The 114,987-nt window shown below is 34.1% G+C and carries 119 protein-coding genes, 4 tRNA genes, 1 other RNA gene and 1 pseudogene (2 of these 125 running past the window's edge); 38 read left to right on the forward strand and 87 right to left on the reverse strand.

Going from position 1 to position 114,987, the window contains the following annotated elements; genetic code table 11:
- The 6 genes from ACZ5EP_RS03930 to ACZ5EP_RS03955 form a co-directional block, all read right to left on the reverse strand.
- On the reverse strand, positions 1-490 hold the 5' portion of the coding sequence (locus ACZ5EP_RS03930; RefSeq protein WP_464509533.1) for a hypothetical protein. 206 nt of this gene lie to the left of the window's left edge; the window shows 490 of its 696 coding nt (coding positions 1-490); its start codon is at positions 488-490; its stop codon lies off the left edge, out of view.
- Between the two features lie 19 nt (positions 491-509).
- Positions 510-2,357, reverse strand: coding sequence for a citrate/2-methylcitrate synthase (locus tag ACZ5EP_RS03935; RefSeq protein ID WP_464509534.1), 1,848 nt, complete (start codon positions 2,355-2,357; stop codon positions 510-512).
- Positions 2,357-3,691, reverse strand: a complete 1,335-nt coding sequence (locus ACZ5EP_RS03940; protein WP_464509535.1) for an ATP citrate lyase citrate-binding domain-containing protein — start codon at positions 3,689-3,691, stop codon at positions 2,357-2,359. Before ACZ5EP_RS03940 ends, ACZ5EP_RS03935 begins: the two co-directional genes overlap by 1 nt.
- Positions 3,692-3,775: 84 nt before the next feature.
- The gene (locus ACZ5EP_RS03945; protein WP_464509536.1) at positions 3,776-4,930 is read right to left on the reverse strand and encodes an ArnT family glycosyltransferase; all 1,155 of its coding nucleotides are present in this window, start codon (positions 4,928-4,930) and stop codon (positions 3,776-3,778) included.
- Positions 4,927-5,490 (reverse strand): anthranilate synthase component II, encoded by a 564-nt coding sequence (locus tag ACZ5EP_RS03950; RefSeq protein ID WP_464509537.1) that lies wholly within the window; start codon positions 5,488-5,490, stop codon positions 4,927-4,929. Before ACZ5EP_RS03950 ends, ACZ5EP_RS03945 begins: the two co-directional genes overlap by 4 nt.
- A 30-nt stretch (positions 5,491-5,520) precedes the next feature.
- Positions 5,521-5,856: a winged helix-turn-helix domain-containing protein gene (locus tag ACZ5EP_RS03955; protein WP_127679962.1), complete on the reverse strand. Its 336-nt coding sequence runs from the start codon at positions 5,854-5,856 to the stop codon at positions 5,521-5,523.
- A 60-nt stretch (positions 5,857-5,916) separates the two neighbouring features.
- On the opposite strand from ACZ5EP_RS03955, the gene ACZ5EP_RS03960 reads away from it, so the two are divergent.
- Entirely contained in the window at positions 5,917-6,813 is an 897-nt protein-coding gene (locus ACZ5EP_RS03960; RefSeq protein WP_464509538.1) for a methylenetetrahydrofolate reductase, read from the forward strand.
- On the opposite strand, the gene ACZ5EP_RS03965 is transcribed toward ACZ5EP_RS03960, so the two are convergent.
- From ACZ5EP_RS03965 to ppk2, 14 genes are all read right to left on the reverse strand, one after another.
- A complete protein-coding gene (locus ACZ5EP_RS03965) occupies positions 6,810-7,694 on the reverse strand; it encodes a hypothetical protein (protein ID WP_464509539.1) in 885 nt (294 codons plus the stop codon). The genes ACZ5EP_RS03960 and ACZ5EP_RS03965 overlap by 4 nt on opposite strands.
- The gene (locus ACZ5EP_RS03970) at positions 7,691-8,287 is read right to left on the reverse strand and encodes a winged helix-turn-helix domain-containing protein (RefSeq protein ID WP_464509540.1); all 597 of its coding nucleotides are present in this window, start codon (positions 8,285-8,287) and stop codon (positions 7,691-7,693) included. Before ACZ5EP_RS03970 ends, ACZ5EP_RS03965 begins: the two co-directional genes overlap by 4 nt.
- Entirely contained in the window at positions 8,284-8,874 is a 591-nt protein-coding gene (locus ACZ5EP_RS03975; RefSeq protein WP_464509541.1) for a tetratricopeptide repeat protein, read from the reverse strand. The genes ACZ5EP_RS03970 and ACZ5EP_RS03975 overlap by 4 nt, the downstream gene beginning before the upstream one ends.
- The gene (locus ACZ5EP_RS03980) at positions 8,849-10,873 is read right to left on the reverse strand and encodes an urea transporter (protein ID WP_464509542.1); all 2,025 of its coding nucleotides are present in this window, start codon (positions 10,871-10,873) and stop codon (positions 8,849-8,851) included. Before ACZ5EP_RS03980 ends, ACZ5EP_RS03975 begins: the two co-directional genes overlap by 26 nt.
- A gap of 1 nt (position 10,874) precedes the next feature.
- A complete protein-coding gene (locus ACZ5EP_RS03985; protein ID WP_464509543.1) occupies positions 10,875-12,209 on the reverse strand; it encodes an alanine racemase in 1,335 nt (444 codons plus the stop codon).
- A gap of 15 nt (positions 12,210-12,224) precedes the next feature.
- Positions 12,225-13,235: an ATP-grasp domain-containing protein gene (locus ACZ5EP_RS03990; RefSeq protein ID WP_127679949.1), complete on the reverse strand. Its 1,011-nt coding sequence runs from the start codon at positions 13,233-13,235 to the stop codon at positions 12,225-12,227.
- Positions 13,232-13,468 (reverse strand): PqqD family protein, encoded by a 237-nt coding sequence (locus tag ACZ5EP_RS03995; protein WP_127679947.1) that lies wholly within the window; start codon positions 13,466-13,468, stop codon positions 13,232-13,234. The genes ACZ5EP_RS03990 and ACZ5EP_RS03995 overlap by 4 nt, the downstream gene beginning before the upstream one ends.
- A gap of 81 nt (positions 13,469-13,549) precedes the next feature.
- Entirely contained in the window at positions 13,550-15,661 is a 2,112-nt protein-coding gene (locus ACZ5EP_RS04000; RefSeq protein ID WP_464509544.1) for a TRAP transporter permease, read from the reverse strand.
- A gap of 44 nt (positions 15,662-15,705) precedes the next feature.
- On the reverse strand, positions 15,706-16,659 hold the full coding sequence (locus tag ACZ5EP_RS04005) for a TAXI family TRAP transporter solute-binding subunit (protein WP_464509545.1): 954 nt from the start codon (positions 16,657-16,659) through the stop codon (positions 15,706-15,708).
- Positions 16,660-16,787: 128 nt separating this feature from the next.
- Positions 16,788-18,236, reverse strand: coding sequence for an IMP dehydrogenase (guaB, locus tag ACZ5EP_RS04010; RefSeq protein WP_464509546.1), 1,449 nt, complete (start codon positions 18,234-18,236; stop codon positions 16,788-16,790).
- Complete coding sequence (gene gatA / locus ACZ5EP_RS04015) at positions 18,233-19,588, reverse strand: Asp-tRNA(Asn)/Glu-tRNA(Gln) amidotransferase subunit GatA (RefSeq protein ID WP_464509547.1); 1,356 nt, start codon at positions 19,586-19,588, stop codon at positions 18,233-18,235. The genes guaB and gatA overlap by 4 nt, the downstream gene beginning before the upstream one ends.
- The gene (locus tag ACZ5EP_RS04020) at positions 19,588-19,695 is read right to left on the reverse strand and encodes a glutamyl-tRNA amidotransferase (RefSeq protein ID WP_127679942.1); all 108 of its coding nucleotides are present in this window, start codon (positions 19,693-19,695) and stop codon (positions 19,588-19,590) included. Before ACZ5EP_RS04020 ends, gatA begins: the two co-directional genes overlap by 1 nt.
- Complete coding sequence (ileS, locus tag ACZ5EP_RS04025) at positions 19,688-22,423, reverse strand: isoleucine--tRNA ligase (RefSeq protein WP_464509548.1); 2,736 nt, start codon at positions 22,421-22,423, stop codon at positions 19,688-19,690. The genes ACZ5EP_RS04020 and ileS overlap by 8 nt, the downstream gene beginning before the upstream one ends.
- A 127-nt stretch (positions 22,424-22,550) precedes the next feature.
- Positions 22,551-23,348: a polyphosphate kinase 2 gene (ppk2, locus tag ACZ5EP_RS04030; protein ID WP_464509549.1), complete on the reverse strand. Its 798-nt coding sequence runs from the start codon at positions 23,346-23,348 to the stop codon at positions 22,551-22,553.
- A 49-nt stretch (positions 23,349-23,397) separates the two neighbouring features.
- On the opposite strand from ppk2, the gene ACZ5EP_RS04035 reads away from it, so the two are divergent.
- From ACZ5EP_RS04035 to ACZ5EP_RS04055, 5 genes are read left to right on the forward strand one after another with little or no spacing between them, the layout of a single operon-like run.
- Entirely contained in the window at positions 23,398-24,408 is a 1,011-nt protein-coding gene (locus ACZ5EP_RS04035) for a CinA family protein (protein WP_464509550.1), read from the forward strand.
- A gap of 12 nt (positions 24,409-24,420) precedes the next feature.
- Complete coding sequence (locus ACZ5EP_RS04040) at positions 24,421-25,437, forward strand: bifunctional 3,4-dihydroxy-2-butanone 4-phosphate synthase/GTP cyclohydrolase II (RefSeq protein WP_464509551.1); 1,017 nt, start codon at positions 24,421-24,423, stop codon at positions 25,435-25,437.
- Complete coding sequence (gene hemH, locus ACZ5EP_RS04045; protein WP_464509552.1) at positions 25,437-26,330, forward strand: ferrochelatase; 894 nt, start codon at positions 25,437-25,439, stop codon at positions 26,328-26,330. Before ACZ5EP_RS04040 ends, hemH begins: the two co-directional genes overlap by 1 nt.
- Positions 26,305-26,730, forward strand: a complete 426-nt coding sequence (gene dtd / locus ACZ5EP_RS04050) for a D-aminoacyl-tRNA deacylase (protein ID WP_464509553.1) — start codon at positions 26,305-26,307, stop codon at positions 26,728-26,730. The genes hemH and dtd overlap by 26 nt, the downstream gene beginning before the upstream one ends.
- 1 nt (position 26,731) lies before the next feature.
- The gene (locus ACZ5EP_RS04055; RefSeq protein WP_464509554.1) at positions 26,732-27,130 is read left to right on the forward strand and encodes a DUF2914 domain-containing protein; all 399 of its coding nucleotides are present in this window, start codon (positions 26,732-26,734) and stop codon (positions 27,128-27,130) included.
- A gap of 76 nt (positions 27,131-27,206) precedes the next feature.
- On the opposite strand, the gene dnaK is transcribed toward ACZ5EP_RS04055, so the two are convergent.
- The 6 genes from dnaK to panB form a co-directional block, all read right to left on the reverse strand.
- Positions 27,207-29,084 carry a molecular chaperone DnaK gene (dnaK, locus tag ACZ5EP_RS04060; RefSeq protein WP_464509555.1) on the reverse strand — a complete coding sequence of 626 codons (1,878 nt, stop codon included), beginning with the start codon at positions 29,082-29,084 and terminating at the stop codon, positions 27,207-27,209.
- A gap of 17 nt (positions 29,085-29,101) precedes the next feature.
- Entirely contained in the window at positions 29,102-29,626 is a 525-nt protein-coding gene (locus ACZ5EP_RS04065) for a nucleotide exchange factor GrpE (protein ID WP_464509556.1), read from the reverse strand.
- Entirely contained in the window at positions 29,627-30,370 is a 744-nt protein-coding gene (locus ACZ5EP_RS04070) for a hypothetical protein (RefSeq protein ID WP_464509558.1), read from the reverse strand. It abuts the gene before it with no gap.
- 102 nt (positions 30,371-30,472) lie between these two features.
- Positions 30,473-31,471 (reverse strand): AI-2E family transporter, encoded by a 999-nt coding sequence (locus tag ACZ5EP_RS04075; protein ID WP_464509559.1) that lies wholly within the window; start codon positions 31,469-31,471, stop codon positions 30,473-30,475.
- A 10-nt stretch (positions 31,472-31,481) separates the two neighbouring features.
- The gene (gene ruvB / locus ACZ5EP_RS04080; RefSeq protein ID WP_464509561.1) at positions 31,482-32,474 is read right to left on the reverse strand and encodes a Holliday junction branch migration DNA helicase RuvB; all 993 of its coding nucleotides are present in this window, start codon (positions 32,472-32,474) and stop codon (positions 31,482-31,484) included.
- Positions 32,474-33,250, reverse strand: a complete 777-nt coding sequence (gene panB, locus ACZ5EP_RS04085; protein WP_464509562.1) for a 3-methyl-2-oxobutanoate hydroxymethyltransferase — start codon at positions 33,248-33,250, stop codon at positions 32,474-32,476. Before panB ends, ruvB begins: the two co-directional genes overlap by 1 nt.
- 50 nt (positions 33,251-33,300) lie before the next feature.
- Between panB and trpA the strand changes: the two genes are divergently transcribed.
- From trpA to ACZ5EP_RS04110, 5 genes are all read left to right on the forward strand, one after another.
- Positions 33,301-34,023 (forward strand): tryptophan synthase subunit alpha, encoded by a 723-nt coding sequence (gene trpA / locus ACZ5EP_RS04090; RefSeq protein WP_464509563.1) that lies wholly within the window; start codon positions 33,301-33,303, stop codon positions 34,021-34,023.
- Between the two features lie 147 nt (positions 34,024-34,170).
- Positions 34,171-34,860, forward strand: coding sequence for a phosphatase PAP2 family protein (locus ACZ5EP_RS04095; protein ID WP_464509564.1), 690 nt, complete (start codon positions 34,171-34,173; stop codon positions 34,858-34,860).
- Positions 34,861-34,975: 115 nt separating this feature from the next.
- Positions 34,976-35,353: a transfer-messenger RNA gene (gene ssrA, locus ACZ5EP_RS04100) on the forward strand.
- A 94-nt stretch (positions 35,354-35,447) separates the two neighbouring features.
- Positions 35,448-35,906, forward strand: coding sequence for a hypothetical protein (locus ACZ5EP_RS04105; RefSeq protein ID WP_127679911.1), 459 nt, complete (start codon positions 35,448-35,450; stop codon positions 35,904-35,906).
- Complete coding sequence (locus ACZ5EP_RS04110) at positions 35,906-36,664, forward strand: SDR family NAD(P)-dependent oxidoreductase (protein WP_464509565.1); 759 nt, start codon at positions 35,906-35,908, stop codon at positions 36,662-36,664. The genes ACZ5EP_RS04105 and ACZ5EP_RS04110 overlap by 1 nt, the downstream gene beginning before the upstream one ends.
- An 8-nt stretch (positions 36,665-36,672) precedes the next feature.
- Here the strand turns inward: ACZ5EP_RS04110 and ACZ5EP_RS04115 are convergent, their stop codons facing one another.
- Genes ACZ5EP_RS04115 through ACZ5EP_RS04130 form a run of 4 tightly spaced genes read right to left on the reverse strand, consistent with a single transcriptional unit; the run spans position 36,673 to position 42,090 of the window.
- The gene (locus tag ACZ5EP_RS04115) at positions 36,673-37,440 is read right to left on the reverse strand and encodes a magnesium transporter CorA family protein (RefSeq protein ID WP_127679908.1); all 768 of its coding nucleotides are present in this window, start codon (positions 37,438-37,440) and stop codon (positions 36,673-36,675) included.
- A complete protein-coding gene (gene asnB / locus ACZ5EP_RS04120) occupies positions 37,437-39,152 on the reverse strand; it encodes an asparagine synthase (glutamine-hydrolyzing) (RefSeq protein ID WP_464509566.1) in 1,716 nt (571 codons plus the stop codon). Before asnB ends, ACZ5EP_RS04115 begins: the two co-directional genes overlap by 4 nt.
- Positions 39,153-39,157: 5 nt before the next feature.
- Positions 39,158-41,191, reverse strand: a complete 2,034-nt coding sequence (locus ACZ5EP_RS04125; RefSeq protein WP_464509567.1) for an EAL domain-containing protein — start codon at positions 41,189-41,191, stop codon at positions 39,158-39,160.
- Complete coding sequence (locus ACZ5EP_RS04130; RefSeq protein WP_464509569.1) at positions 41,188-42,090, reverse strand: cytochrome-c peroxidase; 903 nt, start codon at positions 42,088-42,090, stop codon at positions 41,188-41,190. Before ACZ5EP_RS04130 ends, ACZ5EP_RS04125 begins: the two co-directional genes overlap by 4 nt.
- 85 nt (positions 42,091-42,175) lie before the next feature.
- Here ACZ5EP_RS04130 and ACZ5EP_RS04135 point away from each other — a divergent pair, with 85 nt between their 5' ends.
- The gene (locus tag ACZ5EP_RS04135; RefSeq protein ID WP_464509570.1) at positions 42,176-42,961 is read left to right on the forward strand and encodes a hypothetical protein; all 786 of its coding nucleotides are present in this window, start codon (positions 42,176-42,178) and stop codon (positions 42,959-42,961) included.
- On the opposite strand, the gene ACZ5EP_RS04140 is transcribed toward ACZ5EP_RS04135, so the two are convergent.
- The 12 genes from ACZ5EP_RS04140 to ACZ5EP_RS04195 all read right to left on the reverse strand — a co-directional run bounded on the left by ACZ5EP_RS04140 (position 42,958) and on the right by ACZ5EP_RS04195 (position 52,982).
- Positions 42,958-44,028 carry a hypothetical protein gene (locus tag ACZ5EP_RS04140; RefSeq protein ID WP_464509571.1) on the reverse strand — a complete coding sequence of 357 codons (1,071 nt, stop codon included), beginning with the start codon at positions 44,026-44,028 and terminating at the stop codon, positions 42,958-42,960. The genes ACZ5EP_RS04135 and ACZ5EP_RS04140 overlap by 4 nt on opposite strands.
- Before the next feature lie 56 nt (positions 44,029-44,084).
- Complete coding sequence (locus ACZ5EP_RS04145; protein ID WP_464509573.1) at positions 44,085-44,588, reverse strand: hypothetical protein; 504 nt, start codon at positions 44,586-44,588, stop codon at positions 44,085-44,087.
- 25 nt (positions 44,589-44,613) lie between these two features.
- On the reverse strand, positions 44,614-45,510 hold the full coding sequence (locus ACZ5EP_RS04150; RefSeq protein ID WP_464509574.1) for a radical SAM protein: 897 nt from the start codon (positions 45,508-45,510) through the stop codon (positions 44,614-44,616).
- A gap of 8 nt (positions 45,511-45,518) precedes the next feature.
- Positions 45,519-46,064: a YqhA family protein gene (locus tag ACZ5EP_RS04155; RefSeq protein WP_464509575.1), complete on the reverse strand. Its 546-nt coding sequence runs from the start codon at positions 46,062-46,064 to the stop codon at positions 45,519-45,521.
- Complete coding sequence (locus ACZ5EP_RS04160) at positions 46,061-47,092, reverse strand: aspartate-semialdehyde dehydrogenase (RefSeq protein WP_464509577.1); 1,032 nt, start codon at positions 47,090-47,092, stop codon at positions 46,061-46,063. The genes ACZ5EP_RS04155 and ACZ5EP_RS04160 overlap by 4 nt, the downstream gene beginning before the upstream one ends.
- Positions 47,093-47,101: 9 nt before the next feature.
- Complete coding sequence (locus ACZ5EP_RS04165; protein ID WP_464509578.1) at positions 47,102-48,217, reverse strand: sigma-54-dependent transcriptional regulator; 1,116 nt, start codon at positions 48,215-48,217, stop codon at positions 47,102-47,104.
- Positions 48,217-48,456, reverse strand: coding sequence for a hypothetical protein (locus tag ACZ5EP_RS04170; protein ID WP_145962126.1), 240 nt, complete (start codon positions 48,454-48,456; stop codon positions 48,217-48,219). Before ACZ5EP_RS04170 ends, ACZ5EP_RS04165 begins: the two co-directional genes overlap by 1 nt.
- Before the next feature lie 97 nt (positions 48,457-48,553).
- Positions 48,554-49,144, reverse strand: a complete 591-nt coding sequence (locus tag ACZ5EP_RS04175; RefSeq protein WP_168175701.1) for an LPP20 family lipoprotein — start codon at positions 49,142-49,144, stop codon at positions 48,554-48,556.
- 46 nt (positions 49,145-49,190) lie between these two features.
- Positions 49,191-51,638 carry a DNA gyrase subunit A gene (gene gyrA / locus ACZ5EP_RS04180; RefSeq protein WP_127679888.1) on the reverse strand — a complete coding sequence of 816 codons (2,448 nt, stop codon included), beginning with the start codon at positions 51,636-51,638 and terminating at the stop codon, positions 49,191-49,193.
- Positions 51,639-51,676: 38 nt separating this feature from the next.
- Positions 51,677-52,252: a ComF family protein gene (locus ACZ5EP_RS04185; protein WP_464509580.1), complete on the reverse strand. Its 576-nt coding sequence runs from the start codon at positions 52,250-52,252 to the stop codon at positions 51,677-51,679.
- Positions 52,224-52,439 carry a hypothetical protein gene (locus tag ACZ5EP_RS04190; RefSeq protein WP_127679884.1) on the reverse strand — a complete coding sequence of 72 codons (216 nt, stop codon included), beginning with the start codon at positions 52,437-52,439 and terminating at the stop codon, positions 52,224-52,226. Before ACZ5EP_RS04190 ends, ACZ5EP_RS04185 begins: the two co-directional genes overlap by 29 nt.
- 9 nt (positions 52,440-52,448) lie before the next feature.
- A complete protein-coding gene (locus ACZ5EP_RS04195) occupies positions 52,449-52,982 on the reverse strand; it encodes a DUF3293 domain-containing protein (protein WP_246831094.1) in 534 nt (177 codons plus the stop codon).
- Positions 52,983-53,023: 41 nt separating this feature from the next.
- Between ACZ5EP_RS04195 and ACZ5EP_RS04200 the strand changes: the two genes are divergently transcribed.
- Positions 53,024-53,464, forward strand: coding sequence for a hypothetical protein (locus ACZ5EP_RS04200; protein ID WP_464509581.1), 441 nt, complete (start codon positions 53,024-53,026; stop codon positions 53,462-53,464).
- On the opposite strand, the gene ACZ5EP_RS04205 is transcribed toward ACZ5EP_RS04200, so the two are convergent.
- The 7 genes from ACZ5EP_RS04205 to ACZ5EP_RS04235 all read right to left on the reverse strand — a co-directional run bounded on the left by ACZ5EP_RS04205 (position 53,454) and on the right by ACZ5EP_RS04235 (position 61,744).
- Complete coding sequence (locus ACZ5EP_RS04205; RefSeq protein WP_464509582.1) at positions 53,454-54,941, reverse strand: transglycosylase SLT domain-containing protein; 1,488 nt, start codon at positions 54,939-54,941, stop codon at positions 53,454-53,456. The two genes, ACZ5EP_RS04200 and ACZ5EP_RS04205, sit on opposite strands and share 11 nt — an antisense overlap.
- Positions 54,938-55,213: a YggT family protein gene (locus ACZ5EP_RS04210; RefSeq protein ID WP_127679876.1), complete on the reverse strand. Its 276-nt coding sequence runs from the start codon at positions 55,211-55,213 to the stop codon at positions 54,938-54,940. The genes ACZ5EP_RS04205 and ACZ5EP_RS04210 overlap by 4 nt, the downstream gene beginning before the upstream one ends.
- Positions 55,210-56,514, reverse strand: coding sequence for a glutamate--tRNA ligase (gene gltX, locus ACZ5EP_RS04215; RefSeq protein ID WP_464509584.1), 1,305 nt, complete (start codon positions 56,512-56,514; stop codon positions 55,210-55,212). The genes ACZ5EP_RS04210 and gltX overlap by 4 nt, the downstream gene beginning before the upstream one ends.
- A gap of 1 nt (position 56,515) precedes the next feature.
- Entirely contained in the window at positions 56,516-57,991 is a 1,476-nt protein-coding gene (locus tag ACZ5EP_RS04220; RefSeq protein ID WP_464509585.1) for a methyl-accepting chemotaxis protein, read from the reverse strand.
- Positions 57,992-57,994: 3 nt separating this feature from the next.
- On the reverse strand, positions 57,995-58,579 hold the full coding sequence (locus ACZ5EP_RS04225) for a PAS domain-containing protein (RefSeq protein WP_464509587.1): 585 nt from the start codon (positions 58,577-58,579) through the stop codon (positions 57,995-57,997).
- Between the two features lie 28 nt (positions 58,580-58,607).
- Positions 58,608-58,973, reverse strand: coding sequence for a hypothetical protein (locus tag ACZ5EP_RS04230; protein ID WP_127679867.1), 366 nt, complete (start codon positions 58,971-58,973; stop codon positions 58,608-58,610).
- 170 nt (positions 58,974-59,143) lie between these two features.
- Entirely contained in the window at positions 59,144-61,744 is a 2,601-nt protein-coding gene (locus tag ACZ5EP_RS04235) for an ATP-dependent Clp protease ATP-binding subunit (RefSeq protein ID WP_464509588.1), read from the reverse strand.
- A 209-nt stretch (positions 61,745-61,953) separates the two neighbouring features.
- On the opposite strand from ACZ5EP_RS04235, the gene ACZ5EP_RS04240 reads away from it, so the two are divergent.
- From ACZ5EP_RS04240 to ACZ5EP_RS04285, 10 genes are read left to right on the forward strand one after another with little or no spacing between them, the layout of a single operon-like run.
- Positions 61,954-63,207 carry a S41 family peptidase gene (locus ACZ5EP_RS04240; RefSeq protein ID WP_464509589.1) on the forward strand — a complete coding sequence of 418 codons (1,254 nt, stop codon included), beginning with the start codon at positions 61,954-61,956 and terminating at the stop codon, positions 63,205-63,207.
- Positions 63,204-63,911, forward strand: a complete 708-nt coding sequence (purC, locus tag ACZ5EP_RS04245; protein WP_127679861.1) for a phosphoribosylaminoimidazolesuccinocarboxamide synthase — start codon at positions 63,204-63,206, stop codon at positions 63,909-63,911. Before ACZ5EP_RS04240 ends, purC begins: the two co-directional genes overlap by 4 nt.
- Entirely contained in the window at positions 63,908-64,147 is a 240-nt protein-coding gene (purS, locus tag ACZ5EP_RS04250; protein WP_127679859.1) for a phosphoribosylformylglycinamidine synthase subunit PurS, read from the forward strand. Before purC ends, purS begins: the two co-directional genes overlap by 4 nt.
- The gene (purQ, locus tag ACZ5EP_RS04255) at positions 64,147-64,815 is read left to right on the forward strand and encodes a phosphoribosylformylglycinamidine synthase subunit PurQ (RefSeq protein ID WP_127679858.1); all 669 of its coding nucleotides are present in this window, start codon (positions 64,147-64,149) and stop codon (positions 64,813-64,815) included. Before purS ends, purQ begins: the two co-directional genes overlap by 1 nt.
- On the forward strand, positions 64,812-65,912 hold the full coding sequence (locus tag ACZ5EP_RS04260) for a peptidoglycan DD-metalloendopeptidase family protein (protein ID WP_127679856.1): 1,101 nt from the start codon (positions 64,812-64,814) through the stop codon (positions 65,910-65,912). Before purQ ends, ACZ5EP_RS04260 begins: the two co-directional genes overlap by 4 nt.
- Positions 65,909-66,880, forward strand: a complete 972-nt coding sequence (locus ACZ5EP_RS04265; protein WP_127679854.1) for an SH3 domain-containing protein — start codon at positions 65,909-65,911, stop codon at positions 66,878-66,880. The genes ACZ5EP_RS04260 and ACZ5EP_RS04265 overlap by 4 nt, the downstream gene beginning before the upstream one ends.
- On the forward strand, positions 66,864-67,559 hold the full coding sequence (locus tag ACZ5EP_RS04270; protein WP_464509590.1) for a lysophospholipid acyltransferase family protein: 696 nt from the start codon (positions 66,864-66,866) through the stop codon (positions 67,557-67,559). The genes ACZ5EP_RS04265 and ACZ5EP_RS04270 overlap by 17 nt, the downstream gene beginning before the upstream one ends.
- Before the next feature lie 56 nt (positions 67,560-67,615).
- Complete coding sequence (gene crcB / locus ACZ5EP_RS04275) at positions 67,616-68,002, forward strand: fluoride efflux transporter CrcB (protein WP_127679850.1); 387 nt, start codon at positions 67,616-67,618, stop codon at positions 68,000-68,002.
- Positions 68,002-68,811 carry a M90 family metallopeptidase gene (locus tag ACZ5EP_RS04280; RefSeq protein ID WP_464509591.1) on the forward strand — a complete coding sequence of 270 codons (810 nt, stop codon included), beginning with the start codon at positions 68,002-68,004 and terminating at the stop codon, positions 68,809-68,811. The genes crcB and ACZ5EP_RS04280 overlap by 1 nt, the downstream gene beginning before the upstream one ends.
- Positions 68,812-68,813: 2 nt before the next feature.
- A complete protein-coding gene (locus ACZ5EP_RS04285) occupies positions 68,814-69,371 on the forward strand; it encodes a YkgJ family cysteine cluster protein (protein WP_464509592.1) in 558 nt (185 codons plus the stop codon).
- Here the strand turns inward: ACZ5EP_RS04285 and ACZ5EP_RS04290 are convergent.
- The 5 genes from ACZ5EP_RS04290 to ACZ5EP_RS04310 all read right to left on the reverse strand — a co-directional run bounded on the left by ACZ5EP_RS04290 (position 69,358) and on the right by ACZ5EP_RS04310 (position 70,148).
- A complete protein-coding gene (locus ACZ5EP_RS04290) occupies positions 69,358-69,606 on the reverse strand; it encodes a hypothetical protein (RefSeq protein WP_127679843.1) in 249 nt (82 codons plus the stop codon). The two genes, ACZ5EP_RS04285 and ACZ5EP_RS04290, sit on opposite strands and share 14 nt — an antisense overlap.
- A gap of 179 nt (positions 69,607-69,785) precedes the next feature.
- A tRNA-Asp gene (locus ACZ5EP_RS04295) sits at positions 69,786-69,862 on the reverse strand.
- 17 nt (positions 69,863-69,879) lie between these two features.
- Positions 69,880-69,955: transfer RNA gene (locus tag ACZ5EP_RS04300), tRNA-Val, on the reverse strand.
- A 35-nt stretch (positions 69,956-69,990) separates the two neighbouring features.
- Positions 69,991-70,065, reverse strand: a tRNA-Glu gene (locus tag ACZ5EP_RS04305).
- A gap of 7 nt (positions 70,066-70,072) precedes the next feature.
- Positions 70,073-70,148, reverse strand: a tRNA-Lys gene (locus ACZ5EP_RS04310).
- A 331-nt stretch (positions 70,149-70,479) separates the two neighbouring features.
- Here ACZ5EP_RS04310 and ACZ5EP_RS04315 point away from each other — a divergent pair.
- Positions 70,480-71,217: pseudogene (locus ACZ5EP_RS04315) on the forward strand (nitrate- and nitrite sensing domain-containing protein); the annotation flags it as partial.
- Positions 71,218-72,270: 1,053 nt separating this feature from the next.
- On the forward strand, positions 72,271-72,726 hold the full coding sequence (locus ACZ5EP_RS04320) for a methyl-accepting chemotaxis protein (RefSeq protein WP_464509635.1): 456 nt from the start codon (positions 72,271-72,273) through the stop codon (positions 72,724-72,726).
- A 3-nt stretch (positions 72,727-72,729) separates the two neighbouring features.
- On the opposite strand, the gene ACZ5EP_RS04325 is transcribed toward ACZ5EP_RS04320, so the two are convergent.
- The 12 genes from ACZ5EP_RS04325 to ACZ5EP_RS04380 form a co-directional block, all read right to left on the reverse strand.
- Complete coding sequence (locus ACZ5EP_RS04325) at positions 72,730-73,089, reverse strand: hypothetical protein (RefSeq protein ID WP_127679825.1); 360 nt, start codon at positions 73,087-73,089, stop codon at positions 72,730-72,732.
- On the reverse strand, positions 73,089-74,003 hold the full coding sequence (locus ACZ5EP_RS04330) for an NAD(P)-dependent oxidoreductase (RefSeq protein ID WP_464509593.1): 915 nt from the start codon (positions 74,001-74,003) through the stop codon (positions 73,089-73,091). Before ACZ5EP_RS04330 ends, ACZ5EP_RS04325 begins: the two co-directional genes overlap by 1 nt.
- A gap of 72 nt (positions 74,004-74,075) precedes the next feature.
- A complete protein-coding gene (locus tag ACZ5EP_RS04335) occupies positions 74,076-74,585 on the reverse strand; it encodes a 4Fe-4S binding protein (protein ID WP_464509594.1) in 510 nt (169 codons plus the stop codon).
- Between the two features lie 10 nt (positions 74,586-74,595).
- Complete coding sequence (locus ACZ5EP_RS04340) at positions 74,596-75,681, reverse strand: hydrogenase large subunit (protein ID WP_127679819.1); 1,086 nt, start codon at positions 75,679-75,681, stop codon at positions 74,596-74,598.
- Entirely contained in the window at positions 75,671-76,045 is a 375-nt protein-coding gene (locus ACZ5EP_RS04345; protein ID WP_464509596.1) for an NADH-quinone oxidoreductase subunit C, read from the reverse strand. Before ACZ5EP_RS04345 ends, ACZ5EP_RS04340 begins: the two co-directional genes overlap by 11 nt.
- Positions 76,035-76,529, reverse strand: coding sequence for an NADH-quinone oxidoreductase subunit B family protein (locus tag ACZ5EP_RS04350; protein WP_464509597.1), 495 nt, complete (start codon positions 76,527-76,529; stop codon positions 76,035-76,037). The genes ACZ5EP_RS04345 and ACZ5EP_RS04350 overlap by 11 nt, the downstream gene beginning before the upstream one ends.
- Before the next feature lie 2 nt (positions 76,530-76,531).
- On the reverse strand, positions 76,532-77,374 hold the full coding sequence (locus tag ACZ5EP_RS04355; protein ID WP_464509598.1) for a respiratory chain complex I subunit 1 family protein: 843 nt from the start codon (positions 77,372-77,374) through the stop codon (positions 76,532-76,534).
- Entirely contained in the window at positions 77,371-79,230 is a 1,860-nt protein-coding gene (locus ACZ5EP_RS04360; protein WP_464509599.1) for a proton-conducting transporter transmembrane domain-containing protein, read from the reverse strand. The genes ACZ5EP_RS04355 and ACZ5EP_RS04360 overlap by 4 nt, the downstream gene beginning before the upstream one ends.
- A gap of 140 nt (positions 79,231-79,370) precedes the next feature.
- Positions 79,371-80,252 (reverse strand): 1-aminocyclopropane-1-carboxylate deaminase/D-cysteine desulfhydrase, encoded by an 882-nt coding sequence (locus ACZ5EP_RS04365; protein ID WP_464509600.1) that lies wholly within the window; start codon positions 80,250-80,252, stop codon positions 79,371-79,373.
- Positions 80,252-81,316 (reverse strand): class II fructose-bisphosphate aldolase, encoded by a 1,065-nt coding sequence (gene fbaA / locus ACZ5EP_RS04370; protein ID WP_127679807.1) that lies wholly within the window; start codon positions 81,314-81,316, stop codon positions 80,252-80,254. Before fbaA ends, ACZ5EP_RS04365 begins: the two co-directional genes overlap by 1 nt.
- A gap of 15 nt (positions 81,317-81,331) precedes the next feature.
- Positions 81,332-82,195 carry a peptidylprolyl isomerase gene (locus ACZ5EP_RS04375; RefSeq protein ID WP_464509601.1) on the reverse strand — a complete coding sequence of 288 codons (864 nt, stop codon included), beginning with the start codon at positions 82,193-82,195 and terminating at the stop codon, positions 81,332-81,334.
- 62 nt (positions 82,196-82,257) lie between these two features.
- Positions 82,258-82,974, reverse strand: a complete 717-nt coding sequence (locus tag ACZ5EP_RS04380; RefSeq protein ID WP_464509602.1) for a YebC/PmpR family DNA-binding transcriptional regulator — start codon at positions 82,972-82,974, stop codon at positions 82,258-82,260.
- Between the two features lie 139 nt (positions 82,975-83,113).
- Here ACZ5EP_RS04380 and nth point away from each other — a divergent pair, with 139 nt between their 5' ends.
- Positions 83,114-83,758, forward strand: a complete 645-nt coding sequence (gene nth / locus ACZ5EP_RS04385; RefSeq protein WP_464509603.1) for an endonuclease III — start codon at positions 83,114-83,116, stop codon at positions 83,756-83,758.
- Here nth and ACZ5EP_RS04390 read toward each other — a convergent pair whose 3' ends face one another.
- The 10 genes from ACZ5EP_RS04390 to rpoD form a co-directional block, all read right to left on the reverse strand.
- A complete protein-coding gene (locus tag ACZ5EP_RS04390; RefSeq protein ID WP_464509604.1) occupies positions 83,759-84,430 on the reverse strand; it encodes a class I SAM-dependent methyltransferase in 672 nt (223 codons plus the stop codon). It abuts the gene before it with no gap.
- Positions 84,420-85,037, reverse strand: coding sequence for an ATP phosphoribosyltransferase (gene hisG, locus ACZ5EP_RS04395; RefSeq protein WP_127679797.1), 618 nt, complete (start codon positions 85,035-85,037; stop codon positions 84,420-84,422). The genes ACZ5EP_RS04390 and hisG overlap by 11 nt, the downstream gene beginning before the upstream one ends.
- Complete coding sequence (locus tag ACZ5EP_RS04400) at positions 85,034-85,642, reverse strand: type III pantothenate kinase (RefSeq protein ID WP_464509606.1); 609 nt, start codon at positions 85,640-85,642, stop codon at positions 85,034-85,036. Before ACZ5EP_RS04400 ends, hisG begins: the two co-directional genes overlap by 4 nt.
- The gene (locus tag ACZ5EP_RS04405) at positions 85,629-85,958 is read right to left on the reverse strand and encodes a hypothetical protein (RefSeq protein ID WP_246831092.1); all 330 of its coding nucleotides are present in this window, start codon (positions 85,956-85,958) and stop codon (positions 85,629-85,631) included. The genes ACZ5EP_RS04400 and ACZ5EP_RS04405 overlap by 14 nt, the downstream gene beginning before the upstream one ends.
- Before the next feature lie 17 nt (positions 85,959-85,975).
- Positions 85,976-86,803, reverse strand: a complete 828-nt coding sequence (locus ACZ5EP_RS04410; protein WP_464509607.1) for a tyrosine-type recombinase/integrase — start codon at positions 86,801-86,803, stop codon at positions 85,976-85,978.
- A complete protein-coding gene (locus tag ACZ5EP_RS04415) occupies positions 86,796-87,809 on the reverse strand; it encodes a hypothetical protein (RefSeq protein ID WP_464509609.1) in 1,014 nt (337 codons plus the stop codon). The genes ACZ5EP_RS04410 and ACZ5EP_RS04415 overlap by 8 nt, the downstream gene beginning before the upstream one ends.
- A complete protein-coding gene (locus ACZ5EP_RS04420; protein ID WP_464509610.1) occupies positions 87,806-88,363 on the reverse strand; it encodes a tetratricopeptide repeat protein in 558 nt (185 codons plus the stop codon). The genes ACZ5EP_RS04415 and ACZ5EP_RS04420 overlap by 4 nt, the downstream gene beginning before the upstream one ends.
- Before the next feature lie 2 nt (positions 88,364-88,365).
- A complete protein-coding gene (locus ACZ5EP_RS04425) occupies positions 88,366-89,226 on the reverse strand; it encodes a tetraacyldisaccharide 4'-kinase (RefSeq protein ID WP_464509611.1) in 861 nt (286 codons plus the stop codon).
- Positions 89,227-89,282: 56 nt separating this feature from the next.
- Positions 89,283-90,074: an NAD+ synthase gene (locus ACZ5EP_RS04430; RefSeq protein ID WP_464509612.1), complete on the reverse strand. Its 792-nt coding sequence runs from the start codon at positions 90,072-90,074 to the stop codon at positions 89,283-89,285.
- A 62-nt stretch (positions 90,075-90,136) separates the two neighbouring features.
- Positions 90,137-91,951, reverse strand: coding sequence for an RNA polymerase sigma factor RpoD (gene rpoD / locus ACZ5EP_RS04435; RefSeq protein WP_464509614.1), 1,815 nt, complete (start codon positions 91,949-91,951; stop codon positions 90,137-90,139).
- 142 nt (positions 91,952-92,093) lie between these two features.
- Here rpoD and flgF point away from each other — a divergent pair, with 142 nt between their 5' ends.
- Together flgF and flgG are read left to right on the forward strand one after the other, a co-directional pair.
- Positions 92,094-92,879, forward strand: a complete 786-nt coding sequence (gene flgF, locus ACZ5EP_RS04440; protein ID WP_464509615.1) for a flagellar basal-body rod protein FlgF — start codon at positions 92,094-92,096, stop codon at positions 92,877-92,879.
- 107 nt (positions 92,880-92,986) lie between these two features.
- Complete coding sequence (gene flgG / locus ACZ5EP_RS04445; RefSeq protein WP_127679779.1) at positions 92,987-93,775, forward strand: flagellar basal-body rod protein FlgG; 789 nt, start codon at positions 92,987-92,989, stop codon at positions 93,773-93,775.
- A gap of 1 nt (position 93,776) precedes the next feature.
- Here flgG and ACZ5EP_RS04450 read toward each other — a convergent pair whose 3' ends face one another.
- Complete coding sequence (locus tag ACZ5EP_RS04450; RefSeq protein WP_127679777.1) at positions 93,777-95,015, reverse strand: DNA polymerase Y family protein; 1,239 nt, start codon at positions 95,013-95,015, stop codon at positions 93,777-93,779.
- 144 nt (positions 95,016-95,159) lie between these two features.
- Here ACZ5EP_RS04450 and ACZ5EP_RS04455 point away from each other — a divergent pair, with 144 nt between their 5' ends.
- Entirely contained in the window at positions 95,160-95,777 is a 618-nt protein-coding gene (locus tag ACZ5EP_RS04455; protein WP_464509616.1) for a LexA family transcriptional regulator, read from the forward strand.
- On the opposite strand, the gene ACZ5EP_RS04460 is transcribed toward ACZ5EP_RS04455, so the two are convergent.
- Genes ACZ5EP_RS04460 through ligA form a run of 5 tightly spaced genes read right to left on the reverse strand, consistent with a single transcriptional unit; the run spans position 95,770 to position 102,188 of the window.
- A complete protein-coding gene (locus ACZ5EP_RS04460) occupies positions 95,770-96,990 on the reverse strand; it encodes a glucose-6-phosphate isomerase (RefSeq protein ID WP_464509618.1) in 1,221 nt (406 codons plus the stop codon). The two genes, ACZ5EP_RS04455 and ACZ5EP_RS04460, sit on opposite strands and share 8 nt — an antisense overlap.
- Positions 96,983-97,708, reverse strand: a complete 726-nt coding sequence (gene aat, locus ACZ5EP_RS04465; protein WP_464509619.1) for a leucyl/phenylalanyl-tRNA--protein transferase — start codon at positions 97,706-97,708, stop codon at positions 96,983-96,985. Before aat ends, ACZ5EP_RS04460 begins: the two co-directional genes overlap by 8 nt.
- Positions 97,705-99,870, reverse strand: a complete 2,166-nt coding sequence (gene clpA / locus ACZ5EP_RS04470; protein ID WP_464509620.1) for an ATP-dependent Clp protease ATP-binding subunit ClpA — start codon at positions 99,868-99,870, stop codon at positions 97,705-97,707. The genes aat and clpA overlap by 4 nt, the downstream gene beginning before the upstream one ends.
- Complete coding sequence (locus tag ACZ5EP_RS04475) at positions 99,871-100,164, reverse strand: ATP-dependent Clp protease adaptor ClpS (protein WP_127679767.1); 294 nt, start codon at positions 100,162-100,164, stop codon at positions 99,871-99,873. It lies immediately after the preceding gene.
- A 59-nt stretch (positions 100,165-100,223) separates the two neighbouring features.
- A complete protein-coding gene (gene ligA / locus ACZ5EP_RS04480; RefSeq protein WP_464509622.1) occupies positions 100,224-102,188 on the reverse strand; it encodes an NAD-dependent DNA ligase LigA in 1,965 nt (654 codons plus the stop codon).
- A 124-nt stretch (positions 102,189-102,312) separates the two neighbouring features.
- Here ligA and ACZ5EP_RS04485 point away from each other — a divergent pair, with 124 nt between their 5' ends.
- Positions 102,313-102,852, forward strand: a complete 540-nt coding sequence (locus tag ACZ5EP_RS04485; RefSeq protein WP_464509623.1) for a YqiA/YcfP family alpha/beta fold hydrolase — start codon at positions 102,313-102,315, stop codon at positions 102,850-102,852.
- Here ACZ5EP_RS04485 and ACZ5EP_RS04490 read toward each other — a convergent pair.
- The 3 genes from ACZ5EP_RS04490 to ACZ5EP_RS04500 all read right to left on the reverse strand — a co-directional run bounded on the left by ACZ5EP_RS04490 (position 102,849) and on the right by ACZ5EP_RS04500 (position 107,092).
- Positions 102,849-104,798: a methyl-accepting chemotaxis protein gene (locus ACZ5EP_RS04490; RefSeq protein ID WP_464509624.1), complete on the reverse strand. Its 1,950-nt coding sequence runs from the start codon at positions 104,796-104,798 to the stop codon at positions 102,849-102,851. The two genes, ACZ5EP_RS04485 and ACZ5EP_RS04490, sit on opposite strands and share 4 nt — an antisense overlap.
- Before the next feature lie 123 nt (positions 104,799-104,921).
- Complete coding sequence (locus ACZ5EP_RS04495) at positions 104,922-105,932, reverse strand: GNAT family N-acetyltransferase (protein WP_464509625.1); 1,011 nt, start codon at positions 105,930-105,932, stop codon at positions 104,922-104,924.
- Complete coding sequence (locus ACZ5EP_RS04500) at positions 105,929-107,092, reverse strand: amidohydrolase (protein WP_464509626.1); 1,164 nt, start codon at positions 107,090-107,092, stop codon at positions 105,929-105,931. The genes ACZ5EP_RS04495 and ACZ5EP_RS04500 overlap by 4 nt, the downstream gene beginning before the upstream one ends.
- An 83-nt stretch (positions 107,093-107,175) precedes the next feature.
- On the opposite strand from ACZ5EP_RS04500, the gene ACZ5EP_RS04505 reads away from it, so the two are divergent.
- The 4 genes from ACZ5EP_RS04505 (at position 107,176) to ACZ5EP_RS04520 (ending at position 110,702) form a co-directional block, all read left to right on the forward strand.
- Positions 107,176-107,643 (forward strand): class I SAM-dependent methyltransferase, encoded by a 468-nt coding sequence (locus ACZ5EP_RS04505; protein WP_464509627.1) that lies wholly within the window; start codon positions 107,176-107,178, stop codon positions 107,641-107,643.
- 32 nt (positions 107,644-107,675) lie between these two features.
- The gene (gene dapE, locus ACZ5EP_RS04510; RefSeq protein WP_464509628.1) at positions 107,676-108,773 is read left to right on the forward strand and encodes a succinyl-diaminopimelate desuccinylase; all 1,098 of its coding nucleotides are present in this window, start codon (positions 107,676-107,678) and stop codon (positions 108,771-108,773) included.
- Between the two features lie 71 nt (positions 108,774-108,844).
- Positions 108,845-109,060 (forward strand): succinyl-diaminopimelate desuccinylase, encoded by a 216-nt coding sequence (locus ACZ5EP_RS04515; RefSeq protein WP_127679753.1) that lies wholly within the window; start codon positions 108,845-108,847, stop codon positions 109,058-109,060.
- Positions 109,061-109,109: 49 nt separating this feature from the next.
- Positions 109,110-110,702, forward strand: a complete 1,593-nt coding sequence (locus ACZ5EP_RS04520; RefSeq protein ID WP_464508131.1) for a methyl-accepting chemotaxis protein — start codon at positions 109,110-109,112, stop codon at positions 110,700-110,702.
- A gap of 9 nt (positions 110,703-110,711) precedes the next feature.
- Here the strand turns inward: ACZ5EP_RS04520 and ACZ5EP_RS04525 are convergent, their stop codons facing one another.
- Both ACZ5EP_RS04525 and ACZ5EP_RS04530 read right to left on the reverse strand, forming a co-directional pair.
- Positions 110,712-111,449, reverse strand: coding sequence for an efflux RND transporter periplasmic adaptor subunit (locus ACZ5EP_RS04525; RefSeq protein WP_464508132.1), 738 nt, complete (start codon positions 111,447-111,449; stop codon positions 110,712-110,714).
- A 14-nt stretch (positions 111,450-111,463) separates the two neighbouring features.
- The gene (locus ACZ5EP_RS04530) at positions 111,464-112,225 is read right to left on the reverse strand and encodes an ABC transporter ATP-binding protein (RefSeq protein WP_464508133.1); all 762 of its coding nucleotides are present in this window, start codon (positions 112,223-112,225) and stop codon (positions 111,464-111,466) included.
- Between the two features lie 79 nt (positions 112,226-112,304).
- On the opposite strand from ACZ5EP_RS04530, the gene ACZ5EP_RS04535 reads away from it, so the two are divergent.
- The 4 genes from ACZ5EP_RS04535 to ACZ5EP_RS04550 form a co-directional block, all read left to right on the forward strand.
- Positions 112,305-113,009 carry a flagellin gene (locus ACZ5EP_RS04535; RefSeq protein ID WP_464508134.1) on the forward strand — a complete coding sequence of 235 codons (705 nt, stop codon included), beginning with the start codon at positions 112,305-112,307 and terminating at the stop codon, positions 113,007-113,009.
- 2 nt (positions 113,010-113,011) lie between these two features.
- A complete protein-coding gene (locus ACZ5EP_RS04540; protein WP_464508135.1) occupies positions 113,012-113,617 on the forward strand; it encodes a hypothetical protein in 606 nt (201 codons plus the stop codon).
- Between the two features lie 84 nt (positions 113,618-113,701).
- Positions 113,702-114,484 carry a transporter substrate-binding domain-containing protein gene (locus ACZ5EP_RS04545; RefSeq protein WP_127679741.1) on the forward strand — a complete coding sequence of 261 codons (783 nt, stop codon included), beginning with the start codon at positions 113,702-113,704 and terminating at the stop codon, positions 114,482-114,484.
- Positions 114,485-114,528: 44 nt separating this feature from the next.
- Positions 114,529-114,987: the 5' portion of an amino acid ABC transporter permease gene (locus tag ACZ5EP_RS04550; protein WP_464508136.1), read on the forward strand. The gene runs 255 nt beyond the window's last position; only the first 459 of its 714 coding nucleotides appear in the window; its start codon is at positions 114,529-114,531; its stop codon lies off the right edge, out of view.

The raw sequence follows: 114,987 nt of genomic DNA on the forward strand, positions 1-114,987 counted from the left end.
AATCTAATCTATCACCTAAATTGTTGGGCATTGCTGAAGAAGAATAACCTGTAAATTCAACCCTTTTAACACCATAGGCGGATAAATTTAATTCAGGACTGTAATCAGAAACAATAGCACCGATATAATATTTTTTAGACATAGGATTTATAGCTAGTTCACTAAGATGTGAATATCCTTCATCAAAATTTGAAGAAGAGGAATTTGACGGAGAATCGCTAAAAATATAATAATATATTGTGTTTCCAGTATTAGTAATTTTTAGATGCCACCATTGTTTAAACCAGTATTTAGACCTATTTTCTTCCATAGCCGTATTTGAGTTTGGAAAAGGCTGATATTTATCATCTTTTAAAGCAAGCGACTGTGTAAATTTAATATTTTTCATTAGCATATCAGCAGCAATTTGGAGTTTATTTGGAGTAAAGTTAAAAGTTAAAGCAGCTACAATTATCCCTATAATTATAATAACTACAAGGAGTTCAATCATTGTAAAAGCAGAAGAAAAATTACAGTTCTTCTGCTTTGTCAACTTGATATAAGATGTCATCCCATGGGTGTCTGTACATTGGCATTCCGAGTCTTTTTTCATCAAGAATGTGTCCGATAAATCCAATACTTCTTCCAACAATAAAGAACGCATTTAATGTCCCACTTTCAATAAATTCTTCAATTTCTTTCTCAGTATACCCTAATGCTCTCCACATGTCAACCATTAATATACCAATAGTTCCGTCAACGTTTAGGATTAAGTTTTCTTTTTTAGAAGTTGTTTCTTTTTCAACTTCAAGAGCATAATCTAATAACGGAGTTGCAGGGAAAAATTCAGATGCATATTTTTTAAGACCTTCAACTCTTTTATCAGGGTTTCTTACAGATTTGATTCTGTGTCCGATTCCCGGAATTGGAATACCTTGTTTTTTCATATAAGCAAGGAACTCTTTAGGGTTCATTCCGTTATCATGTGCAAATTTGAAATATTTAGCTGCACCGTCAATCGCACCACCGAATCTTGGACCGATTGTAAGTAAGCCGGTAACTAAACTTTCAACTACAGATTTACCTGCTCTTGCAGTAACTTTTGCGTTATGTGCACCTGACACCGCAGGACCGTGGTCTGCAACAGTTTTGATTACAGTTTCAATAAAATCAGTTGCCCATTTAGGATATCTTTTTTTGAACCAAAGAAGTGAAATTACATCACCTATGCTGTATCCTGTATCAGGAGTAGCGACAGCACTGATTGGAATACCAGCATAAACCGCTTCTTCACCTCTGTCGTCAGAAATTGTACATACAAAGTTTCTAGGTTTTCTGATTTTACCAGCTGCTAAAGCTTTTGCATAATCTTCAGGAATTGGAGGAACTGTCGGCTCTTCGATATCTTCAATTTTACCTTCGCCTTTTAGCTGCTCATAAACGCCTCTAATAACATGAGGTAAATCGTTAAAGTTTTCAGGTACATGAATTCCTGCTTCTTTCATTGCTCTGTTTTTAGCTTCTGCAGTTTCTTCGTCAGCGTTTGCACTTGCACCTGCGTGACCGAACTGTACACCGCTTGAGAAGTGTTTAGCAATTGTACCGATACACCAGCCAATTACAGGTTTAGTAATTTTACCTTCTTTAATAGCTTCAATAACTTTATATTCTTCTCTACCACCAACTTCACCAAGAAGAATCATATATTTAACTTTAGGATTTTTCTCCATTCTTAACATATGATCAATAAAAACAGAACCGACAAATCTGTCACCACCGATTGCAACACCTTCTGCAATACCGTCAGCATTAAGAGCGATGATATTTGAAAGCTCATTAAATAAACCACCACTTCTTGTTACAAGACCAGCACTTCCGGCTCTGTGAAGTTTTGATTTTACAATATTTTCAATTGTACCACCAATGTTTGCAACTTTAAACGCACCCGGAGCAATAGCACCAACTGTTGCAGGTCCGATGATAGTTACACCTTTTTCTCTTGCTGTTTTATTCATGATTCTTGCATTTCTTTCAGGAATACCCTCAGCAGTAATCATAATTACTCTGAACTGATCCATTGCAAGAGCGTCCATTGTTACATCATAAGCTGTTCTGAATGATGCAAAGTTTAACAATACATCAGCATTAGGATGGTTTTTAACTGCATCTGCAGTTGATCTGTAAATTGGAATCATTACTTCATCAGTACCGAAAAAGAATTTTTCGAATTTGTTGCTGCTTGTTGGAGCAACGATTGCCGCTACTGACGGTTTTTCTCTTTTAATTATATAGTCATAATCAAGCATTCTTTGGATTGCAGATTTGTTGTTGTTCCAAAATATTGCCTGTGTGTCCCTTGTAAATAATTCGTTAGCCATTAGTTCGCTCCTTTTTTATCTTCTTCAAGTGCCATTCTTACGATATCAGTAATATGAGTTTCTGGTCCGTATACTTCGATTGGAAGGCCAAGTCTTTCTGCTGCCGCTTTAATATCTTTAAGACCTTTTTCGTAGTTAGGCCCGCCTCTTCTTACGTAAATTCTTGTTCCAACGTCTTTCATTTTATCTGCATATTTTTCAAATGCTTGAATAATACCTGTAAATGTTTTTGCTACATCTGTAAAGTTAGCAATAGCACCACCGATGATTAAGATTTTATCTCTGCCTTTTGGATCTTTTTCTCTTGTCATTAAATCAAGTACTGTTTCAGTATAGAATCTTGTTTCATCAGTAGTCGGACCACCAGAATATTCTCCGTAGTTTGCTAAATCTTCAACACCTCCAGCCATATCAGCAATAGTGTCAGCATAAACAACTGAAGCACCACCACCGGCTACAAGAGTCCAGATTCTTCCTTTAGGGTTAAGAATTGTTAGTTTAAGTGAAGCACCGCTTTTTGCATCAGCTTCGGCGATAGCTTTTTCTTCAGGTGATTTCTCAGGCATACCGAATGGTGTCGGGAATTCAATATCACCCCATTTGTCTTTCATCATAAATCCGGCAGTATCGTCTAATCTTGCAACAAGGTCAAGTAGATAAACATTGTTTCCTACGATAACTACAGGGTTGATTTCAAGATATGCAAAGTTTAGATCTCTAAAGAATTTGTAGAAATTAATTGCAAAGTTAGCATATACGTCTTTTTTATCAGCCGGAATATCTGAAGGAATATTTTCTTTTACAAGTTTTTCGATTTCTTCGTCACTTGCATCGATAGGAATTTTTACTTCAGTAACTTTATCCCAGTTTTCTTCAACTTCCATACCACCGTGTGCTGAAAGATAAAGTACGTCGTTTACTTCATCAAAAGTCGTAGCGGCAATATAATATTCCTCATCTTCTCTATGAGGTGTGAAAGGCTCTACAATAAAGTGAGTAAGCTCTCCGCTTTGTCCGCTAAGAAGTGTAACCTTTCCGCTTCTTTTTTCATCAATCCATTTAGCTGCGTCTTCAAGAGTTACATCTCCAGGTTTATTAACTTTGAATAATACTAAACCGTTTTTTCCTCTTTTACCAAAAAGCATATCAGGTTTGGCAACTAAAGGTTTTTCGTTTAGCCATTCATATCCAGGTTCTTTTGCTTTAGCTTTTAACTCGTCTCCACTTGTTACTAAAACACTTTCAAATGGATAATTTAGTCCACTGAAGTATTTATCCCAGTTTTGGGCAAAAAGTTTTTTCCCGTCATATTCACGAATCGGTTTTTGAGCCATTAATTCTCCTTGAATTTTATTTTAGAAATTGTAGCATTAATCATAAAAGATATAAGCTTATTTTATTAATTGAAAAAAATTTTTTTATAGTGTGTTTAGTTTCGAAACATTGATTTGCATAATTTTTCTCTTTTTGTGAAAAATTGAAACTTTATTTTCCCTTTTTTCATAAATAATCATATATTTATTACCTTTTTTTAGTCCATAAAAATTTAACGCCCTAAGCAGTCTTTTATTTTTTGAATTAATAAAATCAATATTTTTGTTTTTCAATTCTGACGCTAAAGGTTTAATGAAATAATAACTGCTGCTGAGCTTTCTTGCAGGCGTATATCTGTTTAAAAAAAGCGCAATATCAAAAAAAGTCAACGTTGTAATTAAAACTATAAAAACTGTCTTGTATGTTCCTCTGAACTGAGGAAGTCTTACTCTGTACGAACTTAAAAAATATTTAACCATATAAATTACATATACCAAAGTAAACGGTGCATAGTCGTCTATTTTTATTCTTTGTCTAAATGACAATAATATTGAAATAATAAACGTAAAAAAAGCAATAAAAAAAACTATATCTCGTTTTTTGTCAAAAAACCCTTTATATATGGAAAATAAAAAGTAAATAAAAACAAAAGGAGAAAAAATTAAAAAATAAGTACCAAAAAGATCTAAAAAATGTCCTTTAGGTTTACCTCCGATATCATAATTGAAATAATTTGCATTAATAGCTAAAAACAGAAGAGACAACAAAAGAAGCACATTGTCTTTTTTATAAATTGCATAAAATATCAAAGCAAAAAACAGAGAAATAAAGCTTGAATCTAAAAAAACACATAATGCCAGCAAAATATACGAATATATTTTGTTTGTCTTATATAAATATACAAACAGCAATGTAAGAAAAATTAAATAAACTGATTTATTAACAATAATAGAAGATATTATCATCCCCGGTATCAGCATGAATATAATGGTTGCAAAAAACCTGTCTTTTTCTTTTTTTAAATAAAATTCAGTAAGTTTGTAAAAAAGTAAAACACTGCAAAAACCGACTATAATTTCAGGAACACGTAATGCAAAATCATTTTTTCCAAATAGAAAAAAACTGAAATTGAGAATATAGTTTAAAACAGGAAAATGATCAATGCTTCTAACATCCACTATTGAGAAAGAAAGAAAGCTGACACCGTACCATAACAAAAATGAATAAAAAAGGAATGAAACGGCTATAATTTTTTTCATAATTTTAAAAAGTTATCAATAATTTCTTTTCCGTATTCGCTCATAATTGATTCCGGATGAAACTGAACACCGTAAATAGGTCTGTCTTTTACCCTTAAAGACATAATTTCATTATCGTCTAATGAATAAGAAGTAGGAATAATACATTCAGGCAGTTTATCAGGATTAGCAACAAGCGAATGATATCTTGTTACTCTAAATTTATTCGGAAGGTCTTTAAAAATATCGTCTTTTATTGTTATTTGAATATCGGATGTTTTTCCGTGCATCAAATTTTTGGCTTCTATTATTTCTCCGCCGAATGCGTAAGCAATAGACTGATGACCTAAACACACTCCAAGAATCGGTTTTTGAATATTTTTTATAACTTCAACACTTATACCTGCTTCTTTAGGAGTGGAAGGGCCTGGGGAAATAATTATTTTTTCGGGATTTAGTTTTTTAATATCTTCAACACTCATTTCGTCATTTCTGATAACTTTTAAATTAGCGCCAAGTTCCAGGCAGTACTGAACAATATTATATGTAAAGCTGTCATAATTGTCTATCATTAAAATCATTAAGCGCCTTTTTATTGAAATTTTAGCAAATTAAATCTTTTTATTAAAAAATTCTTCCAATGCTTTCAAATCTGATTCAAATATTTTTTGGGCACTTTCAAACATATCAATAAGCTTTTTTCCGTACTCAGTAAGTCTGGTTCCTCCGCCGCCTTTGCCTCCGCTTATTTTTTCAACTACACGTTCTTTTGCCAGATTATTAATTATATCAACCGCATCCCATGCAGCTTTATAGCTCATTTTCATCTCTTTTGCCGCTTTGGAAATAGAACCGTATTTGTCTATTTTCTTCAAAAGTTCAATTCTGCCTCTTCCCAAAAAACTTTTTCCCTCTTTTTCTATCCAGAAATTCCCTTTAATATCCATTATATTCCTATTTTTTTATTTTTATTATATCATTTCGTAATAAATTGACAAAGGATCTTAATGTTAAAAGAAAAGCTAAAAGGCAAATATATTACACTTGAAACCACACCTCCGAAACTTCCTACAGTGGATTTAATGATAGAAAAAATCGAAAAAAGCGGAGCATTAAAATATATTGACGGATTTTCAACAACAGACTGTCCTTTAAGCAAATTGAAATATAACTCTATTATCGCTGCATATAAATTACAGGAAAAATTTAAAAAACCGGTTATTGCAACCATGACTATGAGAGACAGAAACAAAATAGCCCTTCAAAGCGATCTACTGGGGGCAAACGATTTAAACGTAACAAATATTTTAGCATTAACAGGTGATCCGGCCAATATGTCAGACCAGCCGAAAGCCAAAGCCGTAGTAGAAGGCAGCAGTATTTTACTGCTGGAAATAATCAGAGCTTTTAATAACGGAATGGATTACAGCGGTAAAGAATTTAAAATAAAACCCAAACCTATAACGCCTTTTGTCGTAAGTAATTCGTATGCTAAAAATTTTGTTTCAATAGAAAGAAAAATGTATAAAAAAATACAAAATTATGCAGTAGGAATTATAACGCAGCCAGTTTACGACTTAAACATTGTAGACAAACTATTAGAAATAAAAAATAAAATTGTTTCAGACTTCCAGGACGAAAGAAAAGAAAGTGAAATTGTTTTAGGCTTTTTTCCCATTACAAAACTAAAAACGGCTCAGTTTCTACACTCGCACGTTCCCGGAATCTATGTACCTGAAAGATGGATCGAAAAACTGATAAAAGCACATAAAATCAGTGAAGAGGAAGAATATAAAGTCGGAATGGAATTAAGCAGAAACTTATTCCAGAAACTTTTAAAAAAGCATCCTAAAATTCATATAATGACAGCAAACCGTTTTGAAACGGTTAAAGAGCTGTTTTAAAAATTGTGCGTATAGTTAATTAAAAACGTAGTAGAGGAAGCTTCATATCCCGGAGTTTCTTCAAATGTGCTGTATTCTACCGAACCGGAAACATAGTCGTTGTTTTTTAATTTTTTACCAACACTTACAGAATAACTGTTTTTATACTCCTCACCAAGATTATAAACAACAAAACCGTCTTTAGCTACTTTATATGCGGTTTTTCCTAAACTTGCATTTAACGTAGTAACCCACGGTCCTTTATAATTTTCCAGTTTTAAATCAACATTAAAATAATTATCTTTTGGAGCCGCTTCAGAATTGCTTAAATTAATATAATTTAATGTTCCTTTTAAATAAAGAGACCCTATTGCTGAATAGTAATTTCCAAAACTGTAACCATAAGACGGAGACACCTGAACTACATTTAAATTTTCATAATTAGAATAATAAATATTTAAATCGGCATCAAATTTTAAATACTGATAATATGTAACCCCGCCAAACAGCACATAATCATATGAGTTGACATATTTAGTTGTAGTCGTTGTTGTAGAAGGAGTTCTCATAGTCCCTGGATTGTATTTAACAATTGTTTCCGGGTTACTGGCAAAAATATTATGAATACCCACTCTGTATTTATAATTACTGCCTTGAAAATAATTTACTATTAATGTCAAATCCGATTGTTTGTAATCAGGAGAATCCTTATATTTCAGTCTCATAAATTCTCCGTCCAATTCAACTTTATAAGGACTTTTGTATTGAGACAGATAAACACCAAAAACGTTTGCATAATCTTTGCTGGTGTCTTTACTGTAATTTATAAAACTTGTATATGGCGTAATCTCAGTTGCAAATATTGCAGATACGGCAATTGCGCTTAAAATCAGTTTTTTCATTCCCTCTCCTTTATTTTATATCCTAAATTTTTTTGATTTTCTATTTCTATTCCCAATTTTCTCAAATGAGAAATAAGAACTTTAATAGAATCAATACTTTCTATACTGTCACATTCCATTAATATATCTTCTTTTGAAAGATACGTATTTCTGTTTTTTATTAACGTTTTTAATAGTTCATTCTCAGCACTGCTTAATTTTACCGGCTTTGAATCAATATACAGTTCGTTTGTATTGAAATTATATAAAAGATTGCCTTTTTTGTATACCGTTGATTTAGATTTAAGTATTTTTTTCTGTAAATATTCTAAACGCAAAAAAAGCTTGTCAAACTCTGAATATGTATAGCAGTAATCACCTACTTCCAGAACTTTCTTAAATATAAAACTGTCACAGTAACTGTTTAAAAAAACAACAGTCGAATGAACATAGTCTTTAATATTTATAAATTCCGAATAAAAATCAAAAGACACAATTATTACGTCATATTTTCTGTTTAATATTTTTTCATAAAAATCATTTTCATCTAATGCATACATACAGTTGAATTTTTTTAATTCTAAATCAAAAGAAGTAAAACAGAGTATTTTCATTTATTCAAATACTCTTTTGCTATAACGTTATTCGGATCAAGAATTAAAACATCTTCAAAAATCTGTTTTGCTTTTGTTTTATCTTTTATATAATATATTTTTCCAAGCTCTACCAAAAATAAAACACTTGTCGGATAAAGACTAAGCATCTTATCAGTCAGTTTAAGTGCGGTATCATATTGCTTTTTAGCTATTAAAGCCACAACTTCATAATAATTGCCGTAATAATTATAATAGTCTATTTTTAAAATAACATCTCCTACTTTCAGAGCATTATCATAATCCCCTGCAGCCAAATAAGTTCTCATGATACCAAGCTTAGCCTCTATAGAATAAGGAGCCGTTAAAGACGCTTTTTTATAATGGTCAAGCGCATTTTGATATTTCTTACTTAAATAAAAGAGCCATCCGAGTCTTAAATTCAACGTATATCCGTTCGGATATTTATTATATACAGGTATTAATACCTTGATAGCGTCTTTATAATCACCCATTTTTTCATAATTATAAGACTCATAATACGCTTTTTTTATATCAAGAGCAAAAAGTGAAATACATACGCTAATCAGAATTATCAGCTTTTTCATATATTCTCCTTAATTCCGTGTTTTCAAATTTTATTTTATCAAAGCCTTTTTCATAAAATGAAAAAGTAACTTCCCCGTATTCTGATTTTATTTTCAGCATTTCTTTATAATATAAAACTTTTTTTGCAAACATTTTAAAATTAAAAGGCAAAACAAGTTCAATTATAATTTTCTTAAATAAACCGTATTTAAACTGAGGGGGAATAACATCTTCATATTCCACTTCTTTATTTATCAACGGTATTTTGGGAGCCACTTTAAACAGGCTTTTTAACAAACTGTCTTTACCGTCATATTCATAAAAATAAAAAAGTTTCTCATCTGTATAAAAATAGAGTTTATTTTGTCCGTCTGTAAAATAAAACTCCCCTTTGTCATTCATTTTTACAGTAAATTCTATTTCTTTAATTTTACTATTATTTTTATAAATTTCATATTTAAAATAATCATCCAAAATAAACGTCAGTCTCAGTTTCATAGATTTATCCACCGTCGTTGATTCAACACTTTCATTTTTTTTAGGCAGCTCGTAAAAATAAAGCCTATTGTCTTTTATATAGTCAATAAATTTAAAAGGAATAGTCTCACTTCCCAAAACACCAAATTTCTGAACCTGGATATGAATATGAGGCTCAGGAGAATAACCGCTGTTACCGCATTTCGCAATTATATCTCCAACTTTTACATAATCCCCTACTTTTACGTTTATCGAATTTTGCATTAAATGCGAAATTTCTACAAAATATCCGTAATCGCTTTTTATAATAATATAATTTCCCCAGTTATTGGTTCTGTCCACATTGCCTATAAAGTTATCAGCCAAATCATCCCTTAACGCGATAACGTAACCGTTTACTGGAGCGGTAACAGGTTTGCCGAATGCATAATAATCTTCCAAAAACAGTCCGTCGTTTTCATAACTTTTACCGTTTTTCTTGATTACAAAATCATAAGCGTATTTCCAGTTTCCTTTATGAGTCCATTCATCGTCAAAAGCCTGATAAACAGTCCATTTTCCGGTAAAAGGCAGATTTATTTTAATATCGTTTCCGCCAAATCTGTAATAATTGCTTAAAAAAGAAATAAGTGATTTTTCGGGCGTTCCTTTAATATTGTAATTAAAATAAGCGTATCCCATACTAAAAAGAATCATAATAAAAAGAAGCGTCATAATATTAAAAGGAAGCGTATATACCGGAAGTGCGTATATATTAAAAAACACTTCCATCGCATCAATTAAAACTATTGATAAAAATATTGCCAAAAATGCAAGAAAGAAATTTTTTAAATTAGGGATTAAAAACACTCCTCCAAGAGCCATGGCTATCAGTATAAAATTAAAATTATACGGAGAATTAAGCGCTTTTGAAAAAGGTATAAAAAACGAATGGAACCATACACCTGCCCAAAATCCTGTAAAAGCAAGCAAAAACAGAATCCTTGAATAAAATAATATGATCAGGGAGATAACAACTCCTGCAAAAACATACGGAAGAAAGAAAATAGTCCCCATAGACTTAAAAAACTGTTCAAAAGGGAAATTAATATCAAAAAGCGCTTTGCGGTATAAAATATTACTCAAAAGAGAAGTATATTTTAAACTTGCAAGATAAAAAATCATACTTACGAATGCAAAAGGCAGGGATAAAAGAGGTAAAGAGTATTTAATAAACACTTTATTTATACTAAAAGACACCAAAAAAGTAAGTATAGAAAGCATAGCCGTCAAAAGAACGGTCACAACAGTAACATCAAAAAAATATCCGACCCCCATACCGACCAGCAACGAATTATATAAATAAAATCCGTATTTTAAATATTCATCCCTGACATTTATAAATTCAGCAAACATTACTGTTGCCAATATCGCAACGATACCTAATATCCCTACACTCGGAAGTAAGAAAGAAAGAAGGAAAAGTATTACCCCCGCTTTAACATCCCTTAAAAAAAGTATGGAAACATACGGTTTAAAAACAAACTTCAGTTTATGCAACATTTTAACCTTTTAAATATTCAGGAATATGTTCTTTTTCTACAATGTAATCCAAATCATCAGCTTCTTTGATAATATGGGTATTTGAATTTTTATCGATCAGAACAATTCTAGGTCTGTATCTGATAAACTGCATAGCCTGAGTCACGTTATATGCTCCAACAGGCCAAATACTTAAAACACTTCCTCTTTGCAGAGCAGGAAGCATTATATTCTCTGAAATAACATCAATATTCATGCATAAAGGTCCGTTTATCTGAGAAGGTTCGTTTAATCCTTCATATCTTTTATCCAAAGCTATTTCAAAGTTATACCAAAATGCTGTATATAAAAGATTCACTCCCGCATCTACAATATAACTTTTTTTACCGTCAGGCATTCTTTTAGCGGCAAAAACACTTGTAAGCAGATAACCCGCTTCATCAATTAAAGCACGTCCGGTTTCAAGGAAAAGTTTAGGAAGTTTTCCTTTATTTGTTTCAAATATCGCATTTGTAACGGCTTCAGCATATTCATCGGCACTAGGAACAATAACTTCAGGAGCCTGATATACGCCTTTTAATCTGTTTTTGCTGGCAAAACCTCCTCCTATATCGATATATTCTATTTCATAACCAAAATCTTTTTCAATTTTATTTTTAAGTTCTATAAGTTTTTTTGTTTCGTTTGCATACGCGTTAGCACTTAGCATAAACGTTCCGATATGAGAATGAAGCCCCGTTAAATATAACTTTTTACCTTCATAGATTCTTTTAATCGCATCATAAGCTTCTCCGTTATCAATATTAAATCCGAATCTGCTCCACTGCGGATATACTCCCGTATCCATATTACATCTGATTGCTACGGGAATTTCTATACCGAGTTCATCCGCTATTTCTTCAAGATCATTTATTTCATACCAGTGGTCAATATGAATTTTTGCACCTTCTTCTACAGCTTTTTTAAGAGCTTCTTTCGGTTTGTAAGGACCGTTGAAAATAATATTTTTACCTTCTATTCCGAGTCTTCTGGCTTTTTCATATTCAAATTCGCTTACAACTTCGGCTTTACTTCCGAGTTTATGATATATTTTGCATATTGCGTCCAGATAGTTGGTTTTATAACTCCACCAGAATTCTACTTCCGGATATCTGCTTGTAAATGCGTTTTTAAATTCCATATACTTTTCTTCTATTACTCTTTCGCTGAATACAAACAGAGGAGAACCGTACTTTTCTACTAATTCATGAACTCCAATTCCGTCAATTTCGCTTCTGATTTTCTGTGTTTTAAGTGGTGAGCCGTATTTGCTGGCCATTGCGAAATCAACTCTGTTTATTGTAGGTTTTTCATACATTTTATACTCCTTAATTTATATCTCTTTTTTTGATATTAATGCTGAAAATTTATTAAAGTCAGCCATAGTCTCTTCAACATATCTAACATACATTTTTTCCAACGGATAATCAAACTGTTCTTGAACTTTTTCCCCGTTTGCAAGTTTTAATAAAATTTTAGGAAGATTAATTCCCAACATCGTTGAAAAATACACCCATGCCGGAAATCTTGGATTAATCTCTATTAAATATATGTCTTTTCCGTCGCTCATAGCTTCAAATTCAAACGCACCTCTCCATCCGATAGTTTCGACGAACTGTTTACTGGCATTAAAAAGCTTTTCATTTTTTATACTTATGGCACTCCATACTTTCCCAAGCTCGGTTGTAGTCAGTTTTTTCATACCTACCCCGGCTATTAGTTTTTCACCGTTTCCGATTCCGACAAAATTTATTTCATTACCGTTTATAACTTCCTGAACAAGCAGTGGAAATCCCCACTCGTTGGAAATTTTATAATAATACTCAATAGCTTCATCAAGGTTATAAGCTTTATAAGCTTTATAATAATTTCCTTTTACCATTACAGGGAATCCGAGCTCCTTAGTTGCTTTTATTAAATCGTCAAGCGAAACGACTTCTATAGTCTTTGGATGTTTTACTCCCAGCTTTTTACTGAATTCCGGCAGTTTGCTTTTGTCTCTCATTTCAAAACACTCAAGAGAAGGCAAATATGTTTTTATACCTAATTCTTCTATCTCTTTTTGATATTTAATGTACAGAGGAAGCTCCGCATCCAAATTTGGTATCGCCATTTCTATATCAGATTTTTCTTTAATATCCGTTATTCTTTTTTTAAACTCATCATATCCTAAACTTGGATAAGGCATAAGATATATTTTTTCAAACAGTCCCTGATAAACACCCGGTTCATTAGGATCATAACTGAGTCCTATTAAAGAATGCTCATCCATCAAACTTTTGGCAACTGGTATTCCCGGAGCCGGATTGTCAGTGTTATTTAGTCCGCTGATAGCTATTTTCATTGAATTAGTCCGTATATTTTAAGTTTTTGGAAAAAATCTTCAACATCAACATACACGTCTCGCCAATTGGCTCCGGTGTTTTCCGCTATTATTTTTACTATTTCGTCTTTATTTTTGCCCTGTTTAAGAAGGTCAATAATTTCTTTTGCCGTTTTATTAAGCTGATAGGATGTTCCGAGTGACGGTATAAACGCCATATTGTTTTCATCAATTATCATTTCATTTAGCAGCATAGGCACTCCTTTTTTTATTTCTAAAATAATAATATAGTAAAGTTAACAAAAAGTAAATAAGAAAAGGGGAAAAGAAAGTAATTAATTTTTTTGGGATTTTTGCCAGAAATAAATAACAATCCAAATTGCAAAACCGATTGCGTAAGAAATATATTCATTAGGAAGTTTTAAATATTCAACCATAATATTCGGAAGCATAAACAGAGGCACCGCCGCTAAGAAAAGCAGCCTTTGAATAATATTCGCATGTTTAATGAAATATCCCTGTGTTGCAGAAGAAAAACTAAACATTCCAAGCATTGCCGTTACAAATATAAGAGCTATTTTAAAAGGATCGCTTATAAAAGTAAATTCATTGTAATCATATTCGTTAACACCGCTTATCAGCAGCATTTCCATATTAAAGAAAAACATAAAAGGTAAAATAGCCGTTCTTATATCATACGCAAATCCCTGAAGCCCGGTTTTAATAGGATCGGATTTTGCAATACCGGCCGCGGCATATGCCGCAATACCCACTGGAGGTGTATCATCGGCTAAGATACCGAAATAAAACACAAACAGATGCGCAGCAATTGCAGGAATAATAAATCCGTTGTCCTGAGCCAGCTGCAGCATTACAGGAGCCGTTAAAGACGCTACTACGATATAGTTGGCGGTTGTAGGCAGTCCCATTCCCAAAATCAATGAAATTAATGCCGTTAAAAGCAGTACAATTAAAATATTGCCGTTTGAAAGTGTATCAATTACATCCAAAAGCACCTGGCCTATACCTGTAAGAGTAATACTTCCGACAACTATACCCGCAAGTGCGGTAGCCAATGCAATAGGAACCATATTTCTGGCACCCATTACCATACCGTGGAATATATCAATAAAACCTTGCAGAAAATCTTCTTTTATAAGTTTTCTTCTTGCAATAAACAGAGCATAAAAAGGATACTGAATAACCATAATAACCATTAAAAGCCAGATAGCACTAAACGCTGCCATCTGGGCAGACTGCCTAAGCACAATCAACACATACATCAGATAGATTACAGGAATCAGATAATGCAGCCCGCTTATGAACGTTTTTAGTTTCGGAGGAAGATTTTTAGGGTCTTCTCCCTTGAGTCCCAGTTTTTTGCTTTCAAGATGAACGATATACAAAAGTCCCAAATAACTTACAACAGCAGGAATCGCTGCGGCAATAATAACATCGGTATAAGCAAGCCCCAAAAATTCCGCAATAATAAATGCGGCTGCACCCATTACAGGAGGCATAAGCTGACCGTTAGTAGATGCTGCAACTTCTACGGCGGCCGCTTTTTCCGCAGGAAACCCTGATTTTTTCATAAGAGGAATGGTAAACACTCCTGTTGTTACGACGTTTGCTGTTGAACTCCCGCTGATAATACCGGTCAGACCGCTTGCAACAACGCTGGCTTTTGCAGGACCGCCCGAATATTTACCAAGCATAGCGTAAGCAAGTTTTATAAAATATTCCCCTGCTCCAGCTCTTTCAAGCAGTGCACCGAATAGTACAAATAAGAATACAAACCCGGCCGAAACGCCTAACGGAACACCGTAAATACCCTCTGTGGTCAAATACATCTGAGCCATAATCTTTTCAATTGAAGCACCTTTATGTGAAATAAGTTCAGGAAGATACTGTCCGAATTTATCATAAAGTAAAAATACGATAGCCACAATACTTAAAGCAATCCCGATTACCCTTCTTCCGGCTTCAAGCAGAATAATCATAAACACAACACCGATTGCAATATCTCTAAACAGATAATCTCCCGGACGGTTTGAAAGCCCTACATAATCTATTGCGATATAAGCAGCGCCAAGCCCGCCTATAATGGCAAGTATCCAGTCCCACCACTGTATGTTTTTAAGAAATTTAGGCTTCTTGGCAACCGGATAAATTAAAAACGCAAGAACAATAGCAAATGCCAGATGTATACTTCTTACAATTGTAGAGTTGACAGGAAAATAGCTGACATACAGCTGATAAACTGACCATGTAAACGCAATAAGAGCTATTAACCAATATAGAGGTCCGCTTTTAAAATTTCTCTGCCCTTCTAACTCGGTTAATATCTCTTCTTCTAAATCTTTGTCAACCTTGCCTTCAACGGCTTCTTTTTCTATCTCGTCAATTTCTTTTTCAAGTTCAATGTTATTGATTTCAGCTTTTGACATTTCGCTCCTTTAAAATTTATTATAAATCCCAAAAAGGGAGAAGATTATAGAAGTCCCGCTTCTTTAAATGCTTTAACAGCACCTGGATGCATAATATTATGATCAAATCCTTTTAAAAGATCTTTTTTAGTTAAGTTTTTATATGCAGGGTGCATTTTTTTGAATTTGTCAAAATTGTCAAGAATAGCTTTTGTTAAGTAATAAACGGTTTTATTGTCCATTTTATCACTTGTAACCAAAATAGCTTTAACACCGTAAGTTTTTGTAGGATGATTTACTCCTTTATACATACCTGCAGGAATCACTCCCCATGCATAATATGGTTTTTCAGCCACAAGTTTTTGAGCCGCAGGAACGTTTCCTAATGAAATTAAATCTATTGAAGTAGAGTTTGCAGCATCTTTTATATTTGCAGTAGGATGTCCGACCATATAAAAATATCCGTCTATTTTTTTATCTTTAAGCGCATTTGGACATTCAGCAGCTTTTAACTGTTCAACTTTTAAATCATTTAAACTTATTTTTTTTGATGCATTGAATAATGTTTTAACAGCAGCTTCATTACCGCTTCCAGGGTTTCCGATATTAATTCTGTGACCTTTTAGATCGAAGAAGTTTTTAATACCGCTGTCTTTTCTTACTACTAACGTTAAAAGTTCAGGGTGAATTGACATAACAACTCTCTCACCTTTAAAAGGTTTTCCTTTAAATTTACCTTCACCGTTATATGCCTGATATACTACGTCTGACTGAGCAATACCGAAATCAAGCTCTCCTTTTTTAATAGCGTTAATGTTATATACGCTTCCTCCTGTACTTTCCACAGTACATTTCACACCTGTAGTTTTTTTCATTTTGTTCATAATTCTACAGATTGCTCCGCCGGTCGGATAATAAACACCTGTTACTCCGCCCGTACCTATTGTTATATACTGGTAAGCTAAAGCGCTCGTAGCAAGTACTGCCGCACTAACCATTCCTACTAAAAGTTTCTTCATAAACACTCCTTATTTTTTTATAATGTCGATAAATTATATCTTAAATTAAAAAAATTATAAGAATATATTAAAAAATAATGAAATATTATGAAGAAGGGAAAGAAAAAGTTATAATAGATTATATGTGATTATTGGTGATAGTTAGGAGCTTCTTTTGTGATAGTAACATCATGTACGTGAGATTCTTTAAGTCCCGCACTCGTAATTTCCACAAATTCAGCATTTTCCCAAAACGTTGGAATATCTTTGGCACCGCAGTAACCCATAGATGCTCTAAGTCCTCCGATTAACTGATGTACAACGTCTCTGATTCTTCCTCTGTATGGAACCATACCTTCGATACCTTCAGGTACCAATTTATCTGCAGCAGTACCTTCTTGGAAATATCTGTCGTTGCTTCCTTTTTGCATTGCTCCGATACTTCCCATACCTCTGTAGGATTTATATTTTCTTCCCTGATACATAATACTTTCACCCGGACTCTCTTCAGTTCCGGCAAGAAGACTTCCGATCATTACACTGCTAGCCCCTACAGCCAATGCTTTTGCAATATCTCCCGAATATTTAATACCGCCGTCGGCAATAATAGGAACACCGTGTTTAGCCCCTTCTCTTGCACATTCGTCAATTGCGCTTATTTGAGGAACTCCCACACCCGCTACGATTCTTGTAGTACAGATACTTCCGGGACCGATTCCGACTTTAACGGCGTCAGCACCCGCTTCAATTAAAGCTCTTGTAGCTTCCGCAGTAGCTACATTACCGCCGACAACGTCAACGTCAAATCTTTCTTTAATAGCTTTTACTACATCTAAAATACCTTGAGAATGTCCGTGCGCTGAATCCACAACAATTACGTCAACTCCTGCACCTACAAGTGCAGCAGCTCTTTCAACTCCGTTTCCGACTCCAACTGCGGCAGCTACTCTTAATCTTCCGAATTTATCTTTGTTTGCATTAGGATATGTTTTTTTCTTTTGAATATCTTTAATTGTAATAAGACCTTTTAAATATCCTTCACTGTCAATAATAGGAAGTTTTTCGATTTTATGCTGATGAAGAATATCTTCCGCTTCTTCTAAAGAAATTCCCTCTTTTGCAGTAATTAACGGCATTTTAGTCATTAAATCTTTTACGAATCTTGTTGTGTTTTTTTCAAATCTAAGGTCCCTGTTTGTAAGAATACCTACAAGTTTACCGTCCCTGTCAACTACAGGCACGCCTGAAATTCTGTAAGTCGACATAATATCAAGAGCTTTTGCAATAGTATCGTCAGGGAAAACTTTCACAGGGTCGATAATAATACCGCTTTCGCTTTTTTTAACTTTTTCAACTTCTTTTGCCTGAGTTTCAACATCCATATTTTTATGAATTACACCAATTCCTCCGAGTCTTGCAATAGCTATAGCGGCTCTTGCTTCCGTAACGGTATCCATTGCTGCAGATACCAAAGGAATGTTTAAGCTGACGTTTCTGGTGAATTTAGTAGACAAATCAACATCTTTAGGTAATACGTTTGAATATTTTGGAACCAGTAAAACATCTTCAAAAGTTAATGCTTTGTATTTTATTCTCATTTGCTTTCCTTTACTAAATTTTCAACTATTTTCGCTCCGTCAAACAGTGTCTGCTCGTCAAAATGTTTAGCTATAAGCTGTAAACCGATTGGCATATTGTTTTTATCTTTTCCTACAGGAAGTGAAATAGCCGGAACTCCCGCAAGGTTTACACTGATTGTGTATATGTCGCTTAAATACATCTCAAGAGGGTCTTTTTTACTTCCGAATTCAAATGCCGTAGAAGGTGTTACAGGAGTAAGAACCAAATCGGCTTCCGCAAAAAGTTTATCGAATTCGTTTTTAATTAAATGTCTTACTTTTTGCGCTTTTAAATAATAAGCATCGTAATATCCGCTTGAAAGTACAAACGTTCCTAGCATAATTCTTCTTTTTACTTCATCTCCGAACTGGGCTCTTGTTAATTTATATGTTTCTTTCAGATCTTTTCCTTCGATTCTGTTTCCATATCTCATACCGTCGAATCTAGCAAGGTTTGAGCTCGCTTCCGCAGTAGCAACCACATAATATGTAGCAACGTCGTATTTAGAATTCATAAGGGTTTTATGAATAATTGTATGCCCTTCTTTTTCAAGCTCGGCGATAATATCGTTTAGTCTGTTTTTAATATCCTCGTCCGCTTCATCAATATAGTTGTCAATTACTACAATTTTTAGTTTTCTGTTTTCGTTAATCTCGATTTTTTTATTTTCAACCGGTGCGGAAGTCGAATCTTTAGGATCATGTCCTGCAATAATGTTATATAAAATAGCTGCGTCTTCAACGTTTTGTGTAATCGGTCCTATCTGGTCAAGTGAGCTTGAGAATGCTACAAGCCCAAGTCTGCTAACTCTCCCATACGTCGGTTTCATTCCTACAACTCCGCAGAACGCCGCCGGCTGTCTGATAGATCCGCCAGTATCACTTCCAAGTGCGGCAACCGCAAGCCCGGCACCTACCACAGCGGCACTACCACCACTGCTTCCCCCTGGAACTTTGTTAACATCATGCGGATTCAATGTTTTACCGTAGTAGCTTGTCTCAGTCGAACTTCCCATTGCAAATTCATCCATATTACATCTACCAAATGGAGAGAGTCCCGCTTCAAGCATTTTATCAATTACGGTCGCATTATAAGGGCTCACATATCCCTGAAGGATTTTAGAAGAACATGTAACTTCCCATCCTTTTACGTTAATGTTGTCTTTAACTGCGATAGGCACTCCATCACCAGCTTCACTTAGGTCTCTATCCAAAAACTGTTCGACATATCCGCCAAGTTCTTTATTTTCTTTTGCTTTTTCATTTATTTCTTTTTTGAGCTCTTTTAGCTCTTCTTTTGATAGTTTTAGTGCTTCTTTAAGTGTTATCATTAAAAATCTCCTTTTATACTTTTAAGCCATCTGTACACTGCGTAACTAACGCCTATTATAATTATAATATTTAAAAAAATAAACCAAGAAGAAACCGGTTTATCCATTAATAGCCTTTTCACATCTTTCGCATAAAGCGCCTTCTTCCTGGGCTAAAAATCTCCAGCATCTAGGACATTTATGAAGAGGTGAGCGTTTGATTTTAACAACAAACTGTTCATCTCCGATATGGAACTCCTCAAGTGTTTCACCTTCAATATTATCGCTTATTAAACTTACGACAAAAAAGTCGGCCATTTCGTCAACCAGTAATTTATCATAATTTGTCTCAATCGCAAGCTCAAGTGTATCTTTTATAACTTTTTCTTTTTTAAGTCTGTCTACAATTTCAAAAAATCTTCTTCTAATTTCCAAAATCTCTTCCTCAATAGGATTTTCCACGGCAGTAAGCGGCGTATATACGAAATCAAACACGTCTTTTGCGTCTTCTTTTATAACTTTTGGAGCGTGTTCAACCGCTTCATCCATTGTATATGTAAGTACCGGTGCAAGCAGTGAAATAAGCTCTTTCACAATCACAGCCATTGTGCTTTGAGAATTTATTCTTTTTTCAGAATTCAAAGGTTCACAATAGAGTCTGTCTTTACAAACGTCCATATAAATCGCACTAAGCTCGGTTACAATGAAGTTGTTTAAAATATTAAACGCTTTAGAAAAGTCGTATTTTCCGAAAAGTGCCACCACTTCGTCAAACACTTCTTTGCTTCTTGCCAGAATCCATCTGTCGATCATTGAAGGATTTGTCAGCTTGATCTCTTCTAAATCGTTTACGTTTGCAAGCAGGAATCTGATAGTGTTTCTTATTTTTCTGTACTGCTCCGCAACCTGTTTTAAGATACCGTCACTGATTTTGATATCACCGCTGTAATCACTCGTAGCAACCCATAATCTCAAGATTTCAGTTCCGAATTTTTTAGAAACTTCCTGAGGGGCTACAACGTTTCCTTTAGACTTACTCATTTTTTCACCCTTCTCGTCTACGGTGAATCCGTGAGTAAGGATTGATTTATAAGGAGCTTTTTCCTCAATAGAAGTTGATACAAGAAGTGAGCTTTGGAACCATCCTCTGTGCTGGTCGCTTCCCTCAAGATACATATTCGCAGGATATTCCCCGGCGTCGTAAGGTCCGTTTTTAAGTACGGCAAACCATGTTGACCCGCTGTCAAACCATACGTCTAAAATATCGTTAACTTTTTCAAGTTTCGGAGCCAAATCTTTTTTGCTTTCAGGCAGCAGCTCTTCAATGCTTAAATCATACCACGCATCCGCGCCTTTTACCTTAAATATTTCATAAACGTTATCGATTATTTCATCATCGATAATAAGCTCGCCCGTATCTTTGTTTCTGAAAAACGCAATAGGAACTCCCCAGTCTCTCTGGCGGCTTATACACCAGTCAGGTCTGTTTGCGACCATTGTATGCAGTCTGTTTTTACCTGTTTTTGGAGTAAATTCCACTTTTTCTATTTCATTAAGCGCTCTGTTTCTTAACGTATCCCCGTTTGTTTCTTTATCCATTGCAATAAAGAACTGTTTAGTAGCCCTGAAAATAACAGGGTTATGGCATCTCCAGCAGTGCGGATAGCTGTGCGTAAATTTAGATACTTTAACCAGGTTATCACCTAAAAGATCTAAAATTTTAGGATTAGCTTCAAATATATGCATTCCTTTAAATTCTTCAGGCAACAGCTTTTCAGTTACGATTAAGTTTGAGTATTTACCTTCATCGTCCACGGGCTGAATTATTTCACTAAATCCGTATTTTAGCCATACTCTGTAGTCTTCCTCACCGTGTCCAGGAGCCGTGTGAACACACCCCGTTCCTCCGTCCATTGTAACGTGTTCGCCGAGTATTATTACAGACTCTCTTCCATTTAGAGGGTTGATTGCTTTTAGGTTTTCAAGCTCGCTTGCGTCAAACTCTTTAACTATTTCGCCGCTTACAACCTCAGCTTCTTTTAAGTTTTCATACAGTTCTTTTGCTACGATTTTTCCGTCTTCACTTAATACATATCTCTCTTCGGGATTTAGGGCAATTCCCATATTAGCAGGAAGCGTCCAAGGAGTTGTCGTCCAGATAACAATACTTGCGTTATCGATTCCGAGTTTGCTTTTAGCTTCATTGCTTAAAGGAAACGCAACGTAAATTGAATAGTCTTCTTTATCTTCATATTCAACTTCTGCTTCCGCAAGAGCTGTTTTATCGTGCATACACCAAAATACCGGCTTGCTTCTCTCTACCAAAAGACCCTTTTTAGCGATCTCGGCAAGTGCTTTATAAATATTAGCTTCAAATTCAAAATCCATTGTTTTATACGGATTATCCCAATCTCCGATAACTCCCAGGTTTTGAAACTCTTCTTTTTGTATTTCTATAAATTTAGCTGCATGCTGTCTGCATAACTCTCTGATTTTGCTTTTAGGAAGACTTTCTTTTTTTTCACGTCCTATTTTTTTCTCAACCTGCTGTTCAATAGGCAGTCCGTGACAGTCCCATCCCGGAGTGTATCTTACGTCAAATCCCTGAAAATAGTAATATTTAACAATCATATCTTTTAAAATCTTATTAAGTGCGTGTCCTATGTGAATATGTCCGTTTGCATACGGAGGTCCGTCGTGGAGGTTAAATTTGTCGTTTCCGACCCTGTTTTGTTTCATTCTTTCATATACGTGTTCGCTGAACCATTTTTGGTATTTTTTAGGCTCGTTTTGAGGAAGATTACCACGCATCGGAAAGGTGGTTTTAGGCAAAAGAAGAGTGTCTTTGTAATCCATTGAGGTTTTCCTTTTTTGCAAGGTATTATACCAAAACTATGAGTTAAAAGTGTAAAGTGAAAAGTGAAAAATGAATATTTAATTTATTAACCATTACTTTTCACTTTTAATTTTTAATTTTTCACTTCTATTCGATGTGTGAAACAACTTTTACGATCTTTGGATCGGCCGGGTAAAAATATTCTTTTTCATCATAGTCAAACTGGGAAAGAAGATCCCTTATTACATTTATTCTTGCTCTTTTCTTGTCGTTTGCGTCAACAATCACCCACGGAGCGTAAGGCGTGGACGTAGCTGCAAACATATCTTCTTTATATTTTTGATAGTCGTCATAATGTTCATAGCTTTTCCAGTCAAGCGTTGAAAGCTTCCATTTTTTTAAAGGGTCTGTTTCTCTTTTTTTCAGTCTTTTATACTGTTCTTCTTTCGTAATATCAAGATAATATTTAAAAAACTTAATTCCGTCATCCACTATCATTTCTTCAAATCTCGGAGCTTGCCTTATAAATTTAAGATACTCCTCATGCGTACAAAATCCCATAACTATTTCGACTCCTGCACGGTTGTACCAGCTTCTGTTAAAAAACACCATCTCCCCTCCGGCCGGAAAGTGAGGCACATATCTTTGAAAATACCACTGCGTTTTTTCTTTATCACTCGGTTTATCAAGCGCTACACTTCTGGCAAAACGCGGATTTAGATATTCAAGAATTCTTTTAATGGTTCCGTCTTTTCCTGCGGTATCAACTCCTTCAAAAACAACCAACAGTCTTTTATTGTGCAGTTTCAGCCACGTCTGCAGTTTTACCAGTTCAATTTGAAGCTTTAAAAGCTCTTTTTCGTAAAATTTATCTTTCATTTTTCCGTTTTTTTTAAATACTTTGTCTTTAGGCAGTTTGTATTCAGGCAGTTCTAATTTTTTCATAAAAGCTCCTTTTTGATACAATATCTTTATTATATCACAAAGGGAAAAAATGGAAATTTTATTTGTCGGAAAAGAATGGAAATACAAACAGACTCTTAAAAATGAACTGTTTAAACACATAGATTACAACTCGGTAAAATATATTGACACGTTTGATATAGAATTTAAACCCTCCCAGGAAACGCTGATTGTTGCTAATAAAAAAACGTATCCTCTTGTAGCAAGAATACTTGCAAACCTTACAAACCAGCAGTTAGTGGTTAAAGACGATTTTTTAATTCCCGAACACGCCAAATACACCAAAAACAGCTTTTTAATTGATTATTTTTATCCTATAAACGTAATACTGCTTGAAGACAAAGTTCCAGAAATTTTTATCATCACCCCGGAATATGAAAGCATTAACATATTCAAATTCGACAAAGACACGGCTATAATGTTTTTGGATCCTATTTTCAACGCCCACAAACTAAACTATACTGTTATCGAAAACGAAGGCGGTTTTGTAGAAATCATAACCGAAACGTTGGAAGATATTGTAAAAAAAGAGATATTAAACGTTCTTCCGAGCGTTATTTTCGGGAATATTTTCGAACACATAGTAAACAACCTGCCGCCTAAAAAAATCACCTTTGCCGAAAGCTGCACGGGTGGACTGATTGCAAGCAGTCTTACTAAAATATCAGGATCAAGCAACTGCTTTGACGGAAGCGTCGTAACATATGCCAACAGAATCAAACACGAATGGCTGGGAGTCGAAGAATTGACACTTGAAAAATACGGAGCTGTGAGCGAACAGACGGTAAAAGAGATGCTCCTTGGAGCCATAGAAATCAGCAAGGCGGATTACGCACTTGCTGTCAGCGGCATAGCGGGACCTACAGGAGGAACTCCGGCAAAACCTGTCGGAACGGTATTTATAGGCGTGGCGGATCATAAACAGTTAAAAGTCGAAGAGTTTCATTTTAAGGGTGAGAGAAACTACGTACAGTACCAGGCAATGATGAATGCAATCAGAATGTTTATCAATTTCAGCGGTTTATATAGTAAAATTCCATAAAAAAGGTAATTTATGCCAAATCCAATCGAGAGAGTAAAAAAAGCAATTGAAGAGATACAAAAAGGCAATATTATTATTATGATAGACGACGAAGACAGGGAAAACGAAGGAGATTTAGTATATGCGGGTGTATTTTCCACTCCTGAAAAAGTAAATTTCCTGGCTAAAGAAGGCCGAGGGCTTATATGTGTCAGCATTACAAACGAAATTGCTAATTCGCTTGAACTTAAACCTATGGTGGATTCCAATAAGGAGAGTTTTTCCACGGCGTTTACAATCAGTGTGGACGCTAAAGAATGTACAACCGGAATCAGTGCGTTTGAAAGAGATCTTACCATTAAAAAACTTTCATCCCCTACAAGCAGACCGGATGATTTCGTAAAACCGGGACACATCTTCCCTCTTATCGCAAAAGAAGGGGGAGTGCTTGTCAGAACCGGTCATACGGAAGGAAGCGTGGATATATGTAAACTCGCAGGAGTATATCCGAGTGCAGTGATATGCGAAATAATGAATGAAGACGGCACAATGGCAAGAAGAAAAGACCTCGCCGATTTTGCTAAAAAACACAACCTTGCAGTCGTATATATTTCAGACATAGTCGAATACAGACTCCAGTTTGAAACGCTTATATCAAAAGAAAAAGAACAACCCCTTGAAATAGACGGCGTGAAATTTAAAAAAATTATTTTCAAGGACCATTTGGGTCACGAACACTACGTACTTGCTAACAACCCTAAAAACACTACAAACGTAAAGTTTTACAAAGTAACCAAAAACGTAGATTTCCTGCTTAACAGCGATATTTTAAAAGAATACGAAAAAGTGCTTGAATACATTAAATATAACGGCGGGGTGATTATATTTATAGATTCAAACTCAAAAGAAGCTGATAAAGAATACGGAATAGGCGCACAGATTCTAAAGGCGCTCGGAATCGAAAACCTTAATCTTTTCAGCAGACACAAAAACGAATTTAACGCCCTTAAGGGATTTGGAATAAACATAAACAAATATCTGGAGGTTTAATGAAAGCGATAATATTACTCAATATGGGAGGGGCAAGAAGCCCGGAAGAACTTAAAGAGTTTTTATACAATATGTTTAAAGACAAAAGAATAATATCTTCTCCGATAAGACACATTTTAGCTCCTCTTATTTCTAACCTCAGGTACAAAAAAGTATGGGAAAACTATGAAAGCATAGGGGGAAGCAGAATATATGAACTGACAGGGAAACTGTGTGAAAATATGAAAAAACACACCGATAAGGGCGTAATTTATGCAATGCGCTATACAAAACCCCATCTTAAAGAAGTTATCGGCAAATACGATGAAGTTACTCTTATTCCGCTTTATCCGCACTATTCTTTTACAACATACGAAAGCTCATTAGATGAACTGAAAGAAACTAAGTATACAGGCAAAGTAAATATAGTAAAACCGTTTTTTGAAGATGAAAGGTTTAATGAAATCATAACCGAAAACATACTAAATTCCGTCAAAAATCCTGATGAATGGCACCTGATATTCTCCGCCCACGGTCTTCCGAAAAAGATGATTGAAAGAGGAGACAAATACCAGTCTCACATAGAAAAACATGTAGATCTTCTAAAAGAAAAACTTCCAAATTTCAAATCAGTAAACCTCGCATACCAGTCAAGATTCGGATTTGCCGAGTGGCTCAAACCCTATCTTCACGAAGAACTTGAAAAATACAAAAACGAAAAAGTTTTAATCTACCCTATTTCATTTATGATCGACAACAGTGAAACGGATCTGGAACTGAAAGTGGAATATAAACATCTGGCCGATGAAATCGGAATAAAAGAGTATAAAGTCGTAGAATGCCCGAATGAAAGTGAAAAAGTGGCAAAATTTTTAGTGGAGCTTGCAAATGAAAGCAGTACTTCAGAGGATTAAACACTCGAGCGTAAGCGTTGAAGGGAAACTTATAAACGAAATAAATGAAGGTCTAAATGTTCTTATAGGATTTGAAAAAGACGACAATGATGAAAAACTTAAAAAAATGGCTAAAAAAATCGCCTCTTTAAGAATATTCGGTGAGAGGTTTGAAAAAAGCGTAACGGATATAAAAGGAGAAATCCTTTTAATCCCGAACTTCACCATACCGGCCATTACAAAAAAAGGCACAAGACCTAATTTTCAAAACTCAATGCCTCCCACACAGGCAAAAGAATTTTATGATAAAATGGTAAAAGAGTTAAATTGCTTAGTCCCAACAAAACCTGGTATATTCGGTGCTATGATGAAAGTCGAAATTATTAATGACGGGCCTGTGACAATCATTTTGGAGGTATAAAATGAAAAAATTTCTTTTTGCAGTATTATTTGCCGTATCTTTATTCGGATATAACATAAAAGAATTCGTAACATGTAAAGACGTACAAGACCTGACTCCGATAAACAAAACTGACACATTTACAACAAAGGATAAAAAGGTTTTCGCATTTGCTTATTTTACGGATATTAAGAAAAATTCTCTTATTGATTTTGTATGGGAAAAAAAAGTAGACGGAAAATGGAAATTATATGCAGATATTCAACTTCCTGTCTTTGCGGGAATAAGATGGAGAACATATTCAAACATAACAATAAGACCTTTTTTCAAAGGACAATGGAGAGTCAGTCTTGTTGACGGTAACACGACTATTGACACAAAAGAGTTTAAAATTATAGAAGACACCAACTCTTCTAATTGACTCTCTTTTAGTTATAAAATGTTTATTTCAGTGTCAGACGCTAATTAGTTAAATAAAATAAAAAAGAAGAAGTGGATTATTCCACTTCAGCATCGATAACGTCGTCGTCACCGCCTTTATTTTGATCGTTTTGGGTGTTTTGCTGAGCACCAGCATTTTGTTGCATATTTTGTGCAACTTTTTGCATTTCAGCTGTAATTTCATTTTTAAGGCTGTCAATTTTAGCTTTATCTTCACTTTGCTGCTCAATAAGCTCTTTAGCTTCTTTGATTTTAGCTTCAAGTGCACTTACGTCGCCTAATTTATCTTTATTGTCGTTAATAAATTTCTCAGCCTGATATGCTACAGCGTCAAGCTCGTTTCTTGCTTTAATAGCTTCGATTCTAGCTTTTTCTTTTCTGTTAGCTTCTTCAGCTTCTCTAACCATTCTTTCGATTTCTTCTTCGCTTAGAGTTGAGCTTCCTGTAATTGTAATTTTTTGCTCTTTACCGCTTGTTTTATCTTTAGCACTTACATTAAGTACACCGTTTGCGTCGATGTCGAATGTAACTTCGATTTGAGGTACTCCTCTTGGTGCCGGCGGAATTCCTTCAAGGTTGAACTGTCCAAGTGATTTATTGTCTTTTGCAAGTTCCGCTTCACCTTGTAATACGTGAATTGTAACCGCTGTCTGGTTGTCTTCAGCAGTACTGAACACCTGTGATTTCTTAACAGGTATAGTTGTACCTTTTTCAATAATTTTAGTCATAACCCCACCGAGTGTTTCAATACCAAGGCTAAGCGGTGTTACGTCAAGTAATAATACATCTTTAACGTCACCTTTCAATACACCAGCCTGAATTGCCGCACCAAGTGCTACAACTTCGTCAGGGTTAACTGATTTATTTAGTTTTTTACCGTTAAAGTAATTGCTTACAAGCTCTTGTACTTTAGGGATTCTTGTTGAACCACCAACCATTACGATTTCATCTATTTCGTCTTTGCTTAATCCCGCATCGTTTAATGCAGTATCAATATGTTTTAATGTTTCTTGTAATAAATCGTCAATCATTGCTTCAAATTTTGCTCTTGTTAATTTTTTAACAAGGTGTTTTGGTCCGCTTGCGTCAGCTGTAATGAACGGCAGGTTAATTTCAGTCTCTTCTTTTGTTGATAATTCTTTTTTAGCCTGCTCTGCTGCGTCTTTTAATCTTTGAAGCGCCATTTTATCCTGGCTTAAATCGATTCCTGTTTCAGCTTTAAATTCACTGATTAACCAGTCAACGATTCTGTTGTCAAAGTCGTCCCCACCAAGGAATGCGTTACCGTCAGTTGAAAGTACCTGGAATGTACCGTCACCGATTTCAAGCACAGTTACGTCGAATGTACCACCACCAAGGTCGTATACTAGGATTTTTTCTTCACCTTTTTTATCAAGTCCGTATGCAAGCGCCGCCGCTGTCGGTTCGTTGATAATTCTTAGTACATTAAGTCCTGCAATTTTACCGGCTTCCTGAGTCGCTTTTCTTTGGCTGTCGTTGAAATATGCAGGTACTGTAATTACCGCTTCAGTTACTTCTTCACCAAAGAACTCTTCAGCGTCTTTTTTAAGTTTCATTAAGATTTTTGCACTGATTTCCTGCGGAGTGTATACTTTTCCGTCCACTTCTACTGCACATGCTCCGTTTTTGTCAACGATTTTATACTGTACGTGTTTTTTAGCTTCCTGAGCTTTAGGCTCGTTGCACATCATACCCATAATTCTTTTTACAGAATAGATTGTTCTTTCAGGGTTTGTAATCGCCTGTCTTTTTGCAGGTTCACCTACTAAAATTTCACCTTTGTCAGTGAACGCCACAACTGATGGAGTAGTGTTTCTACCTTCTTTATTAGCAATGATTCTCGCATCTTTACCATCATAGTATGCCATTGCTGAGTTTGTTGTACCTAAGTCAATTCCTATTACTTTTCCCATTATTTCCTCCTTAAAGTTTATTTTTTATTTATTGTTACCATTGACGGTCTTATAACTCTGCCTTTTAGAGTATATCCTTTTTGATAGATATCCACTATCTGACCGTCTTCATGTTCGTCGCTTTGAACCTGTTGAATCGCCTGATGAATTTCCGGGTTAAATTCATCATGTTCAACCGGCTCTATACCGTGGTTTTTAAACGTATCAAGCAGCTTTTTCAGTGTAAGTTCCACACCTTCAAGAAGCTTGTCAAAAGCTTCTGCTTTATCTTCTATATCACCAGAATGCGCAATCGCAAGTTCAAGTGAATCAACCACCGGCAACAGATCTTTTGCAAATTTTTCATATGCATATTCTATTGCACTGTCTGCTTCTTTTTGAAGAAGCTTTTTATCATTTTCGCATTTAGCGTAAGCCCTTAAAGCTTCGTCAAGCTTTGCCTGAAGCTCTTCATTTTGTTTTTGCAGAGCTTCTACATCAACCTGAATCTCTTTTTCTTCATGTTTTTCATGATGTTTATCATGGTGCTTTTTTTTGCTCATTTATTCCCCTCCTTTCACGGGTTTGGTTACTTCGAAAAAATCCGTATAAATATTTCCTATTAACAGTATATGTTTATACTGTTTATGTTCATTTTGAATAGTTCTGAATACAAGGTATTCATTAATAAAACTTATCCCTTTAGGAAACAGGTCGAATTTATAACCTTCAAATATACTGGAATCAATATTTTGTTTATATATAAACTGTTTATTAAAAGACTGATATTTGTAAAGGCTTTTTAATTTTTTATATTCTTTTTCCAGTCCTAAATGTAAAAGATATTTTTTAAGTTCATCTAAAAGCATACCTTTTACAGACTGAAAAAAAGTATATAAATTATTGTCAAATTTAAATACAACCTCATCTTTTTCAAATTCTAAAATTATAAATTTATTATTAAGATTGTATACGTCAACAAGCAACTGGTTTTCAAACATCTCAATCATAACGTATATATCTAATTCTTCAGAGACATTCTCAAGATCACTGGTGTCAATTGTACGATCTTTTAAATTTTTACGCCAAAATGTTTTCATTGCCTTAACACTCGGATACGAACCGCTCGAAAAATGCTCTTTTCTTACCAGTTCGTTTTCTTCGAGTTTTTTCAGATAACTTCTAATACTCGAAGCCGAAAAAGGCAAATTCGCTATTTCTTTTAATTTAGTTGAGCTAAGAGGCTCACTTTTATTTAAGTAAACCTGTATTAACTGATTTAAAACTAACTCAACTTTTTCGTTCATTTTGGCACTCTTTTTTGTTTTTTGACAGTGAGATTATACAACATTAAAAATAAAATGTCAAGTTTTTTAATTGTTTTTTTTAAAAAACTTGAGCGTATATGACTAAATCTTTTCATAAAAGCGTAATATCGAGATAAACATGGCTGTTACCGCAGGTCCTATAATAATACCCCAAAGTCCAAAAGATGAAAGTCCCGCTACAATTGAGAAGAATATCAGAAGTGAATTAAGCTCCGTATCAGCTTCAAATGTTTTTTTCACAAACTCTATAATCATCGGTTTTACAAAAGTATCAGCTACTATAGAAATAACTACAATTGAATATAATGCAACCACTATAGCTCCTGTGGTATTACCTACGGAATATAAATATAAACTTACCGGTCCCCACATAATAACTCCCCCTATAACGGGAATTAATGATGAAAATGCATACATTATTGTAAAGAAAAAGAAATTAAACCCGTAAAATTTAGCTATTATCCCAAATAATATCCCTTCTAAAATAGCAGTAAAAACGGTAGAATAAAAAACAACACTCATAACTTCGCTGGTACCAAAAAATAGTTTTTCCAGCTGATTTTCTTCAAGCGGGATTATTTTTTTAAAAAAATTCATAATCTCTTTTCCATATAAAGTGGCAAAAAAGAAAAAAATTACAATTAAAAAAGCGTCTTTAATAAACACTGCGCTTTTTGCAGTCAATGTTCCCACTATAGGCGCTATAGTATTGTATATTTGAGCAATATTGTCAGGATTAATATATTCATGAACCCTGTTTGCAATAAAATCAGGAAAATATTTCAATAAATCCTGAGCTTTCAATATTATGTTTTTTACGTCTTCAATATTAATATGTGATATAAATTTCCCTGCAGTTACAACAAAATATAATATCGGACCGAAAATCAGAACTGCAAATATTAATGTAACTATGCTTGAAGAAATATATTTATTGTTAATACGGCTGTTTATTAAAACGCTCACTTTACCAAAAGCAATCGCCATCAATGAAGCTATAGCGATATCTAAAAGATACGGCTTGTATGTAAGATATACAAAATATCCTACAACTATAGTCAGAAATGTTAAAAATTTCATTATTTTTTCCTTAAAAAAGACTCCCCGGAGGAAATCTTAATATTTCATATGCTTTTCTTGTAGCTATCCTGCCTTTGGGTGTTTTTTCTATAAACCCGTTTGCAAGCAAAAACGGTTCTATAACCTCTTCAATAGTTCCCTCGTCTTCGCTTAATGCCGCCGCGATTGTCGAAAGTCCCAAAGGTTTTTTCGCATCGGCAAGAAGTGTTAAAAACTTAATATCAAGTTCGTCAAAACCGTGTTCGTTGATTCCCAGTTCATCAAGAGCGTATTTGGTTGTATTATGCGTAATTGTTTTTTCATCTTTTATTTCAGAAAAATCCCTTACCCTTTTAAGCAGTCTTAGGGCAATTCTAGGGGTCCCTCTTGAGCGTTTTGCTATTTCGATAGCCGCATCGGGTACGATATCTTTATCTAATTTATGACTTGCAAGCCGTATAATTTCAGCCAGTTCTTCATGATTGTAAAAATTCAGTCTGAAACTCATTCCGAACCTGTCACGAAGAGGATTAGAAAGCATACCCGCTCTAGTTGTCGCACCTATAAGGGTAAATTTCGCAACATCGAGTTTAATAGTCTGGGCTGCAGGACCGCTTCCGATTACGATATCCAACCTAAAATCTTCCATCGCGGAATAAAGCACCTCTTCGATTGCCGCTTTTAATCTGTGTATTTCGTCAATAAATAAAATATCCCCGTCTTCTAGGTTCGTTAGAATCGCAGCCAAATCGCCGGACTTTTCAAGCATAGGAGCCGAAATTGTTTTAAGAGAGCTTCCCATTTCATTTGCTATTATGTTTGCCAATGTTGTTTTACCTAGTCCCGGAGGTCCGAAAAACAGAATATGATCCAAAGAATCGCCTCGTTTTTTTGCAGCTTCTATAAAAACCTTAAGATTTTTTTTAATCTGCTCCTGACCGATATATTCTTCAAGATTCTGAGGCCTTAAAGATTTCTCATAAGCCTCGTCGAAACTGACCTTTTCTACTTCAACAATTCTCATTAATATATTTCCTCTTCGCCTGGGAATCTTCCGTTGTTTACATCATCTACGTATTTTTTTACGGCATTTCTTACAAGCTCCGCACCGTTTAAATAGCGACGTACGAATTTCGGTTTAAAGTCTTCAAAAAATCCAAGCATATCACTCCATACCAGCACCTGCCCGGTTGTATATCTTCCTGCACCTATTCCTATAGTAGGTATTTTCACGCTTTCGGTAATCTCACGCGCCACGTCTTCTTTTACGCCTTCTATTACCAGCATTACCGCCCCGGCTTCTTCTATAGCTTTGGCATCTTCAAGGAGTTTTTTTCTTGAATCTTCATCTTTTCCTTTTACAATATATCCGCCTTCGCTTCGGCTAAACTGCGGCATAAGCCCGATATGCCCCACTACCGCAATTGCGTTGTCAGTTAAAAGCTTAACATGCTCGGCTTTTTCTGCACCGCCTTCAAGCTTTACGGCATCGGCTTTTGTCTCTTTGTAAATTCTTACGGCGTTTTCAAGAGCTTTTTGAGGTGTTATATAACTTCCAAACGGCATATCACATACGATATACGCTTTTTTTGCTCCGTTACATACGGCACGGGTATGGTATATCATCTGATCTACAGTAGCATTTAAAGTATCGCTTTCTCCTAAAAAGCTCATATTTAAACTGTCGCCTACCAAAATAATATCAGCAATATCATCAAAAATTTTCGCAAATAACGCATCATATGCCGTAATCATTGTAAGTTTTTCTTTTTTATAAAGCTTGTTTAGCGTATTTTTCATTCGCTTCCTTTGCTATAATTTCATAAACTTAATTATACCAAAGGTTTGGCATGAAAAAATTAATTGCATATATAACAACCGGCTATCCCGATAAAAATTTTACCGTCGATCTGATTTATTCATTAAAAGAAAACGGTGTTGACGGAATCGAACTTGGACTTCCTTTTTCTGACCCCGTTGCAGACGGCCCTATTATTCAAGAAGTAAACAAAAGAGCTCTTGAAAAGGGTTACAAAATTCAAGACACCTTCTATGTAAGTGAACAAATAGCAAAAAACCTTGACACCTACTGGATGGGATACTTTAACAACTTCTATCACAAAGGCTATGACTTTATGACTCAAAAAGCAGAAGAATACGGAGTTAAAGGTTTTATAATTCCTGATTTACCCTATGAAGAAGCAGTAATTTACGAAGACAAATTCCCTTTAATCTCATTCGTCGCCCCGACAGACAGCAAAGAAAGAATTAAACAAATTTTAAAAAACCCTAAAGAATTTATATATATGGTAGCCTATGCCGGTATAACCGGTGCGGAAAAACAGGAAGATTTGAGCGAAATCATAAAAACTATAAAAGAAATTACAGACACACCGTTATATATCGGCTTCGGTGTAAACGAAAAAACTGCACGAGAAAAATCTCAAGGCGTTGACGGAGTTATTGTCGGAAGCGCATTTGTAAAAGTTCTGCTTGAAGATATCAGCAATTCCGAAAAAATAAAAAAAATATCTTCAATAGCAAAGACCATCAAAGAAGAAATCAATATTTAATCTTCTACTCTTTTTATTATTCCTTTATTTTAATTAAAAATTAATAAACATCTGGCAAAATTCTGCTTAGTTTTTATTAAATAATAAATATTTTCCAAAAAAAAATATATTTAATAGATTTTTAATACTTTAAAAGAAAGTGTTACGGTGAAACCAGATATTAATAAACAGATTTTGATTACGGTAATTATTATTATCATTACTATACTGTTTTTTGCATTTACAAATGTAGATGAAAAAATCCAAAATATATTTTATAATTTTCATACACATTCATGGATTTTAAACAGAGATGCACAGCCTTGGAAGTTTATTTTTTACGACGGCATAAAAAAATTATTAATACTTGTTGCTATCGGATTTTTAATCGCACTGTTCATTCCAAAATTCAAACCTTATAAAAAAGGCATTTTGATTGTGATTTTATCTGCTATTGCAGTTCCTGTGTTTATCGCCTTTTTAAAAAAAGAAACTAATATGCCGTGCCCTAAAAATAGAATAGAATACGGTGGAGTATATCCAAAAACATATGTATGGCAACACTATCCCAAAAATTTTCATAAACCTAAAATCAAATGCTGGCCGGCAGGCCATGCAAGTGGCGGCTTTGCACTGCTTAGCCTCTTTTTTTTATTTGAAAACAGAAGAAACAAATTTTTAGCACTAATACTGGGATTAAGTGTAGGATGGGCAATGGGACTGTACAAAATGTTAATCGGAGATCATTTTTTAAGCCATACTATTTTAACAATGGAGTTTGCCTGGCTTTTAATTTTAATTATTGCCAAAATAGTCCATAAATTTTATAAAACGCCGGAATTTGTCAATAAAGATTAGTAAAATAATACAATATTAATATCTTAAAGTTTTCTTAAACAAATCTTGATTTTTTAAGGAAAATTTGATATTATTACAACAGTCATTCGCGGGTGGTTCTTAATGAGAATCTCCCGGGGATGACATGGATTTCGACAGGGGTAGAAAGCCCTAAGCTGCACGCGCGCCTGGGTAAGCGCTAAAACGGCCCAAAAAAAATAAACGCAGCAAATAATACAAATTACAGCCCAGCAGTAGCTAGAGCTGCTGCTTAATTAAGTAGTTTCGGGCGCCTCTCTCCACTAAGGCCTTCCGCCGCCTTGGAGAGAGAGTAAAGTGCGGATAGGAAGTTCTCCTTCGGGTGTGGGAGAACATCCGAAACAATAACACCCCTCAACTCCGTCAAGGCTTTGTCCGCTGAGCCTGGAGTTGCAGTATAATCAACGGACTAAGCGTGTAGACGCTTAGGGTACTCTACTTCTGGACTGGGGTTCGATTCCCCACATCTCCACCATTCAAATAATAGTGTCAGACACTATAAATATAAGCAATTTCTTTCTATTTTTTATTTACTTATTTGTTATAATTTTTTAAAAAAGGAGAAATGGATGAAAAAGAAAATCGGGGGATTTTTAATTATTGCATTCTTATTAAGCGGCTGTAATTTAAACTTTAATTCTTCTAAAAAACCAGGAGTGATTTGTGATGACAAAGACGCAATTACATTGGCAGAAGAAATTTTAAATCAAGACATATTGAATCAGGACATCAAAAACAAAGATATTTCACCATTGAAAATTGATCCGGAAAATATTGTGATTTGGGATTATAAAAGCGGAAGATATCTGTGTAAAGCAAAAGTTACAGGAAAAGTATTAAATAAAAATTTTTCTACATTTTTATGGACAGGCAGTGATTACGGAATATATGAAAAAAACAAAACTTTAACCGGTTGGATATACTATCAGACATATATGACCACATCAGAAGAAAAAAAAGCAAAAGAAAACAAACCGTTTTCTTTTTACGTACAAATAATACCTAATAAAAATATAAAGGAATGGTAATGAATTTCATAGAAGGCAAAATTGCGTTAATTACGGGAGCCACCTCAGGAATAGGCAAAGCAACGGCAAAAGCGTTAAACGACATGGGTGTAAATCTGATTTTAACCGGAAGAGATGAAAAAAAACTCAATGAACTAAAAAACACCCTTGAAGTACAGACTCTTACATTTGCTTTTGACGTGAGGGATAAAGAATCCGTAACAAATACAATCGAAAAAATATTACAAATAACGCACATAGATATTCTTATTAACAACGCCGGGCTGGCTTTGGGGCTTGAACCAATCGATGAAGGAAATCTTGAAGACTGGGACACGATGATTGACACAAACATCAAAGGAGTCCTTTACGTAACAAAACCGATATTCAGACACATGAAAGAAAGAAATGAAGGGCATATAGTAAATTTAGGCTCCGTCGCGGGTAAAACTGCATACCCAGGCGGTAATGTATACTGCGCTACAAAAGCGGCACTACATTCTCTGAATGACAGTATGAATATTGATGCATACGGAACAAATATAAAAGTCACAAACATTGCACCCGGAGCGGTTGAAACTGAATTTTCAAACGTAAGATTTAAAGGTGACAAGAAAAAGGCAAAAAAAGTTTATGAAGGATTTACGCCTTTAAGCGCTGAGGATATTGCAAATACAATAATATGTGCATTAAATACTCCGCCTCACGTAAACATTCAATATATCGACATAATGCCTACAAATCAGAGAAATCCGTATATGTTGTACAGGGAATCTTAAATTTCCCTTTAACTTTTCATCATTTTCCATATAAAAAACACAAAAGGCACTTCAAAAAGAAGGGAAATACCTATGGCTTTAAGCGTCCCGCTCGGATCCTGGGTAAAAGGAAGCCCTCCCGTATTCATCCCGAAAAATCCAGTTATCAATGTCAGAGGTAGGAATATGGCCGAAAGAATAGTCAAAATAAACATTATATTATTCATCTTTTCATCCTGCTTTGCTTTAAAAAACTCATATAAATAATCCAGTTTTTCAATTGCATTTTTCGAAAACCTGAAAGCCCTGTCGATATGCTCGGCTAAATCTTTAAATGCAAGTTCGTCAATACTGTTTTTGTAATATTTTATAAATCTCTCAAACGCTATTAATGAATGCCCCATAAGCCTTTCTATCAATACAAGCTCTTTTTTAAATTTAAGCCAGTTATTTGAAAAATCAACAGGCATATCATTTTCATAAAGTTCGTCTTCCATTTTTGCAATAGCTATATGCAGTTTACTGATTTTAGCCAAAATTTTATCTATTCTCGTATCGAGATAATCATAAAGATCGCTGAATGTACCAAGCATTTCAAATTCTTTAGTTTTTCTGTCGTATTTATAAACCTTGCCGTCTTTTATCAAAAACGCATATGAAACCACTTCAACAGCTTCTTTATCTATAAAAGGCAGTCTTAATATTAGTATGGAATAATCGCTCACTACTTCAAAATCGCTCGGATGGTCTTTGTTTTCAATATCATCTATTAAATACTTGTTTATTTTAAATTTCATAAAAATTCCTTTTTTACAAAACGGCTGAAAAGATACAGCGTCCAAAGATGCTGTTTGTATCTTTTGTGACCTGTTTTTATTATTTCTTTAAGATATTCCTCATTAAAAATTTTAGTTTGTCTGTTTACGTCAATAATGACTCTTAATTCGTTTTCTTCTTTGAGCCATTCTAAAAAAGGAAAAGCAAAACCTTTTTTCCTTCTGTTTACAATTTCTATAGGAACATGTTTTTTTGCTATTTCTTTAACAATCCATTTATTTTTGCCTCTGATATTTTCCGGCAGAGAAAAAACGAAGTTTACCAGATTTTTGTCTAAAAAAGGACTTCTTGCTTCAATTGTATTAGCCATAAACATTTTATCAAGTTTCATTAAAAGCACTTCGCCTATCCATACTTTCAAATCGAAATAAGTAAAATCAAAACTCCCCCATCCCTTTACAAATCTTTTATAATCAACTTCATACGCATTTTTTTTCAAAACTCTGTTTATCTGTCTTTGATAAAAAGTTTCGTTAATCCCTCTGAAAACAACCTCATCGGCAAAAAACCTCCTGAATATTTCCCATTCTTTGATATCTTCCGGATGTCTTTCAAGATATTTTTTAAGCCATTTTTTATTCGGAAGATATGCATCGAAAAAACCCAGATATTCATTATATCTTCTGTATCCCAAAAACAGTTCATCGCTCCCCTCTCCGCTTAATACTACTTTTAAAGGAATATGTTTAGCTAAAAAATTAGCAGGGAAAAAACTGCTGTCGGCTATAGGTTCGTCCATGGAAAAAAGCACGTTTTCAAATTCGTCAAAAAAGTTCTGTTTTGTATAATTCACCTCATAATGTTCGCTTCCGATATGTTCGGCTGTTAATTTCGCATATCTTCTTTCATCGTAGTTTTCGTACCCGTCGTAACCGATACTGAATGTCTTTATTTTTCTTTGTTTTGACATTATCGCGGCAATCAGACTGCTGTCAACCCCACCGCTTAGAAGAGACCCTATTTCCACTTCGCCCATCAGTCTTTTTTCAATACTTTTCGTTAACAGCCTCTCAACCTCATCACAAACATTTTCTTTATTACACTTTTCACTTTTAACTTTATATTTTTCACTTCTTTGAAAGTCGTGCCATCTTTTTATTTCTCCGTCAAAATAGCAGCCTGCCGGCAGCTTATATATACCTTCATATATGGTGTTTGGAGCCAGTGAAGAATTATATGCCAGATATTCACTAAGAGCCTGTAAATTCAGCTTTTTTGCAAAAAAAGGCAATATCGCTTTAATTTCACTTGCAAAAATACCGTTTTTTGTAAAATAAAGAGGTTTTTTACCGAACTCGTCTCTAAAAAGATAAAGTTTTTTGTCGTATATTGCAATAGCAAACATACCGTCGAGTTTTTTTACAAACTCCACTCCGAACTTATTCCATAAAGACGCAATAACTTCGATTTCTGTCTGTGCTTTTAAATTGTAATCTTTAATAAGATTTTTATAGTTATATATTTCCCCGTTAAATACAAACATTTTTTCACCTAAAACAAGAGGCTGTATATTTGTATCTATATTTTCTATGGCCAGCCTGTTAAATCCGAAAACCGCATTGGAAGTTTTTTTTATATTCTGAAAATCGCCGCCTCTGTGAAGCATTATGTTTAAAGCTTTATTTATATTACCGTTATCTAAACTTTCTGTTATACCGAATATCGCACACAATTTTATTACACCTTTAAAATCTCTTCAATTGGTTTAGGCTCCTGCAGATAAAATCCTTGGAAATATTCCACTCCGTTTTCTCTTGCTATTTCAAACACCTTTTCATTGTGAATAAATTCTGCTACTGTTTTAAGGTTATTGTCTTTTGCAAAATTCACAATTGTTTTTAAAACGCTCAAAGAAACTCTGTCGTTATCTATATTTTTTATAATGCTTCCGTCAATTTTAATATAATCGACATTTAATCTCACAACTCTTTCAAAATTGGAATACCCGCTTCCGAAATCGTCTATAGCAAAAGACACACCTTTTTCTTTTAAAAGTTTAATAAACTGGTCAATCTGCTCGTAAGAGCCGATTTCGCTTTCAAGTATCTCAAACGTAACTCTTCTGGCGATATCTTCCGAAGTGAAATTTTCAAAAATGAAATTCTTAATATCATTATCCAGAATATCTTCCAGTGAAAGATTGATACTCAGGTTTAAATTATATTTTTTAAGATATTCCAAAGATTTTTCAAGAATTTTTAAAGTAACTTTATGATACATCTTATTTTCTTTTACAATATCCAGATAAGGAAAAATACTTTTTATTTCGTTTCCGACTTTTATTCTGCATAACACTTCGTATTTATAAATGTTCTTATTTCTATCAAATATACCCTGAAGATACGGAACAATACCGTCTTTTAACAAAGCCTGTTTGATTTCGTTTGCCTTTTTTAAGTTATCTTCAATCTGTTTGTTATATTCATCTTTAAAAAAAGCAATTTTTCCTTTTAAATCATGCTTGGCCTCTTTTAACGCAATATCAGAATTTTCCAAATAAGGCGTAGAATTGGATATCCCCGCGCTTACATCTACACTGATATCTATTTCTTCGCTTTTTAAAAGCACTTTTGATTCAATCTGTTTAATAAATTCATTGGCCAGAATTTTAGCATCTTCCGGTTCTATGTTCTGTGCAACAAGACCGAACTCGTCCCCTCCGAATCTGTATATTTCCAGGTCATAATGCACTATTTTTGCAAATTTTCTAAGCTCGTCCGCAAAAGATTTCAAAATTTCATCACCTATTTCACTACCGAAATAATCGTTAATGTTTTTGAATTTGTCAATATCAAATAAGATCAAAGAAGGATTCTTTTTAGAATCAATCTCTTTTTCATATTTAATCCGGTTTTTTAAACCTGTAAGCTGATCGTTCTCTGCTAGAAAAGTTATTTTCATAAGGTTTTTTTCAAGTCTGTATACCAGTACTAGTATTGCAAAAAACAGAATTGAAATTATTATTACTATCAAAATTAAAATATTTTGAAAATAAAACACGTTTTTATTAGTGTCTTCAAGATATTCATTCAGCATTTTTTCAATAGTTTCCAGCGTATTAGAGTGTAGCAGTTTTTTCAGATATTCGTTTTTTTTAGGATAATATTTTTTTAATATATAAAGATTGTTAATAAACGCTTCGTTATACGGATTGTTTTGAACAAGCAGTTTTTTATATTTTTCTATATTCAGATTTTCAAAATATGTAATGTCGTTGCTTCTTTGTAAAAGCATTATTTTTGATACAAGTTCTAAAAACAGATGTTTTGTATGGTGTTTATTTACGTAAACATTCGGAAGTGAATTTGCCAAAAAGAGTATAGAGTTGTTTATAGGCAGTGCATATCTCAAATACTCAAACACCATGATTTCTTTTTTCTTAAAATCTTTTTTATACTGCAGCAGATCTTTATAACTTCTATCATAATATTTTTTGAAAAAAGTGTCTTTTTCAAGATTTCTAATCAGCTGTTTTTGATATTTTATAGTCTGTATCAAACCGTCGGTGCTTTTATAAAGATAAAAATTTAAATAAAGTATTTCATAATTAAGCTTATATTCATTTCTTTTTAAAGAGTTGAGTTTATACAGTATATTATTGCTTTTCATAAAATAATCTTCCGACACCCTGTGAAAATAATATATAAACCCGACGATAAAAACCGCCACCAAAAATATAAAATTAAGCTTTATAATAACAGCTTTTTTCATTTCCCAATCTCCCCCGTCAACGTTTTCAAAAACGATTCAATATCTTCAACATCTTTATCTGGAATATTAATCCCCAAATTCAGTTTTCCCATTAGTTTAATTGCTTCTTTCAGAGTCTTTACGCTTCCGTCATGAAAATAAGGATATGTTTTTTCCACATTCCTAAGACTCGGAACCTTATAAACATATTTATCACCTTCGAAACCGGTTACATAATATCTGTCCAATCCTCTGGGTATTTTAAGATACTGCATAAAAATACCTATTTTCTGAAAAGAGTTTCCTCCTACATTAACACCGTTATGGCACGTTATACATCCGTATCTTTTAAAAAGTTCATAGCCGTGTTTTTCTTTTTTGTTCACAGCTTTTTTATTACCCTTTAAATACTGGTCAAATCTGCAATTTAGGGTAACTAAAGATTTTTCGTATTCTGCAATAGCATTAGCGATATCATTTATATTCGGCGCTCTGTTATAAAGTCTTTTGAATTCTTTTACATAACATTTGTCTTTATTTACAACATTAACAATTTCTTTTAACGTCATGTCGTGTTCTTTTTTATCTTCAAACGCGTCAATAGCCTGCTGTTCCAATGTTCCGGCCCTGCCGTTCCAAAAAAACGCGGCATTAAATACAGCATTATAAACTGTAGGCGTATTCATTGGAGTGTCTTTCACTCCCCCTGTACCTATGGAATTTTTCATATTATCCATACCGTAACTCTGCACGTTATGGCATGAATTACAGCTGACGTCTTTATGCTTTGAAAGTCTTTTGTCAAAAAAAAGCTTTTTGCCAAGTGCCGCTTTAGCTTTATTAAAAGGAACTTTATGCACCGGTTTAATATCATATGAAAATAAAAAAACAAAAACCATCAATAAACCGATTTTTTTCATAAATTACCTTATTTTTTTGATATTATAACAACTGTATTTGCTAAACCGTACATCAATAAAAAAAAATTAACCCAAAAGGTATTAAATGAAAAACATTTTCAAATATACATTTCTTACAGTAGCCGAAATCAAAAAATTTCTGTTCGTTATTATACTGTTTTCAATTTTCACTCTTATACAGGCGTATCCGGTAATAAGCATCGTTTCATTTATTTTTGAAAAACTGTTTTATTTGAGCATCGGAGTATTGCTGATTTATATATTAAAAATCACCGATAACGATAAAGAATATTTTGCAACTTTGGAAAAACAGCCTTTTAGCACTTTTTTACTTCATTTTCTTCCAAGCGCAATGGGAATAATGCTGGGGCTTTTTATTATTGTCACTTTTTTCGGAGCTTTTATGATAATAATACTAAAATTCACCAATTCAATTTTTATTTTAGCAGACCCGCATAACTTCTTATTTGCCCTATCAAAAACAACATATATTGCCAAAATATTATTGGGATTTTATTCAGTGTATCTTTTGTTTTATTCATATATATTTCTGGGAAAATTCGGAGAAGCGTTAAGCAAAGAAACTTTTAAAGAAAGTTTTTTTAGCATGGTTTCTTCTTTGATAGATTTTAAATTCTGGGTAAATACGTTTAATTTCAAATATATGCTTATCTATTTCGTATGGAGTGTTATTGTAAGCATAATATATTCCATTATAGCATTCGCGTATCTGTTTTATATTTTCCCGCTGATTTTAAACCATCCTAATATGACTCTAATAATTATCCCTCTACTGGTAGCTATAACGACAATTATCACCTACTTCACATTCTTTAGTGCTTATTTCGCTTATCAGACCGCAAAAGATTAAGCGATATCCATCGCACTTTGCGGTTTTTCTGAAGTTATTTTTATATTTTGTGCAATTTCAGGCAATTCTACAATTTTAGATTTTCTCATTTTTCTTTCCGGAAGTTTTATTTCCCTGCCCCTTACGTGAATAGTTGTAGGAGCGACTGTAATTACATAGCTTACTTTTATACCCCATACTTCGTTGCCGAATCTGTTTTTATATTTTCCGGGACCTTCAAACTCAATATCTTCTGCATCAGCAGGCAAATAAATTCTTTTTGCGTATTCTCTTTTTTTTACAGGGTGATAATACACAACCCATAACGTTTTAGCGCCTTTTTTATATTTTGCTTCAGTCGGAATATATGTATCAGCTTTGTTTTCCTCTTCTAGAAGTTTATCAAGATATGCTTCAGCTGTTGTTTCAAAACTGCTTTGTGAAACACTTTCATAATATCTGTTCCATCCATTAACTTCCGCAATTATATTGGCAAGTTTAATACTTCTGTTTTTTTCTTTATTTATTAAGTTATCTACTGCTCCTAATATACCTTCGTCAAAGTGCTGTGCAAAACTTTCGATAAACGGCAATACGGTTAATATATCCACCGCTCTTTTTAATTTATCAAGGCATTCTACATTTTCACATAAAACCATTGCTTTTCTTATTTCACAAAAACTTTTTCTAAAATCTTCAAGTATTTCAACACTGTTTTGAAGCTCAAAAATAGATTCGGTCAGCTCTTTTACAACTGACTGAGGTATCTGTTTTAGTTCTTCTTCAACATCTATCTCTTTTTTCCAGGGTTCGTACTGTTTTTCAAAGTTTTTATACTTTGCGATGTAATTTGCAGTTTTTACGGTGGCTCTGTTCTCTTTTATAGCTAAATCTCTTAATTTTTCTATTTCATTATTGAATTTTTTCTTCCAAAACGGTGAATAAGTGAGTGTACAGAGATAATCGCTTCTCTTTTTTAATTCGCTAAGTTCGGCAGGAGTTGTAACATTTAACATTTCATCACGTATAAGACAGTTTATTCTGCTTATATCTTCAATATTTTCTACTTTTCCATATATTCTGCTCATCTCAACTCCTTTTATTGATTTTATATATTATACCACAGGAGTTGAGTTTTTGTCAATCAACTTTTTTGAGCTTTTTTCTTTAAAGCAAAAAGATAAATCATCGAAACGGCGGGCACTACGCTTACTCCAAACAGAAAACTTAAATAATCAAAAATATTATTTTTGCTCAGCCATATAAATCCAGCTATTAATGCAACATAACCGGCTATTCTTAAAAAATTAAAACCGCCTTTAAAATAAAACAAAACAGCCTCGTACCATTTTAATTTTCTGTTTTTATATTTTTCAAGCTCTTTTTCCTGAATTTCGTCTTCTTCGTCATCCAGATTATAAGGGTCCTCATATTTTTTTAATATGTCTTCTCCTATATTTCCGTTTTTAATCTGGGCTTTAACCATATTTGAATATCCGATAAAACTGCCTAATATAATTAAACTGACACTGAAAAACGCTATTTGTGTATTATACAGCCAGATCATATTGTCTTCCAAGTAACAAAACACCACAATACCTACATCAACTGCAATTAACACCCTTAAAACATTTAAAAACTCACGCATTAATCTCCTTTTATAACTGTATATTCTAAACAAGAGCTTTATAAAATTTAATTCCGCCCACCCAGATCTCTTCAAGCAGATTTTCTTTTTTTAAATCATTAAAAATTCTTAGCGTATGTTCATCGAATATATTATCAATATCACTTTGACTAAAAGGTCTTTTCTTCAAAGTCGTAAGCAGTTCTTCTTTTGTTAGGTTTTCTACTTTAAAATCCAGTTTGTCTCTTGTCGGAATAAAAATATGCTGATTTTCTATTTTTCTTGACAGTTCAAAGAGTCTTTTCGTATCAACTCCCTCGACTTTATATGCAGGAGGCCTGTCTATAGTTGAAATATCCACTCTATCAGGTTTAACTTCTTTTAAAACTTCGTTTATTTTTTCAAACTCCTCTTCTTTGTCGTTAATTCCTTTTACTACCAGAATCTCGATAATAAGTTCGCCTTTAAATATTTTTCTGAACTTTTTCATTCCTGCGATAATATTTTCGATTTTAATTTCTTTATATGGTCTGTCTATTTTTTTAAAAATCTGAGAAGTTACCGCATCTAAAGAAAGTTTTACCATATCAAACCTGCATAAAGTTTTCTGTATTTCAGGATTGTCTATTGTGGAAGAGTTGCTTAAAATAAGCAGTTTATATTCAGACAGGTTTTTTACCAGTTCTTCAAGATAAGGATATAATGTAGGCTCTCCGTTACTGGTAACTGTTAAAACATCAAAAGAGAATTTTTTGACGGCCAGGTTTATTTCTTTAAGTATTTCATCAGGTTTCGGAGCGTTATTATAAACATTAACTGGTTTTGCAGGATCCAACTCACAGTAAATACAGTCGAAATTACATCTTTTTTTATCAGGGGAAAGATCAACTCCAAGACTCATTCCAAAGCGTCTTGAAGCCACGGGGCCGAAAATATATTTCATATTAACACCTAATTTTCTTCCTCTTCTTCTTTTTCATGTGCGGCATGCGATTTATGCATGAAGTATAATGAAAGCGCAAGAGCAAATATTCCGCCTGCCAGATAAAGCATATCAAGAGGTGTTTCAAAATGCATATGTATTACTTTTTTAAAGAAAATAACAATAAGAACCATTACAATAACGTTGCCCAGTTTTGATTTTAATTCATCCAGACTGTGTACCGCTAAAATACTGTCTCCTACTTCACTGTTTTCCGCCTCATCAATTTCGCTGATAAAAAGTTCGTAAATACCAAAAGCAAAAATTAAAAGAACTACTCCGATAAGATAAAGGTCTATAGCCCCGATAATTTTACCTATCAAGTTTTCATGGAAATTTTCAGGATGGGCATGGTTTACAAAAACATTCCACGTAACAACAACCATTTTCCATATGTCTGCACTCGCAACCGCAAATAAAGATATAGCACCCAGTACCGCAAATACCACGGCTAAAATAACAATAAATCTGCTTTTCCACAAAGCCCCCTCAAATAGCGCTTCAATCAGTTTCATTTTCCTCCCTCCATTTCTATCCATTTTTTAGCAATTCTTACGGCGTTGGTAGCGGCCCCTACCCTGATCTGATCCGCAACGTTAAAGAAATGCAGAACTTTTGGATCATACAGGTCTTTTCTTATTCTGCCCACATAAACATAATCCGTGTCAGTAGCTATTACAGGCATAGGATATTCGTTTTTTTCAGGGTTGTCTATTACTTTAACATCTTCAAAATTCGCAAGAACTTCTCTCGCTCTTTCCACAGAAACCTCTTTTTCACAGTATATAGTAATCGCTTCACTGTGGCTTCTTAAAACAGGCACCCTTACACAAGTAGGAGCAACCTGAATGTTGCTGTGCATAATTTTGTTGGTTTCATTTACCATTTTCATTTCTTCTTTTGTAAATCCGTTATCCATAAACTTATCTATATGCGGAATTACGTTAAGTGCGATTTGATGCTGGAAAACTTCTCTTTCTTCCACTGCTTTATCCAGTTTAAAGTTAAACACTGCTCTCATCTGTTCAAACAGCTCTTCCATACCTTTTTTACCAGCTCCGCTCACCGCCTGATAAGTGGCAACGTCTACTCTTTTAATACCGAATTCCTCATGTAACGGAGCAAGGGATATTACCATTTGAATAGTCGAACAGTTCGGATTGGCTATTATTCCTGTTTTTTTCCATAAGGCTATATCTTCCGGGTTTACTTCAGGCACAACCAAAGGAACGTCCGGATTCATTCTGAAATAACTGGTATTATCAATTACAACCGCCCCCGCTTTTGCTGCGCACGGTGCGAATTTTGCACTTATACTGCCTCCTGCGCTGAAAAAAGCTATATCAATTTCTTCTTCTTCAAAAACATCACAGGTAAGCTCTTTTACTTTTATACTTTCACCTTTAAACTCAACTTCTCTTCCAACGCTTCTGGCACTTGCAAGAGGCACAAGTTTTTTAACAGGTATTTCATATTCCTCTATTACCCTTAACAGCTCTTCTCCAACCGCTCCTGTAGCTCCGGCTATTGCAACATTATACATTTACTCTCCTTATATTAAAATCAAATCTTTTTTTTCTATTACATCCGTATCGCTTAAAATAACGGCTCTTTCAATAACATTAACCAGTTCTCTTATATTTCCCGGCCATTCATACTCAAGCAGTACTTTTTTTGCTTCTTCACTTAAAGTTTTATTATCAAAATTATATTCCGCAGCGGTTTTTTTAAGAATATTTTCCGCAATTGGAATTATATCGTTTTTTCTCTCTCTTAAAGGAGGTATTTTTATAGGAATTGTATTTAGTCTGTAATACAGATCTTCTCTGAATTTGTTGTTTTTAATCATTTCGTCTATATTCTGATTAGTCGCGCTTATTATTCTTACATCCAGTTTAATCGGTTTCGTACCACCCAAACGGTAAAACTCCCTCTCCTGTAACACTCTTAAAAGTTTAGCCTGTAAATTATAAGGCATTTCACCGATTTCATCCAAAAAAAGCGTACCTCCCTGCGCAAGTTCAAACAGTCCAGGTTTACTCTGAACAGCGTCTGTAAACGCACCTTTTTCATATCCGAAAAGTTCGCTTTCTATCAGGTTTTCCGGAATAGCGCTCATATTTACTGCTATAAATTCTCCTCTGCCGGAGCTTTTATGAATAAATTTCGCAAACTCTTCTTTTCCGACTCCGCTTTCACCGAGCAGCATTACATTAGCCGTCGTAGGAGCAACCTTTTTTGCCATTTCCAAAATTTTTTTGGTGTTTTCGTCCACAGCGATAAATTCAGGTTTAAATTCGGCTTTTTTACCTTTTGTTTTTTCTTTTACTTTTCTTTTTCTCTCAATTGCCGCAATCAGTTCTTCAATTTCAAAAGGCTTTGTTAAAAAATCTTTTACTCCCAGTCTTAAAGCTTCAATCGCTTTATTAAGCGTTGCGTTTCCCGTTATCATAATTACGTCGTATTTGCCGTTGAGCTCTTTTACGAACTCAATACCGTCCATCTTCGGCATTGTAATATCGCTGACTATTACATCTATACTCTCATCCAGCTTTTTTAAAGCGTCAAGAGCATGACGAAATTCAACCACTTCATAGCCTTCGCTTTTTAAAGCAAGTGAAAGAGATTTTCTCATATTAATATCGTCTTCAACAATAGCCACTTTCATTAATTATCACCTTTTATATAAAAATACGCTGTTCCGTTTTTTATAATAATATCAAATCTGTGAGGCAAAAACACAATTTTTACCCTGTCGTTTTTATTATACTGGGCGTTTACCACCGTCTGATATTTTAAAAGCCGGTCGATAATGGTATTTTTGTATTTTTGACATATACGCAAAGGGTTATCGCCGTCTACATTAAGTTCAAAAAGGAATTTACTGTTTTTATTACTGAGTGTCAAAGCTTTAGAACATTCAAGATGAGAAGAAATGATGACAGAATTGTCAATTACAGCATTGTAAGATATAAAATAATCTGCAAAGAGAAAAAGAGGAAGACTAATTAGCGTTAATATATTTATTCCATCTCCTTACATCAAGCTTAACGCTCATAACTACTTTATAAATACCGTTTTTAAAACTTTCTTCCTGAATACATGCTCCTCTTATTAAACCGTATACATTTGTTCTTACTTCAGAGTTTTTAAGCATTAAATCTTTAACTGTTTCACTTCCTTTTACTCTGATTCCATACATTTTTTCAGCCAGCGCTCTGTATGCATCCGCTATTGCCGCGCGTCTAGCCATTACTTTAGCCTGAGGAACGCTCTGAGCATTTACAGGAGCTACTCCCAACCCTTCAACCTGTAACGTAACGATAGGACTTTTTTTAAGAACTGGAGTATTTTCTATAGTGGTATCCACATTTATTGAATTAACATCAACAGTGTCGTTTTTAGCTGTTTTTTTCTCTTCGCTGTTTTTTGATTGCTGCTGTACAGGAGGAATTATATTTACCTCGTTTTTAATAACCTGCTGAGAATTAAAAGGCTTTGTTTCCGCTTTTGGCTGCTGAGCGGGCATATCGCTTGTAGTGGCTGCACATCCAAAACTCAGAAGAGCAAAAGACGCAATTAATATTTTTTTCATTTTTATACCTTTTTTATTTCCAATATCGGCAATTTTAAAAAACATTTTACTCTTCCTCGTCAAAAAGCGTGTTTTCTTCTTTTTCGCTAGGTGTTTTGGCAAGGCTTACAACTCTGTCTCCGCTGTCAAGTTTAACAACTCTCACACCCTGAGTGTTTTTGCCTGTTTTACTAATACTGTCAATTGATACTCTTATCATTTTACCGCTGCTTGTAAGCACCATCAAATCATGGTCTTTTTCAGTGGCTACGACACCTACAAGATCACCGGTTTTATTTGTAAGTTTCATGGCGATTACGCCTTTTCCGCCTCTGTTTGTCAGTCTGTACAGATTTGCTTCAGTTCTTTTACCGAAACCTTTTTCGCTGAGTGTCAGAATTTCCTGATTTTCATCGTCAAGAGCAAGCGCACCTACAACCTCGTCTCCGTCTATTTTAAACCTTATACCTGTAACTCCTCTGGCGGTTCTTCCCATTTCCCTTACAGTATCCACAGGGAATCTTATAGCCATACCTTTTTTAGTAACGATAAACAGCTGTTTGTCGTTAGGTTCAACTATTTTTGCCGTTACAAGCTCATCGCCTTCATCAATAGTGATAGCTCTGACTCCGGTACTTCTGATATTTTTAAATTCGCTCAGATTCGTTCTTTTTACGATTCCGTTTTTAGTAAAGAATGCAAGTGATTTGGTTTCATCGAAATCTTCTGTTTTGATAATTGTCTGAATTTTTTCGTCTTTATCAAGATTAATAAGGTTTACAATAGCTTTACCTTTACTAGTTCTGCTTCCTTCCGGAATTCTGTAAACTTTAAGCCAGTGCAGCTGACCTCTGTCTGTTATAATCATCAGAGTATCGTGTGAATTGGCTACATAAAAGTCTTCAATAAAGTCGTCTTCATATATGGTAAGGGCTTTTTTACCTTTACCACCTCTGTTTTGTCTTTCGTAAGCTTTTAGCGGCACTCTTTTTACGTACCCTCTGTGAGTAATTGTTACAACCATCTCTTCATTAGGAATTAGATCTTCTATATCGATTGCGTCATAATCCTCTTCAATGTTTGTAAGCCTAGGAGTCGGATATTTTTTCTTAATTTCAATAAGTTCGTCTTTAATAACTCCGTTTAGGATATTTTCGTCTTTAAGTATTGAATTTAGATATTCGATTTTTTCCATAAGCTCTTTGTATTCGTTTTCTAGCTTTTCAACTTCCAAAGATGTCAGTCTTGCAAGTCTCATATCTAGTATCGCCTGAGCCTGAACGTCGCTTAATTCAAATCTGCTGATTAAATTTTCTTTTGCTTCTTTTGTGTCGTTAGATTTTTTAATTATTTCCACAACTTCGTCAATATTTGCAAGCGCAATCAGCAACCCTTCTAAAATATGGGCTCTTCTTTTTGCTTCTTCAAGTTCGTAAATCGTTCTTCTGATAACTACAGTTTTTCTGTGTTTGATGAATATGTCAAGAAGCTCGAAAAGATTGAAAAGTTTAGGCTGTTTGTCATAAATTCCCAGCATATTGATACCGAAGCTTACTTGCATTTGAGTGTGTTTATAAAGATTGTTCAGTATGATTTCGCTCATTGCGTCTTTTTTAAGCTCAATTACAACCCTGATTCCTTCCCTGTCGCTCTCATCTCTTACTTCGCTGATACCCTCGACAATTTTATCTTTTACAAGGTCACTTATTTTTTCAATCAGTTTAGCTTTGTTAACCTGGAAAGGAAGCTCGTCTATTACGATTACCTCTTTGTTTCCTTTATGTTCGATATGGTGTTTTGCTCTGATTTTAATACTTCCTCTTCCGGTCTTATAAGCTTCTATAATTCCGCTTTTACCGAAAATAGTACCGCCTGTAGGGAAATCAGGTCCTTTGACGAACTGCAGTATATCTTCAAGTGTCGCGTCTTTATTGTCAATCATATAAATAAGAGCGTCGATCAGCTCTTCAAGGTTATGAGGAGGTATATTTGTAGCCATACCTACGGCAATACCGCTGCTTCCGTTAACAAGCAGATTTGGAAATCTTGCAGGCAGGACTACGGGTTCTCTTTCAGTCCCGTCGTAGTTAGGTATGAAATCCACTGTATCTTTATCAATATCTTTTAACAGCTCTTCGGCAATTTTAGTAAGTCTGGCCTCTGTATATCTCATAGCGGCCGCATTGTCACCGTCTATACTACCGAAGTTCCCCTGACCGTCAATAAGAGGCATTCTCATAGAAAACGGCTGTGCCATTCTGACAAGCGCTTCATAAACCGCACTGTCACCGTGAGGATGGTATTTACCGATAACATCCCCTACAATTCTTGCTGATTTTTTATATGCGCTTCCGGCTGTAATACCCATTTTGTGCATAGCATAAAGAATTCTTCTATGAACGGGCTTCAGTCCGTCTCTTACGTCCGGAAGAGCACGTCCCACTATAACGCTCATTGAATATTCTAAATAGCTTTTTGAAAGTGTATCTTCAATACTGACAGGAATTACTTGCATTAATATCCTTTATTTCTTTTTAGCAATATTATACCAAATTATTTTTTTAAATTTGCCAAAACTGCGCTTAACACAACATTTACGCCGTTTTCAAGCAGACACTCTTTCGCTTCGTTAAGCGTCAGTCCGGTTGTGGCAATATCGTCAATCAAAATCACATCGATACCTGATTTGCCTTTATAAATAAAATTTCTAGGATTTTTAAGTCTGAATTCAAGAGATTTGCCCGCATATTGTACATTGCTTGAAGAGAGCAGCGAGCGGTAAAGAGGTTTTATAAACTCCGTTTTCATTTCATGGGCCAAAACGGCCGTATGGGAAAACCCTTTTTTTGTTTTATCGTCCACGGGAATTACATAAAAGCTCTCTTTTATTTCCCCTGCTAAATATTTTAAGGAGTTTTGAGCCAAAATTTTAAAAACCCTGTTTCCGAATTTATGATATTTGTATTTAATTAAATGCTCTATAGTTTCATAGTCGTAAAAAGAAACTATATTGTCTTTTTTTCTTATTTTCGGCTGTAAATATCTTTTTTGACACTTTTTGCAAATTACATCAAACGAAAAACCGCTGCATAATATACATTTAAAAATCGTCTTCCTTTTTTTTGCCATATTTCAGAAGAAGATAAACCGCAATAACGGCACCCAGGCTGAACAACCCCGCTCCCCCGTAAAAAACTTTGTTATTTCCGGCTGCCGTACCGCCCATAATCATTCCTATTGCTATAAACATAATAAAAGCCGCCGTAACGCCTAATATTTCCGGAAAAGTAAATTTTCTGTCTTTGTAGTCCTGCATATCGCTCCTTTATTTATAATGCTTTTTATATTCGTATTTTAATATATCTTTTTCTGTTTCGCATTCCGTAACCGAAATATAATCTCCGCTGTTGTAAAATATTGAATACTGGTCAAATTTACGGGCTATTTCTATTGCGTCTTTTTTTTCTATGTCATAAATAATAAAAGACTTTTCACTGTAGTCAAACAGCTCTCCTATGCTTAAATAAGATTCATATCCAAAAGCTTTTATTACACTTTCAAGTTCGGTATTTCTTAAAAAATTAAGAAAATCGTTATAAATCATGCCCTTTGGATTATATGCCGTAATAATTGCGAATTTTCTTTTTAAGATCTCTCCGTTTTGAGGAAGAAACTGAAAAGAAATCCATTCTCTTCCGTCTAACGTATGAATCATAAATTTCGTATATTTCAGATAGTCTTTATATTTTTTCTTAAAATCAAGAACAATTTCGCCATCTACCAGCAAAGCGTCTTCGGCTTCGTCGTAAACGCATTTGCCGATATAATCCCCTATTCCTATTACATTAAATCTCAACATAATCCTTTTTTTGTTATAATTTAAGCAAAAAAGGTCAATAAATGAAAAAATTTCTGCTTATATTTTTACTATTTTTTACAGGATGCAGCATCAAAACGGCTATAAAACAAGATCCTTTATACGAAAAAACATTAACCTACACACAAAGAGGCCAAATAATAAATTCACTTGAAACAAAAGCGCTCATAGACGCTGTATATTTAAATCCTCTATACCCTGAAAAATTCACTAACCCGACTTTTTTAATCGGAGTTTACAATGATTTTCATAACACTCTTCAAAACCAGGAGTTTAAATTAACTCTTAACACTACCGAACCGGTAAAAATCTCCAAAAAAATACCTTCTTTTATATTATATAAAAATTTTCCGTTTTACAACGAATGGATGAACTATTATATCGTAGAATTCAACCAAACACAAAAACCGTATGTTTTAGAATATAAAAGCAAAGACTGGGGAGAAGTCAAATTCACCTTTTAAGCTCTTTGTGAAGTGTAATATTATTATCTCCGAATATATGTGAATATATTATAAAATTCGCAATTACTTTTTTCCCGTACTCCCTGCTTTCATCATACGGCACAAGCTCCATACTTAAAAAAGGCTGATATTTCCTTTTGTATTTAAAATATGACAGCACTTTTCTTTTTACAAATCCGATTCCTCCGTTATATGCATAAGCCACCATAAGAGGATCGTGCAGCTTGGAAAAAAGCCATTTCAAATGCTTGGCTCCCAGTTTCACATTCTCAGTATAATTAAACTGTCTAAACACATCGGAATGATAATCCCTGACCAAAAACGGCATCAGCTGCATTGTACCCAAAGCATAGCTTCTGCTTACACTTGCTGGTATAAATCTGCTTTCCTGTCTTGCAATGGCATATACAAAAGCCTTAAAAGAGATATTTTCGTCATTATACATTTTAGGCGTAATAAATATATTGTATTTATATTTAAAAGCTTTATCCAAAACAATAGCTTTTAAAGCAATGCTTTTATTTGAGTCAAGTTCTTTAGCAAAAGAGAAAAGGTCTTCCCTGCGTTTCAGTTCATCCCAGAATTTCAGCACATCCCATGGATTATACTGATTGTATTTAGGTTTTTTTACAGAATTGTAAATTATTTTATTTTTAATAAAAAACTTTTTATTAACACTTTCATACGCATATAAAGTGTAAAAATTCACTCTCGGATTTTCAAGCAGTTTTTCTTTTGCAGCTTTATTTCCCAGCTGCCACATCCAAAAATATATTTTTGAAGTTTTTCTATTTATCGTATAAAGTATTTTTTTAGCCAGTTTATCTTTACTGTTTTTTAAAGCATTAATAAAAAGCCACCATTTGACCCTGTCGTCAAAATTTTTATAATTAAGGCTTAAAAGTGACTTTTCTATTTCAGGGAGATTATTAAGCACCGCATATTTTACAAACAGATAAAAATATCTGTCTTCAAACAGTGAAAAATCAGTTATTTTCTGGTCTATTTTTTTATCAGGATAATTAATTATGAAATAATATCCCAAGTCCCTGCTTTTAAACACATTGCTGAAATCATTATGTAAAAAGGCGTAAACCGCCTCTTTTTCTTTGCTAGGAGGCAGTTTATTATAAAGATACTGCAAATCTTTTTTATTCAGTTTAGACATCGTTTTAAGAGAAAGGCCGTTATTTAAAATACAAGATATATCAACATCTTTCATATATTCCGGTTTTACATTTACACACTGATATATATTTTTAAATAAAGGAGACATTTGAGCCAAAATTCTTAAATGTTTAAAAGGTTTTTGTTTGTACATGGAATTATAGGCTTTGAATGCCAGCACCGTTGAATTCGTTTCCCTCATAAACTGAGTCAGATAGAAATCTCTTACATAGCTTTTAGGATGGGTAAGAAGTTCCGAGAGATTTAAAGAAAAAAGAAAAAGAGGAAAAAATAAAAAAATCAGCCTCATAACGACATAATTATATTATTAATCAAAATCTGAAGAAACTGAAGAGCTAAAATAAGTATAATCGGAGCTATGTCAAACCCTCCGAACGTAGTCGGAATATAGCGTCTTATCCATCTGTAAACGGGCTCTGTAACATTCCATAAAAATCTTACAATAGGATTATAAGGATTTGGCTGCACCCAGGTAATAAGCGCAGCAATAATAACAACCCATATATAAATACTTATTAAAATGGATATAAACTGCAATATAGATATCAATAACGTATTCATCTATACTCCTTAATAATCATTTTCAGGTACGGTTTCATTATAGCATATAAATCTTTTATTTCAGGACCCTGTTTTGAACCGACCATTATCATTCTAAGAGGCATAAATAGTTTTTTACCTTTTAAACCGGTATTGTTCATAATTCTTTTCTTGAAATCGTTATAATCGTCTTCAAGTTCGCTGTTTAAAATTTCCTGTTTTAATATTTCCACTTCTTCTGTAAACTCGTCAAAGTTTTGTTTTGAAAATATATTGTCAAGTTTTTCTTTAAGCTCTTTTATAGTTGAAACTTCATCAAGATACAGTTTTGCCAACGGCTCGTATTCTTCATGGTACGCAATATAATGAGTAAGTTTTTCTATTCTTTTCATATGCTCTTTATTTATAAATCTGAGTTTTCCTAAATCGAATTTTGCCGGTGCTTTTGAAATTTTAGTAATATCAAAAAACTCTATGGCTTCTTTCAAAGTAAATATCTCGTTTTCGAAACTGTTACCTAGCAGTATCAGATAATTGGCAATCGCTTCAGGCAAAAACCCTTCTTCCAAAAGCCATTTAACAGAGCTGGCACTGTCTCGCTTGCTCATTTTTTTGCCTTCTTCATTAAGAATGATTGGCAAATGTGCATATTTTATCTCTTTATCATAGCCTAACGCTTCTCTTATTGCTATCTGCTTAGGAGTATTGCTCAGATGGTCTTCTCCTCTTATTACCAGAGTAATGTCATACAGCATATCGTCAATAGAACACGCAAAGTTATACGTAGGCGTAAAATCTTTCCTCATAATAATAAAACTGTCTATTTCAAAAGGTGAAAAATCAAATTCGCCTTTGATTAAATCATTAAATTTTATATTGTGCTGCGGTTTTCTGAGTCTGACCACAAACGGTATTTTTTTCTCAATTTTGTTTCTTATCTCTTCACTTGAAAGACTTTCACACTTTCCGCTGTATCTGTAAGGTCTTTTTTCAATTTTTGCTTTTTCCCTTTGAAAATTTATCTCTTCTTCATCACAGAAACAGACAAACGCTTTTTTAGAATCAAGCAGTTTTTTTGCCATTTCCTGATGCAAATGTAAATTTGCGGACTGGTAAACAACGTTATCGTATTCTATACCGAATAATTTTAAAATATTCAGTATTTCAACATCTTTGCCTTCTATATTTCTTTCTTTATCCGTATCTTCTATTCTTATTAAAAGTTTTTCGTTTTTCTGTTTTGCAACTATATAGTTAAAAATAGCAACTCTTAAATTACCTATGTGCATATCACCTGTCGGACTCGGCGCAAATCTTAACATCTCACTCCTTAGATTTTTCAAGTAAATCAGCTACAAGATTTTCTTTTGTAGCATATTCAGCTAATTTGTCTAATTCTTGAAACGTAAGTTTAGCATATTTTTCAAGCTCAAGCAGTCTTTCGTAATACCATTTTGGGTTTTGTTTGGTAATACCTTCTTTTCTCACTCTTTCAAGTATTTCTATACCTATATCATGTATTAATTTGTGGTATTTCATTAAATTATTTAGATCCTTAAATCCTTTTAACATCTCTTTAATTTCAGGTTTATTGAGCCATTCGCCGAGTTTACAGTTTTTGTCAGTAATATTTAAAATTTCGTCTTCAACTTTTTCTTTTGTAATGGCAGAATATATATTTGATTTATAGATAATATGAGATATTTTAAATGTAATAAAAATAAGCTTTAATGTGTTTTTGTCTGAAATGGTACTCACTTCTGTAAGTTCTTTTTTCAGAATATCAAGCACCTGCTCAAAATTCTGAAGCGTTTCATAAGATTTGTCTCCGATTTTAACCACCTGATTAGTGTTTTCCTCAATACCGTTAAACTGCTGCTGAAGGGTTTGTATTGTAATGGCAATTTCATTTGTGGCTTTTTGCGTTCTTTCAGCCAAGTCTCTTACGTTGTCGGCAACAACGGCAAAACCTCTTCCGTGTTCTCCGGCTCTGGCTGCTTCAATCGCCGCGTTTAAAGCAAGCAGGTTTGTCTGGTCGGCTATATCTTTAATAAGTTCTACAATATTGGAAATCGAATGGATGTTTTCAGCCATCTGGGTTATTTCATTAGATGTTTCCTGAACTTTTTCGCTAAGAAGAGTAAAATCGTTTTTGCTTTCCTGCATTAAATAATACGTTTTGTCAGCCTGTGTTGTAGAGGCTTTCACTTTTGCGGTTATTTCTTTAAATGCGTTGTCTATTTCATAAATTTCATTTCCGACTCTTTCCATATTTGCGGTAACACCGCCGTCTATCTCAATAAACTTTTTAGAAAGCGCACTTATTCTTTCAACTTTTTTTGATACTTTCAGAGATTCTATCGCTTTTTCAAACTCCTGAGCAACATTTCTGAACTCACCGTGAAGACCGCTTGGCATAATATATCTGTATTCGTCACCGTTTATAATGGCCTGGATTGTGTTTTTTGATTCTCTGAGCAGATCTTCTATCTGATCAAGCATTTCGTTTATATTCCAGCCTATCTGTTCTTCCAAAGTGCTCTCACCGTCCAACAGTATCCTGCTGGAAAGTTTGCCGTTATATGCATCATCAACGGTTTTACCGATTTTTTGGAAAATATTTTTATGGTCTGATTCCATTTTGCTTTTGTTTGAAGGTAAAAAATGCGCCAGAGCGACAAAGACAATATAAAGTCCTACCGCGATATACTGCTTAAGATAAACCAGATAAGCCAATAGTAAAAAGTTGACGCTTAAAATCGCCACAAGTCTTAATGTTAACATTTCTTTAAATTTCATTTTTTAGCCTTTTTGCAAATTAAATACTAATTCGTGATACTTATCTACAACCGTTTCGTCATCGGCTTTTAACAGTTTCTTAAGCAATTCGTAACTGGCGCTTATTCCTCCGCTTTTTTCCGCTTCTACCAACTCTTTATATATCGGTTCTATAGTTTCAATTCCCTTTTTTGACGGTTTTTTTCTAAAAGAGGTATATCCTATAATATTTCCGTTCAGATCCAAATCCGGAGTAATATAAGCCAAAACCCAGTAATATCCTCCGTCTTTTCTTAAATTTTTTACAAAACCGAAAAACTCCTGTTTAGACTGAATCAGATCCCATAATATTTTAAAAGCGATTTTCGGCATATGCGGATGACGGATTATATTATGATTTGCTCCGATTAGTTCCTTTCTGCTCCAACCGGCCATATTCACAAATATTCTGTTACAATATGTTATGTATCCTTTTGTATCAGTTTTGGAAACGATAAAATCATTTTCGCTCATTACTTTTTCATCATTGGTAATAGTCTTAGGAGCATCAAGCTTGGAAAGCCTTTTTCCGGCTTTCAACTTCTCGTCAATCCTTGCCTGGTCAATCATTTTTTCTCCTTTTTCCTTTATTCACACCTTAAAAAGGTTTAAATAATGTTAAATAATACATGCATACAAACATAACAACACTTCCCCAGTACAGAATCTGTGAAAGAAGTTTTGAAGTATTCTTGTTTCTAAAAGCCAAATATGAAAGATAAATATTTGTAATCATTGCAAGTATATCTATGGAAAGCTTAACATGAAGCCAGTTTCCGCTTTTTGAAATACCAGGCATTGCGAGCATCAACTTCGTACCCAGATAAAGCACCAGTCCCATAAACACAATACTGATTATTGCAAGTAATTTTGAATTTTCTTTACATCCAACCGACTTAGCCAAAGACACCATAAACAAACCCCAGCAAAATACTACCATCATATGCATATACAACAGGTTCATCTCTCCCCCTCATCTGTTTTGAAAAATTATATAAACAAATATTCATTTTGTCAAATAATTGTCGTATCAATATATTCTACAGACACATTTATGACACAATTAAAGCTAAAATTAAATTATAATTAGTGCCTGTCACTTTTAATAAACAAATAAAGTAAGCAAGAGACCTTTTATCTAGGATCTCTTGCAACTTCCTGACCGTTAACTTTAATGATGATACTGTTATCATCCGCGTCGAATTCAACTCTGTCGCCTTCTTTAACTTTTCCTTCAAGGATAAGTTCGGCAAGTCTGTCTTCGATAATTTCGGCAAGCGCTCTTTTAAGAGGTCTTGCACCGAAAATCGGATCAAATCCAACCTCAGCGATAACTTCTTTAACTCTGTCTGTAAGAGTAAGTTCGATTTCTCTTTCACTGAGTCTTTTTGTAATTTTTCTAAGCAATATGTCAACGATTTCTTTAACCTGCTCTTTTCCAAGCGGGTTAAATACCACTACATCGTCAAGTCTGTTTAAGAATTCCGGTTTCATTCTTCTTTTAAGTTCAGCCCAAACTGCTTCTTTTCTTGCTTCTGGATCTTTAATTTCCATAATAATATCGCTTGCGATGTTGCTTGTTAAGATAATAATTGTGTTTTTAAAGTCTACTGTCACACCTTTATTATCTGTAAGTCTACCGTCGTCAAGCACCTGTAACAGGATGTTAAATACATCCGGATGCGCTTTTTCGATTTCATCGAACAGAATTACACTGTACGGTCTTCTTCTTACAGCTTCTGTAAGCTGTCCGCCTTCTTCATATCCTACGTAACCAGGCGCAGCACCGATTAGTTTAGATACACTTATTTTATCCATATATTCAGACATATCAAATCTGATCATCGCTTTTTCATCATCAAACAAGAATCTTGCCAACGTTTTAGCTGTTTCTGTTTTACCTACCCCTGTAGGTCCTAGGAACATAAAGCTTCCGATTGGTCTATTTGGATCACCAAGTCCGGCTTTATTTCTTTTGATCGCTCTTGCTACCGCTTTTATGGCTTCATCCTGTCCGACTACCCATTTTTTGAGCTCGTCTTCAATATGTAATATTTTTTCAAGCTCGCTTTGCAACATTTTATTTACAGGAATACCTGTCCATTTGCTTACTACATCGGCAACCGCTTCTTCGTCTACAGCGTTTTTAAGAAGCGTACCTTCTTTTAACATTTCGTCCCATTTTTTCTCAAGCTCTTCTAATTTTTTGGTAAGTTCTACAACTTTTCCGTATTCAATTTCTGCCGCTTTTTGGAAGTTACCTTCTCTTTTAGCGATATCTGCCTGAACTTTTAGCTCTTCAATCTGCTGTTTAATTTCGGCTATTTCTTTAAGAACTCTTTTTTCTTCTTCGAATTTAGCTTCAAGTCTTCTTTTTTCTTCTTCAAGATTAGCGAGTTCTTTTTCAATTTCAGCAAGTCTTTTTTTAGACTTATCGCTCTCACCTTCCATCTGAAGAGCCTCTTTTTCAACCATCAGCTGTTCGATTTCTCTTTTAATTTTTGCAAGCTCGAACGGTTCGCTTTCGATTTGCATTTTGATTTCAGCCGCAGCTTCGTCAATTGCGTCGATTGCTTTATCCGGCAGGAATCTGTCACTGATATATCTGTCAGTCAGTTTTGCCGCAGCTACAATCGCTTCATCTTTAATAATAACGTTATGATGCGCTTCTAGTCTTTCTTTTAAACCTCTTAAGATTCTGATTGCTTCGTTTACGCTTGGCTCGTTTACCATTACAGGCTGGAATCTTCTTTGAAGAGCCGCGTCTTTTTCAAAATATTTTCTGTATTCTTTAAGTGTTGTCGCACCGATTGTTCTGAGTTCTCCCCTTGCAAGTGCAGGTTTTAATATGTTGGCAGCGTCCATACTTCCCTCGCTGGCACCCGCACCGACGATTGTGTGAATTTCGTCTATAAATAATATAATGTTAGGATTTTGTTTTACTTCATCCACAACGGCTTTTAGTCTGTCTTCAAACTCACCTCTGTATTTAGCACCCGCAATAAGTGCTGTCATATCAAGAGCTACTATCTGTTTGTTTTGAAGACTTGTCGGTACTTCTTTTTTAACTATTCTTTGAGCAAGCCCCTCTACAAGCGCTGTTTTACCAACCCCAGGTTCACCAAGTAAAATCGGGTTGTTTTTAGTTTTTCTGATAAGAATCTGCATCATTCTGTTGATTTCTTCGTCTCTTCCGATTACAGGGTCAAGTTTACCTTCTCTCGCTTTTGCAGTAAGGTCGATTCCGTATTTATTTAATGCGTCAAGTGTTTCATCCGCACTTTTGCTTTCAATCTTTTTATCACCTCTTATTGCTTCAAGAGTTTTTTTAAGTTCGAATAAATCTACAAATTTTCCTAGAGTGTCTTTAAATCTCTCAAGGTTTGCAATAAGCCATGTATCAACCGCTACATACTGATCTCCAAGTTTTGTCGCAAGACCTTCCGCTTTTTGCAGACTTTCAATTAATTCTCTTCCTATTTTAATTGATTCTTTTGTAATATTGTCAACTTTTGGAAGTCTGTCTACCGCGCTTTTAAGCTCAAGCTCAATAGCAACTTTGTCAACTCCCATTTTGTTTAAAGCCTGGTTTAATACCGTATTTGTATTAGTCACAAGCCCCCATACTATATGTAAAGGATGTACTTCCGGGTTTTTGTTGTGTAATGCCAGACTTAAACCTGATTCAAGTGCTTCCATCATTTGATTTGTTAATTTTTCAAATATTCTATCCATATTCTCCTCCTTAAAAGTTTTAGTTGATGTAATTATACAACTTTAGTCAGTTTATGTCAAGGTTTTTAATTAAAAAAATTCAATTTATATAAAAATAATGAAAAATAATCTTTAATTAACATATTAATAATATATATTTAAACATTATACCTAAAACTTGATTTTAACTGCCCAATATAATAGAATTTCAAAAACTCCAAGGAGCCGTTTTGAAAAAACTAATTTTAGCAGCACTTTTTATTGTATCGCTATTCGCTGAAAACCAGCAGACTAGACTGGCTGCATATGAAAAATTCGTAAAAGTCGTCAATATGATCGAAGCTTATTACGTAGACGACATTAATACGACGACTATAATAAATAAAGCGCTTAAAGGACTTCTTCCGAATTTAGACGCGCATTCAAGCTACCTGGACAAGAAAGCATATAAAGAATTAAAAGTTCAGACATCAGGTGAGTTCGGAGGACTTGGTGTAGTAATCGGAATGAAAAACGGTGTACTTACAGTAATTTCTCCAATAGACGACACTCCTGCTTATAAAGCCGGAATCAAAGCCGGTGACATTATTTTAAAAATCAACAATCACGCCACAATCGATATGACGCTTGACGAAGCGGTAAATCTGATGAGAGGCAAACCCGGGACAAAAGTTACTCTTACCATCGTAAGAAAAGGGAAAAAGCCTTTTGAAGTCACGATTACAAGAGGAATTATAAAAATCAAATCCGTTAAAGCAAAAGATTTACAGCATTACCCTGATATAGAATATATAAGAATTTCTTCGTTTGACAAAAATGTAGTGCCTAGTCTTAAAAAAGTACTCGCAAACCTTAAAAAACAAGGTAAAAAAGGAATCATAATAGATTTGAGAAACAATCCGGGAGGACTGTTAAATCAGGCTACAGGTACACTTGATCTGTTCATATCCCACGGTATATTAGTATCGCAAAAAGGAAGAGTTCCTAGCGAAAACGAAGTATATTACGCACACAGCTCGGGAACATATAAAAACATTCCGATAGTAGTGCTTGTAAACGGAGGAACGGCAAGTGCAGCCGAAATCGTAAGCGGAGGTCTTCAGGATCACAGACGCGCCGTAATAGTAGGTGAAAAGACATTCGGTAAAGGAAGCGTTCAGGCAATTCTTCCTGTAAACAAAGATGAAGCGTTAAGACTTACGGTAGCCAGATATTACCTGCCAAGCGGCAGAACAATTCAGGCCAAAGGTGTAACTCCGGATATTATCGTACATCCAGGGAAAGTGGAAGAAGAAAACTTAACTGAAGATTTAATTAAAGAAGCAAATTTAAAAGCGCATTTAAAAGCGGAATTAAATAAAATAGACCATAAGAAAAAAACCAAAAAAGAAGATAAAAACATTAAAAAAATAGACGGCGACTTACAACTGCTCACAGGCGCAAATATTTTAAAAGCTTTAATAATAAGTAAAGGAGAAAAATGAAACTGTTATACGAAGGAAAAGCAAAAAGAATTTATGAAACAGACAAACCCAATGAGGTAATATGCGAATATAAAAATTCTTTAACTGCTTTTAACGGTGAAAAAGCCGATGAAGAAGAAGGAAAAGGAGCGCTGAACTGCGCAATTACCACTTTAATTTTTGAAGCATTGGAAAAAGAAGGAATTCCTACACACTTAATCAAACAGATTGACGACACTAAACAGCTTGTCAAAAAAGTCGATATCATATTAATAGAAGTGGTTGTAAGAAACATTGTAGCGGGAAGTCTTGCCAAAAGACTAGGAATTAAAGAAGGAACAAAACTGCCTTTTACCATAGTTGAGTTTTATTATAAAAACGACGATTTAAACGATCCTTTAATAAATGACGATCATGCAATGGTTTTAGGACTTGTAAAAGACAGAAAAGAACTTGATTTATTAAGGGAATACGGATTAAAAGTAAACGATTTTCTAACTAAGTTTTTTGACAAAGTAGGCCTAACTTTGGTAGACTTTAAAATAGAATTCGGCAGAGACGAAAACGGAAACATTATTTTAGCCGATGAAATCACCCCAGATTCTTGCAGATTATGGGACAAAGAAACAGGAAAAAAACTTGATAAAGATTTATTTAGATTTAATTTAGGAAATATAAAAGAAGCATATACTGAAGTATTAAACAGATTAAAGGATGTAAAATGATAGTTGCTGTTAACGTACATTTGAAAAAAGGCGTGCTTGACCCTCAGGGAAAAGCTGTACACCATGCACTTGAAACGTTAGGCTTTAAAGACGTTAAAGGCGTAAGAGTCGGAAAACAGATTTTACTTGACATAGATACTGAAGATAAAGAAAAAGCAGTTGAAATAGCTAAAGAAGCCGCTGCGGAACTGTTGGCAAACCCTGTTATTGAAAACTTTGAAATTGAGGTAAAATAATGAAAGTAACGGTTATTGTTTTTCCCGGAACTAACTGCGACAGAGACACTAAATGGGCATTTGAAAAAATAGGTGCCGACGTGGAATTCGTATGGCATAACGAACATGATTTGAAAAATCCTGATTTGGTTGTTCTTCCGGGAGGGTTTAGTTACGGAGATTATTTAAGAAGCGGTGCAATTGCAAGATTTTCACCGATTATGCAGGAAGTTAAAGAATTCGCCAATAAAGGCGGATATGTACTAGGAATCTGTAATGGATTCCAGATTCTGCTTGAATCGCACCTTCTTCCCGGAGGTATGACGAGAAATGAAAATCTTCATTTTATATCAAAATTCCATCATTTAAAAGTTGTCGACAATAATAATAAATTTTTACAAAACCTAAATGCAGGGGATATCGTAAACATTCCTATAGCACATGCCGAAGGAAATTATAAAGTTGACGAAGAAACACTTAAAAAAATGTACGATAACGGACAGGTAATCTTAAAATACTGCGATGCTGACGGTAACGAATTAAACCCTAACGGAAGTATAGACGCAATCGCCGGCATATGCAATGAAAATAAAAACGTATTCGGACTAATGCCTCACCCTGAAAGAGCAATGGAAAGTCTTTTAGGAGGAAGCGACGGAATTAAAATGATAGAAGGATTTATTAAGTGAAAAAATTTTTAATTTATCTTTTGATTCCTGTTTTTGTTCTGGCATACAAGGTTGATATACATAAATGGGGCAGTAAAGACACCTTTTACGGTTTTTTAAAACAAAACTCTCTGCCGTTAAGTATATATTACAACCTTCCGCCTAAAATCAAAAGATACGTACGCGCTATTCCAAAGGGCGAAAGCGTTTTTATTTTAAGAGACAACAACATTATCAAGCAGGCGCTTATACCTATAAACTCTAAACAGCAGCTTCAGATTATTAAAACGGACAAAGGATATGTCACTAAAATAGTCCCGATAATATACGAAACCGTTCAAAAAGAAGCAAGTGCCACAATTAACAATTATCTGAGCTACGATATATACAAAGCGACAAAACTAAAAAGTCTTTCATCAAAACTTATTAACATATTCTCAGACAGAATTAATTTCAGAGCTATTCCGAAAAATACAAAAGTTGATATTGTTTATCAGGAAAAAATAAAATTCGGAGAAGTAAAAGACGTTAAAATACTATACGCAAAAATATCAAACAGACACTATCAGGTTGACGCATTTTTAAATCCTTATGACGGAAGATATTATGACTCTAAAGGAAGAAGTTTAAAAGGAATGTTTTTAGCCGCACCTTTAAGATACAAACGTATTTCTTCAAGATTCGGAATGAGATTTCATCCTATTTTGCACAAATGGAGAATGCACGACGGAATTGACTACGTTAACAGAATCGGAACTCCTATCCATTCGGTAGCAGACGGAAAAATTATATATAAAGGGTGGATTAGAGGTTACGGAAGAGCCGTAGAGATAAAACACAAAGACGGCTATATGACACTTTATGCGCATCTTCACGGATGGCCAAAAGGTATATATGTAGGAAAATGGGTAAAACAGGGACAGGTAATAGGCTATCTTGGAAACAGCGGACTTTCAACTGGCCCTCATTTGCATTTCGGAGTTATGCATTACGGAAAGTGGATTAACCCTCTTAAACTTAAGCATTCGGTAAAAGTAACTCTTTACGGCAAAAAAAGAAAACAATTTTTAGCTTACATTAAAAATTTTACAAAAGAGAATAATATAGCCCTCAAATGAGATATTTAATTATTACTCTTTTAACTTCTTTTATTTTTGCTTCAAATTTAATAATACAATATCCTAATCTAAAAAAAGAATATTATGAAAATCAGATAATAAATCTGGACGTTAAAGTCATCACGCCAAAAGAAATGAATCTTACTTTTATCCCTCCCTTAGGATCAGATATTAACATAACAAAAACTAACAAGTTTATTTATAACGTTCACTTAAAATACAAAAACGACAATGAAATAAAAAATTTTTTTATTATAGGCAAAAACACTTATAAACAGATTACGTTAAGCGACCTGTATAAAAGCGTACCTCTTACTAAAGTTAAAAATTTTTGCAATGTACTGGCAGACAAATTAAACATCAGCAACCCTATTTCAAGCGAATATGATAAAAATCACAATATGGTTTCTTTTACAATTAATGCAAAAAACGCAAACCTTAAAGATTTTACGCTACATCTTAAAGATGAAAATCTTACTCTTGTATCGGCAAACAAAGCTACATATTTCGGTCTGGTAGGAAAAGATAAAAAAAAGATAATTTTCTATTACTTTAACACCCAAAACGATAATTTTCAAAAAATTTCTATTCCGATTAATATAAAAGAACAGACAATAAGCACACAAACAGATCTAAACCCTGAAGAAAACACTATATTTACGCCTGTAAACATTCTTATACTTTCATTTATCGCCTTTTTAATTATAGTATTTCTTGTTTATCAGAAAATATGGCTTTTAATTCCTCCTATTTTGCTATCTGCATTGCTAATTTATATGAATCTCCCTAAAGGAGAAGCGTTTTTGGCAAGAGGAACAAAAATATACATATTGCCTACAATAAACTCTACAGTGTTTTATATTGCTCCGATAGGAACAAAAGTTGAAATATTAAAAAAAGAAAAACATTACACAAAAGTCAAAATAAACAATAAAATAGGATGGGTGAAAAATGAAGATATTAAATAGCATAATCAGTTTTATAAAATTAGCCGCAGGTGCGGTATGTGTATTTTTTACCGGTCTTTTATGCGGTATAAACCCAAAAAACGAGCTAAAATACCGAAAAGGCTGCGCAAAATTTCTCACATCGCTTGTAGCTAATGACATAATAATAGAAGGAGAAGTTGACAAAAACGCTAATCTGCTTATCGGAAACCACACTAACAATCTGGATATTGCCTTAATGGAAACGGTCATTCCCGAAAAGCTGATATGGGTTGCAAAAAAAGAACTGGGAGAAATACCCGTTATTAAATACATGGTAACAAAAACTGACATGATACTGGTTGACAGAAGCAACAAAAGATCGGTCCTGACAATGATGAAAGAAATAAAAGAAAGAACAAACAGAGGTTTTAAAGTTGTGCTTTTTCCGGAAGGTACAAGAAACCAAAAAAATCCTGCAAAAATGATTAATTGGAAAAACGGTACAAAAGCGGTTGCCGAAAAATTAAACTTAAAGGTTCAGCCTTTTGTAATTATAAACCTTCCTTATGCGTTTAAAAAAAATCCGTTCAGAATTGAAAAACAGACTTTAAAAGTGATTTTTCTGCCTTCATTTAATCCTAAGGAAAACCCTGACTGGTTTGAAGAGACAAAAACAAAAATGCAAAATATTTTAGATAAAGAATATCAAAAGCTTTAATAATAATTTAAGTTTAAAATTATAAGATTATATTAATTTAATTATAAAGGAAAGTTATGAAATTCGATACTATGATTGCTATAGGTATAGGCGGATTTATAGGTGCGATTTTAAGAGCTTATACCGCAGGACTTGTTAATAACGCCATTAAACACGATATACCTTTCGGTACTTTAAGCGTTAACCTTATCGGTAGTCTGTTATTAGGAATTTTTATAGGAGCCATTCAGTACGGCGGAATTCAAAACCCTTATTTAAAATCACTTCTTACCACAGGAATGATGGGCGCATTTACCACATTTTCAACATTTGCCGTTGAAAGCTTTTTCTTATTTAGAAACGCTTTATATATTCAGGCGTTATCATATGTTTTATTAAATGTAATAGGATGTATTATTTTAGCGGGAGCCGGTTTTAAAGCTGTTGAAGCCATATTGAGATAATGGATAATTTTAAAATATTTTTAATTGTTTTATGGATTGCTTTTTTTATATTTATCCTGATTCAGCTGTTAATAGAAATTAAATACAGAATATGGATACGGTCTTTAAAAAAGACCTCTCCCCCTCCTTTATTAATAAAAACTATTGCAAACTTTCCACAGTATAAAAATCTAAACAATCACCAAAAAAATATCCTTCACTATAAAATTCTAAGATTTTGTAAAGAAAAACAGTTCATAGGCGTTAAATTAAAAATTACAGACGAAATTAAATACACTATAAGCTTTTTTGCATGTCTTCCGACTATATCCTTTAAAGATTTTTGTTATCCGATGCTCCAATACATATATGTATATCCGCATACAATGATACTTAACCAAAAATCGATAATAAACGATATAGCATCACATGAAACCGTACTGATCAGCGGAGAAGCTGTGGGTGAAGCGGTTGTAATAGCCTGGGATGAGTTAAAAAAAGAAATTAAAACCAACAAAAGAAATGTCGTTATTCATGAATTTGCGCATGAGCTGGATTTTGAAGAAGGCGCCGTAAACGGAATACCTCCTTTGGAAAAAGAACAGTTTGGCGAGTGGAGCAAAATAATGTACGGTGAATATAAAAAATTCAAAAAAAGACTTTCATTAAACAGATTTTTAGGGAAATATTCGTTAATTGACAAATATGCAGCTACAAATCCTGCAGAATTTTTTGCAGTAATGAGCGAATATTATTTTTCTAAACCGGATATTTTAAAAAAGCATTTTCCTGATATCTACAAAGAATTAAAAAAATTTTACAAAGTATAAATATGTTTGTAGATATAAGACATCTGGAACTGCTTAAATTCAAAGGATGCAAAGAATGTACCGAATGCTGTAAAAAACCTCTGGCACCTTTAATACTTGAAGATTTCAAAAAAGTTTATAATTATTTTCCTATTTTAATAGCTAAACTTGATTATTTAAGACCGGTAATGCTGCTCAGTAACGAAATATCCTGCCCATATTTAAATAACGGCAAATGTACAATATACGAAAACAGACCTCCTGCTTGTAAAATATATCCTTACTCGCCTTGGTATGATAAAGTATTATTAGATTTAAGCTGCAGCGGCGTCGGGTGTGAAGGCGAATATCTGCCTTTAAACAAAAAAGAGTTTTATAATTCCTCATTTTATGAAGAAAGATTTGAAAATATAAATAAAAAAATAGAAGCAACGCATAAATGGCTCTCAACCCAAAAACTGATATTTTTGACATCATATAAAAATATCGAGTTTTTTACTTTAGAAAAAAATAAAGACAAATACAATCTTTATCATATTAATTCGTTAAAACATTTACATAATTATTTTAAAACAGATTAATATTGTTTTCTCTCAAATTATAAAATTCTTCATTAAGCAAATAATAAAGCCTTTCTTTATTTTCTTCAATACTTTCTGTTATATCGATAATCATATTAATATTATATCTCTCAATATATTTTTTTAAATCTTCCAAGTTGTTTATACTCAATGCCTCTATTGCTTTTTGTTTAAAATTTAAATCAATACCTTCATGTTTTAAATTTTTAATTAGTATTTTTTCTTCAGGCATCATACAGCATTCCTATAAAAATATATTTCTCTTACTTTAATTATATCAGTACGGAGACAATAAATAAACAAATAAAGAAAAATTAACTTAATTTAATTTAATAATTGTAAAATTACTGTAAAGAAAAGATGAATTAATATAAAACTTTAAGTGACAGACACTAAACATTGAGAAGCATTAAATGGCGGAGCCGACGGGACTCGAACCCGCGACCTCCGGCGTGACAGGCCGGCATTCTAACCAGCTAAACTACGGCTCCACTCTTGGCATTGTAGATGGTGGTCGCTGCAGGGCTCGAACCTGCGACCCCCAGCTTGTAAGGCTGGTGCTCTCCCAACTGAGCTAAGCGACCAACAAATTTTATTAATGGATTAGGACTTTGTGAAGTGGTGACCCCTACGGGACTCGAACCCGTGTCGCCGCCGTGAAAGGGCGGTGTCCTAACCGCTAGACGAAGGGGCCATAGCGATGGTGACCCGTGTTGGATTCGAACCAACGGCCCTCTGCTTAAAAGGCAGATGCTCTACCGACTGAGCTAACGGGTCAGCTTTTCTTTCACAACTTGTCGTTGTGGACTGAAATTATATGGAAATTATTTTTCAATGTCAAGAGAATTTATGAAAAAAATTCAAAAAATTCAAATTAAATATAAATTAAAAATATATTTATTGAATTTGAAGAAAAAATGTGTATAATACAAAGTTATGAACAACTATTCATAAAGGATGTCAAATGGATTTCTTCAAAAACCTGTCAATTAAAAGAAAGATAATGCTTATAACAGTCATTCCGTCCGCTTTTTTGTTATGGCTTATGATAAGTTCTATTTATAAAAGATATGAAAACATAAACCGGCTTAATAATATCAAGACCTTAATGCAGTTAACTTTGAAAGCCGAAAAATTAGTAAACGAACTTCAAAAAGAAAGAACATTATCCGTTTTTTATTTATATTCAAAAGACCCTTCCGATAAAAACGCAATGCTCAAACAAAGAAAAAACACCGATACCGGCAAAAATATATTTATTACTACTTTAAATCACATAACATTGCAGAAAATAAAAAACATAAATTACGACTTTTATAAAAAAATAAAAATCATTCTGGATAATCTTTCAAATTTAAACACCGTCAGAAAAAAGATAGATACAGGTTTAGTAAAAAAAAACAGGGTTATTACCTTTTATTCCCAATTAAATTCAAATTTAATCTCCCTTTTTGAAACACTTTCATATTTATCCCCGGATGAAAAACTTTCTAAAATAATAAATTCTTATTTTGCTATTTTAAATACCAAAGAAAAAACTGAAATAGAAAAAATCATAGCCTCCGAAGCTATTTCAAGCGGTCTGTTCAGCCCGGGAAGTTATGAACTTTTTTCACAGGTTATAACCAAACAAAAAACCTTTATTAACTTTTTCAAAAAAAACGCACCCAAAAACATATTGGATTATTACAGTTCACAGATAAATGCCAATAAGAATATTTTTAGAAAAATAATTTATATTGAAAACGTACTTCTGCATGATATAGACAAAAAAATCCAGGTCAGTTTTATTAAAGACGATATAGGAGCAAACGGCTTTGAAACAGATTTAAGAAATTATTACGCAACAAAAGACAAAGATCTTATTGACGACATGAAAGGCGACGTAGACGATCTAAAAGACGATATTAACTCTTATCTTGCCCTACCTTATGTTACCGACATAGAAAAAAATCTATTACACAAACTTTTAAATATCTATAATCAAAAAATACAAATATTAGAAAAAAACGGCAACCTTCCTTTAGAAAAATTAAATGACAAACTATCAGAACATGACGGGGATGTATTAAATATCATAGGAAATTTAAGCAATTTCTTCTTTTTAAAAGAAAACAACAAACAGTTTTTAAAAATAATTAACAACAAAATAAAAACGTTAAACAATATTATAAATTATATAAAAAAAGATATATTAAAAATTGTTGATTCCGACTATAAAACAAACATAGAGCTTATAATACTAATCAGCACGCTGTATCTGCTTTTATTTATTATTATCGCATTTATGATCTTCTTAACATCTAAAAACATAATAACAAACATTCAAATATTCCAAGACGGATTAAACGAGTTTTTCAGATTTATAAACAAAGAAACCGATTCAGCAAAAGAAATAGAAATCAACACCATGGACGAATTTGGAAAAATGGCGAAAACAGTAAATGAAAACATTGTAAAAATAGAACAGAAACTAGCCCAGGACAATTTAATGATTACGGCTTTAGGAAATGAAGTTGAAAAAATGAAAAAAGGCATTTTCGAAGGACAAATCCGTGAAAAAGCGGCAGATCCTGAATTGGAAAAAATAAGAAATATATTCAATGCGATGCTTGAAAATTTTCAAATGATAATAGGCAAAGACATAAATAAAACGGTATATGTTCTCGACAGGGCTATGAAAAGGGACTTCAGCAAAAAAATAGAACATGCGGTAGGTAAAGTTGAAAAAGCCGTTAATTCCGTGCTTGAAACCATTGTAAATATATTAAGCAAAAATAAAGAAAACGGTGAAGAGTTAAACGCTTCAGCCAATGAATTAAAAGAAAAAATGGATCAGCTGAAACATTTTGCCAAAGAAGCGTCTGATGAGCTTTCCGAAGTAACAAACGATATTCAAATGATAAACGAAGAAGTATTAAATATATCAAACGATACCAAAAATGTAGTAGAACAGTCTCACGATATTAAAAATATTGTAAAAATAATACAGGAAATAGCCGATCAGACCAATTTACTTGCTTTAAACGCCGCTATAGAAGCTGCAAGAGCCGGAGAACACGGAAGAGGTTTTGCCGTTGTTGCAGACGAAGTCAGAAAACTGGCTGAAAAAACACAAAAAAGTTTAAATGAAATTGATAGCAATATAAATATTTTAACCCAGTCTATAACGACAATAGGAGAAAGCATTGTAAATCAGGCCGACAAAATTAATACTACTTCCGAAAAAATAATGAATGTAAATCAAAAAACACAAAAAATGGAAGAAAATATCCTTACAGTCGACAATATTGCAAACAAAGTCAACACTATGGCAAATGCAATGTTAAAAGAAGTGAACAAAAATAAAATTTAAATTTTATTTTTGCTTGAAATTTAAAAAGTCATTATTAGGCTGAGCCGGAATAATCTGCTGAAGCGTATCTTTATGACATTTTGTGCAAGTACTTAACTTCTGATGTTCCGGAACGGGCGTATTTATAAGTTTTTTTCTGCTGTGACAGTCAAAACAGTCCGCTCCGCATTCATCCATACCTTTACTAGGATGGTTTTTATGACATTTTGTGCAGGTAATCAAAAAATGATGCTCTTTATAATATTTATTTGTTTTATTGTATTCCAACTGTTTTAATTTAGGATGGCATTCCAGACAGTCGCTGCTGCACGCATAAAGCGATACAGTTGCAAATAATGCTAAACAGACGGTTTTTTTTAGCATTATTTCTCCTTTTCATAAAATATTTTTAAACAGTTTCTAGGTTTTTTACCGTTTATAAAATCCTTAATATTTTCAAGAGAAATTTCCATAATTCTAAATAGCGCTTCTTTAGTGTAATAAGCCATATGCGGTGTTGCTATTATATTTTCTTTTTTAGCCAGATTCCAATCCGGCAATACATCCGCTGCAATTACACCCTCAAAACTGTTATAAACTTCAAAACTGATAATTTCGGCACGCGCCGGATTTATAATTATATTCCCGTCAAAAAAAGTTATATTTTCAGAATTAATTAAATTTTTTGTGCTTTTAGTAAGCGGAAGGGCGATAAAAAGTATATCGCTGTTTCTTAGAGTGTATTCAAGGTTATCGGTATATTCCACGCCTTCTATCAGTTTCTTGCTTCTGTTAAAGCCTATTATGCTCTGAACACCGAAACCTTTTGCGATTTGAGCAATATGGGTCCCGATTGTGCCAAGCCCTAAAATACCGATTCTTTTACCCTGTATTTCGCTGCCTTTCAAATCAGAATAATACAGATCTCCGTTTTTTACCCTCTGTATTGCTATATACGTCTTTCTTAAAGCTTCGAGCAAAAGAGAAAAAGCAAACTCGCTTACACACGGACCGGCGTACCCTACTACATTGCTTGCAAACAGTCCTCTTTTATATATTTCTTCCAAATCGAGATGATCAACTCCGGTAGAGCGGGTTTGTATATATTTAAGATTTTTAAATTTATCAAGTACATTCTTATCGACTTTCGAATGTATAAATACTGAAATCACATCAAAATCTGCAGAACCGGCATATTCATTTACCGTTTCTTCAAAAAAATAAAGCTCCTGGTTTTTTAGATTTTGTTCAAAAAAAGTTTTCTCTTCAGGTTTGATTTCAAAAAAGGCAATTTTCATAACGGTTCCTTTATGAATAAAGATTCATAATATATTATACACCTAAAGAGAAAAAAAAGGAAGGTTTAAATGTTATTCGGCAGACGCTTTTGCTTTTGCAGCTTTTGCCGCAGCTCTTTTTGCTTTTTTGTATTCAGCCAGTTTTTCACGGCTGTCGGCAGCTCTTATTTCAAGCTCACGCCATTTTTTTTCAACTTCTTTAGGATTATTTATTTCGTTTATAAAATATCCTAGTTTAGGATCTTTTATAACGCTTTCTCCCATTACGGGAGTTCTTACTTCCGACTGGGTAAGGCATCCCTCTTCGGCTTTCGGACACGCATCAACACATGCCCCGCAGTAAATACAAAGATACGGGTTGTAGTTGTACTGTTTTTTTCCGCTTTCTATATCAACCACTTCAAACTTAATAGCTCCCGGAGGGCATATATTTTCACATTTGTCACAAAAAATGCAAAGCTCTTCATTATAAAGAATAGTACCTCTGTATCCTTTAGGCTCAGGTGAAGGAGCAAAAGGATATTTTATTGTTTCAGGTTTTGAAACTAAATTTTTTAACGATTCGATAAACATTTGTATCATAATTACTCCTTTATCTGGCCGTACAGCTCATACATGGATCGAAACTTAGTACGATCGCCTGCGCATCTGAATATTTTTCACCTACAAAAAGCTCTTTAAGTACAGGAATATTCGCATATGTCGGCACTCTGATTCTGACCCTTTCAAGAACTTTCGTTTTATTACCTTTGAGATAATAAAAACATTCTCCCCTAGGCGCTTCAACCCTTACAAACGTTTCGCCGTCCGGTCTTCCTTTAACTTTAACCCTGTGTTCTCCCTCAGGTATACCGTCAAGTATATTAAGACACATTTCAATTGAATTCATAATCTCATCGAATCTGACCATATTTCTGGCCCAGACATCACCTTCCGTTCGTGTCTGAAGTTTATATCCCACTTCTTCAAACGGCAGATAGTCATATTCAGCCCTTGCGTCAGTTTCAAGGCCGCTGGCTCTGGCAATAGGTCCCGCAGCGTTGAACTTCGCAGCCATTTCTTTGGAAATAGTACCGACACCTTTTGTTTTTACTCCGAAAGTATAGTCGTTTTCAAAAAACTCAATCAGTTTTTCTGTATTTGCTTTAAGAGTTAAAAGTTTTTCTCTTGCAAAATTTTCCGTTTCTTTGTCAAAATCCCTCGCAACTCCTCCGATTATCTGATAATCGTACTGAACCCTGTTACCGGTAATTCTTTCAAGTATGTCCATTACGTCTTCTCTGTATCTGAATGTCTGCATAAACAGGTTTTCGTATCCGACTACCTCGGCAACGTGCCCGTTCGCAAGCATATGGGAGTGAATTCTGTCAAGTTCCACAACAAGCATTCTTAAATAGTCTATTTTTTTATTTGTTTCAATTCCAAGCAGTTTTTCAATACCGTGAGTATAAGCTCCCGCATGCGTAATAGAACAAAGCCCGCACACTCTTGCTACAAGATATGGAAGCTGAGTATATTCAAATCTCGTAATTGCCGCTTTTTCTATTCCTCTGTGAACATAACCTATATTAACGGTAACGTCTGTAATAACTTCGTTTTGAGTTTCAAACAAAAAGCTTACCGGTTCAGGCAGCGCAACATGCTGTGATCCGAAAGGTACAATAATTTTATTTCCCATTTGCTTCCCCTTTTCTTAAAGGCGCCTGAGGTGCGTCAGGTTCGATAAACACCCCTTTTGCCGCATTTTCAACATCTAATCCAAAGAGATCCGCAAGCTCCCACTCTGCAATCCACGCACTAGGAACAACACTGACTATTGAAGGAATCTTAGCATCATACGGTACGTTTTCGGCTCTGAACACCGTTAATTTGTTTTTGTCATAATATTTAGAAAATATCCAGTCAATCGTAACATTTCCTCCGTTATCAGTGGCGTTAACGGTTACATAATGATACTGATTTTCGTCATACCAGTCTTTTATTAAATCAACCACATTTTCTATTGTGGCTTCCATAAATGTTATTTCCGGATTAATCATCATTTCTAGCTCCTAATTTTTCTAATAATTCTACGCTGTGACCCCTCATATATTCTTTTTCTTTTGTTTTTTTCTCCCAGATTTTAACCGCTTCAACCATTCCGTCGATAACAGCTTCGACTCTCGGCGCACATCCCGGTATCCATACGTCCACAGGAATTATATTATCAACACCGTTTTCTACGTGATAAAAATCCCTGAAAATACCTCCGCCGTGTGCACAAGCTCCCATTGCAACAACCACTTTTGGCTCAGGCATTTCAAGATAAAGTCTTCTTAAAACGTCTCTGCATCTTTTTGTAACAGGGCCAGTAACCAATAAAATATCCGACTGTTTCGGATTCCCTCTGTTGAGCATACCGAATCTTTCGATATCGAATTTTGGAGCAAGAGCCGCAAGAATTTCAATATCACATCCGTTGCACCCTCCTGTATTATAATGCAATATCCAAGGGGATTTTTTTCTGAATTTACTAAATATACCCATAACTACCTCCATAGTGCCAAAAAGATTATATTAAGCGCTGATATCGGAATTAATACAAACCAGGAAAATTTAACCATTCTTCTGAAATCAAGCCTTGCAGTCGCGTTATCAAGCGCATTGACAAAAATAAACACTAAAAACACCAACAGCGCTCCCAGCCAGTAATGGCTTCCTCCGAATAAAAACACAAAGAAAAATACATACACATATTCAATCCATTTTCCTGTGTAAACAGCTTCGTAAAAAGGTCCGCTGTATTCTATTTCCGGACCTCCGATAATTTCCTGATGCGCTTCAGCTACATCAAAAGGAGATTTGTGAAGCATCATAGGAATCGCTAAAACAAACGCTACAAACACTACAGGAATCTGAAATAAAGGAACACCCGGATATGTCAAAATATCTTTTAAATTAAAACTGCCTACAACCTGATAAAAAGCCACCACCATCAATACCATTAATGGCTCATAGCTTATCATATGCATAAGTTCTCTCATCGCACCGATTACACTGTAAGGGCTTCTTACGCTAAAAGCACCGATTGTAAGAGCCAGTACCGCGATAACATGGAAAAAAACGGCAACCAACAAGTCATTTCCCAAAAACAGCACTAAAAGTGCAAACCAGCACGCCACAAAATACATAATACCCATTACCGCATGCAGAGAATGCACCATTAAAGGCCTTTTGTCCATTAATTTAAAAAAATCGTAAAAAGGCTGCATTAAAGGAGGTCCCACCCTGCTTTGCATTCTGGCTTTTACTATTCTTTCAACACCATACACAAAACCGCCTATAACAGGGGCAAAAAGCGTAAGCAGTATCATTAACGTTTCAAACTTCATAATAAACCTCCTCCAAGAACTAATACCATAATAAACAGAGCAATACTGAATGCTATCAGATAGTTTTCATATTTTGAAATACATACGAAATTATATGTTTCAATATGTCTAGGGAACGCTTCGCCGCAGTTATACGGCATAGCGGTATCTACATTTTTGAAATGTACGAAAAACGGAAGAGCGTGAATCAATAATAAAATAATCAATGCTCCCATAATCTGCCAGAAATACAATGTTGAATTGTTAATAATCAAAGACAGATGTTCTGAATAAATATTAGCTACGCTTCCGGTTATTTCAGTGGCAATAGGAACGATTTGCGTAGCAATAAACGGAGCGATAAATACTGTCAGAGCCAATAGCCACACATAATACCAGATTGATACAAAGTTAAATCTTTTTGGCAGCGGTAGAAGTTTAACTTTTTCTATTCCGTGAGATTTTCTGACACTGATACCCAATACTTTCATATAAAGCACGCTCAAAAATGCGCTTCCCGCACCCACATAAAGAATTAACAGAACATAACTTCCGTGAGAGAGGAAACCGCTTGCCTCTTCAATCATAATCCATTTACCTATAAAAGTTCCGAAAGGAACGAACGTCATATTTAAAAATCCAAAGAAAATAAACATAAGAGTAAGAGGAGCTCTTTCTATTAATCTTCTCATTTCTTTTATATATTTAACGTGAAATACTTTTTCCAAAACCCCGGCTTCGATGAATAGAAAACCTTTCGCAAACGCATGGAATAAAATAAGAATAAGACTTGCGGTAACCGCAATAGGCGTACCTACAACAGCGGCAAGCATCATAAGTCCAAGCAGAGAAATAGTTGAATATGCAAGAATTTTTTTGAAATTATCCTGTGTTAAGGCTATAACGGCAGCCGCAACAAACACGAAACCTGTTGTAATAATTAAAAGTTTTGCTAAAAGAGTGCCTTTAATAATAGGGGAAAGTCTAAGCAGCAGATAAGGAGCGATTTTTACCATTGTTGCCGAATGCAGTATCGCACTGACGGGTGTCGGCGCAACCATCGCACCTAAAAGCCATTTGTGAAAAGGCATTTGAGCGCCTTTTACAAGCGCGCTTAAAGATAAAAACCCTAAAGCCGTAAGTGAAACAACCTTCGGAGATGCGTTTAACAGATCCGTAAAATCATAAATACCGCTTGTTTTTATTAAAGTCAGAAGAGCCAATAAAATAGCAACCCCTCCAATCTGATTCATCCATAAAGCCAAAACTGCGTTATTAACAGCTTCTCTGTCCATTCTGAATCTGATGAGTACGTATGAAGCAAGTGTTGTTGTCTCAAACAACGCAAAAAACCATTCGATATTATTAACGCTTACTGCGAAATTCATTACACCCAAAAACCAAATCAAAATAGCTACAAAGCTGTGTTTTCCTTTTTCGTCATATTCCATGTATTTAGTTGCGAAAATCGCAATAGGAACACCGACAATTGCTACAATCATATACATAAACGCCGTTAATTTATCAACATATATGTTGGCTGTATCGCTCTCTTTAATCATAAATACAACAATTGTTAAAAGAACAAGCTGTAAAACGGCAAGTGAAGAAACCAGCATACTTTTATTTTTTATACCCTGATAAAAAAAGTATCCCAGCAAACCGAAATCATACACCGTTATCAGATATCCGACCCAGTTAGGTGTATCCATGTAATAAGGCAAATTGCCACTTGAATAAATCATCCATGCAAAATAACCTAAAATAGGCAGCATTGCAAATGAAAGCAGATTAGTTACAAAATCGTTTTTTGCCAGATAAATCACCAAAGCGGCAATCCACGGCAATACGATACTTAGAACAATAAATGTATCCATATTACCCTCCAAAATAAATTTGATTATATAATAATATCAAAATGAACATTCATTTACGAATACTATAAATTAAACTTATATTAAAAAGATATGCGGTTTGTATAAAAAAGTTACACTTAATTTTAAATAGATTGGAAAGTTTAATTATAAGAGTTGAGTTTTAGTTTTCTTTTATATCTTTTAATCATTGTTTTGTTACCGAAAATACCGCCCTGATGGACATATAGTATATCTTTTAAATTGTGGAACATAATCGTATCCCATCCTATAGGATCGTAAAGAAGATCAAATTCTATTCCTGAATTTTTAAGTTCTTTCCACAGAAAATAAAGTTCAGGATAGAGTTTTCCGTAGTGATATTTTTTTCTGGGTTTAAGAATGGTAGGTATTTTCCCTCCTCCCAACCATTTAAACTGCTTTTTTAAATAGTTTTCGTCACCGACACAAGGAACCGTTAGAACCTCCACATTTACGTGTTTTGAAAGAAAATAAGCTGTTGTACCGGTACCGCTTGGAAGAAAAATTTTTAAATTATGATTAAGTGCATATTCATTCACTTCTTCGGCCAAAAGTTTTATTCCGTATTCACTTTCCTGAATTCTTCCGCCCTCTTCGATTATCAGCGTTTCTTTATCTTTTAACGATTTAACAAATCTGATCAGTTTCTCACCTCTTAAATCCGTTTCAATTATATTAGCACCGTTTTGAAGAGCCTTTAAATAATTTCCTTCCGGATTTTGTTTTAAGTATTTCGGAATATGGTTCGTATAATATATGAATTCCCATTTTTTTATTTTACACAAAACACTCAGGCTCATCATTGCATTCGACTGGTTAGAACCGAATGAAACAACTCTTTTTACATTCGGAAATTCATTATTCAGAAAATAATAAAATTTTCTGGCTTTGTTGCCGTTAAAATCATTACTTAACAAATCGTCGCGCTTAATATGAAAAAAATTGTTTTGAAAGAAAAAAGGAGTGATTGGAGAATTTTCCAATCTCCAGGTTTTTGTGCTCATTAAATGGCTTTTAAATCTTTATATGCTTCTATTACTCTGGCTTTCATAGATTTTTCACCTTCTCTTAGCCATTTTCTAGGATCATAATATTTTTTATTAGGTTTGTCTTCACCTTCAGGGTTGCCTATCTGGCTTTGAAGATAATCTTTGAATTTTTCAATATAACCTTTAACTCCTGCCCAGAACGCCCACTGGGTATCGGTGTCGATATTCATTTTTACCACACCGTAATCGATAGCTTCGTGAATCTTAGAAAGCTCACTTCCGCTTCCGCCGTGAAATACGAATCTGATAGGTTTGTCATCATTTAAATTAAATTCTTTTTTTACATATTCCTGAGAATTTTTAAGAATTATAGGTTCAAGTTTAACATGTCCCGGTTTATATACACCGTGAACGTTTCCGAAACTAGCGGCAATAGTAAACAAATCACTAACTTCGCTTAATTCTTTATATGCATACGCCACATCTTCAGGCTGAGTGTAAAGTTTTGAATTTTCAATTCCCGTATTGTCCACACCGTCTTCTTCACCGCCTGTTACGCCTAATTCAATCTCAAGCATAATATCAAGTGCGCTTAATTTTTTCAGATACTCTTTACAAGTCTGAACATTCTGTTCAAGAGGTTCTTCGCTTAAATCAAGCATATGAGAGCTGAAAAGAGGTTTACCGTATTTTTCTTTGTGTTTAGCATTTGCTTCAATTAAACCGTCTATCCAAGGTAAAAGTTTTCTTGCGGCATGGTCGGTATGTAAAATTACAGGCACACCGTATGCTTCTGCAAGAGTATGAATATGTTTAGCCCCTGCAATCGCTCCAAGCACTGCAGCTTTTTGACCTTCATTATCAAGACCTTTACCCGCCCAGAAATGAGCTCCTCCGTTACTGAACTGAATAATAATAGGAAGGTTTACTTCTTTTGCGGCTTCCATAACGGCATTCACAGAGTTTGTCCCCACTACGTTTATCGCAGGAAGAGCAAAGCCTTTTTCTTTGCAGTAGTCAAGGACTTTTGCAGCTTCGCTTCCGCTTAAAACCCCAGGTTTTACAAAACTAAAATCCATCTAAAACCCCTTTTTTTATTTTACTTTAATTTCAACTTTTGCAGAGTCTTTTAATTTTTGAATTTCTTTTTGTAATTTTGCTCTTTTTAGATATTCAATGATTTGTAATTTAACCTGATTTAAAGGCATATAGTTTTTCTCGTTTTTAGCTTCAACCAAAATTACATGATATCCGAATCTTGTATGTACAGGTTTAAGTGTTATTTGACCAGGTTTCATTTTTTCAACAGCTTTAGCAAACGGCTGTACCATTTGTTTAGGATCAAACCATCCAAGTTCGCCTCCGTTTACTTTAGTAGGTCCTGTTGAATATTTTTTAGCTAGTTCGGCAAATTTTTTCTCTAAAGCTTTTCCGTGTAAACCTTTAAGTTCATTAATAATTTTTTCAGCTTCTTTTTCACTTTTCACCAAAATATGTCTAGCTTTGATTTTTGGAGTAGTTTTAAAATATATATCTTTATTTGCTTCATAGAATTTTTTAACTTCTGCATCAGATATTTTCATATTGTTAAGCTGCTGTTTTAACCAGTAGTCAACAGCCATTTTTTTCATTAAAGCTTGAAACTGAGGTGTTTTTTCTACACTTTTTGCTTTTTTATATAAAACTAAAGTATCAACATACTGTTTTACGAACTGACCAACATGCTGAGCAGGAAGTTCTTGAAGTTTAATTCTTTTATCAGCAGTCATTCCCTGTAAAAAGTTATTTACGTCTTTTACAGTAATTTTTTTACCGTTAAGCACTGCCACTACAGTATTGTCAGTCAAACCTTTCATCGGTTTACCGTTTAACGGTGCTGCTCCTCCCATTCCGCCTTGCATTCCTGGAAATGCAAATGCAGCCGCTGCTACTAGTCCGCCTAAAATTATTTTTTTCATAAAATCTCCTTAATTTTTTTATTTTAATTTATTGTATTTATTTAACGTTAATTATACCTTAATTACGCCATATTATGGATAACGTTTTGCACATCGTCAAGCTCTTCAAGCACTTCTATCAGATGTTCGACTTTTTCAGCAGTTTCATCATCGACTTCGCTTTCATTTGTAGCCACAAGCTGAACGTTGCTTTCAAGAATTTCTATTCCGTCTATTCCGTTTACAGCTTCCAGCACACTGTTGAAATCTTCAGGAGCGCTTTCTATAACTAATACTTCGTCAAGTTCTTTTATGTCTTCCGCTCCTGCTTCAATGGCTACTTCCATAACCTCATCGTCTTTATCGCTTCTGTTAACTACAATTACACCTTTTTTTTCAAACATCCATGCAACGCTTCCGCTTGTACCGAGACTTCCCCCCGCTTTTTTAAAAGCGTGACGTATAGCCGCAACAGTTCTGTTTTTATTGTCTGTCAGACATTCAACCATTATTGCGACTCCGCCCGGACCGTATCCTTCATAACTGACTTCGCTTAAAGTAACTCCGTCAAGATTACCGGTGGCTTTATCTATCGCTCTTTGAATATTTTGCATAGGCATTGAGTCTGCCTTAGCTCTTTCAACTGCAAGTCTAAGAGCCGCATTAGTCTCAGGATTTCCACCGCCCTGTCTTGCTGCAGTCATAATCGCTCTTACGTGTTTAGTAAATATTTTTGATTTTTTAGCGTCTTCTTTTGCTTTTATATGTTTTACTTTAGACCATTTATTGTGTCCAGCCATAATTCTCCTTTGCTAAAATATTCGTTATTATACTATAAAAGTGGTTAAGTGGATAAGTAGTTAAGTTGATAAGTTGTGAAACGGTAAATTATGAAGGTTATTGTACCGTATGATATAATTACTGAAAAAAAGGGATTTAATGGTTTTAAGAAAACCTGAAGAGTTAGAAGAGATTAAAAGACGTTTTTTAGAACATTACAAAGGTTCGCAGACTGAGCTCAACTATAAAAACGATTATGAACTTTTAATAGCGATTATTTTAAGTGCACAGTGTACCGATAAAAGAGTAAATATTATCACTCCTGCACTTTTTAAAAAATACCCTGATATTAAAAGTCTTGCATGTGCAAATTTAGACGACGTAAAAGAATTGATAAAATCTTGTTCGTTTTTTAACAACAAAGCAAAAAATATAATTGAAATGGCGAAAATCGTAAGGGATAAATTCAACTGCAAAATCCCGCATGATCATAAAGAGCTTATTAAACTTCCGGGAGTCGGAAACAAAACAGCAAATGTGTTTTTAATAGAACTAAACGGTGAAAACAGAATGGCAGTAGACACTCATGTATTCAGAGTGGTTCACAGACTAGGAATTACGGATGCAAAAACGGTGGAACAGACGGAAAAGGATCTTATAGAAGCTTTTAAAACGGACCTTAACGAACTGCATCAGGGATTTGTACTGTTTGGAAGATATATATGTACTGCCAAAAACCCTAAATGCGATAAATGTTTTGTTCCGGAATTTTGCGTTACAAAAGAAAGTTTTAAAGCGAGATAATTATTTCTCGAAAACCAAAATCCACTTTTCAATTTCTCCGCTTCCGTACAGTGAAACCGGAATTTTGTTAATCAGTTTCATTTTCGTAAATTTAGAAATTTTTTCAATACTGTGGTAATACTGAATTATATTCGCCTGTGATTTTTTATAGCACCCGCCGTCTTTTTCAAACAGTGTGATTTCTGTTGTTAACACATCGTCTTCAAAATCCGAATAGAGTACTCCGAATCTGTTTTCATCTTCGGCTTTTAATGTTCCTATAGCCAGATCGTTCATAGCAAAATAACTGTTTATGTCGAAAATAAAATATTTTTCCACCACGTCTTCGACACAGGAAAAAAACTTTTTAAGCTCTTTGTCGTTCATATAATTTATAACGTCGAATATTGCAACGGCGGCTTCAAATTTATCTTCCATATCGCATACGTCTTTAACTTCACAGTCGCATTTTATTTTTGCTCTCTCGATTTGCGTATGACTTAAATCTATACCTTTTACCTTAAGTCCGCTATTTAAAGCTAGTTCGCAAAAATCTCCGCTTCCGCAGCCTATATCAAGAATATTTTTCACGTCAAGACTAATTAAAACAGAAATAAACTTGCTCCACAAAATATGGGCGGCTTCTTTATCCAGAAAAAGATCTTCGATTTTTCCGTAAAGCTCAAGCCCCATGTACCGCCTTTATTTTTTCAACTACTTCCATTATCTGTTCTTTCTTTTCGATAAAAGAGTTTTTATTGGCTATCAGTCTTGCGCTTGAGGTCATAATAGTTTCTTTTTCTTCAAGCCCGTTTTCTCTTAATGTGTTTCCGGTTTCGACTATATCAACAATAACATCGCTAAGCCCCACTAAAGGAGCAAGTTCTATAGAACCGTTAAGCTTTATAATACTGGCGGGTATGCCTTTTTTAGAAAAATATTTTTTGGCTATATTTTGTAATTTGCTTGCAACGGTAATTTCCGTTTTGTTTTTATAGCTTTCATCGCCTTTTATTCCGGCCACGGAAACCCTGCATTTTCCAAGACCTAAATCCATAAGCTCCAATACGTCGCTTTCAAGTTCGCTTAATACGTCAAATCCCACAACACCTATATCAGCAGCCTGATTCTGGACATATACGGCCACATCCCAGTTTCTGACGTTCAAAAACGTAAAGCCGGCTTTTTTTAAAATCAATTTTCTGTTTTCAAATTCAAAATCTTCATTAAATATTTTTTTAAATATCTGCAGTACTTCTTCGGCAATTCTGCCTTTTGGCAAAGCAATAGTCAAACTCATTTTTTCTCCAATTCCTTTATTGTTTTTAACATCCCAAGAAAAACCAAATCTTCAATATACTCGGAATTTTCAATCACCCGAGACAAAAACTCTCCGTCACCTCCGGTAATATAGACTTTTCTGTTTTGAGAATATTTTTCAATCATACATTTGATTGCTCCGACACTTCCCATATTAAGAGCCTCGGAAGTATTACTCGGATAAAACGTATTTATTATATCCGGATTAAATTGTAAAACTTCTGAAATTGTACCAAAAGCTTGTTTAAAAGCATAAATACCGGGCATTATTATTCCGCCTAAATGTCTGTTTTCCTGCATAATATCTATAGTTACGGCGCTTCCGGCATCTACTACAACACCGTCGCTTATACTTTTACAGGCCATAATTCTGTCAATTCCCAGCCCCTTGTAAGCTGTATCGAATAAAACATATTTTTCAAGATTTACAGCGTCAGGATTTAATTTTTTAAATATTTTTTCTTTTTCTTTATTTACACTAATGTAATAAACCCTGCCGTCGTATTTTTCCGGAGATTTTTTATTAACTGTTTTTCCGTCTATCCAAATATGTATATTGGTGTTTCCTATATCAACCAGCACCATTTATTATTTTCCAATCGCTTATTTTTTCTTTTGCCTTAGAACATATAGGCCCGTTTAAAATTAGAATTTTCTTTTTATATCTGAAATTGATCCTATCCGGCAAAAATTCATACAAAACATCAATATCTTTACTTAAAAACCTGCTTTTTTTATCAAGCTTTAAAATAAAACAGTATTCGTTTTTTAAATTTACACCCAGATACGCTTTTAACTTTTTTCTCGTATTTAATTTAATTTCATCTATTTTTTTACAAATAATATTGTTTTTTCTAAGGAGCTCTATTAAATCTTTAAACTCTCCATTTTCAATTCTCAATTCTCAATTTTCCTTTCTCAGTTTTCCATTAATTCAAGAGGATGATATTTTAAAACAGTGTCTTTTAAATTTTCTTTTTGTATATGTGTGTATATCTGGGTGGTGTTTAATGAAGAATGACCCAAAAGTTCCTGAACGACTCTCAAATCCGCACCGCCTAAAACAAGTGCGGTAGCAAATGAATGTCTTAAAACATGCGGAGAGACGTTTAAATATTTTTTGGTTATATTAAACGCGCTGATTCTGCTTAAAGGTTTACAGTTTTTATTCACAAACAGGTATTCGCTCTGACAAGGTCTTTTTTGCAAATACTCTTCAAGAAGTTTTAATGCCGTTTCAGCAATGGGAACGACTCTTTGTTTTTCGCCTTTTGCCATAGTTACCTTAACCCAGCCGTTTTCTATATCGCTGATTTTAGTATTAAGCACTTCGCTGATTCTAAGCCCGGTAGCGTAAATAAACATAATCATGGCTTTATCTCTGAGATCAAACCATTTTTTAACCTCAATGGAATTAACTGCATTTAAAATTTCTTCTTTTGTAAGAAATTTAGGAAGGGATTTGGGTATTTTTGCCTGTTTGATTTTATGTTTCGTATCAGTCCACTCTTTTTTATAAGCAAAATCAAAAAAAGAATTTATCGCACTCAGTTTACGGTTTAGGGATCTTTTATTGTCGATAGAAGAAAGAAAAGAGATAATATCCATATTATCGGCCTGAATAACAGGCTTTTTGATAAATTCTTCAAACTGAAGAAGGTCTCGTTTATATGCGTTATATGTATTTTTGCTTACGCCCTTGTTGATCTGGAGATATTCCAAAAACGCCTCAAGATACCTACTCAATCATAAAAACCTTGTTGTCGTTATATATTTTACATCCCTGAAGTTTAAGCATTCCCGCACTTGTTGTATCAAAATTATTTCCTGTATAAACGGTTATGTTCAAATCAGGGGATATCCTGATAAGATATCCGCCTCTTTCAACAGTCCATATATATCCGTTACATACACTAGGGGCAAAAAAGCTTGCATAAGGAAGTTTTATTTTTTTAATCTCTTTTAAATTACTGTCAAGTTTTATAATATGCCCGTCGTTTGTAAAAATATACAGATACCCTTTGTAATCGATAATATGTTTGATGTCTGCGCTGTAATCAATCAAGAACTGAGGATTAAACAAAATCAGTCTGCTGGGAGTCGCCATAAAAAGCTGGTTGTTTACAATTTTTAGAAAAATAACATTGTCATTAAACTGATTTTGGGAAATATTAAGAGTTCTTATGTACTTATCGTTTACAGCGTCTACAACGGCAACGTTTCCGCTGAGCATAGGATATAAAATCAAATCTTTGTAAAACAGAGGACTGGCATGCATGTATTTTACGCTTATTACGCTGTCTCCGTCAAACGTAAATTTCATATCCGAATTTTTCAGATCATACAGTCCGTATTTGCCGTTTTCAAACACTACAGCAACTAAACCGTCTTTTTTGGTGGCGCTGTATATTAAATAAGGCAGTTTATATACTTTTTTACTTGATATAACAAGCAGTCTGTTTCCGTTTACTGCAAGATCTTTATTAATTTTTGTAAATTTTCCGAGATAATGACCTTTTGCGTCATAATAAACTTTTACCACCCTAATACCGTCGTCTAATAAACCTTTTTTCTTTACATATTTAAGTTTAAGGGTTGAAAATGTAAGCGTGTTTTTAGTATATTCGCTTAAATTATTGGATATGTCTTTTGAATGAAGTTTTAAAGGCTGAGTTTTTTCAGGTTCGTACACTTTGCTGCTGCATCCGGCAAAAAAAATAAAACCCGCTAATAAAATTAATCTGTATTTCATTTAGCCACTCCGTAATGCAGCAGAAACTTGGCAATCGGAGCAAACTGCGAATTAGGAGAAATCTGTGCATAAAGTTCTTCAGCTTTTTTTCTGTTGCCCTCTTTCAGATAAATTTTAATCAAAGCCACTCTTACCGGGTCTTTCAGAATCTTATAATCAGGATTTAACAGATAGTTTTCAAGAGACTGTTTATCGCCTTTTAGCATTGCTATTTTATAAGCGGCTATGGCTTTTAATTCAGGCGCGGTGATTTTTTTCAGATTTTCTATTTTATTGCTCTGCAGAAGATATACCTGATAGAGCTTTTCGTTTGCTTTTACTTTTTCCAAAGCTTCTTTGTCGTTTGGATTTTTCATTAAAACGTCAAATGCGTTATTTGAAGAAATCAGCTTTTGCTGCTGTATATATCCGTATATCGCATTACCGATTAACAGCGCGGCAGCTATTATCACACCCGCTATAATCTGTTTTTTATATTTTTTTATAAATTTTTCTAATTTAAAAACTTTAACTAATAATTCTTCTTCCTGTTTTAGCTTTTCTTTTATCTCCACTGTCAGCCTTTTTTATGTAATTTTATCAAATATTGTTCGATTTGTTTTAAAATCTCTTCTTTTATTGTGATATTTAACTCTATAACTCTTAAATCCAGATTAAATTTTTTAAGTTTTACATAATCCTTCATTGTTGTTACGACTGTTTTGTTTTCAAACTTTTTAATATCATTCTGTTTGAATTCATAATGATCCGGAAAGAAAACATAAGGAATTTTGCAGTATTGAAGCAGTCTTTCCGGTTTGGAAATCGCGGTTATTAGGATTTCTCCTTCGGGACACTTGACTTCCCTTTTAAAATCCCTGTCCTCTTCCAAAACCATATCGGCATATCTTAAAGCAAGTCTCGGAAATCTGTAACCTCCTGCAGGTATGCAAAAAGGATTTTTGATTTTTTTATCAATAACTATATTTAACTTTTTAAAAGGTTTGTCAAAACCGTCGTCAAGTATGACAAACCCGGCTCCCATTTCTTTAGCTTTCAATATTCCTTCTTTTCTGTCTTCACTTACAATTACAAGCGCTTTTGTCTTAAGAGCTATCTCCATGGCTTCATCACCGCTCGTATCTACATCGGTTTTAATATCTCCCCACTCGCTTACCACCTCAAGCCCTCTGCTTTTTCTGCCGTATCCTCTTAATATTACAGCCGGTTTATAATTTTTAAACTTATTGGCAAGCGCTATGGAAAAAGGCGTTTTACCGCTGCCTCCGATTATTATGTTTCCGACAGACACAACCGGAATACCCAAATCTTCATATTTGCGGGGAAACTTGAAATGAATTATTGTCATATAAATTAAAGAAAAAGGAAGCAGGAGAATAATTAAAGGCCAATGATACCATTTAGGATAAAAAAGCATTTCTTCCGCGAAACTATGAAATTTTAACTTTAAATTTTTCACTTTACATTTTTCACTTACAGTTTTATGTCTCTTTCATATAAAAAGTCATGGGTTATTGTTCTGTTTTTGAGTTTTGCTATTATAGGCATTTTTCTTTTAAATTGGTTAAAATAAACTTTTTTCAAAACAAATTCAACCAAGTCTTTATCGTATTTTCTTAAAAGCTCGTCTTTTGTTGCTCTTTCATCCACAAAATCCCTCAATACCGCATCAAGTTCGTCATATGTGTATCCGAGCTCTTTTTCATCGCTCTGCCCTTCCCACAAATCAGCACTCGGAGGTTTATTTATTATTTCTTCGTTTACGCCTAGATACCCGGCAAACTCAAAAATTTCCGTTTTATAAAGATCCCCTATTGGATTTAATGCACTCGCAAGATCTCCGAATAAAGTACCGTATCCGAGTAAAAGTTCGCTTTTGTTGCTCGTTCCTATCACAAGAGCTCCAAGTTCCGCACTTTTATCGTAAAGCACCGCCATTCTCATACGCGCTGAAAAATTACCGAATCTGACTTTATCGTCAATCGGATATGCGTTTAAAAGTGGTGCGATTGAGATTGTTTCATGAGCAATATCGAATTTTTCACAGAGTTTAAGCGCGTCTTCAATGCTTGATTTGCTTGAAAACTGAGAAGGAAGTAAAAAGGCTTTGAAATTATCCCCGAGAGCTTTTTTTGCAAGTACGGCTACAACGGCGGAGTCAATTCCTCCGCTAAGTCCGCATATACCTTTTTTAAGCCCGGTTTTTGTAATTTCTTCTTGTATGAATTTAATCAAAAACTTTTCAATTAACTGCCATTTTTTCATATCACTTCCTTCCTCATAACCGCTTCACAACTTACCCACTTCACCACTTCACTACTTACCCATCAGCTTTCAATATAATTTTTCAAAAACTTCCCGATATTAGGGTGTCTCAGTTTCTTAATCGCACTGCTTTCGATCTGTCTAACCCTCTCTCTTGTTACATTTAATGCTTTTCCGATTTCTTCAAGAGTTCTTTCGCTCTTATCAGGCATAAGACCGAATCTCATTTTAATTACGGCTCTTTCTCTTTCATTTAACTGTTCTAAAATCTCTTCGATATGTTTTCTGAGATCTTCGTTTACAACTTCTTCATAAGGGTTAGTAAATGTTTTATCTTCTATAAAATCTCCGAATTTTCCGTCTTCCTCTTCTCCCACAGGAGCTTCAAGAGACACAGGCTCTTTTGAAATTTTCAGAATCTGTTTTACCTTTTCGATAGGCATTTTCATCTCTTTTGCAATTACTTCCAAAGAAGGCTCTTTTCCTTCTTCCTGTACGTATTTTCTGACAATCTTATTAATCTGGTTGATGTTTTCAATCATATGTATAGGAATTCTTACCGTTCTTGCCTGATCCGCTATGGCACGAGAAATAGCCTGTCTTATCCACCATGTCGCATATGTTGAAAATTTATACCCTTTTTCAAATTCAAATTTGTCAATCGCTTTCATAAGACCGATATTTCCTTCCTGAATCAAATCCAAAAACGGAAGACCTCTGTTTGTATATTTTTTAGCGATACTTACAACGAGTCTGAGGTTTGCCCTTGCCATTTTTTCTTTGGCTTCTGTTGTGATTTTTTTACCGCGTTTTAGCTGTTCAAGGATTACTTCAAGTTTTTCAGGCTCCATACCAAACATATTTTCACTGGCTTTTTTGGCTTCTACAAGCTTTTTAATATCCATATAAACGTTAACCATTGTATGTTCCGGAACCATTGCCGCGATATCCTCTTTGCTGAGTTCCGTAATCTTGCTTAAGATTTCTTTATGCAGTTTTCTAAGCTGTTCGTTGAAAAGAGGCAGTCTGTATTCTTTTTTCTTAAGTTCTTTTTCAAAATCCTTATCGCCTTTAAGGGCAGTTTCAACTGTTTTAACGATTTCATTGATAAGCTTAGACGTATAACCGAGTTCGTTAAGAGCTTCTTTTACTTTTTTCTTTTTAAATGTAAGCTGCAGGATTTTATGAAGTCTTTCAAGCTCGTCCATATCTTTTGCGTTAATTACCCTGTCATATTCATCAAGAACTTTTTCCCATTCTTTTTTCGCTTTTTCAAGATTTTTAAAAAGCTCGTTAATTCTTTTTTCACGGATTGATATTTTTTTCTGTCTTTTTCCTTCTTTACTGTCCTCGTCGTCAACTTCTTCTTCTTCAACGAAATTTTTGAAAAGCTCTTTAACTCTTCTTTCCCTGTTTAAAAGAGGCTCTTTATATTTAAGCACAAGGTCAATTAAAAAAGGAATCGAACAGATTGCGTCAAGAATAATTTCTTCACCAAGCTGGATTCTTCTGAATATTTCAATTTCTTCATCTTTGTCAAGAAGCGGAATATGTCCCATTTCTCTTAAGTACATCCTAACAGGAGAATCAGATCTGCTCCATTCAAGCAGTTCTTTGTCTTTAAGAATATCTTCAGCAAGCTCTTCTTTTTTTCTTTCTCTTTCTTCTTCGTTTTTAACAACGTCTTCAAGGTTTTTAAGCTTGGCAACTTCCGCCGCAGTCATAAGTTTAATATTGTATTCTTTTGCAGCTTTAAGAATTTCTTTACTTTGAGCTTTTGTAGGTACTTTTGGTAAAATATTAACAATCGTTTCATACGTAACAATACCGTTTTTGTTGGATTTAAAGAGTTTTTCGAGTTCTTTTGGCAATGCCATTAATTCTCCTTTTGTTTTATAAGTAGTGTGCAGTTAACATCTGCCGGGTATCAACTGCAAACCACTCATTTTAAGAGTGGAATTATACTAAATTTTTTTGGAACGCTTATTGCTTCGTATCTTCAAAAAACAAAGGCACGGTATGATTAACGGATATTATGACGCTACAGGCGCCATGGTAACACAGTTTAACAGACTTAATGTAATTTCAAACAACCTGGCTAATGTCAATACGTCGGGTTATAAGCAGGACGATATTATAATCGGCGATTTTGAAAGATTGTTTAGTGAAAAAAGAGATGAACTGCCTTTAGAAAACAATACTAAAGAAGCTGCAAAATTTTTAAACAGAAATTTAAATAAAGTTCCTATCGTTGTGGAAGAATATACAGATTTCAGCGTAGGAGACATTCAAAAAACAGGCAATCCTTTAGATGTAGCCTTAAAAGAAAAAAACCAGTTTTTTACCATACAGACAAATGACGGGCAAAAACTGACCCGTGCCGGAAACTTTAATCTCGACTCACAGGGATATTTAGTTACAAAAGACGGTTTTAAAGTTCTTGGGACAAACAACAAACCTATAAAAATAGATCCGGCATACGGCGTAACAATAGATAAAAACGGCAATATTTATCAAAACCATCAAAAAATAGCCACACTTAAAATAGTCAGGATCGATAATCTAAACACACTTAAAAAAGTCGGCGACAATATGTACGATTTTATTCCGGACACTGCAACAGTGAATACTCAGAATTCAACTCTTCAAGGATTTTTGGAAAAATCAAACGTAAACCCTATCAGAGAAATGACTGATCTGATCGAAACAAACAGACTGGTTGAACAGTATCAAAAAGTAATGACGACATTTATGGACGATCTAAACCGTGACGCCATTGAAAAACTGGCAAACATCAGAGCATAGGGAAGTTGTAAAGCTGATAAGCGGTGAAATTGGTAAAGGATGAATCATTTTATGATTTGGAACGGATTTTGCTTTGAAAAAACAACATATTTTAAAAAGGATTTAAAATGGTAAGAAGTTTATACACTGCAGCCACAGGGATGATGGCACAGCAAATGCAAATAGACGTTGTATCCAACAATATTTCAAATGTAAACACTATAGGATATAAAAAACAGCGTGCGGAATTTGCAGATCTTTTTTATCAGACAATGGAATACGCAGGAACATCAACTTCCACAACCACACAGTCTCCTACAGGAATAAACGTAGGACTTGGTGTAAGACCTACGGCAGTAACAAAAATATTCACACAGGGAAACTTTAAAGAAACAGGAAACAACCTTGACGTGGCTATACAGGGAGACGGATTTTTCCAGGTGCAGCTGCCTGACGGGAGAATCGGTTATACAAGAGACGGAGCGTTTAAACTGGATGCCGACGGGAATCTGGTCACAAGCGACGGATATAAAATAATCCCTAATATAACTCTTCCGGCTGACACCGTACAGGTTTCTATAGGAACGGACGGTACGGTATCCGTTTTGGAAGCGGGACAAACTCAGATGCAGCAGATAGGACAGATAGAAATTGCCAAATTTGTAAATCCCGCCGGTCTGCATTCTTTAGGAAGCAATTTATATGTTGACACTACAGCGTCGGGAGACCCTATAGTTACTACTCCGGGACAGGACGGAGCAGGAGAGCTTAGACAGGGATTTCTGGAAATGAGCAACGTTCAGCTGGTAGATGAAATGACAGACCTTATTACAGGCCAGCGTGCTTATGATGCGGCAAGTAAAGCAATTGTAACCAGTGACGAAATGCTCCAGACCGTAAATAACCTTAAAAGGTAATTTAAATAATTTCTGAAGCCGTTACAAGCGAAGAAAGTCCGAATTTGCTTCTTAACCGGTAAAGGGCTTCATTCAGCTTCTCCATTTTTTTATCCTTTTTATAATCAAAAAGATTTGATGTTTTTTTAAATTTGGACACACTGAGTCCTATTGAAATAATATATTCGTCTTCCGTATCCGCTCTGTAAAAAAGCATTGTCATTATTTCTTTTAAAAGCAGTTCGTTAAATATTCTATCAACAGTTATATGGGCTTTTGATTTTTTATTGCTTTTATATCTTATATTTAAATAATAAAAAGTGGGATTTACTTTTTTCTTTTTCACAAGAAAAGAGAGATATCTGCATAGTACCGCAATTCTTCTTACTATCTCTCCTCTGTCAAGCACAGGGTCAAACCTTCTTGAAATTCCTATGCTTTTTCTTTCGTTTTTTTCTGCCACTTCTTCCCCGTCTGTGCCGCATACCCTGTTATAAAGCTGTATTCCGGGTTTACCCCATGAATAAAAATACTCTTTTTCTCTCAGCACGTCTCCTAATGTTAAAATTCCTTTTTCTTTAAGACGTTTTTCGATTCTTTTTCCTATTCCGGGGAATCTGCCCACAGGTACATCTTTTATAAAAGCGTTAATATCAGATACAACTTTTATACCGTCCGGTTTTGCATATGAAGTGGCAAGTTTTGCAGTCCATTTGCTTTCAGCCGCCCCTATTGAAACAGGCAGTGAAAATTTCTCTTTTATTTCGTTTTTTAAATTTTTAATAAATTCCATGGTGTCCCGCTTTTGTATCCAGCCCTCCAAATCTCCAAAAAATTCGTCAATACTGTACTGTTCTATAACCGGAATTCTTTTTTTTAAAAACAGTTTTAATTTATAAGAAAGCAAATGATACAGTTTATAATCGGGTACAACAACTTCAAGCCCGGGATATATTCTAAGAGCCTCCGCAAGAGTAGTTCCGGTCTTTATTCCTAGTTCCCTGGCTTCATAGCTGGCCGTTACAACTATACCCCTTACTCTGCCGTTTTCCAAAAAATAACTTTTGTCATTATTCTCCTCTCCTACTATCAAATCTCCGGTAAAAGCGCCTTCATTCATTGTGTAATATTTTGTTTTCTGATTTTTAAATATTTCTTTATCGTTTCGCTTTACGACAACAACCGGTTTATTATTCAAATCTTTATTTAAAACCCTGTGGGCAGATACGAAAAAACTGTCCAAATCCAAATGTATTTTCATATTTTCTCCTTATAACGGATTATCTATGTCGCTTGATTTCCGGCTTAAAAAACAAATACTTCACATCCATTAACATCTTGACAGAAATATTAACAAATAGATATAATAAAACATTAAAAAAATAACAGTTTGTTAAGGATTGTAATGGAATTTGACAAAATAATAGAAAAAATAAAAGATATTATTTCTCAGGAAGTAGGAGAAAAAAAAGTTTTAAACAAAGACGTAGCCAAAGCTTTGGGTATTTCCCCAGAACATCTCTCGGTTTTGAAAAAAAGAAACAAAATACCTTTTGAAGAACTTGCATATTTCTGCGCCAAAAGAAAAATATCCCTAAACTGGCTGTTATTTGACCAGGAAATAGAAACCATAAGCGGTGAAACCGAAAAATTTTCTAAAATCAGATATTTTAAAGACATAAACGCCAGCGCAGGCGGAGGTGCCATTAATTTTGACGAAAATTATGAAATTTTATATATTGACAGAAAAATAATAGACAAAAATCTGGATGCCGTAAACGTAATCGGAGATTCAATGGAGCCTACTATTAAAGACGGAAGCATTATTTTTATAGACAGAAACGACAATAATATTCAAAACGGAGGTATTTTTGTTGTATCTACACCCGCAGGAGTTTTTGTAAAAAGAATAAACCTCAGAAGCGACGGAAAAATAGAACTGATTTCAGATAACAAGCTGTATCCCAACGAAACGGTGGAAGAAGCGGAAATTATAGGAAAAGTGGTAAAAATTATTAATTAAATTTAGTTTTCAGTATTTTTTTGCCAAGCTCCACGCCCGGCTGATTATACGTATTAATTTCAAACAGCACGCCAAGAGCGGAAGTCAACAGTTCATAATAGCTTATGAGCTCCCCGACGCTTTCTTCGTTCAGCTTTTCCAATACTATTTCATCAACATCGATACCGCTTCTTATAATACTTTCCCTCGTTGCGTCACACTGGGCGTTTATAAGTTCATTAAAAGTATAACCGTTAACAAAATCTGTCTTTTCAAGATAAGGCAGAGATATGTTGGGAATTTTAAGAGAACTTTCGAAATTGTTTATTTTTATAAATGTAACCGTTTTATCTTTCGGACCTTCTATCAGCAACTGTAAAAACGAATGCTGGTCAATTGAACCTAGCAGTCCTATAGGAGTAAGCCCTACTCTTTGACCTTTTTTATTTATTTTGCCCAGACTCTCTCCCCAGAGCTGAACATACCATTTATTAAATTCGTCAAGCAAAGAAGAATAGGAAAACACCACATTCATTTTATAACATCTGCTTCTTTCATACAAAAATGCCGCTTTAATAAGCAGATGTTCTTCTTTTCTTTCAAAAAACGATTTAAAAAACTCCCCCGCATAAAATAATATTTTTTCAACGTCAAATCCTGCAAGATATAAAGGGACTATCCCCACCGCACTGAAGACAGAAAACCTTCCTCCTACGTTTTTTGGAATATTAAAAACGGCAATACCGTATTCATCCGCCAATTTTTCAAGGGAAGATCCTGGATCGGTAATTACAATAAACTTTTCTTTATCGCCGCTTAGATTCAAATTAAAATGATCAAGCGCCGTTTTGAAAATAGAAACAGTCTCAATGGTCGTTCCGGATTTGGAAACCACCAAAAATATGGATCTGCCCGGATCTATTTCCGTAAATTTGTTTTTTAATTCAATAGGGTCGGTATTTTCTAAAAAAATTATTTTTTTAACGTTTTTATAGCTTGATTTTAAAAGTCTGTATATAGCCTTGGTACCAAGTGATGATCCTCCGATACCTATTATTACTATATTTTCAAAATCAGCTTTATAATTTTTAAGCTGTTTTATTATCTCTTTTGAACTATCCGGAAGATGATAATAGCCTATCTCTCCGCTCTCTTTTTCATTAAGAAGCTGTTCATAGGCATAATTTTGCAGATTTTTATTCTCATACTCAAAATAACGCTTAAATTTAATCATAAACCTTCTCCGTCTCCGTATCTATATTAGTTTCAAATCTGTTATTATAACCGCTTGCTTCCCAAATCATAGGAATAAATTCTTCTTTTTTATATACTTTTCCCCCCATGCTGCCAAGATGTTCGCTTGGCACCTGACAGTCAATAAATTCTATACCGTTTTGTTTTAAAATATCACAGAAATATATTAGCGCCAGTTTACTGGCATCCGGTTTTAAATGAAACATACTCTCTCCGCTGAAATATTTATTTATGGCTACCCCGTAAAATCCTCCTACAAGCTCGCCTTCATAATAACTTTCAACAGAAATAACAAATCCGTAATTATGCAGTTCACTGTATGCTTTTATAAATCCGTCACTTATCCAGGTACCGTTTTCATGTTTTCTTTTTACGTTAGCACAGTGTCTTATAACGTCTTCAAACCTGGTATTGATTTTAAAATCCCATTTTGAACTTCTTAGTTTTCTTAGCAGTTTTTTGGTTGTTTTAACCTCATCCGTTTTTAAAAGCATTCTCTCATTCAAAACAAACCAGTGATACATACCCTCATCATCCTGATACCAGGGGAAAAATCCTTTTGAATACCCTTCTAAAAGCCTTTTTGGATACAGATCGTAGCTCGCTCCCACAAATCCCTCGTCAAAAGGCTCGTAAGGATCGGGAAACTCAAAATCGTCAAGGAGGTAAAGAGGGGGATTTTCGTTAACTTTTATCATTTATTTTTAACTTTAAGATTGAATTTATCCTTAACGTAATCTATTTTCACTTCCCCTCCTCCTTTAAGCTCTCCGAAAAGTATTTCATCACTCAAAGGCTCTACAATGTTTTCTTCTATTATTCTTGATAAAGGACGAGCTCCTAGCTTCGGAGAATATCCTTTTTTTGCCAAAGCGTTCTTCGCTCTTTTTGTAAGAGTCAGTTTTACTTTTTTAGTGCTTAACTTATCCTGCAGTTCATTTATAAATTTATCAACAACCATTAATACGCTCTCATGGCTTAACGGTTTAAATCTTACTATGGCATCGAGTCTGTTTATAAATTCAGGCGCAAAGAATCTGTCAATCGCCTCTTCTTTAAACTCGCTGAACTCCTGTAAAAAGCCAGGGTTATTGCCCTCTCCCACACCCAGATTGCTTGTCATTATCAAAACTACGTTTCTGAAATCGGCTTTTCTACCGTCATTATCCGTTAACGTGGCATTGTCCATTACCTGCAGAAGTATCTGGACTATATCCGGATGAGCTTTTTCTATTTCGTCAAGCAGCAGTACCGTATGCGGCTGTTTTCTTATAGCTTCGGTTAAAAGTCCTCCTTTTTCATATCCTACGTATCCCGGAGGAGAACCTATAAGTTTGGCTACGGAATGTTTCTCCTGATATTCGCTCATATCAAATCTTAAGAAATTAATACCCAGCGTATTTGCAAGCTGTTTTGCTATTTCGGTTTTACCCACACCCGTAGGCCCTACGAATAAAAAGCTTCCTATAGGTTTGTCTTCTCTTGTTAATCCCGCTTTTTTTCTTTTGATTACTTTTACCAACTCTTTTATAGCTTTTTCCTGGCCGAATACTTTTGCCTTTAAACTGCTTTCAAGATTTTTAAGTTTTTCTATTTCGTTATTTGAAGCGTTTTCTTTAGGAATATTGGCTATTTTTGCCACAATTCCCTCAATATCGCTTTTAGTAATCAGTTTTTTGCCTCTGAGTTTAAATTTAGCCCCGGCTTCGTCTATCAAATCTATAGCGCTGTCCGGTAAAAATTTTTCCCTTAAATATTTTTTAGCGAGTGTCGCTGCGCTCTTAAGCGCTTCTTCCGAATATCTTACACCGTGAAATTCCTCATATCTCTGCTTAAGACCTTTTAAAATTTTTATAGTATCTTCTATACTCGGTTCTTTAACGTCTATTTTTTGGAATCTTCTGTTTAGTGCCCTGTCTTTTTCAAAATGATTTTTATATTCCTCATAAGTAGTTGCGCCTATACATCTGATCTGACCTTTTGCCAAAGCCGGTTTAAGAAGGTTTGCCACATCCATACTTCCGTTTCCCGCCGCTCCGGCCCCTACAATCATATGTATTTCGTCAATAAACAAAATAGGCTCTTTTTGCTTTTTAAGTTCATCCAGAATTACTTTCATTCTTTTTTCAAATTCCCCTCTGTATTTCGTTCCGGCCACCAGTGAGCCCAGATCAAGCGAATATATTTTCTTTCCTTTAAGCTGTTTCGGCACTTCGTTTAACGCTATTTTTTTAGCAAGCCCTTCCACTATGGCCGTTTTACCGACTCCCGGCTCTCCGACTAAAATAGGGTTGTTTTTCTTTCTTCTGGATAAAACCTGCATAACCCTGTCGATTTCTTTATCTCTTCCGATAACATCGTCAAAATCTTTGGCTATTTCGGTAAGTTCGGTTGTAAACTCTTCAAGAGGCGATTCTTTTTTATCCTCTTTTTTTGTTTCTTTCGTTTCTGTTATGTATTCCACTATTTCCACTTTTTCAAGACCGAACTCTTTAAGCAGCTGATTGGTATAGCTTGTCTCGTCTTCTAAAAGAGCCACAAAAAAATCTATTTCATCTGCAACGTTTTTTCTGATTCCCTGAATATGGTTAATCATCCTCTCAGTCGCTCTGTGAAAAGAAAGAGTTTCGGTAGGAGTGACGCTTACCGGAACTTTTTCTATGTATCTGTCAAGGTAATAATCAAGTCCCCTTCTGATATAATCCACATCAACTCCAACGTCTTCAAGCAGAAATCTTATATTTTTATCTTTCAATAAAATATAAAAAGCATGGTCAACGGTAATATATTCATTCTGCCTTCTTTTTGCCTCGTTAACTATTTCATTAAATATATTTCTCAAATTTTCAGTAATCTGCATCTAAACCTCCTCCATTGTTGCTCTTAACGGAAATCCTGCATTTCTGGCAATAGTATGCGTTTTTTCCACTTTCATTTGTGCTATTTCGTAAGGGTAAACCCCTACAACGGCACTTCCCTCCCTGTCAACTTTAAGCGTTATGTTGATAGCTTCTTCTTCGTTTTTATGAAATATTGTTTTAAGCACTTCAATTACAAAATCAAACGTCGTATAATCATCGTTCAAAAGCATAACTTTATAAAGTTTAGGCATTATAACTTCTACATCGTCTTTCACAACCGTTTTGGTCGGCATTTTTATCCTTTATTAAAATTTATATATATTATTTATTATATCAAAAAAGATAATTTTTCTCAATTTTGAATCATTTTCCACATATCTTCTTCTTTTAAAAGTTCAACTCCGAGTTTTTTCGCCTTGTCGTATTTGCTTCCGGCGTCTTCTCCGTATATTACATAATCGGTTTTTTTCGAAACACTGTTAGTCACTTTCGCCCCCATATCCTCAAGCATCTTTTTAATTTCGCTTCTAGGCTTGCTCATAGTTCCCGTAAGAACAACGGTTTTACCGGTAAACGGTGTTTGTTTTATTTCTTTTTTTTCAGGATTTTTAGGCTCTATCAACTCTATAAGTTTTTCTATTTTATCCCTGTTTACCCTGATATATTCGGCAATTGACTTAACCATTTCAGGACCGAAGCCTTCTATCTGTTCAAATTCTTCCGGGTCGTGTTTATAAAATTCCACACCGAATTTTTCACAAATCTTTTTGCTCGCAACTTCTCCTATATGCTCTATTCCCAGCGCGTTTACAAATCTCCAGCAAGGAGCTCCTTTTACTTTTTTTATGGCATTTATAAGGTTTTCGGCTTTTTTCTTTGCAAAAAGAGGAAGTTTTTCCAAATCTTCAACCCTCAGTTTGAATATATCCGTTATGTCTTTTACAAGCCCGTGTTCGTATAAAAGTTTAGCAACACTTTCGCCGAGCCCTTCTATATCAAGACAGTTTTTACTTGCAAAATAGATTATCGTATTCACAACCCTTGCCGGACACGAAAGATTTTGACATTTAATTATCGCTCCTTCATCCAAAACTTCCGCACCGCATACGGGACAACGGGTAGGACGCGGTATCGGTTTTTCATTGCCTGTACGTTTCCATGTAAGCACTTTAGTGATTTTAGGTATCACATCCCCGCTTCTTATGATAATTACGTGATCTCCTATTCTTATATCCATTCTTTCTATTTCGTCAAAATTATGCAAAGTCGCCCTCTCAACGATAACGCCTCCGATTTCAACCGGTTTTAGAACCGCAACGGGCGTTAAAACGCCTGTCCTTCCGACTTGTACGACAACATCTTCTATAATAGTCTCTTTTTCAACAGCCGGAAATTTATACGCCACCATCCAGCGCGGATATTTCTGTGTATATCCCAAAATATCGTGGTATTTTATTTCATCTATTTTTACCACCATACCGTCGAGCATTACTTCAAAACTGTCTCTTAGTTTCACAAACTCTTCATATTTTTTCTCAACACACTCTATATCCCTGCATACCGCCCTTAAAGGAGGCTCTTTAAAGCCCAGCGAATAAATATAAGTCATCAGCTCGCTGTATTTTTCAAAATTCAAAGAATTAACTCCCACTCCCCACGGATAAAACATCAAAGGCCTTTTTGCCGTAATTTTCGGATCAAGCTGTCTAAGACTTCCCGCCGCCGCATTTCTAGGGTTTGCAAAGGTAGGTTCTCCGTTTTTTATTCTTTCTTCATTTAGTTTTTCAAAATCTTTTTTCTTAATTACTACTTCACCTCTTATTTCTATAAGACTTTTTTCTTTAATTTCAAGAGGTATGGAATTTATCGTTTTGGCGTTAAGAGTCACATCTTCTCCGATTTCTCCATCACCTCTGGTTTCTGCTCTTATCAGTCTGCCGTTTTCATATACCAGATTTAAGCTTGCACCGTCAAATTTAGGCTCTACATAATAACTGAAATCACTGTGGCCTAATATTCTTTTAACCCTGGCGACCCAGTCTAAAAAATCGTTTTCGTTAAACACATCCTCCATAGACCACATACGGCTTAAATGCTTTGCTTTTTCAAAGCCTTCAAGTACCACATCCCCTACTCTTTGAGTAGGCGATGAAGGGTCTATTTCATCCGGATGGTTTTTTTCATACTCTTCGACCTGTTTGTATAATTTGTCATACTCTTCATCGGTTACAAGAGGATTGTCAAGCACATAATAATAATATGCCCATTTTTTAAGCGTTTCTACGGCTTTTTTATATTCTTCATGATTTTTAATCATTAACCACTCCGTTTTTATTTTGATTATAACAAAAAATAGAAAATTAGAAATAAAATAATATTAACCGCATGTCACGATTTGCTATAATGTAAAAACTTCCTAATAAATTTATTAAAGGCCGCAAATGAAAATAATATATATCCACGGTTTCAAAAGCTGCGGACACGGACAAAAAAGTTCTGCATTAAAAAAATATTTTAAAAACGTACTTGCTCCGGATCTTCCTTTTTCACCACATAAAGCAATAAAATTTCTAGAAAAACTCATAACTCCGGACACCGTACTTATAGGAAGCTCTCTTGGAGGATATTACGCTATATACCTGGCTGAAAAATACTCTCTTAAAGCAGTTCTGATCAACCCTTCCCTTAAACCTTATAAAACTTTAAAACCTTATACCGGAACACAGTACAGATTTTGCGACAATAAAAAATTTAAATGGAAAAAAAGATATTTAAAAGAACTGAAAAAATACAAAACCGATCCAGAGAAAGCCGAATATCTCGTTTTATTACAAAGCGGCGACGAAATATTAAATTACAAAAAAACTTTAAAAAATTTCAAAAAAAGACCAAATGCAAAAGTGATTGTGGAATACGGAGGCAACCACCGGTTTGAGAACATAAATGATTACCTCTGTATCATAGACAGTTTTATTTTTTAAATTTTATATTTTTTAAGATTATTGTTAAGTTCGTTAATCATTTCGTTAAGTTCATTAATTGCTTTAAGCATTTCATTGATGTTTTCAGCATTATTTTTTGCTATTACATAGATATTATCAACTTCTTTGCTTATTATATTAGAATCATCATTCAGACTTTCAAAAGTTTTTGAAAGTTTTTCAACTTCAATAGTTGAATCGGAAATTTTATTCATACTTTCATTAATATTTTCCTGTGTTTCGTTTGCTTCATCTACAAGCACATTCATACTGTCGGTATTATCTTTTATCTGCTCATAAGCTTCCTGGACATGCTGCATAATAATATTTATTGTGGAATCGATGTCACCTATTGACTTTTGAGTTTTTTCAGCAAGATTTCTAACTTCATCTGCAACAACTGCAAAACCTCTTCCGTGTTCTCCCGCTCTTGCCGCTTCAATCGCTGCATTCAGAGCAAGCAGATTTGTCTGGTCTGCAATTTCTTTAATAATACTTAAAATATTTTTAATATCCTCTGTAGAAGACACAAGATTGTTTATTTTTTGTGAAATTTCATTTTCTTTAACAGCTACGTCGTTGATATTGTTAATTAATTTTTTAATTCTTTCTACCGCCACTTGCAGTTCATTATATGTTTGAAAAATATCTTCTTTTGTTTTATTCGCTTCTGTTTTTGAATAATCCATATCTTCACTCATTTTTTTAATAGCTGTATTTATTGTATTCAGATATTTAATCTCGTCATTTACTTTGACAACGATAGCTGTACCTTTATTTGTAAGTTTTTCTGAAGTTTGAGAATTGTTTTCACTGATTCTAATAGCTGCATAAATTGTTGTCCTCATATTGTCAAGCAGGTTATTAATATGCATTGACACTTCTGAAATTTCATCATTGTTTTCGTCTTTTATTTTTTTAGTCAGATCTAAACCTATACTTGATATATGATTTTTTAAATATTCAAGTCTTCTGATTATATATCTTATAGTGTAAATCAGATATATAAATCCTCCTAATGCAATCAAAATCGCAATAATCTCAAGAGTATTCATTAAAGTTTTTGTTTTATTAGCAGCTTTCAAAAGTGCATTTTCTTTTGTTTTTAAATAATCTATATAATCGTCAATAAATTTGATAATTGTTCTTAAATTATTAAAAGAATCGTAAATTATTTTTGTTTCGTATACATTATTGTCTGCTTCGATATTTTTTATCTGCTGCATATAACGTTCAATTGCAAGAATAAGTTTATCAAACTGCGGATAAATCTTATTTTTGTACAAGGTTATTTTCTGCTGTTGATCAAGACCTTTTAACTTATTAAGCTCTTTATGCAGAAGTTTATCTTCTTTATCCATTTCTTTAAGATATTTAACCAAACCTCCTAAATTTATCTTATTTAAAAATTTTTCATCAAGTTTACTTATATGCTCCTGAATTTTACATTTGTTTTTTAAAGGTAAAGAATCGTTAAATATATAATTCACACCGCCTAATAGCCATTGATACTTATCTATTAAAGCTTCACTGATATCTTCATTAATGGTTTTGGGTATAAATATATATTTGTTGTTAAAAATTTCTATTAATTCATGCAAGTCTTTATGCGCCTTTTCTGCATTTATAAAATCTTTTTTCAAATACTCCGGCAATGAATTTTCATCAATATGAAACTTTTTAAAAAACTGCGTAAGCGAACATTTGTGAAGTTCTGATTCAAGATCGGTTTTTTTACTTTTAAGAAAATCTTCTTCAAGAGTTGTTATAAACACAAAATGTTCAAATTTCATCTGCTCAAGAAAGTTAATCTCTTCGCTTATTAATTTCACCGAATTTTCAGCCTGTTCTATTTTATGCTGAGAATAATAATTTAGCCCGATTATCAGTAAAAAACTGAAAAAAATAACAATAATTGCAATATATGCTCTTTTCTTAATACTCATAAATCCCCCTTTTTTTAGTCCTTTAAGCAGAAAATAATAACAAATTTTTTTTAATTCTTAAAAAGAAAAATAAGCTTTACTTATATTTTCAACTTATATCTTATAATAACTTGGGATTATAAATCATTGACTGCGGTTAACTCTTTGTTTATCAAGATAAATAAATCTACTGAGTTTTTTACAATATTTACTGTAGCATACATTCAGTTTTTCTTCTATATTATGAGTATTTTCATATTGCAGTCTTACATAATCGTCTCCGTTATATTTATAAAACAAAACTCCGCTGTAAAAAAACCTTTTTTTATTCAAAAATTCAACCAGATCGTCTATATTTGAAGATTTCAGATTAATATCCGCATAAATCATATCATGCTTGGTTTTAAGATAAGCAAACTTTTTATTAAACTTTTCTTTGAAATTTTTAACTTTTGAGTCAATTACAATGCTTCCGAGTTTTAATAAATCATTTTCTACAGCTCTTATATCGGGTTTTAATTTTTTCAATGCCGGAAAATGTCTAATATCGGCTCTTTTATATACATCTTTTATGATTCTTTTATATCTTTTGGGTAGATTTATGAATCTTCTTTTTTTATGAAAAATTTTAAAACTGACAAGCGCAGCCGAACGTTTTTGGAACTTGACCTCTTTTTGGCTTATCCATGAAGCCACTTCCCCAAGCTGTAAAGCGCTTTCAACCATTCCCTGTTTTAAATTTGCCTTTTGGGAAAAGGGATGAAACATGATTGCTTCCCCGTATACCGTACTTAATCCCAAATCTTGCGCTTTTTTAAGCAGATAAGCAAACATTTTATTCATTATTCCCCTGCCCTTAAATTCCGGATGAACCACTACAGCGCTCACCTCACCTATAAACTCGTCATATACCGTCAGTAAAAACTGCCCGACAACCTTTGAATCAATCTCAGCAATTATCGGATAATACCTTAAACTCTCAGCCATTTCATCCCAGTGCTTGGGATTGTAAAAACTATGCTTATAATACGTTCTGCCGTAATTTTCTTCAAAAAGTTCAACAATCCCTTCTCCGTCCCCTTTTTGATAATCCCTTATATTTACGTCAATATCCGTTTTATATATAAAAAACGGTGAAAAAACATTGCTTTTCATTGTTCTTCCAATGCCAGAGCCGCCAGAATTTTAGCTCCCAATATTAATGAATCCTCATCTATATTAAATTTCGGATGGTGCTGAGGATAGCAGGTGTCTTTTATTTTACTGCAGCATCCGAGTCTGAAATATGCGCCTTTTACGACTTTTAGATATTCGGCGAAATCTTCTCCTCCCATAACCGGCTGGATTAAATCCACAGGCTTGATTCCGAGTTTTTTTGCGTTATTTATAATTTTATCAACACATTCTTTTGTGTTGATAAGTTCGCTGTTGCCGTAATAATAATGAAACCTGTATTCAGCTCCCATGCTTTTTGCTATACCGCTTACGGCGTCTTCAATCATTTTTTTAATATCGCTTCTTACTTTATCGTTAAGGGTTCTTACCGTTCCGCTGAGTTTAACATGATCGCATATAATATTTGCGGCTTTCCCACCTTCAATGGTTCCGAACGATATTACCGCCGGATGAAGAGGGTCAATTCTTCTGCTGACGATATGATTAATCGAATTAACAGCCATTGAAGCCGTAAGAATAGCGTCAACTCCTTCATGCGGCCTGGCTCCGTGAGCGCTTTTACCGAATATTTCTATTTCAAACATATCCGCACTCGCCATCATCTCCCCGTACTTATATCCGATTTCTCCCGTTTTCAAATACGGATACATATGAAGTCCGTATATCTCTTTTACTTCTTCAAGCACACCTGCTTTTATTAAATCGCTGCTGCCTCCCTCAAACACCTCTTCTTTATGCTGAAATATACCCCTTATATTAATATTCAGCTTCTCTTTTATTTCATTTAAAAAAAGCATAACCCCCGCAAGTATCGCAGTATGCGCGTCATGTCCGCAGGCATGCATGACGCCTTTTTTCTTTGAAGCATAAGAAACGTGGTTTTCCTCCTGTATCGGAAGAGCATCCATATCAGCCCTGAAAGCGAGAAACGGTTTTTTTCCATCCGTTATTATTTCAGCAACCAGTGCGTAATTATCCTTAAAGGTTTTTGTTTTTATTCCGTTTGATTCTAAAATATCTTTGACATAATCTCTTGTCGGCTTTTCTTCACCTGAAAGATCGGGATACATATGAAGATGTCTTCTTATATTAATAATCTGGTCTTTATATTTATCCATTTTAGCTAAAATTTCTGTCATAAAAACTCCTAATGCTTATTTATATATTATAGCACATTTTGACATACAGGAGGATTTTTATTAAACTGTCTCAAAGGTATAAAATGATAAAAGAAAAACTGAAATGGAACGAAAAATATAAAACCCTTACACCAAAACCTCCCAGCATATTAATAAATTATATACCTTCCAAAAACGGAAAAGCTCTGGATCTTGCGGGAGGATACGGAAGAAACGCAAAAGCCCTGGCGGATAAAGGCTATGATGTCACACTCATAGACATAAGCGAAGTCGGAATTGCAAAAATCAACGATAACAGAATAAAGACAATATGTATAGATCTGGATAATTTCATTATTCCGAAAAACGAATTTGATGTGATTTTGATGATAAAATATTACAATTTAAATCTTTTAAAGCAGATTCCTCCGGCACTGAAAAAAGGCGGTTATTTTGTATTTGAAACTATTAGAAAATATCCTATAACAAAAGAAAAGTTTTTTGAAATTTTTAAAGATTTTGAAACGGTGTATTTCACAGAAATACCTTTTAGATATGTCGGAAAAAAATAATATAATTGCAAAAATATTTATAAAGGCTTATAATGAATGTAATAGATCTTTTTAAAAAACTGCTTGAATTCAAATCCATAACACCGGATGACGACGGAGGAATGGAGTTTATAAAAGAATATCTTAACGGATTTGAAACAATAGAGACCGAAAAAGAAGGCGTTAAAAATCTTTTTATCTATAAAAAATATGGAGAAGGAGACCATCTATGCTTCGGAGGGCATATTGACGTGGTTCCTCCTGGTGACGGATGGAACACAGATCCTTTTATTCCGACTGAAAAAGACGGTTTTATTTACGCAAGAGGCGCACAGGATATGAAAAGCGGCCTTGCCGCGTTTTTATGGGCTATGAAAAATGCCAAAGGTTTTAAAGGAACCCTTTCGGCACTTATTACCAGCGATGAAGAAGGCGACGCGGTATGGGGAACAAAACATATGCTTGAAATTTTAAAAGAAAAAAACATGATTCCGGATTACGCCATAGTGGCGGAGCCGACATGTGAAAAAACATTTGGAGATGCTATAAAAATAGGAAGAAGAGGCTCAATCAACGGAGTACTTAAAAAAATCGGCCTTCAGGGGCACGCCGCATATCCGGAAAAATCGATCAATCCGATACATAAAGTCGCTCAGGTTTTACATAAAATAGCCGGAGTTGATTTAGACAGCGGAGATGAATTTTTTGCGCCTAGCAAATTTGTCGTTACGGACATAAGAGCCGGAATGGAAGTTACAAACGTAACTCCGGGAGAGCTTAAAATGATGTTTAACGTCAGAAACAACACTCATACAGACAAGAAAAAAATAGAAGAGTTTATACATAAATATTTTAAAGACATGAACTATACACTCGAGCTTAAACAAAGCGCAGAACCTTTCATAACGTCACCTGATACAAAAGTAGTTAAGTTTCTGGACAGGTCTATTCAGAAGTATACAAATATTACGCCTAAGCATTCAACGGCGGGCGGTACAAGCGATGCGAGGTTTTTTGCCAAATACGGTGTTAAAGTTGTGGAATTCGGTGTAATCAACGATACAATACATGCTCCGAATGAACGCACCACACCTGAAGAAGTTATAAAACTTGCCGATATATTCAAAGACGTTATTGAAAGCTGGGATTAACATTTTGTTATATTTAAGTAAAATTAAAAAATTAAGTGTTATAATTAAAAAAAACCATAAAAAGGTTTAGTTTGAGAAAAGTATACGAATTACAAAAAGGAATGCAGATCCTTGTAGATGACGAAATACTGGAATTTGAAGAAATAAGAGGAGATAAAGCGATTTTTTACAACAGCTGGGGTATTGAGATAGAATATCCCGATTATCTTGATATAGACGAAATCGGAATATTGTTGACGGGAGACATGAAAGTAACTCAGGAAACCGCCACACCAACCTTGTTTTGAATATTAATTCATGTTAAAATAATGTCAAAATTATGTCAAAAGGAATATTATGGAGGCTTTAAAAAATTTTTCCATTAAAAAGATTTTATTTATCGGTATTACTGGAATGGTGGTCGGTTTTCTGTTTTACAGCGCTTATCTTTATTTTTTTATTACGGATATAAAACACAAAAGTATTTTAGAAGAAAAAACCGCTCACGTAAATATTCTTGTAAACAGACTTGAAGCAAAAACGCTCCAGATGCAGCAGTACGCTAAAGATATAGGTCTCAGTAAAAACAAAGAACTTCTTCAAAGAATTAAAAACGACTATCAAAGCGGACTTAAAACCCTGGAAATAATCAAAAAACATCAGATTATCAACAATAGCGATGATTTAAAAACTATTTTTACAAGAATCTATAACGAATCTCTAAAACTAGCAAACACTTATCTTAACAATCAAAAAAGCCTCGATTTAAAAATGCAGCTTGACAATGATGTAGAAACGTTTATAAACAATTTAAATAACATCAGTAATCTTCTAATAAAACAGTTTAAAAAGAAAAAAGAGCTTTTAAATAAAGATTTGGATTTTATCCTGATGGCGACTGTTGTTATCGCAATACTGTTTATTATTTTCGGTTTTGCCCTATTGCAAATCATTTATAAAACAATTATGTCCGCAATTAAGAAAATTAAAGTCAATATTTCCCAGCTTGCTGATTTGGATTTTTCAAAAGAGCTCGAATACGATGCCAAAAACGAACTCTCAGAACTTGTTTTTTCACTCGAAAGTATGAGAAAAAGCCTTGTTTCCCTGTTTGAAAAACTAATAAACACAATACAAAGAAACGACAACGTTTCAAATACCATATTAAACATTTCAAAATCCCTTGAAGAAATCATCACTCAAACTAAAGAGCATTCTGATACCAGTTATGAAGAAAGCAATGAAGTCGCAGAAAAAATAGAAGTTGTGGAAAAGAAAATAATCCAGTCTCAAAAAGAAGTTAAAAAAGCTTTTGATAATATTCAAAAAGTACAGACTCTAATGCAAAAACTTGAAAACGTAATAAATGTAAACGTTGAGAATGAAAACAAATTAAGTGAAAGAATCAAATCTCTTTCAAATTCCGTAGAAGAGATGAAAAATATTTTAAACATCATCAACGATATTGCCGAACAGACTAATCTGCTTGCTCTAAATGCCGCTATAGAAGCCGCCAGAGCGGGAGAACACGGAAGAGGATTTGCCGTTGTCGCCGATGAGGTAAGAACACTTGCGGAAAGAACACAGGAAGCTCTTAATGAAATAAACTCAAGTATTTCAAACCTTCTTAGCACATCCGATGAAGCGGCTAAAGAGATGGATACTATTACAAACGATATTAGCTCTTTAACAACAATTTCCGGTGAAGTAAACAGTTCTGTAATAGAAGTAAGCGAAGTTATGACAAATACCAATAAAGTTTTTGATGAAAGCGTAAAAGAGTTTGAAGAGAGTGAAAACGGTATTTTAAATATCAAACACAATATTGAAAAAATAAACGAAATGGTAAATCAGAATAAAAAAGAAATCGACGTCGCTTATAAAAAAGCGGAAGAATTAAAAGAAATTTCTAAATTTTTAAGAGAAGAAATAGTTAAATTCAGAATTTAACATTTCTTCCTATTTAAACTCCACTTTTACAATTTTTCCAAACTTTAGTCCATTGCCTACAAGTTCGACTTTATAACTTGTTATATACTGAGTATCAGGAATATTCCAGATTTTATAAATTTTAAAATTACTTTTTTTACCGTTTATGTAAACATGTTTGTTTTTAATCGATCCGATATCTTCTATAGGAACATAAACTGTAAGTTTCTGTTTTGAAACATCGTCCACTTCCGCTACCAAAACGCCTGGTGCCACGTAGTCGTTTTTATTAACGTAAATTTTATACACATAACCGTTTGCTTTTATATTCTTTTTGTTGATAATGTCTTTTATTTTATCGATATTTGCGGATGTGTTGTCTAATTGAGATTTTAAATTTAAAAGCTGGTTTAAGGCATTCATATAATCGTAAAACTTTAAATCTTTTTCCATTTGAGATTTTGTTTTTAAATTTTTATATTTTTCATAAACGTTTTTTTTTCTTTTTACTATCTGCTGCTGGTTTTCAATTTCTTTTTTTAATATTTCATACTGGAGTTTCAGATTGTTCAAATCTATTTTATTTTGCCTGTCGTCTATTTTTACAATTATTTTATCTGTTATATTTTTAGCTTCAAGTGTTTTTTCCGATTTCACTACAGTGCCGGAAACCGCCGCTTTTATCTTATATATTTCAAAAGGCTGTACTTTAGCTTCATACGCCATACAGACTGCGGCTATACTCAAAAACATAAACGTTTTTTTCATTGTTTTCCTTTTTCTTAAATTGCTTCCGCCATTTTTTCGTATTCTTCGCTTTCTCCTTTTATGAAAGCCTGAACAATAGGATTTTTAGAATTTTTAAATTCCTCAACGGTGCCGTATTCAATAATCTCGCCGTTATAAAGCATTGCAACGTAATCTGCGCTTTTAAACGTTTCTTTTAAATCATGAGATATCACGACACTGGTCATATTATAATTTTTTGTAAGAGTTTCTATCATTCTTGTAATCTTATCGCTGATAATAGGGTCCAATCCGCTTGTAGGCTCGTCATAAAGAACATATTTAGGTTTTAGAATAATAGCTCTTGCCGTAGCGGCTCTTTTTCTCATTCCGCCGCTTAATTCATGGGGAAACAGACCTGCAACTCTTTGCGCTTCCAAACCGACCATTTCAAGAGTGTCGTATACCCTTTGTTTTATTTCCTCTTTAGAAAGTTTAGTATGTTCAACAAGCGGAAACGCGACGTTGTCAAAAATACTCATACTGTCAAAAAGCGCACCTTCCTGGAATGTAAACCCTACTTTTTTCCTGATTTCATAAAGTGTTTTAATATCAGCTTTTCCGACATCAACTCCGTCTACCAGAACTTCTCCGGCAGTCGGCTTTAAAAGTCCTACGATATGTTTAATTATCGTAGATTTACCCTGTCCAGACATTCCCAAAATATAAGTCGTTTTATTGTCTTCTATTTTTAAATTGACGTCTTTTAATACAGTTTTTGTTCCGAATACTTTTTTCAGATGCTTTATTTCTATCATTGAAAACCTTAAAAGTTTTTTAAACATTTTATCAAAAATATGGTATAATATATATATAAATATAACAAAGGAGGCAGTCATGAAAATCAATGAATTTAACACTGCCTATTTAAACAACAACACATCTAAAATAGACAGCGACATCCAAAAAATAGCCGACCCTTCAAAAGTAATGAAAAACGTTAATGCATTTATACAGGATGTTTATGAAAACAATATTAATACTTCATTACAGGAGATCAACAATTTCAATAACGCAATAGGATTCGTGCAAACAGCCGACGGAGCGTTAAATAGTATAAGCGACGATTTAAATCAGATTAAAACACTGCAGGTACAGGCGAATAACGCAACGCTCAACAGCGATAATCTGTCAGCTGTAAATTCTCAGATAAACAAACTTTCTGAAAATATAAACAACACGCTTACCCAAACTGTTTATAACGATAAAAACGTTTTCGGAAAATTTGATTTTAACGGCACTATGATTGATACGTCTATGCCTGAATTTGATATTAACAATATAAATGATTTCGAAGATTCTTTAAATAATGCGAGAAATTCCATAGGTTCATTTACAAATGAAGCGCAGTCCAAAATAAATAACTTGTCCGAATATGTGCTAAACACTTCAAAAGCCAAAAGCCAGAATGAAACGGATCTGGCAAAAACAGTTACCGATTTAAAAAACAACGACCTTAAACTAAACGCACAGCTTTTAGCTCAGGCACACAGTATAAATGCCAATACTCAAAGCTTAATGAACCTTTTAAACGGAGGCTAAAAATGACAGTAAGCAGCTATTATCCTATAAGCTATTTACCTACATATCCGTATAACACCGAACCTATTACATTTAACAGCGACTATATTAACAATTTAATATCACTAGGAGTTACGGATTATTTTTCACCTACACAGTTTGTTACAAACCCTCTGTTTGCAAATGTAGACAGTTTCAATCAAAACGTAGGTATCTTACAAACAGCCACTTCTTCACTCGAAAAAGTATTGACACTTATTGATGATTTAAAAAACATCAATGACCCTACACAGGATATTATTAACCAGTTTGAAACTGAAATAAACGATATTTTAAAAAACACTACTTACGATAATTTAAACGTATTTGACCAAACATTAAATATTGACGGTCAAAATGTCAATCTGAGCGTTCCTTTATATAATCCTGATACATATACTATAGAAGAATATGAAAAAGTCATCAGCGATAAATATAATTCATTCTATTCAACACTTCAAAATTTAACATTCACACTTCCTACCCAGACAACATTCAACCCTTACAGTATTTATTACCCTACTTCGACGTATCAGGCGTTTGATTATTCTACAATCAACCCGGAAACCCTAGAGTTACTGTTGCTATAACAATCACTTATTTTTAATATTTTTGTAACAAAAATGTAATTTTTTCGGTATAATTTATGTTGAAATATCAACAAAGGAGAGAAAATGAAAAAGCTATTTGCTTTTCTAGTGATTCTAGGAATGTTTTTAACGTCGGCAAGTGCTGATTTGCTTAAAGACGTTCAAAGTCGCGGTGTATTAAAGGCAGGTGTGAAATATGACTTCCCGCCGTTCGGTTTTGTTAACGCTAAAGGTCAGGTTGTAGGATTCGACATTGACCTGGTTAAGTATATTGCAAAAAAATTAGGTGTTAAACCTGAATTTACCCAGGTTACTTCTAAAACAAGAATTCCGATGGTACAAAGCGGTACTATCGATATAGCTGCAGCTAGTATGACTCACAAAGTTAAAAGAGATTTACCAATCGATTTTACAATCAGCTACTATTTTGACGGTCAGTCAATTTTGGCAAGAAAAGACTGCAAAGCTAAAAGCTACAAAGATTTCGCAGGTAAAAGAGTCGGTGTAATTCAAGGTGCAACAAGCGGTGACAACTTCAAAAAAGTATGTCCTAAAGTTAAACTTGTATATTTCCAAGAATACCCTCAAGCTATTATGGCTTTAAAAAGAGGTAAAATCGACGCAGTTTCAACTGACTACACTTGGTGTGCGACTCAGGCAAAAAGATCTCACGGTCAATTCAAGGTTATCGGTAAACCGTTTACATTCGAACCTTACGGAATGGGTGTAAGAGAAAACGAATCTAACTTCAGAGACGCAGTAAACTTCGCTATTCAAGACGCAGTTAGAGACGGTACTTACCAAAGACTTTACAAAAAATGGTTTGGTACTGAGCCTAACAGACTTCCGGAAGTTTGGCCTAAATAATTTAAAATCCCCTCTTTTGGGGAAAAAATCAAAAAGGTAATTAAATGGGTTATGAATTTGATTGGGGTGTATTAATTGAATATAAAGGCCTGCTTATCCAAGGTCTTATTACTACTATTAAACTTTCTGTATTAGGTATATTTTTTAGCTTTTTAATCGGTTCTATCGTAGGAATCGGAAGAGCGTCAAAAAATTTCTGGCTTTCATTATTTTCTAGTTATTATGTTGAAAGTTTTAGAAACATACCGCTTATTGTTCAAATGTTTTTTATCTATTTTACATTTACACTGTCTCAAATTTTTCCTTTTTTAAACAGTTGGGGCAAATTTCTGCATATTCAGGATGTGGATGCGTTTTTTTCAGCGCTTCTTGCTCTTATTTTATATACAGGAGCGTATATTGGTGAAGTTGTAAAAGCAGGTATAAACTCTATTCCTAAAGGACAGTTTGAAGCTGCCCAGTCACTCGGAATGAACAGATTCCAGGTTATGTGGTATATAATA

This window comes from Nautilia abyssi, from assembly GCF_055388085.1.

Coding starts and splice junctions, on each gene's coding strand:
- ACZ5EP_RS04500 (WP_464509626.1), bottom strand. CDS start 107,092: ATGACAGAAATTTTAGCTAAAATGGATAAATATAAAGACCAGATTATT.
- ACZ5EP_RS03950 (WP_464509537.1), bottom strand. CDS start 5,490: ATGATTTTAATGATAGACAATTATGACAGCTTTACATATAATATTGTT.
- ACZ5EP_RS04115 (WP_127679908.1), bottom strand. CDS start 37,440: ATGAAATTTAAAATAAACAAGTATTTAATAGATGATATTGAAAACAAA.
- ACZ5EP_RS03965 (WP_464509539.1), bottom strand. CDS start 7,694: ATGAAAAAACTGATTTTAAGCGCAATTGCCGTATCTGCAATATTTGCA.
- ACZ5EP_RS04225 (WP_464509587.1), bottom strand. CDS start 58,579: ATGATTGACCAGGCAAGGATTGACGAGAAGTTGAAAGCCGGAAAAAGG.
- ACZ5EP_RS04160 (WP_464509577.1), bottom strand. CDS start 47,092: ATGTATAATGTTGCAATAGCCGGAGCTACAGGAGCGGTTGGAGAAGAG.
- ACZ5EP_RS03980 (WP_464509542.1), bottom strand. CDS start 10,873: ATGTTGCATAAACTGAAGTTTGTTTTTAAACCGTATGTTTCCATACTT.
- ruvB (WP_464509561.1), bottom strand. CDS start 32,474: ATGAGAATTGTTGAAGTAGAAAAGGTCAGTTTCGACGAGGCTTATGAG.
- ACZ5EP_RS04490 (WP_464509624.1), bottom strand. CDS start 104,798: ATGAGTATTAAGAAAAGAGCATATATTGCAATTATTGTTATTTTTTTC.
- ACZ5EP_RS04235 (WP_464509588.1), bottom strand. CDS start 61,744: ATGGATAGAATATTTGAAAAATTAACAAATCAAATGATGGAAGCACTT.
- gyrA (WP_127679888.1), bottom strand. CDS start 51,638: ATGCAAGTAATTCCTGTCAGTATTGAAGATACACTTTCAAAAAGCTAT.
- ACZ5EP_RS04105 (WP_127679911.1), top strand. CDS start 35,448: ATGAAAAAGAAAATCGGGGGATTTTTAATTATTGCATTCTTATTAAGC.
- ACZ5EP_RS04350 (WP_464509597.1), bottom strand. CDS start 76,529: ATGGGTATATTTAGTAAATTCAGAAAAAAATCCCCTTGGATATTGCAT.
- ACZ5EP_RS04380 (WP_464509602.1), bottom strand. CDS start 82,974: ATGGCTGGACACAATAAATGGTCTAAAGTAAAACATATAAAAGCAAAA.
- ACZ5EP_RS04135 (WP_464509570.1), top strand. CDS start 42,176: ATGAAAAACATTTTCAAATATACATTTCTTACAGTAGCCGAAATCAAA.
- ACZ5EP_RS04210 (WP_127679876.1), bottom strand. CDS start 55,213: ATGAATACGTTATTGATATCTATATTGCAGTTTATATCCATTTTAATA.
- ACZ5EP_RS03945 (WP_464509536.1), bottom strand. CDS start 4,930: ATGAAAAAAATTATAGCCGTTTCATTCCTTTTTTATTCATTTTTGTTA.
- ACZ5EP_RS04475 (WP_127679767.1), bottom strand. CDS start 100,164: ATGCCGACCAAAACGGTTGTGAAAGACGATGTAGAAGTTATAATGCCT.
- ACZ5EP_RS04345 (WP_464509596.1), bottom strand. CDS start 76,045: ATGATGATTAATCCGGAAATAACATTTATGGAAGCCACAATAGAAAAT.
- flgF (WP_464509615.1), top strand. CDS start 92,094: ATGATTAACGGATATTATGACGCTACAGGCGCCATGGTAACACAGTTT.
- ACZ5EP_RS04005 (WP_464509545.1), bottom strand. CDS start 16,659: ATGAAGAAACTTTTAGTAGGAATGGTTAGTGCGGCAGTACTTGCTACG.
- ACZ5EP_RS04545 (WP_127679741.1), top strand. CDS start 113,702: ATGAAAAAGCTATTTGCTTTTCTAGTGATTCTAGGAATGTTTTTAACG.
- gatA (WP_464509547.1), bottom strand. CDS start 19,588: ATGATAACACTTAAAGAAGCACTAAAACTATCAAAAGAAGAGCTAAAA.
- dapE (WP_464509628.1), top strand. CDS start 107,676: ATGAATGTAATAGATCTTTTTAAAAAACTGCTTGAATTCAAATCCATA.
- ACZ5EP_RS04520 (WP_464508131.1), top strand. CDS start 109,110: ATGGAGGCTTTAAAAAATTTTTCCATTAAAAAGATTTTATTTATCGGT.
- ACZ5EP_RS04065 (WP_464509556.1), bottom strand. CDS start 29,626: ATGAGCAAAAAAAAGCACCATGATAAACATCATGAAAAACATGAAGAA.
- ACZ5EP_RS04455 (WP_464509616.1), top strand. CDS start 95,160: ATGGAATTTGACAAAATAATAGAAAAAATAAAAGATATTATTTCTCAG.
- gltX (WP_464509584.1), bottom strand. CDS start 56,514: ATGTTAAGATTTGCGCCGAGTCCGACAGGTGATATGCACATAGGTAAT.
- purC (WP_127679861.1), top strand. CDS start 63,204: ATGAAACTGTTATACGAAGGAAAAGCAAAAAGAATTTATGAAACAGAC.
- ACZ5EP_RS04535 (WP_464508134.1), top strand. CDS start 112,305: ATGAAAATCAATGAATTTAACACTGCCTATTTAAACAACAACACATCT.
- ACZ5EP_RS04070 (WP_464509558.1), bottom strand. CDS start 30,370: ATGAACGAAAAAGTTGAGTTAGTTTTAAATCAGTTAATACAGGTTTAC.
- ACZ5EP_RS04325 (WP_127679825.1), bottom strand. CDS start 73,089: ATGCTAAAAAAAACCGTCTGTTTAGCATTATTTGCAACTGTATCGCTT.
- ACZ5EP_RS04075 (WP_464509559.1), bottom strand. CDS start 31,471: ATGAAATTTTTAACATTTCTGACTATAGTTGTAGGATATTTTGTATAT.
- ACZ5EP_RS04430 (WP_464509612.1), bottom strand. CDS start 90,074: ATGAAAAAATGGCAGTTAATTGAAAAGTTTTTGATTAAATTCATACAA.
- ACZ5EP_RS04290 (WP_127679843.1), bottom strand. CDS start 69,606: ATGATGCCTGAAGAAAAAATACTAATTAAAAATTTAAAACATGAAGGT.
- ACZ5EP_RS04130 (WP_464509569.1), bottom strand. CDS start 42,090: ATGAAAAAAATCGGTTTATTGATGGTTTTTGTTTTTTTATTTTCATAT.
- guaB (WP_464509546.1), bottom strand. CDS start 18,236: ATGAGAATAAAATACAAAGCATTAACTTTTGAAGATGTTTTACTGGTT.
- nth (WP_464509603.1), top strand. CDS start 83,114: ATGGTTTTAAGAAAACCTGAAGAGTTAGAAGAGATTAAAAGACGTTTT.
- ACZ5EP_RS04145 (WP_464509573.1), bottom strand. CDS start 44,588: ATGCGTGAGTTTTTAAATGTTTTAAGGGTGTTAATTGCAGTTGATGTA.
- ACZ5EP_RS03960 (WP_464509538.1), top strand. CDS start 5,917: ATGTTAAAAGAAAAGCTAAAAGGCAAATATATTACACTTGAAACCACA.
- ACZ5EP_RS03975 (WP_464509541.1), bottom strand. CDS start 8,874: ATGAAAAAGCTGATAATTCTGATTAGCGTATGTATTTCACTTTTTGCT.
- dtd (WP_464509553.1), top strand. CDS start 26,305: ATGAAAGCAGTACTTCAGAGGATTAAACACTCGAGCGTAAGCGTTGAA.
- ACZ5EP_RS04155 (WP_464509575.1), bottom strand. CDS start 46,064: ATGAAACTGATTGAAGCGCTATTTGAGGGGGCTTTGTGGAAAAGCAGA.
- ACZ5EP_RS04375 (WP_464509601.1), bottom strand. CDS start 82,195: ATGAAAAAAATAATTTTAGGCGGACTAGTAGCAGCGGCTGCATTTGCA.
- ACZ5EP_RS04200 (WP_464509581.1), top strand. CDS start 53,024: ATGAAAAAATTTCTGCTTATATTTTTACTATTTTTTACAGGATGCAGC.
- ppk2 (WP_464509549.1), bottom strand. CDS start 23,348: ATGAAAAAATTAGAACTGCCTGAATACAAACTGCCTAAAGACAAAGTA.
- ACZ5EP_RS04365 (WP_464509600.1), bottom strand. CDS start 80,252: ATGAGCACAAAAACCTGGAGATTGGAAAATTCTCCAATCACTCCTTTT.
- ACZ5EP_RS04485 (WP_464509623.1), top strand. CDS start 102,313: ATGAAAATAATATATATCCACGGTTTCAAAAGCTGCGGACACGGACAA.
- dnaK (WP_464509555.1), bottom strand. CDS start 29,084: ATGGGAAAAGTAATAGGAATTGACTTAGGTACAACAAACTCAGCAATG.
- ACZ5EP_RS03985 (WP_464509543.1), bottom strand. CDS start 12,209: ATGTATGAAAAACCTACAATAAACAGAGTTGATTTCGCAATGGCCAGC.
- ACZ5EP_RS04390 (WP_464509604.1), bottom strand. CDS start 84,430: ATGGGGCTTGAGCTTTACGGAAAAATCGAAGATCTTTTTCTGGATAAA.
- aat (WP_464509619.1), bottom strand. CDS start 97,708: ATGATAAAAGTTAACGAAAATCCCCCTCTTTACCTCCTTGACGATTTT.
- ACZ5EP_RS04195 (WP_246831094.1), bottom strand. CDS start 52,982: ATGTTGAGATTTAATGTAATAGGAATAGGGGATTATATCGGCAAATGC.
- ACZ5EP_RS04190 (WP_127679884.1), bottom strand. CDS start 52,439: ATGCAGGACTACAAAGACAGAAAATTTACTTTTCCGGAAATATTAGGC.
- rpoD (WP_464509614.1), bottom strand. CDS start 91,951: ATGGCATTGCCAAAAGAACTCGAAAAACTCTTTAAATCCAACAAAAAC.
- ACZ5EP_RS04330 (WP_464509593.1), bottom strand. CDS start 74,003: ATGAAAATTGCCTTTTTTGAAATCAAACCTGAAGAGAAAACTTTTTTT.
- ACZ5EP_RS04220 (WP_464509585.1), bottom strand. CDS start 57,991: ATGAAATTTAAAGAAATGTTAACATTAAGACTTGTGGCGATTTTAAGC.
- ACZ5EP_RS04125 (WP_464509567.1), bottom strand. CDS start 41,191: ATGAAAAAAGCTGTTATTATAAAGCTTAATTTTATATTTTTGGTGGCG.
- ACZ5EP_RS04320 (WP_464509635.1), top strand. CDS start 72,271: ATGATAAACGAAGAAGTATTAAATATATCAAACGATACCAAAAATGTA.
- ACZ5EP_RS04335 (WP_464509594.1), bottom strand. CDS start 74,585: ATGATACAAATGTTTATCGAATCGTTAAAAAATTTAGTTTCAAAACCT.
- ACZ5EP_RS04205 (WP_464509582.1), bottom strand. CDS start 54,941: ATGAGGCTGATTTTTTTATTTTTTCCTCTTTTTCTTTTTTCTTTAAAT.
- ACZ5EP_RS03995 (WP_127679947.1), bottom strand. CDS start 13,468: ATGCTGCTAAATGAAATGATAATTGATGAAAACAATATGGCGTTTATA.
- ACZ5EP_RS04020 (WP_127679942.1), bottom strand. CDS start 19,695: ATGGATAAACCGGTTTCTTCTTGGTTTATTTTTTTAAATATTATAATT.
- hemH (WP_464509552.1), top strand. CDS start 25,437: ATGAAAGCGATAATATTACTCAATATGGGAGGGGCAAGAAGCCCGGAA.
- ACZ5EP_RS04280 (WP_464509591.1), top strand. CDS start 68,002: ATGGATAATTTTAAAATATTTTTAATTGTTTTATGGATTGCTTTTTTT.
- ACZ5EP_RS04495 (WP_464509625.1), bottom strand. CDS start 105,932: ATGAAAAGCAATGTTTTTTCACCGTTTTTTATATATAAAACGGATATT.
- hisG (WP_127679797.1), bottom strand. CDS start 85,037: ATGAGTTTGACTATTGCTTTGCCAAAAGGCAGAATTGCCGAAGAAGTA.
- ACZ5EP_RS03935 (WP_464509534.1), bottom strand. CDS start 2,357: ATGGCTAACGAATTATTTACAAGGGACACACAGGCAATATTTTGGAAC.
- ACZ5EP_RS03955 (WP_127679962.1), bottom strand. CDS start 5,856: ATGGATATTAAAGGGAATTTCTGGATAGAAAAAGAGGGAAAAAGTTTT.
- ACZ5EP_RS04140 (WP_464509571.1), bottom strand. CDS start 44,028: ATGAGCAGAATATATGGAAAAGTAGAAAATATTGAAGATATAAGCAGA.
- ACZ5EP_RS04530 (WP_464508133.1), bottom strand. CDS start 112,225: ATGATAGAAATAAAGCATCTGAAAAAAGTATTCGGAACAAAAACTGTA.
- purS (WP_127679859.1), top strand. CDS start 63,908: ATGATAGTTGCTGTTAACGTACATTTGAAAAAAGGCGTGCTTGACCCT.
- ACZ5EP_RS04340 (WP_127679819.1), bottom strand. CDS start 75,681: ATGGGAAATAAAATTATTGTACCTTTCGGATCACAGCATGTTGCGCTG.
- ACZ5EP_RS04055 (WP_464509554.1), top strand. CDS start 26,732: ATGAAAAAATTTCTTTTTGCAGTATTATTTGCCGTATCTTTATTCGGA.
- ACZ5EP_RS04165 (WP_464509578.1), bottom strand. CDS start 48,217: ATGAAAGTGGCTATTGTTGAAGACGATATTAATATGAGAAAATCTCTT.
- ligA (WP_464509622.1), bottom strand. CDS start 102,188: ATGATTAAAAATCATGAAGAATATAAAAAAGCCGTAGAAACGCTTAAA.
- ACZ5EP_RS04040 (WP_464509551.1), top strand. CDS start 24,421: ATGCCAAATCCAATCGAGAGAGTAAAAAAAGCAATTGAAGAGATACAA.
- ACZ5EP_RS04285 (WP_464509592.1), top strand. CDS start 68,814: ATGTTTGTAGATATAAGACATCTGGAACTGCTTAAATTCAAAGGATGC.
- ACZ5EP_RS04450 (WP_127679777.1), bottom strand. CDS start 95,015: ATGAAAATACATTTGGATTTGGACAGTTTTTTCGTATCTGCCCACAGG.
- panB (WP_464509562.1), bottom strand. CDS start 33,250: ATGAAAAATACGCTAAACAAGCTTTATAAAAAAGAAAAACTTACAATG.
- ACZ5EP_RS04525 (WP_464508132.1), bottom strand. CDS start 111,449: ATGAAAAAAACGTTTATGTTTTTGAGTATAGCCGCAGTCTGTATGGCG.
- ACZ5EP_RS04355 (WP_464509598.1), bottom strand. CDS start 77,374: ATGAAGTTTGAAACGTTAATGATACTGCTTACGCTTTTTGCCCCTGTT.
- ACZ5EP_RS04505 (WP_464509627.1), top strand. CDS start 107,176: ATGATAAAAGAAAAACTGAAATGGAACGAAAAATATAAAACCCTTACA.
- ACZ5EP_RS04400 (WP_464509606.1), bottom strand. CDS start 85,642: ATGGTGCTGGTTGATATAGGAAACACCAATATACATATTTGGATAGAC.
- clpA (WP_464509620.1), bottom strand. CDS start 99,870: ATGCAGATTACTGAAAATTTGAGAAATATATTTAATGAAATAGTTAAC.
- ileS (WP_464509548.1), bottom strand. CDS start 22,423: ATGGATTACAAAGACACTCTTCTTTTGCCTAAAACCACCTTTCCGATG.
- ACZ5EP_RS04425 (WP_464509611.1), bottom strand. CDS start 89,226: ATGCTTTTTTATCCTAAATGGTATCATTGGCCTTTAATTATTCTCCTG.
- ACZ5EP_RS04110 (WP_464509565.1), top strand. CDS start 35,906: ATGAATTTCATAGAAGGCAAAATTGCGTTAATTACGGGAGCCACCTCA.
- ACZ5EP_RS04360 (WP_464509599.1), bottom strand. CDS start 79,230: ATGGATACATTTATTGTTCTAAGTATCGTATTGCCGTGGATTGCCGCT.
- ACZ5EP_RS04035 (WP_464509550.1), top strand. CDS start 23,398: ATGGAAATTTTATTTGTCGGAAAAGAATGGAAATACAAACAGACTCTT.
- ACZ5EP_RS04460 (WP_464509618.1), bottom strand. CDS start 96,990: ATGATTAAATTTAAGCGTTATTTTGAGTATGAGAATAAAAATCTGCAA.
- ACZ5EP_RS04270 (WP_464509590.1), top strand. CDS start 66,864: ATGAAGATATTAAATAGCATAATCAGTTTTATAAAATTAGCCGCAGGT.
- flgG (WP_127679779.1), top strand. CDS start 92,987: ATGGTAAGAAGTTTATACACTGCAGCCACAGGGATGATGGCACAGCAA.
- ACZ5EP_RS03990 (WP_127679949.1), bottom strand. CDS start 13,235: ATGAAAATAGCTATCAGCGGACTAAATAACACTGACAATCCGGCTCCG.
- crcB (WP_127679850.1), top strand. CDS start 67,616: ATGAAATTCGATACTATGATTGCTATAGGTATAGGCGGATTTATAGGT.
- ACZ5EP_RS04185 (WP_464509580.1), bottom strand. CDS start 52,252: ATGGCAAAAAAAAGGAAGACGATTTTTAAATGTATATTATGCAGCGGT.
- ACZ5EP_RS04230 (WP_127679867.1), bottom strand. CDS start 58,973: ATGAACCTGTTGTATATGCATATGATGGTAGTATTTTGCTGGGGTTTG.
- ACZ5EP_RS03970 (WP_464509540.1), bottom strand. CDS start 8,287: ATGAAAATACTCTGTTTTACTTCTTTTGATTTAGAATTAAAAAAATTC.
- ACZ5EP_RS04000 (WP_464509544.1), bottom strand. CDS start 15,661: ATGTCAAAAGCTGAAATCAATAACATTGAACTTGAAAAAGAAATTGAC.
- ACZ5EP_RS03940 (WP_464509535.1), bottom strand. CDS start 3,691: ATGGCTCAAAAACCGATTCGTGAATATGACGGGAAAAAACTTTTTGCC.
- fbaA (WP_127679807.1), bottom strand. CDS start 81,316: ATGGATTTTAGTTTTGTAAAACCTGGGGTTTTAAGCGGAAGCGAAGCT.
- trpA (WP_464509563.1), top strand. CDS start 33,301: ATGAAAAAATTAATTGCATATATAACAACCGGCTATCCCGATAAAAAT.
- ACZ5EP_RS04265 (WP_127679854.1), top strand. CDS start 65,909: ATGAGATATTTAATTATTACTCTTTTAACTTCTTTTATTTTTGCTTCA.
- ACZ5EP_RS04150 (WP_464509574.1), bottom strand. CDS start 45,510: ATGAAATATATTTTCGGCCCCGTGGCTTCAAGACGCTTTGGAATGAGT.
- ACZ5EP_RS04415 (WP_464509609.1), bottom strand. CDS start 87,809: ATGAAATACAGATTAATTTTATTAGCGGGTTTTATTTTTTTTGCCGGA.
- purQ (WP_127679858.1), top strand. CDS start 64,147: ATGAAAGTAACGGTTATTGTTTTTCCCGGAACTAACTGCGACAGAGAC.
- ACZ5EP_RS04540 (WP_464508135.1), top strand. CDS start 113,012: ATGACAGTAAGCAGCTATTATCCTATAAGCTATTTACCTACATATCCG.
- ACZ5EP_RS04175 (WP_168175701.1), bottom strand. CDS start 49,144: ATGAAAAAAATATTAATTGCGTCTTTTGCTCTTCTGAGTTTTGGATGT.